We start from the raw sequence: 112,982 nt of genomic DNA on the forward strand, positions 1-112,982 counted from the left end.
GGACGGGGGCTTTTTTTATGAGGTACTTCAGCCGCGGGAAGCAGCGATCTTGCGATCCGTCTTGTACTGGCTGAGCGCATAGACGGACCAGATTGCCGCCGGAATCCAGCCAATAACCGTGACCTGAAGAAGCAGGCACACCACGCCGGCAAACGGCCGACCGATGGTGAAGAACTGTAGCCAGGGCAGAAGCAGGGCAAGAATGAGACGCATGACACTCTCCTTTCACAAAAATACTCTGTTGTCAGAGATTGATGAGAAACGCGCCCGATGCAACCACGCCTCGTGAAATCGCGCGGGGAAAGAGAGAATATCCCATTACCCGCCCGACTGTCTGACAGGATATGAAAGACGCGCGCCCAGTTATCAGAGCGCTTGCCCTGAAGGCTTGGAAGCAGCGGTCTTGGTCTGTAGCCATCCCCCCTTGAACCCTGCGCGTTCGAGACCGGCCCGAAGATAAGGGTTCTTCTTCATGGTGTTCCAAACGAGACCGCTGCGCCAGTTTTCCAGCATCAGCAGGATCGGCCCCTGATCGATGCCGAGCTGCTGCCCATCGACCCAGTAGCTTTTCTGATCGGCGAAAGACGGATTGAAAGCATCAAGAAAGCCATATTTGTTATAGATCCGGTCACCGTAGCGCGCGCGCATTTCCTTGAGCGCTGGCAGGGCGATTTCCGGAGCAAAAGCAATGGAGCCTCCCACGGCCGTCGGCGCGATCGTCCCGTCGTCGAGAATATAGTCCCGACCTGCCCCTCGCGCGCTATAGGCCAGATAGTGACGCTGCTTGCCATGATAGACCTGCTGCGCGTCCCCCGGACCATCACAAGCTGTCAGCCCCCAGATATTGGATCCGTAATCCTTCCAGTCGCCGGGATTGGCCCGCGCATAGGCCCGCTGAGCGTAGGCGGCTTCACGACCATTCTGGAAATAATCGACATTATGGGCACGGTCCCAGGAATCCTGCACACCGCGAAAATCAATCCAGGACTCGCTATACTGATGGCCAAACATCGGCGCGAAGTTCAGCAGCTTGTGCCCCTCAAAGTCGCCCCACTGCCCTTCATAGGTCGCAGTCCACGTCTTCCAGGTCTCGGCGGGAAGGGGATGGGTCGGGGAACCGAGCGCCTGAAGATAGATGATAAGGCCCTCGTTGTACCCTTTCCAGTCGCTCGGCAGAAAGGTATGCGGCGGCATCCAGCCCATGCTGAGCCAGGGGCCATGCGCCTTCATCCACGTCCAGTCGATCCGACGGTACAGATGATCCGCGATATCGCGGATTTCCTTTTCCCGAGGCGTGTCATGATCAAAATAGGATTGCGAAAACAGCACGCCTCCCATCAGGAGCGCCGTATCGATGCTGGACAGTTCGGACCAATCCGCAACGCGCAGACCAGTGTTGGGGTCCAGAAAATGATAGAAGAAGCCATGATAACCGGCGGCACCGGAAACATGATCGTTCTGCGGCAGGGAGGCCAGAAAGCGGAGCGTGGTCAGCGTCCGGTCAACAGCCTGCTGGCGCGTGATGTAATGACGTTCCACACCAATGCCATAAGCCGTCAGTCCAAATCCAACGCTTGCGATACTGGCTGCCCCATTGGGAAGCGGCGCGCGGTCCGGCACGAGGCCGTTCTTCGGATTTGCCGTTTCCCAGAACCAGTTGAAAGTGCGTTTTTCCAGATCGTCCACAAAAGCGGTATCGGCGGCCGGAAGACCTTCAGGCTGAAGAGACGGCGCGGCATCGGCGTTGTCCATCGATGCCGCGTTCGCAGACCCGATGTTAAGTGCCAGAAGGACTGGAGCCAGAAAAACTGAGCCCAACACACCCGGCGTCAGGCCTTTTGGGCGGACACGGGACGTCCAGGATCTGGGTCTCCGTCGCTTCGACTTCTGCTGGGGGGAAGAAGGGACTGCGACAGTCTGCTGAATCCGGTGCTGCATACTCATGCACAGAGGATAAGCAGAAGGACGAAGGCAGTCGCACCCGTCGTTACATCAACTTTATGTGAAATTGGAAAAGCGAGGGAACTCTGCCCCTTATCAGCTTCGAGTTCGTGACCGAATTGGGGCAAATGTAACATTGCCGGTATCTGAAACGCTGCATTCCGGAATCGCATTTTCAGCCGCACTGTCTGTTTCATGCAGCATCCATGCTGCGACTTCAGCCGTCACGAACGTGGCGATCACCTCCGGGCGCTTGTCCCGCACCCCGAAATTTCCGATCGGACAGACCAGACGGTCGATCTGCTCCTGCGGAATGTCGATCTGGCGGAACGCACTCTCGAACCGTTTGCGCTTGGTGCGCGACCCAATCATGCCGACATAGCGTAGGTCCCCCCGCTCCAGCGCAGCCCCCGTGATGAGCGCATCAAGCGTATGGCTTTGCGTCAGGACCAGAACGCCTGATCCGGAAGGCGCCTCCTGCACGAGCGACTCCCATTGCTCTGTCACCCGTGCTTCCACCCCTGACGGCACGATCCCGAACTCCTCCTGCCGCGCATCGACCCAGACCAGCCGCAACGGCAGAAGCGCCAGAGACCGGGCGAGCGCACGGCCCACATGCCCGGCCCCAAACAGCAGCAGTTGCGGCAGTTTTTCCCGGTCAGCGCGCAGTTCAGCCTCAAGAGCCTCAGGATCACTCACCCGCTCCATGCGGATCGTGACAGCCCCACCGCAGCACTGATTGATAGCAGGGCCGAGTGGAATATGACGCTCAACCACCCCTCCGCCTGATGTCAGAAGCGCGCGTGCCTCCGCCATGCAGTCCCATTCCAGGCGCCCGCCCCCGATCGTACCGCTCTGTTCAGTGCGTGTCAGGAGCATGAATGCCCCCTCCTCGCGGGGGGTCGAGCCCTTCGCGCGAATGACGGTCAGGCGCACCATCTCCTGCCCTTCCGCCCGCCAGCGCAGAACATCGGCAAGCATGATCAGCCAGCCTTTTCCCGCAGCGCCATCAGGGTTTTCAGAACCCGCTCGGGCGTGGCCGGTGCATTGAGTTTCGGACAAGTCCGGTAGTCGTCCAGACTGGCGATGGCGTCCGAAATGGCCTGCAAAACCGCAACCCCATGCACGAAAGGCGGCTCTCCCACGGCCTTGGAACGGAAAATCGTCTCCTCCCGGTTGGGCGCGTTTTCCAGCAGTTCCACATTGAAAATCCGTGGCCGGTCGGAACAGGCCGGGATCTTGTAGGTGCTGGGCGCATGCGTCCGCAGACGTCCAGCGGGGTCCCAAACCAATTCCTCCGTTGTCAGCCAGCCCGCCCCCTGCACGAACCCGCCCTCGATCTGGCCGATATCAATGTCCGGGTTCAGGGACTGCCCGGCGTCATGCAGGATATCCACACGGTCAATACTGTGCTCGCCCGTCAGCAGATCGACCGACACTTCTGCACAGGCCGCGCCATAAGCGAAATAGAAAAACGGTCGCCCGCGCCCCGTCTCGGGATTCCAGGAAATCTTCGGCGTCTTGTAAAACCCGTTGGCCGACAACGACACCCGCGCGAAATAGGCCTGCCAGGCGAGCTGCTGGAAGGTCATGACCTCCGCGCCGACATGCACCCCATCCGGCCGGAAATGGATATCTTCAGCCGCCACGCCCCACTTCTCAGCGGCAAAGACGATCATCCTATTCTTGATCTTCCGCACCGCATCCAGCACTGCCATGCCGTTCAGATCCGCCCCCGAGGATGCCGCCGTAGCGGACGTGTTCGGCACTTTCCCGGTCGTCGTGGCCGTGATGCGGACGCGATCCGCCGTCAGGCCGAACTCGCGCAGGACGATCTGCACCATCTTGGTGTGCAGCCCCTGCCCCATTTCCGTCCCGCCGTGGTTCACCTGAACCGAGCCGTCCGTATAGACATGCACCAGCGCGCCGGCCTGATTGTAATGCGTGGCGGTAAACGAAATCCCGAACTTCACCGGCGTCAGCGCAATCCCGCGACGGATAATGCGGCTGGTGCGGTTGAACGCCCTGATTTCGGCCTTGCGCGCCTGATACTCACAGCGTTCAACCAGCGTTGTCAGGATCTCGGCCGTAATCGAGTCCTCGACTGTCATATGATACGGTGTAAGATTGCGCGTCCCGGCCCCATAAACATTCCGAAGTCGGACCGTCACGGGATCAAGTCCGGTCGCAAACGCGACTTCCTCGATTACCCGTTCCGCCGCCACAATCCCCTGCGGTCCGCCAAAACCGCGATAGGCGGTGTTGGACTGGGTGTTAGTCCGCAAAGGCTCGGATTTCAGACGCACATCGGGATAGAAATAGGCATTGTCGGCGTGAAACAGCGCACGATCCGTGACCGGCCCAGACAGATCCGCCGCCCAGCCGCACCGCGCCGCCAGAACCATGTCCACGGCCAGAATATCGCCCTCATCCGTAAAGCCGACGTCATAGTCGATCAGGAAGTCATGCCGCTTCCCGGTCGCCATCATGTCATCATCACGGTCCAGACGCGCCTTGACCGCCTGCCCCGTCCGGTCAGCAGCGATGGCGGCCAGACAGGCCCAGGCATTGGCCTGTGTCTCCTTGCCACCGAACGCGCCGCCCATCCGTCGCACTTCCGTTGTGACCAGATGATGCGGCCGCCCGAGCACAGCCGCGACCAGATGCTGCGTCTCGGACGGGTGCTGCGTGGACGACCAGACGCGCATTTCTCCGGCCTCTCCGGGCTGGGCGAGCGCGGCCTGCCCTTCCAGATAGAAATGCTCCTGGCCGCCAATCTCGATCTGCCCCGAGAGGCGGCGCGGCGCGGCTTTCAGGCCACGCTCCACATCCCCGCGCTGCATGGTCAGGGACCGCCAGACCATCGCGCCGCCATTTTCCCGCGCCTGCGCGATGTTCAGGATCGCGGGCATTTCCTCGTATTCGATCTTCGCCAGAGGCACGGCCTGACGCGCCGCCTGACGCGATGTCGCCACCACGGCGAACATCGTCTGCCCCCAGAAATGGACATGATCCGTCGCCAGAAGCGGTTCGTCTTCCCGATGGACCGGGCTGATCTGGTTCTCGCCCGGCACATCATCCGCCGTCAGCACACACACGACACCCGGCGCGGCGCGCACGGCGTCCAGATCCATCGAGACGATCCGCGCATGAGCCTTCGTGCTCAGCCCCGGCACAAGATGCAGCGTGCCGCGTGGTTCAGGCAGATCATCAATATACGCCGCCTGCCCCGTCACATGCAGCAGCGCGCTTTCATGCTTCATGCTGGTGGACGCAGCGCCCGGAACGAGATCAGACATGCGCCAGCCCTCCCGTCCGGGCGAGACGCGCCTGTTTGCTTCCTGTCGTTTCCTCAAAGAACCGCGTCAGCAGATTGGCGGCAACGGTCTGCCGGTACCACGCACTCGCCCGCATATCGGTCAGGGGCGCGAAATCTTCCATGATTGCCGCCCGTGCAGCCTCAAGCGCCTCCTCATTCCAGACCCGTCCGAGCAGTGCGGCTTCCGCGCCCGACGCCCGCTTTGGCGTAGCCGCCATGCCGCCATAGGCCAGCCGGGCCATGATGATCCGGCCCTGATCGTCCGTCTCAACCATGAAAGCCCCGAGGACAGCAGAAATATCCTGATCGAAACGCTTGGAAATCTTGTAGGCCCGGAACTGAGAACCCCGTTCGGGAACAGGAATGGTCAGGGCCTCCACGAACTCGCCGGGCTGCCGGTCCTGCTTTCCGTAAGCGATGAAATAGTCTTCCAGCGCGATGGACCGACGCTCCGCCCCGCGCCGCAGATGCAGCGTCGCATTGGCCGCAATGAACATCGGCGGTCCATCGCCGATCGGGGAGCCATTCGCGATATTCCCACACACCGTCGCACTGTTCCGCACCTGCGTAGAGCCCAGACGCCGGATCATTTCCCCCGCATCCGGAAGCAGCTCCGCAATGGCCGGGCGCGCGTCCTGATAGGTCACCGCAGCCCCGATCCGCAGTCCTTCAGGCGTTCTGCTCAAAGCCCGCAGTTCCGGAACCCGCCCGATCGACACGACATGCTTCAGGCGACGCATCCCCTTCGTCACCCACAGCCCCACATCCGTGGCTCCCGCAACAATGGTCGCTTCCGGATCGGCCAGCAGGATCTCCGCCAGATCGTCCGCAGACGCCGGGATGCTGAGCGTGCCCTCCGGCCCTTCAAGCCTCACGCTCTCGCCGTCCTGCAACGCGGTCAGACGGTCGACAATGGCCTCTACCTGCGCATCGAAACGGTCCGGCCCCGCCGCCATCGCCTGTTTCATGGCCCGCACAATCGGCGCATAACCGGTGCAGCGGCATAGATTTCCGGCGAGCGCGTCATCAATGGCCTGATCGTCTGCTGTCGCGCCTTCGGTCTTGCGATAGGCCGCCATCGACATGACGAAACCCGGCGTGCAGAACCCGCATTGCGACCCATGCTGCTCGACCATGGCCGTCTGCACGGGATGCAGCTCATCAGCCGTTCCCAAGTCTTCGATTGTAAAGACCTGAGCACCGTCCAGCATACTGACGAACTGAATGCAGGCATTGACCGCCCGCCAGTTCAGCCGCCCGTCTTCAAGCCGGACGACCAGCACCGTACAGGCCCCGCAATCGCCTTCATTGCAGCCTTCCTTAGTGCCGGTCCGGCCACGATCACGCAGCCAGTCCAGCAGGGTCAGGGTCGGGGAGATATCCCTGAGCGTGCAGAGGTCGTCCCCCAGATAAAAACGGACAGTCTGGCGCATCGGGCGGGATCTCGGGCAAAAAATACGAAGGGGCGTGCAGACTTCTGTGCCCCACGGCAGGCGTTGCCGTCTATATCCAAGATCGGAACGAAGCGTTGCTTTTTCTAGAGCAGCGGATAATGACAGGCGACCGTCCGCCCTTCCCCGACCGGCCGAAGTTCCGGCCGTTCCTGCGAACATCGCGGCTGAGCCAGCGGACAGCGCGTATGAAACGCACAGCCCTGCGGCGGATGGATCGGGCTCGGCACGTCGCCTTTGAGCGGCGGAGGCAACGGCCGGTCAGGGCGTGGCACTGCGTTCAGCAACGCCCGCGTGTAAGGATGGGCCGGGGCTTCCAGAACCGCCAGCACGTCCCCTTCCTCCACGATCCGTCCCAGATACATGACAGCAATCCGGTCCGCCATCTGCCGCACGACCGCTAGGTCATGGGAGATGAACACGCACGCCACACCCAGCGAATTGCGCAGATCCCGCAGCAGATTCACGATCTGCGCCTGCACCGACACATCCAGCGCGGATGTCGGCTCATCCGCGACCAGAAGATCCGGCCCCAGCATCAAGGCGCGGGCAATGTTCAGACGCTGCCGCTGCCCACCCGAGAACTCATGCGGATAGCGGGACAGGACGGAAGACGATAACCCGACCTGTTCCAGCAGCATCCGGATCCGTTCGGCAATGCCGGCCCGTCCATGGATCCGCATTGGTTCCGCCAGCGTGTCGCCAATGGTCCGACGCGGATTGAACGTCGAGGACGAGTCCTGAAACACCATCTGCATCCGCGGCCGCCAGCGGCGCAACGCCCGGTCCGACAGGCCGGAAATCCGCTCACCGTCAAAGAACACCTCGCCAGAACTCGGCGCGCCCAGCCCGATCAGCGTCCGGCCCAGCGTGGACTTGCCACAGCCGGACTCCCCGACCAGCGCCAGCGCCTCCCCGCGATGCACGGCCAGCGAGACATCGCTCACGGCCCGCAGGGTTTCACCACGCGCGAGGCTGTAATGTTTGCTGAGATTTTTCGCTTCAAGAAGAATGGTCATGCGTCGTACAGCACGCAGGCCACGCGCCGCCCTTCTTCCACCTCCCGCAACGCAGGACGCACGGCACAGTCCGGGCGCACAAAGCGGCAGCGCGGCGCGAAAACACAGCCTTCCGGCCGCGCATCCGGAGCCGAGGGACGCCCCGGAATGGTGGGTAGTGCATCAGGCCTCGGACCATCCAACGGCGGGATCGCCTCCAGCAACGCCTGCGTATAAGGATGCAGCGGTCGCGCCATCACCGCCGCAACCGGCCCCTGCTCCACGACAAGCCCGGAATACACGACCGCCACATGAGTACACGTCTGCGCCACGACGCCCATGTCGTGAGTGATCAGCATCACACCCGCCCCGCTGTCGCGGATTTCGCACAGCAATGTCAGGATCTGTGCCTGCACCGTGACATCGAGCGCCGTGGTCGGCTCATCCGCGATCAGAAGTGCGGGGCCACAGGACAGCGCCATCGCGATCATGGCGCGCTGACGCAAACCGCCGGAAAGCTGGTGCGGATAGCGTTTCGCCGCGGCTTCCGGATCAGGCACCCCCATCCGCCCCAGCAGAGCCACGGTCCGCGCCCGCGCCTCACGGCGGCTGACACGCTCATGCAGGCGGATCTGTTCATCAATCTGCGCGCCAATGGAGCGGACCGGCAGGAACGCCGTCATCGGGTCCTGAAAAATCATGGCCATGCCCGCACCGCGCAGACGACGCCACTCCCGATCCTTCAGCCCCAGCAGTTCGCGGCCCTCGAAACGGATGGAGCCCGAAGCCCTCAGCCCCGGCAGCAATCCCATGACACTCATGGCCGTCAGGCTCTTCCCGGACCCGGATTCTCCCACCACGCCAAGCGCATCCCCGCGCCGCACGTTCAGGGACACATCTTCCAGCAGCGCTGTTCCGTTCGACAGTTCCAGATGCAGGTGATGCAGCTTCAGAAGCACTTCAGCCTCCATGCCGTCCCTCCCTGATCCGCGGGTCCAGCAAGGCATAGAGCCCGTCCACCAGCGCATTGGCGACGACGACGAAAACGGCGGCATACATGACCGTCGCCATGATAAGCGGCAGGTCGAGCGTCGCCAGCGCCTGATAGGTCAGCCGCCCCACGCCCGGCAGAGCAAACACGACTTCCGTCAGAAGCGCCCCGCCTCCCAGAAGCTGCGCGAAATCCAGTCCGAACAGCGACACATAACTCAGCCATGACAGCCGCAGACCATGCCACAGCCATACCCGCACCGGCCCCGCCCCCTTGGCGCGCGCCGTGCGGATGGAATCCTCACCCATAGCGGTCAGCAGTTCGGAGCGGAGAACCCGCGCATATAAACCAATGAACGCAACAGCGAGCGTCAAAGACGGCAGAAACAGTGCCTTCGCCCAGCCGAACGGGCTCTGTGAAAACGGCACATACCCAAGCGGCGGCACCCAGCGGAACAGCAACGTGTCATGCCAGCGGCTCTGCGTGACAAGATTGACGACCTCGCCGAGCCAGAACACCGGTATGGACAGCCCGACCAACCCCAAAACCATCAGCAGCCGGTCCACCCAGCTGTCGCGAAGCACCGCCGACGCAATCCCAAACACCAGCGACCCGCTGACCCAGAAAAAGGCAGCCCACAACACGAGCGAAAGCGTTACAGGGGCCGCCTGCAACACTTCTGGCACGACGGGCTGCCCATGATTGACGAAAGACGTCAGGTCCCTGCTGATGAACAGCTTTTCCATCATCTTTAAATACTGAACGGGCAGCGGACGATCGAAACCATACTCCGCCCGAATGCGTGCCACGACCTGCGGACTGGCCCCGCGCCCGGCAATTCGCGCCGTAGGGTCCGCACCCGGCGTCGCAAAGAAAATTGCGAACACCAGAACGGAAATCCCGAAAATGACCAGCAGCATCTGCCCGGTCCGGGAGGCAAAACCCCGGATCATCGAGCCACACCTTTCGGATCAATCTGATCCCGCAGCGCATTGCCCAGAACATTCAGTGCCAGAACGGTCAACACGATCGCAACGCCCGGAGCAATCGCCACCACAGGGCGCGTATAAAGCAGCCCTTCGCCATCCTGAATGATCGTCCCCCATGACGCCGCCGGCGCCTGCACACCAAGCGACAGGAATGACAGCGCGGATTCCGCGAGCATGCACAATGCCATCACAAGAGGCGCGAGCACGGCCATGGTCGGCATCAGCCCCGGCAGGATCTCCCGCCATAGAATACGAAAATCCGACGCGCCCATCCCGCGCGCTGCCATTACAAACCCCGCCTGAGACAGACTCAGTGCCCGCGCACGAAAAGGCCGGGCGGCATAGGGCACGTACACCAGTGCAATAATCCCGACCGGAATCAGCAGATTATCCGCGCCGATGGTGATGAAACCAAGCCGGATGCCATGTCCGACCGTGACAACGGACAGTGAAATCGCAAACAGATAAACCGGGATCGCCCAGAGCATGTCCAGAATGCGCGACAGGATCAGGTCGATCCAGCCGCCGAAATACCCGGCGCAGATCCCTAGGCACGCCGCCAGACACAAACAGAGCGTCGCGGACGCCGCCGCGATCAGCAGGGAATTGCGGCCGCCGTAAAGCACACGCGCTGCCACGTCCCGCCCCTGGGAGTCCGCTCCGAGAACATAAGGCCCTGGCTGCCAGTCCGGCCCGATCGGGCTCAGCCCCAGATGGAGCGGATTGTCGTTCGGCTGCATCAGATCGACGCGCTGTCCATTGCGAATGGTCGTGCCCGCGATGTCGGACGAGAACGGATCGACGCCATTGAGTGTGGCGTAAAGCGGGGCGGACAGGCAGGCGGCAAGAATGAAAGCCAAAAGCAGAGCCGCGAAAGCACCGTCACGGCGTGTCAGAACAGCGCGGACAACCCGCCGGTAACTTCCTTCCACGCCTGCTCCCATCCATTCCGGTCCGTGATCTTTTTCCATTCTACCGCACGGACGCGCCCGGACATAAGAGGCTCTTCGCAATCAGACTATGAGAGAGACAGTTTACGCACATGCTGACGGATACGCTGCTGGAGCGTCCCCAGATCGGGAAGAAGTTCATCATGAAGTGCCCGCACACTGTCATGTGCGGCGTAAAAACGTCGCGCCCCGCTTGTGCTGACCAGAATGGCCGCGCCGAGAAAGACGCCGTTGATTTCGATAATGGTTGAACCAAGCATAATGTCGGACCCCGGAGGAAGAACCCGACAGCCCGATGGTCGGGTCAAATGTCGGACTTTATGAGACGCCGAAGACGATTGCCTCCGGACCTGAAGCGAAGCAGCGTTTGCGCTGCGAGCTACACATTCGACACATCATTGACCGACCGGCCCTGCTGCTGTTGATGCCACTAAAGCAATCCGGATACGACGTGCGACATAAGGGCGTCAACATATAACGTACTCCAATGTCGTGATATTAAGATTGTTATTGTATTAACTTTTTCATTTCGTTGTAATGAAAGCCCTCATTTACCGGCTGCCATTCCCCCTATTTCCCGTGTTAGATTATGGGCATGAGTAAGAAGGTTTCGCTATCTCCCGCCCCGTTTGAAAGCTATGCCGCCCCCCGTGGTCGCGTTTTCAACTCGTTTCTGGAAACGGTGGGAGGCACGCCCCTGGTCGCACTACCGCATCTGACCCAGCGCGAGCATCTCAACGGTCGATTGCTGCTCAAGCTTGAGTTTTTCAATCCGCTCGGCTCCGTCAAAGACCGGATCGGCGTAGCCATGCTACGGGACGCCGAAGCACGTGGCCTGATTACGCCGGGACGCACGGTGCTGATTGAACCAACTTCCGGCAATACCGGCATTTCGCTGGCCTTCGCGGCTGTGGCACTGGGATACCGGCTGATCGTGACTATGCCGGAAAACGCCTCGACCGAACGGCGCAAGATGCTGCGCCTGATGGGAGCGGAAACCGAGTTAACGCCCGCATCCCGTGGCATGGCTGGTGCCATCGAGCGCGCTGAACAGCTCAACCGCACGCTGCCCGATGCCTGGATGCCGAGCCAGTTCGAGAACAACGCGAATCCGGCAGTACACGAGGCCACAACAGCGCAGGAAATCTGGGAAGATACGGCAGGCAAGGTCGATATGGTCGTCGCCGGCCTGGGAACGGGTGGGACGGCTTCAGGGATCGCTCATGGCCTGAAGAAACATCGTAAATCCATCAAGATCTATGGTGTGGAACCCCGGGAAAGCGCAGTTCTGCATGGGGATGAGCCGGGTCCGCACGGAATTCAGGGCATTGGACCAGGTTTCGAGCCCGACACACTGGATCTCAAGGCGCTGGACGGCGTATTTGAGGTCTCCGAGCAGGAAGCTCTGGTCACTGCGCGGCTATGTGCGGCAGTCGAGGGGATTCCTATCGGCATTTCCTCTGGAGCTGCCCTGTTTGCCGGGATGGAACTCGCCCGCAAACCCGCAAATCGCGGCAAAACGATCGTGGCCATCGTGCCGTCCTTTGCCGAACGCTACCTGTCTACCCAGCTCTTTGAAGGACTTGCCTGAAAGGTATTTATAACTTTTCAATAAAGTTATTTTATTTAACATCTATATGTGTTCGTTATTAAATCAACGCCCTGCTCCGATCTTTTTCTGAAAGGATCGATGCGGCCGAGAGGAGATGACGTCATGAACCTGTTTTCCGGCCGCCCAACATTTTTCGATCCCGCCTGGACGTCCCAGGGCCTGCCTGACGCGACACACCAGCGAATTGCAGGCGCCTTTCAGCGTCTCGGACAGCAGGTGGATCTTCTTCTGGTTCCCGGACTGTTTGGCTCAGGTCCCGATCACTGGCAGTCCCACTGGGAACAGGCTTACGGCCTCAGGCGCCTTCAGCAAAAAGATTGGGAAAATCCGGTCCCGGAGGATTGGGAGGCGGCCCTTACGAGTGCTGTAGACGCAGCGTCACGGCCCGTTCTGCTGATCGCCCATAGTCTGGGGGCCGTTCTGACGGCCAGATGGCTGAATGCACATGGAGGCCGTAACGTTGCGGGGGCTTTTCTCGTCGCTCCGGCGGATGTCGATCAGACAACCCACCCGGATGTGGGGCGCATCCGGAGTTTCAGCCCCCTGCCCACGACACCACTGCCGGTCCCCTCTGCCGTCGTAGCCAGCAGCAACGATCCGTGGCTCTCGATCAGCCGCGCACGCGAACTGGCCGCAGCCTGGCAGTCAGATTTCGTAAATGCTGGCGCCACAGGCCATATCGGCAGCAGCGAACCTCTGGGATTATGGGCACATGGCGCGACGGCCCTTCTGGACTTCACCCGCAGAAAACTGCCTCTCCGGATGCAGTGATCCTGTCCGGAGCACCCTGTTTCATCTCTGCCCTGCGAGCGGCTTCCAGCGGTTAAGCAGCAGAGAATTGCTAACGACCGACACCGAGCTCATGGCCATGGCAGCCCCTGCTACGATCGGGCTTAACATCCCGAACGCTGCCAGCGGCAAGCCCAGAATGTTGTAGATGAAGGCGAAGAACAGGTTCTGCCTGATCTTGGACAGCGTAGCGTTGGACAGTGAGATCGCATCCAGAACGCCCATCATCTCGCTTTTCATCAGAACGACATCCGCCGTATCGAGAGCCACGGCAGAGCCCGCGCCAATAGCGAACCCGACATCGGCAGCAGCCAGAGCCGGCGCGTCGTTGATGCCATCGCCGACCATACCAACCAGACCACCCTGCGCCCGGTATTTCGCCACACCATCTGCCTTATGCTCGGGCAGCACGCCAGCGAGATAATCATCCACGCCGACCTGCTTCGCGACGACCGAAGCGGCGCGTTCATTGTCGCCCGTCAGCATCACGACCCGGATGCCCCGCGCTTTGAGGGCTTTCACGGTCGCCACAGCATCCGCCCGGAGTTCATCAGCCAGTGCGATGATCCCCAGAAACTGACCGCCCTGCGCTACGGCGATAACGGTATTGCCCTGGCTTTCCAGCGCAGCGACCGGCAGGTCAGACATATCCAGACCACTCGCCTGCATGAAGGCCGGAGACCCCAGACGGGCTTCCTGTCCGCCAAGCCGGGTCACGACGCCCTTGCCCGGAACCGCCTGAAAATCCTCAGCCACGAAGGACGCGGCCACACCATGGCTTTGCGTATAATCCACAATCGCGCGGGCCAGTGGGTGCTCGGAATTATGCTCCAGCGCGTATGCGACACCCAAAAGCATCTCCACGGATACCCCCGCCGCCGGATGCACCGCAGCGACGGTCGGGCGGCCCTGTGTCAGGGTACCTGTCTTGTCGACAATGAGAGTTTTCAGCTTTTCGGCCCGCTCCAGCGCATCGGCGTTACGGAACAGGATGCCGGACTGCGCACCACGTCCCGTCCCAACCATAATGGCGGTCGGCGTGGCCAGACCCAGCGAACACGGACAGGCAATGACCAGAACGGACACCGCCGAGACGAGGCTCCAGGTCGCGGAACCCGTCACGGCCCAGCCGATCAGGAAGGTGAGGACGGCAATCCCGATCACGGTCGGGACAAAAATGCCAGACACACGGTCGGCCAGACGCTGCACATTTGCCTTGGAGCCCTGCGCCTGCTCGACCATTTTCACGATGCGGGACAGCGCCGTATCCGCGCCCACGCCCGTCGCCCGCACACGCAGCGCGCCGTTGGCGTTCATGGTGCCACCAAAGACCTCGTTGCCCACTTCCTTGAGAAGCGGAACGCTCTCACCCGTCAGCATGGACTCGTTGACTTCAGAAGAACCCTCGATGATCTCGCCATCCACCGGCACGCTTTCGCCCGGACGCACGACGAAAATATCGCCGACATGCATGTCGGCGACCGCGCGGTCCACAATCGCGCCGTCACGCTCGACATGCGCGATCTGCGGCTGAAGCTGAAGCAGGCTTTCGATGCCGGCGCTGGTCCTGTTTTTGGCGCGCGTCTCCATGAGTTTGCCGAGCGAAATCAGCGTGATGATGGACGCACTGGCTTCGAAATAGACATGCTGGTGCAGTCCGAACACCACGACAACAGCACTGAACAGCCAGGCAATGGATGTTCCCAGAACAACCAGAACATCCATGTTGGCCGAGCCGCCACGCACGGCGTTCCAGGCCCTGCGATACAGACGCGCGCCACAGACGAACTGCACGATCGTGGCGAACAGGAACTGCACCGGAACCGGTACGATCATGCGCCCAAAGAACATGCCTATCATTTCTGCGAAGAGCGGCAGAGACAGGATAAGCGTCAGGATGAAGCGGTTGCGCTCGCGCTTCCAGACGGCCTCGCGCTTGGCCTTCGGGTCTTCGCGCGTTCCCTCGCCTAGTCTTGTTGCGCCAAAACCGGCCTTTTCGATTTTCCCGATCAGATCTGCCGGTTCGACCACGCCCGGAATGTAATTGATATGCGCGCGCTCCGCCGCGAAATTGACGCTGGCCTGCACGGAGGGCTGACGGTTCAGGATCTTTTCGATCCGCGCCGCGCAGGCCGCGCAGGTCATGCCCGACAGCGACAGGTCGAGGCTCTGCTCGTCCACAGAGAAGCCCGCACGACGCACGGCCGCCACGACGCTTTCCACTGAGGACGCCGTATTTTCAAAAGCAACCTGTGCGCGTTCGGAAGCGAAATTGACAGTCGCCTTCACGCCCTCCTGACGGTTGAGGACTTTTTCAACTCGGGCGGCACAGGCAGCGCAGGTCATACCACCGACGGGGAAACTGATCGTTTCTGACATCTGAAGATAGCTCCTGTCGGCTGGGAGAATTCTGCAAGGATCTCGCAAGAGATATACCCCTCCACCCTATTTTTCAAGCATGAAAAGCTGTCAAAGCCGCACGATGAACCAGCCTGACAAAGATGGTATCCGGAAGCCGGAAAAGAAGAGCCCTTGCCACAGCGAGCCTCTGATGTGCACCGGAAGAGAGCACGTCCCCCAGTCGGCGATGTCGTCCAGGCGGTCTGATAACGTACCAGATTGACGGTCCCGTGCGCGTTCCGCTTGGAACAGACAGCCAGCTCTTATATTGAGGTGGGGTATATATTTTTACATCCAGTCCGGAACAAGTTCGGCCGGTTTTTCCTTCGCCAAAAAACTCTTTCCCTATCCCCCTGCCGGGTATAGAATTCTACCGGATTCAGCGGCCCTGGTGCCCTGTTTCTTATTTTTGCTGGGATTTCTGATGCTCAGGACACATGCCCGGATCTGGATCGGCCTGCTGGCCTGCCTGCTGATGCAGGTCGGGCTGATGTTGGGTGCGTCCACCGCGCAGGCCACAACGCAGACCCAGCCTCCCCACCATATGATGATGCATCACATGGCGCACCATCAGAACGCCGACATGGCCGATTGCTGCACAGCGACAGCATTGCATGCGGTTCCCCATTCGCAGCCGTCTTCCGGTGGCTGCTGCCATACGCATGCGGTCTCGACGGAGCCGATGCTGACGCTGACCTCCGTTCATCCGTCCGCTCCTGACCGTACGGGGTCCAATGTGTTTGCGCCTCGCGCACACGACCGTTTCAGCGGCAAGGACTGGATCCCCGCCTCCCCACCTCCCAGAACCCGCGCGATCTGACACACGCCTGACGGCGTGGACCCGTCCTGCTGCCCGGAATGGGCATTCAGGGCCTGATCCTTAGTCATTTTCGCGGATTTCTCCTCATGACCTTTCCGTCCCGCTTCCGCGGCGGCGTGACACGACGGCGTTTCGTGACAGGAATCGGCGCAGGCAGCCTATTGGCAGCCCTGCCCCGGACCTCACATGCGCTCTCTTCCACGGCCGTCCCTCTCAGGGCCTCCTCGGGAATTATACCCCCCCACCCCTCTGACCGGTGGGATATGAAAGTGGGCCACACGCGCATTTCGCTCGATGGCAAGACCATGCACGCCCCGACCGTCGGCAGCACGGTGCCCGGCCCGATCCTGCGCTTCAGACAGGGCGATACCGTCAGTATCAACGTGACCAACACGTTGGATGAACCGACCTCGATCCACTGGCACGGCATCCGCACGCCCGCGAACATGGACGGTGTCCCGGGGTTGAGCTTCGGTGGCATCGCCCCCGGCGAGACCTTCACCTACCGCTTCAAACTCCATCAGAGCGGCACCTACTGGTATCACAGCCATTCAGGGATGCAGGAAGCGATGGGCCTGTATGGTGCGATGGTCATCGACCCGCGCCACCCGGACCCGAACGCCTGCGACCGCGATTACGTCATTTTCCTCGCCGAATGGACGGATGTCATGCCCCATGACATCATCAGCAACCTCAAGATGCAGGACGATTATTACGTCTTCCGCCAGCGCACGGCGGCGTCTTTCCCGAAAGAAGCGCGCGAGGCCGGAAGTGCGGGTGCGGCCCTCGCGGACCGTCTGGCCTGGTCGAAAATGCGCATGGCCGCGACCGACATCGCGGACGTCTCGGGCGCGATCTACACCTACACGCTGAACGGGCACGCCCCGGACATGAACTGGAGCGGCCTGTTCAGGCCCGGCGAAAAAGTGCGCCTGCGTTTCATCAACGGCTCGACCATGACGTTCTTCGATGTCCAGATTCCAGGACTCGAAATGCTGGTCGTGCAGGCGGACGGCAACGATATCGAACCTGTTCCCGTGGACGAGTTCCGCATCGGCGTGGCGGAAACCTATGACGTGATCGTCCAGCCGAAGGACGACCGCGCCTATGCCATTTTCGCCCAGAGCGAGGACCGCACCGGCTACGCAAGCGGGACCCTCGCCCCCCACGAGAGCATGATTGCGCCTATCCCGCCGATGGACCCGCGCCCGGCCCGCACCATGGTGGATATGGGCATGGGGAACATGAAGCCCGGAGAAAGCATGAAGGACATGGATATGTCCGCAGACATGTCGGGCATGAAAATGAATGGCGACATGGCCGGGATGGACATGCACGGCATGGATATGAGCCACATGGCCATGCCGAAAATGGAAGTGAACGATCCCGGCCCGCCGCCCATCAATGTCGAAAACCAGATGCGCGCCATGATGCCGATCGACCGCACCGGCAGCCCCGGTGACGGGCTGGAAAACAACGGCCGCCGCGTCCTGAACTACAGACAGCTCCGCGCCACACGCCCGGGAGCGGACCTGCGACCGCCAACGCGGGAAATCATCCTCCATCTGACCGGCAATATGGAGCGGTATATCTGGGGCATGAACGGCCGGAAGTTCTCGGAATCCGGCCCGATCCGCCTCAAGCTTGGCGAACGTGTGCGCTTCACGCTCATCAACGACACCATGATGGAACATCCGATCCATCTGCACGGTCTGTGGAGCGAACTGGAAAACGGTCAGGGCGACTACCGCCCGTACAAACACACCGTCATTTCCCAGCCGGGTTCGAAGCTGAGCTATCTCGTGACAGCCGATACCCCTGGCATGTGGGCGTATCACTGCCACTTACTATACCACATGGATCTGGGCATGTTCCGCACGGTGATCGTGACATGAAACACGCCCTTTCCCCCGCAGTTCTGGCCCTTGCAACTCTGTCATTCCTCGCGCTGGCATCCGGCACGGCCCGCGCCGACCAGACGGTCTATCACGCCGCCGATGCGCCGGAGGCGACCCCGGTCGTCTATATCGGTAACATCAAACCCGCCATGGATCAGGGCACCTGGCTGCACGGCATCTTCAACCAGTTTGAAGGTCGATATGCACCCGGCGGCACCGATTTCCGCTGGGATGGCGAAGCCTGGTTCGGCGGTGACTACAACAAGATCTGGCTGAAATCCGAAGGCACGCTGGAAAAAGGGCGCATGAGCGATGGCGACCATGAACTGCTCTATACGCGCTCCATCTCGTCCTATTGGAACCTTCAGGGCGGCGTACGAATGGACCTCGATGACGGCCCGACCCGCACCTGGGGCGCGTTCGGCATTCAGGGTCTGGCGCTATACGAGTTCGAGTTCGAGGCCACGGCCTATGTCAGCGATCGCGGACGTTTCGCCACCCGCGTGGAAGGTTCTTACGACTTCCTGCTGACCAACCGTCTGATCCTTCAGCCGCAGGCCGAGTTCAATTTCTACACGAAATCCGATGTGGGACGTCAGGCTGGCGCCGGCCTGTCGGATGTCGATGCAGGTCTGCGCCTGCGATACGAACTCTGGCGGAAATTCGCGCCCTACATAGCCGTGACCTACTCCGGATATCTCACTCAGGCCCGCCGGATCGCCCGTGACCAGCACGACGACACCGGCTCCGTCCGCTTCAGTCTCGGCGTCCGAAGCTGGTTCTGATCATCGATTTTCCATTCAAACAAAACCGGAAGCCCGACATCATGCGCAAGATTTTACTCGTACTGACCGCCCTTCTCACCACCAGCACAGCTTACGCCGATCCGTCTATGTCTGGCATGGACATGAGCCATATGAATATGGGCGGCAAAAGCCCCATGACCATGTCCTCCCCCAAAACACAGGACCCGATGGCCGGACTAAACATGAATCAACAGATGGCCCTGTGTGCGCATCTTGAGAAGCTCAACAAACAGAACAGTCCGCTGACGCCGAAAATGAAGCAGCAGCGCGCCGCCTGTCAAAAAATGAACATGGGCATGACGAACCAGTCTGCACCAAGCGAAACGCTGGACCGCTGAGCGCGCAGGCTTTTCAGCGCATCATCCGGCGAACGACCTGGAGAAGCTCGTCAATCGCGTCTTCTCCCCCGTCGTCCTGCACCGCACGGCGCACACAGCCATTGGCGTGGGCAGACAGGATCTGGATAGACACACCATCCAGCGCCGACTTGATGGCGGAAATCTGGGTCAGGATATCCACACAATAGCGGTCGTTCTCGATCATGTTGAGAACACCGCCGACCTGCCCTTCGATCCGACGCACGCGGTTCGTCAGAGCCTTCTTGCGGGGCTGTTCAACACGCCGGCCATCATCGTCCATCGGCATGCAGTTCTCACAGACATCCGCCGCATGTTCTTTATGGGATAGTGCCATTACAGAATCCGCCCTCTGTCAGACATCCGAACATAACATCATGGGGCCATGTCCGCCCATTCAGCGCCCACAGACCGCTGTATGCTCCGCTCTGGCCGAAATTTCCAGTGTCACGATGCAGGTTCGTATTTCCACGCTCCCAGGGCCCCTTTTTCACACCAGATAAACCTTGCCATTCCCGACTTTCAGAACGATTTTTGTCTACACGGTCATACCCCTGTCCCATGCTGGAAAGCAGATCGCAGCCATTTGTAAAATTTATTATAAAACCAGGGATTTGCGCCATTGGTTGCCTTCTCTTGATGCAAATCATTCTCACTCCTCTTCCCGCAGGAGCCGGAACAGCCTATTTAGGAAACAGGCTGGGCCTGTGAGACCCTGCCATATGACCGGGGTACGGAACTGATGTTGTATCTAGATACACTGCCCAAGGGCGGACATGCCGTGATCGAAAAGATCGAACAGCGTGCGCCTCTGGACCCGATCGCCACCCGTCTGGGAGAGCTGGGATTTGTGCCAGGTGAACCCGTGCAGGTCGTTGCAACCGGGCCGATGGGCCGGGATCCGATCGCGGTTCGTCTGGGAACATCGCGTTTTGCTCTGCGTCGTGGTGAAGCCGCCCGGGTCGGTCTGCGGGCTGTTTCCTGACATTCATGAGTTCGACAGCCTCTCCGCAGACATCTGCCTCACCTCTGCCTGCCCCGCTGCATATTGCCCTCGTCGGAAATCCGAACTGCGGCAAGACGTCCCTGTTCAACCAGCTAACCGGGAGCCGGCAGAAAGTCGCGAATTACGCGGGGGTGACGGTCGAGCGCAAGGAAGGCTTTTTCACAACTCCCGGTGGCCGCGCGATCCGCGTTCTGGACCTGCCCGGGGCTTACAGTCTTGATTCAACCAGTCCTGACGAAGACGTCACACGCGATGTCTGCCTAGGGCGTCATCGGTCCGAACCGCAACCGCAAATGCTAGTGGCCGTCATTTCGGCGACCAATCTGCGCCTGCATCTGCGCTTCCTACTGGAACTGAAGCAGCTCGGCCTTCCTGTCATCGTCGCTCTGAACATGATGGACGAAGCCCGGCGGAATGGCCTGCGAATTGATGTGGCCGGATTGCAGGCCGATCTGGGAATGCCGATCGTCCCCGTCATCAGCCTTAACCGGATCGGGGTGATCCCGCTGCTTCAGGCCCTCGACCTTTCTCTTCCAGCCCCGCCCAGCGCCCTGCCGGCCGGGATCGATTTCCATATGGAAGTCCGGCGGCTGCTGGCCGCACATGTCGTCGATCCCTCCACAGGGACGGATCGCCTGACTGACCGGCTGGACCGGCTGTTCCTGCACCCGATCTGGGGACCTGTCGTTCTTCTGATCGTGCTGTTCGTCATGTTCCAGACCGTTTTCGCCTGGGCACAGCCGCTCATGGACGGGCTGGACAGTGGGATATCGACCTTCGGGCAGATCGTTCTCAAACCCCTGCCGGACGGCGTCCTGCGCAGCCTGCTGGCGGACGGGGTAATCGCGGGGGCGGGCACGGTCATCGTATTCCTGCCGCAGATCCTCATCCTTTTCCTCTGGATTCTGGCCCTTGAGGAATCCGGCTATCTCCCTCGGGCGGCATTCCTGCTGGACCGGTTGATGGCTCTTGCCGGGCTGAGCGGTCGCTCTTTCATTCCCCTGCTATCGAGCTTCGCCTGTGCCATTCCAGGCATCATGGCGGCCCGGACCATCCAGAATCCGCGCGACCGTCTGGTCACGATCCTGATCGCGCCCCTCATGACCTGCTCGGCACGTCTGCCGGTCTATACGCTGCTGATCGGTGCGTTCGTACCTCACCACACCGTGCTCGGAATTCTCGGGCTTCAGGGGCTTGTACTGTTCGGACTCTATGCCGTGGCGATCGTCAGCGGCGTGATTGCTGCCCGTGTCATGACGAGGGGGGTCAAGTCCGAAGAACATCCGCTGCTGCTCGAACTCCCCCCCTATCGCCGCCCGAACCTCAAGAGTCTCACACTCGGACTATGGCAGCGGGCCGTGATGTTTCTCTCGCGCGTGGGCACGATCATCGTCTCGCTGAACGTGCTGCTCTGGGCGCTGTCGAGCTTCCCGCTACCGCCCGCGGGCGCTCCAGGTGCGGCCATCGATTACAGTCTGGCCGGACGCATCGGCCATCTGATGCAATGGGTCTTCGCCCCCATCGGCTTCAACTGGCAGATCTGCGTTTCGCTGATTCCAGGTCTTGCGGCGCGTGAGGTGGCCGTCAGTTCACTGGCGACCGTCTATGCCATCGGGGCCACGGATGACGGCGCGGCCGACAAACTCCTGCCGCTGCTCTCGACACAGTGGAGCATGGCCACGGCCTTTTCGCTTCTGGCCTGGTATGTCTATGCGCCGCAATGCATTTCGACGCTGGCTGTCATGCGCCGGGAAACCGGTTCCATCAAAACCGTTCTGTGGGCTGCGGCGTATCTGTTTGGCCTCGCCTATCTTGCTGCGTTTCTCACCTATCACATCACCCGAGCCATTACGGGAATTGCATGATGATTGAAGTTGTCGTTGTCGTTCTGATCGTCTGTGCTGCGGCCATTTACTGGTATGCACGCCTGTTCCCCGCAGGCTGGGGACGTCTGCGGACGACGGTCGGCCTTGCCCCTCCGTCCCGTGTGGATGCAGGAAAGAGCAAGGGTTGCGGCGGATGTTCAGGCTGTGATCGGTCCGGCAAGGGCGGCTGTCACTAAGTCATCTTACCGAACGTCCGTTGACCACGCGCGATTAACGCCTGTTCAACATTCCAGCGCGCCGTCCTGCCGACCACCCTGCCTCTGGCCGAGTTCTACAAAAAATTGGCCCAGACCTGCATGGGCGCGGAATGAAGGTCAGGACGATCCCGGAAGTGCGCTTAGGCGCCAGACGTTTTCAGACGCCGGACACCGTCCTTTCAGTCCGCCTTCAACAGCCCGGCTTTCCAGAAGCGTCAGCACATAGACCTGACCATAACATTCACGCAGGAACGCCTCATTGGCAGAAAAAGGCGGTCCCTTCAGGCAGGACTGGTCGTAGTCAAGCGTAACGAGGAGTTCGGGAACCGGGCCGGTCAGGGATAGGAGATGAGCAGCGTAGGCCCGACGCAGTTCTTCTGGCAGGGCAATCAGCGCGGCACGATCGTAAATACCGTCCATCGGGCCGAGCAAATCGGGCGTCAGAGCGAAAATATTGCCTGCAAAAATACGGATATTCCCGGCGAAAAAACAACACAACGGTCCTGCATCCACAATGTCGGGCGTAATGCCGAAGTCGCTGAAGAACCGGTGCACGGCGATATCGCTCAGCTCACATCCGGTCACGTGAAAGCCCTGCTCCGCGAGCCAGACCATGTCCTGACTCATGCCGCACAGAGGCACGAAAACCCGCGCTCCCACTGGAAGATCCAGCGCCGCAATATGACGGGTCAGAAGCGGATTGGCCTGCGGTTCATGAAAGCCCGTCTCGCCGCGCTCCCATTTTTCCTGCCAGAAAACGGCATTCGATTTTACGTCCATAAGTCCGGCTTGCTTCCTGCTTTTCCCGGCTGAGACTGTGCCGGGTTCTGCTGGCGAGACAATGGTATGTGTCGGGAAAATGTGAGAAAAGCCGCTCATGGTCATGCTCACCCCCTCCCAGCGGCAGGCGCTTGATGAAATCATTTCCGCACATGCCGCAGGACGGCCTACGCATCTTCTGACGGGATATGCCGGCAGCGGCAAAACGACGCTGATGCAGGCCGTGGCCCGGCATTTCATGGGCGAGAAAAAAGTGGTGGTCATCACAGCCCCCACCCACAAGGCCACCGCTGTCCTGCGTTCGAAAGTCGATCGGGACGTCGATTGCCGGACCATCCAGAGCCTGCTGAGCCTTCAGCCGTCCTCCCAGGGCACGACCAGCACACTCGTGCGCTCCAAACGGCCGCAGACGATTGCCGATGGCATCGTCATTGTCGATGAATGTTCGATGCTCTCAGCGGAGTTGATGAACTGGATCCGCGATCTGCTGCGTTACTGCTTCGTGCTGTTCGTGGGCGACCCGGCCCAGCTCCCGCCAGTGGGCGAAGCTGCGTCTCCTTCATTTTCCGTGCCCTCGCGCTCTCATCTCGACACCGTGGTGCGACAGGCGGCCGGCAATCCGATCCTCGAAGCCGCGACCCTCATCCGTCAGAGTCAGGGCGGTGAAGCCGACTGGAGCTGGGTCCGCGATGCCCGTCAGGAACAGACCGGCCTGTTCCTGCCCAAGGATGTGGAAAGCTGGGTCCGCAAGGCCTTCCTGTCCGACGCGTTCAACGCCGATAACGACTGGTGCCGCTATCTGTGCTGGACGAATGCACGGGTGCATCAGATCAACCGGATGGTCCGGCTCTGGCGCTATGGCGGCGAGACGCCCACACCTTTCATGCCCGGCGAGCGGGTCGTATCCCGCGCGCCGTTTTCCGTCCAGCAGGAAGAAAGCGGGCCCCGTCAGGCGATCGCCACGAACGAGGAAGTCCTCGTCATGGACATCAGGCCCGGTCGGCTGTCCTACAAGTTCGAGCTGTGCAAGGACGTTCCAGCCTGGGTGGCCGATCTGGCATCATGGGAAGTCACGCTACTAACAATGGCAGGCGAGGAAATCACTGGCCATATCGTGCAAAACCCGAAGGATCTGGAGGCCGTGGACCGGCGACTGGTGCAGGAAGCGAAACAGCAGCACCGACGCTGGAGTCACCGTTTCGCTTTTCACAACGCCCTGCTCCAGCTTCAGGCGATCTATGCCATGACGGTCCACACCGCACAGGGGAGCACGTTCAAAAACGTGTTTGTGGATCTCGGCGACATCGGCCGCCGCGCCCGCCAGAACCCGCTGGAGACGCAGCAGCTCTGCTATGTGGCTGTTACGCGCGCGACGGATATGGTGTTCCTTGTCAACACGGCGGGTCTTTCCGCTTGATGGGCCGCGACGCCCAGAGCGACGCCAGAATGGACCCCGAAACATTGTGCCAGACGGAAAAAACCGCGCCCGGCAGCGCGGCCAGAGGAGAAAAATAAAGCCGCCCTAGGGTCGCGGCGAGACCGGAATTCTGCATTCCGACTTCCAGCGCAAGCGTCCGGCAGACACTCTCGTCAAAACCGAGCAGCCGTCCGCCCCAGTAGCCCCCCAGAAGCCCGATTCCGTTATGCAGGACGACGGCCAGAAGCATGATCGGACCAGCCTCTTTCAAAGACGGCCCTACACCCGCCACAATCGACCCGATAATGAGCAGGATAGACACCATGGCCACCAGCGGAAGTGCAGGCTCAACCCGGCGAACCGCGCGATGCCAAAACGTGTTGAGCACAACGCCCGCCAGAACAGGCAGCGCCACCATGGTCAGGATGCTGCAAAACAGCCCCCAGCTATCCACCGCAACGCCTGCCGAAACATAGAACTGCACCAGAAGCGGCGTCGCCACGATCCCGACGAGCGTTGAAAACGCACTGATGCTGACCGAAAGCGCCACATCCCCGCGCGACAGATAGATCATGACGTTGGACGCCGTTCCGCTCGACACACACCCGACCAGAACCATGCCCGTCATCAGTGCAGGCGACAGCCCCAGCAGATGTGCGATCCCCCATGCGGCAAGCGGCATGACAAAATAATGCAGCCCCACACCTGCCAGAACCGGCGCGGGCCGACGGAGGATCCGTCCGAAATCGGCGGGGGTCAGAGACACTCCCATCGTAAACATCACAAACGCAAGAAGCGGCGTAATGACTGGCACCAGCATCAGGAAGGGAGCGGGCATCACCAGCGCAAAGCCTGACACCACAATGGCCCAAAGCGGGAACAGACGCGTCATCTATCGGATGACCTGAGTAAGGAAAATTTTTCGACGGACATTCGACCTGTCTGGATGAAGATGAAAGATCGCCTTTATGCCGCTCCCGGAATGCTCCGTCATCCCCCGGAACTGCAACAGGCCGGAAAGACGCACCCTGAAAAATACTATTAAAGCGCCAGTAAGATCAGGGTGTCTTTACTACAGACAGAAATTCGACACCATCTTCCTGTTTATGCAGGAGCGACCTGTACGGCCTGTCTGGTGGATTATACGCCATCCATGACCCCTGATTACGAACCCTATGGGGGGAGTGAGGCTGTCTTCCTGCCGCTGAGTGTTCATTTCATTCTGGCGGAATTCGCCGGGAGAAGATGGTCAGGGATGGCGTATGATTCGGCGCTTTTTTTCTGCCGGCCCTTTCCACCTTATTCTTCATTGCATCGGCCTGGCTGCCTGTGGGCACTACATGTTCATGGCCATCGCCTACAACGCCGGATAGCAGACTCTCCGGATTATGCTCGGATGCCCGCCAAATCCGAAATTTTCCGGCTTTAATTCCGTACTACTCTGTCGCGCAGCCTCATTTTTCCATTCCCGGCGGCCAGAACGCACAGAATAGAGTTGTGCGACCAGTACCTCGTTCCGGCTGGGATTCTAGCAATGTCTTGCGGCCGGCAACCGGAAAAGAATTGTCACAATCCGGACCCCAGAAAAGTGCAATCTGCTCAGGCTAATACGGATATCAGCAGTCTTTCGACGTGTTATCGCCGGGCTGTGCCTCTGGAAACCAATTCCTGTCGGGAGCGACGCGGAGGTGGTCTGGCCCGTTATCCGCTACAGCAATGCCATCGGCAATCAGATTGTTATTGCCATCGGCCGGGTCTGTACAGAAATTCATTCCCCCAAAACCGTCTTTCCCAAGTAGGTGACGATGAATTCGTGGTTGTTTTCCCAGGCGACACCGTGAAAGAACTGCTTGCCACTGCTCAACACCTGCGAAGCACCTTTTCAACCGAGATGCACCTAATCGCGGGCGGCGGCCTTACGACAAGACTCAATATCGGAGCAGCGCTCTGTCATGGCAACGGCATGACCCGGACCGAGCTTCTGGAAATGACGGACAATGCTCTCTATGACGCCAAACAAGCTGGGTGAAACCGTGTAGCCCGCTGCCCGGGCAGAACAGAAACATCCATTTCCCTCCTCTCCCAGGAAGCTGCCCGAACGGTTCGTAATCCCCAGACCTGATCCCGGACGGACGCCTCCCCGACTTGTCAGATGATGGACAGAATCTGCGGCCCGAGCAGATGGGCAATATTGAGGGCGTCAGCGCTTTTGAAAGTGGAAATTTTCAGGATGAATTCTTCGTAGGAAAAAGCTCCCCCTGAATTCAAGATATAATATATCATATCCGAAGCAGAGTAATCGGCTTCACCAAAGAAATTCAGCTCTGCGACCTTTTCAGCAAAGTAAAATTTCTCCCATTCGGACCCACTTTCTCTTGAGAACTCGACGTCCCCACCAACCGAACCAGGAATTGCCGTCATATATTTGCAGGTTACCGGGGACTTTATGAAGAAACCTTCGCCTCCATCAAAAGACTCACGTTCGAATTCGTAGCAGTACCCCGCCTGCGCAGAGTGATGGATATGGAAGCGCACATTGGAAGAATACAGCAACGGATTCCGGAAAACCCAGACTTTGGACCCATCATAGGGAACTGCTGCAACGATCCTCTCAAATCCCTCGCCCTGTACAAGATGTCCATCAATATTGTTCAAGGAAAGGTAATCGCCATGGAAGCTTTTCAGATGGAAGACTTCTACCTTCTTTGCCGGGGCAAGGGGTTCTCTTCCGTCTTCCAGAGCATTTCCCCTGACGAGAAAACTGTTTATCGAATACTGGAAAACAGCCTGTTTGATCGCTGCATAGACCTTATTGGCCGCGTTTATACGAGCCCGATCCTGCGGGTCATAGACATCATTCCGGTCAAAATGTGACCAGTAGACAGTACTGTTCGACAGGTCCGAGCCCAGGCGCCGTTTAATACGGCCGATGAAATGCTCCATGGACCGGCAGATATAGTGATTGACCCTGGCCCCCTCCCACAAAACGATTTTTGTAGCGCCCGGCCGCCAGTCAACCGGCTGCCCCAGCGCGTCCACATAGCGTCCATGAGAAAGGACATATTTGTGAGGATTTTCATAGGAAAAAGTGCAGGCTTCAGGTCTAATGAAGCTTTTAACGAGCGTGTTGTCATCAAGCGCGGGCGTGGATCTGTGATTGAAAGCCTGATAGGTCGGCACCTTGTCTTTCAGGACGCGGCTTGAGCTTCCATAGATACACCAGCTCAGGGCGATACCGGTGTCATCCTCACCAAACCTCCCCAGAAACGCGTTAATATCGCCACTTTTTTCAATACTGATATATTCATCGCCATCCAGCATGGCGATCCATTCATAATTCCCAGTCGCCCGGCGAATAGCGTCAAAATAACTGTCACGCTGCCTGTAATAGAAATTACCTTCGAGAAGAGAGGTTCTGAAAACCTCTACATTGTAGATACCCTCGCAGGACTTGGCTATTTCATAGGTACCATCGGTCGAATGGTCATCATAGACGAATATCTTGTTGAATCCCAAAGAGATATGCCATGACAGCCATGCCATGATGTCGTGGGCTTCGTCCTTCACAAAGAGCACTATTGCAGATGTATCTTTTTTCACGACGAAGGCCCTGTTACTGATGGTGCTAACACTATGCCGCCACAGATTACATCCTTGCTCGAGATTAGCCAAATCACCCGCTACCACCCGGAGCTTATAATTTTCAGACAGGAAAAAACTGACATTCCCCACCCTCTGAAACAGTCAGCCGAATTTCTTTTTCTCCGGCCCCGCTCTGCATCCTGCCAACGATTGGTAGAAATCATTCGAAATGGATAGCCCTTGAAAATTCGGGCAAATATCCAGTCTGTGGAGTCGCTTCAGGCTGCGTTGGAAAAGCATCAGATCGCCCTATACTTTATTGGGCTGCTTCTCGCTGTCAGCATCGCAGTCCTGACACCGGGCGTCCGGATTCCTCCGGCTCTCATTGATCCGCTTCTGGCCGTCATGCTTTTCGCGACATTTCTTCAGGTTCCGCTGAATGAACTGACCCTGACGCTCCGGGAAACGCGATTCCTCGTGGCGCTTCTGGTGACAAATTTTGTCGCAATTCCTCTGCTTGTCGCCCTCCTGCTTCCTTTCGTGCCCGCGGAAAAAACTATCCGGACAGGTGTTCTTATGGTGCTGCTCTGTCCCTGCATCGACTGGGTCGTGACATTTGCACGGATGGGCGGCGCAAACGCTGCCCTTCTACTGGCCTCCACACCTTGTCTTCTGGCCATGCAGATTCTGATGCTTCCTCTGGGGCTGCATCTTTTTCTTGGCAGCGAAGCTTCGCGGCTGTTTCAGGCCGGACCGTTCCTTCACGCTTTTATCTGGCTGATCGTCATACCGCTTGGGCTTGCCTGGAGCGTTCAGGAAGGCTCAAAACGCGTTGCGACGATACGACATGTCACACCAGTTCTGAGTCTATTGCCCGTAGCGACCACAGCGCTTGTCCTGTTCGTGGTTACTCTGACGATATTGCCGCGCCTGGATCAGGACATGGCAAACATCTTGCGCGTTCTACCCGTCTATGGCGCATTCGCAACACTTGCGCCATGTCTGGGCTGGGGGCTCTCCAGACTGTTCAGATTGGACGCACCTGCGGGGCGTGCCCTGGCCTTCAGCGCGGGAAGCCGCAACTCCCTCGTTGTCCTCCCACTTGCACTGGGGGTTTCCGGTATCTCTTCCCTTCTGGCAGCGATCATCGTGGCCCAGACCATGGTGGAGCTTGGCGCCGAGCTTGTCTTCATCCAGATAATCCCCGGATTTGGAACAAAGCCCAGGAAGCCTGCGTAATCAGATCAGTCCCGTGCCTGAAGAGAGTGACAGACCATTCATTCCCTGTCCCCGTGGGCCTTCGTCGGGGCCGAACGCGAAAAGTAAGGAGAAGGACCTGATCGGTTAGGCATGACGCAGAATCAGTCGTGCTGGAGCCTTCTGGGAAATGCGGCGGGATTGAATGCCGCAAGCAGTATCCCGCCCAACGTGATAACGATGGCGGCGGGGCAAAGGGCCGGAAAGCCCAGAGTGCTCAGAAGGTGGCCGCCAATTGCTGACCCCAGAAGGATACCGAAATTGCTACTGCTGTTGATGGCAGCCCCGGCGACGTCCGCGCTGGTCGCCCTGGCACGGATGGCGCCGGACATGACGAAGGGAATGATGGCTGCATAGCCCATACACCACAGGCCAACTGCCGCAACGCTCGGCCATGCGGGCAACAGGTGTCCATAAACCAGAACCATACCCATCAACATGGCGACACCGCCCCCAAACAGCCCCCCCGCCGGCCAACGGTCCACAACCTGCCCCGCGCCCCACAGACCGAAGATACTCACAGCTCCCGTCACGAGAAGCGCAATACTCAGCAAATGCTCAGGCAATCCATGAACAAGGAGCAGGGGTGAGACATAAGTATAGAGCAGGTTATGGGCGAAGAAGAAAACCGCGTTGACACAGATCACGACACCAAAAATGCGCGTAGCCTGTGGTGAGCGGAGGACCGGAACCTTGAGAGCCTTGGTATCGGCGCCCCGGACGGCCGGAAGATACAGCGCGATGAAGACGGTCAGCATCGCCGCAAGTCCCGCGATGACATACAGCGCCACCCGCCAGCTTGCGAAATGACTGATGGCCGCAGCTCCGGGCACACCCAGAACCGAGCCGAGAGACGTTCCTCCGAAAACAAAGGAAATGGCCCGCCCTGTCATACGCTCGGGAACCAGATGCGCGGCGTAGGGTGCTGCGATGGACATCAGGAGCGCATGGGCGAGCCCCCCGATGGCGCGGCCAAAACACAGGATGCCAAAGCTCGGCGCCATGGCGGAAATCAGGTTCGAGACCACATAACCCGCGAGACAGAGTAGCATGAGCATCTTGCGATCCATGCGGCTCGTTGCAATCGTAATGGGCACGGCGCCGAATGCTACGAGCAGGGCATATGCACTGACTGCAAGACCGGCATGCCCTTCGGTGATTTCAAAGGACTTGGCCATGTCAATGAGCAGGCCGACCGGCGCAACCTCGGTCGTCACCGCAATGAAGGTCGAGGCGAACAGGGCACACAGCCCCGCGATCGCCGGACCGGAAAGCGTTTTGAACACGACGGACTTCCTGAATGGAACGGCGACCTGAGCGTCCCGAACGCGGGGGCTTTTGGCATTTTGGCGGCATGACGGGAACCCAAAAATTCAGCCGGTTCCAGCCTTTCCCGGCCAGGCGCACACCCATAGCCAGAAATGTTATCCTTTTTCAGATACTTATAACCTATTTCGTTTTCCTTTTTAGCTTCTGAAAATCGGATTCGCAGCAAGCGTCATGCCCCCTGCCCCTCTCTGTTCATCAGACGTACCCCGCGAAAGCGAACCCATCGTGAAATCCTCAAATATTCCGCCCCGAATCGACCGAAATTACCTCGTGAAACTTTAAGTCCTGTTTACGGATATTCGATAAAAATGATTGCACAGATCTCTTCAGGCGCCTTACCTGCATAGAAACAAATCGAAACGAGACAGGCGTCATGCTCCACATCAAAGATCTTGTTCAGACCTACCCCAACGGGACCCAGGCTCTGAATGGTGTTTCTCTCGATATTGGCCGCGGCATGTTCGGTCTGCTCGGCCCTAACGGCGCCGGTAAATCGACGCTGATGCGCACCATCGCCACCCTTCAGACACCCACCTCAGGCGAAATCACCTTCGATGGTTTCGACGTTCTGCGTGAGCCTGAAAAACTGCGGGAAACCCTCGGCTACCTGCCGCAGGATTTCGGTGTCTATCCGCGTGTCTCGGCCTATGATCTCCTCGATCACCTTGCTGTCCTCAAAGGTATTACAGGCCGCGGAGAGCGAAAAGAAACAGTCGAGACGCTGTTGCAGCAGGTCAATCTGTGGACAGTCCGCAAGAAGGCGGTCGCAGGGTTCTCAGGCGGCATGCGTCAGCGCTTCGGCATTGCACAGGCTTTGGTGGGACAGCCTTCCCTTATCATCGTGGACGAGCCGACGGCAGGGCTGGACCCCGAAGAACGCAACCGTTTCCTCAACCTTCTGGTGGAAGTCGGCGAACAGGTCGTCATTATCCTATCCACGCACATCGTGGAGGACGTGGCCGATCTGTGCCCCCGGATGGCCGTACTGGCGGGCGGTCGCATCCTGCTTGACGGTGCGCCCCAGACCCTGATCGAACAGAGCCGTGGACGGTTGTGGCGCAGGATCATTCCCCGCGAGGACCTTGAGCGTTATCAACAGGAATACCGGGTCATCGCCGTGCGCCTTTTCGCCGGACGCACGGTGATTCACGTCGAAGCGGAAAGCGATCCCGGCGCGGGTTTCGAACCAATGGAAGGCAGTCTTGAGGATGTCTATTTCCGTACGCTCGACACATCACGCCGGAGTGCCTGATCAATGCTCGGACGTATCGCGCGGTTCGAAATCCGCTACCAGATGCGTGGCCCAGCCTTCTGGGTCTGCGCACTGATCTTCTTCACCCTGACTTTCCTGTGCATGACCGTTCCGGCGCTCCAGATCGGCAGCGGTGGCAATGTCCATAAAAATGCGCCGTATGCAGTAGCGCAGCTTGAGCAGGTCTTTTCCGTCTTTTCACTTTTCATCTGCGCCGCCACCGCGGCCAATGCCGTCATCCGGGATGAGGAGACGGGGTTCGGCCAGATCCTCTACGCCACACGGCTCAGGCGCCTTCCCTATATTTTCGGCCGGTTTCTGGGCGTTTTCGTCTCCTGCTGTCTGTTGTTCCTGTCGGTTCCGCTGGGCGTGCTGCTCGGTTCGCTGATGCCCTGGGTGGACCCTGATACGCTGGGTCCCCTGTCCCTCGCCGCCAATCTCCAGACCTATGCCCTGATCGCCGTTCCAAACCTGTTTCTCGTCAGTGCGATGATGTTCGCGGCCGCCACCCTGACGCGTTCCATGATGGGATCCTATGTCGCTGCGGTGATCCTGATGGTGCTGTGGAGCATTGCCACCACGATGATCGGCAAACTGCCGCGTCTGGAAGAAACATTCGGCTATCTCGAACCTTTCGGTTTTGGCGCAACCGATCTGGCGACCCGCTACTGGACGGCTGTCGAGCGTAATACCCTCGCCGTCCCGCTCAGCGGCATCCTTCTGTGGAACCGTGTCATCTGGTGTGGCGTCGGGCTCGCCCTGCTGGGGCTGGCGGCATGTCTTTTCAGTTTCACCCGCCGGCAGGGCCGGTTTTCCCGGAAACGCAAATCGGATTCTGTCGAGAGTCCCAGCGCGTTCAGCCCGCATGCACTCCCTCGCCCCTGCTTCAACAGCGCCACACGCCGTCTTCAGTATCTGACGCGCCTGCGCTTCGAAGTCCGTCAGGTCATGCGCAGTCCGGCCTATGTGATCCTTCTGCTGCTCGGCATCGTCAATACGGTTGGCGGCCTCGTGGATCTTGACGAAATGTACGGGACGCCCGTCTGGCCCGTGACCCGGGTCATGATCCAGCATCTTCAGGGCGCGTTCTCCATGATTCCCGTCATCATGGGAGCGTTCTATGCGGGAGAAGTGGTCTGGCGTGAGCAGGACCGCAAAATGCAGGAGCTCGTGGGCGCGGCTCCGGTTCCGGGCTGGATCTTCGCCCTGAGCAAGATCCCCGCCATCGCCATCGTCCTGTTTACGACACTGGCTGTCGGGGTTGTGGTCACGGTGATTTATCAGCTCGCCCATGGCTATACCCATCTGGAGCTTGTCCATTACCTGCTGTGGTTCGTCCTGCCGACAACAGTCTCGACAGTCCTGATATCCATTCTGGCCGTGTTCTTTCAGGTCCTTTCGCCCCAAAAATTCGTCGGCTGGGGACTCATGTTCCTTTACATGGTCCTACGCCTGGTTGGGGGGACCCTCGGGCTGGATGATATTCTTTATAATTACGGTCGCACACCGGGCATGCCGCTTTCGGACATGAACGGGGCGGGTACCTTCTGGAAAGGTGTCCTTGTCTGTAACCTTTACTGGATGTGCTTTGCGGTCATCCTGATCGTCCTGTGCCATCTGCTGTGGCGGCGAGGCGCCGCCATGACCCTGCGTTCCCGACTGCTGGCCCTGCCGCAGCGTCTCAGGGGAACGCCTGCTTTTATCGCAGGAACGGCGTTTGCGGGATTTGCTGCTCTCGGCGTGTTCATCTTCATCAACACACATGTCTGGAACGACTATCGCACACCCGATGCGCGTGACCGCTACATGGCCGATTACGAAAAGGCCCTTCTGGCCTACGAGCATACACCGCAGCCTGATGTTACGGCTCTGCGCTTCGATATCGACATCCATCCCAAGGGTCCCGCGATGACCGTGACGGGTCATTACGAGCTGACCAACCATCTCTCTGTCCCGATCGATCATATCCATGTACGGATGGAGACCCAACAGACCAGACTACTCGATCTGAGGATTGCAAATGCCACGCTGGAACGCGACTATCCGCGCTTTCGCTATCGCATTTACAAGCTGTCACAGCCTCTTGCTCCCAGCGCGAGCATCGGACTGGATTTTCGCACAGAACGCTCCCAGCGCGGCTTCACCAATTCGGCCGATACCAATCTGGGCATTTTCCCGAACGGAACTTTTGTCAACAAGGAAGATTTCGCACCGACAATCGGCATGACCCGTGATGGTCTGCTCCAGGACCGCGTCAAGAGGCGAAAGTACGGGCTCGTGCCGGAACTGCGCATGGCCAAGCTGGAAGACCGGTCCGCACAGGCGCAGAACTATATCCACGCAGGCTGGACAACGGCTGACATCACCGTCACCACAGATGCGGACCAGACCCCCATCGCCCCCGGCGACCGCGTCTCCGACGTTACCCATGACGGACGCCGCACGGCCCGCTTCGTCACGTCCGCACCGGTTCTTAACTTCTTCGCGGTTCAGTCTGCCCGGTATGTCGAGCGTCACGCCACGTTCGACGGTACACAGGGCAAGATCGACCTGACCGTCTATTACGATCCGCATCACCCTTGGAACGTCGATCGGATGCTGAACGGATTCCGGGCTGGACTGAAATATTACGAACCGAATTTCGGCCCGTATCAGTTCCATTATGCCCGCATTCTGGAATTTCCGGCTTACGCCTCGTTTGCACAGGCATTTGCGGGAACAATTCCCTATTCGGAAGGGATCGGTTTCATCGCCAATCTCTCCAATCCTGACAATATCGACTACGTGACCTATGTCACAGCGCATGAACTCGGCCATCAGTGGTGGGCGCATCAGGTTGTCGGGGCGGACATGCAAGGTTCGACCATGCTCTCGGAAACGCTCGCACAATATTCGGCACTGATGACGATGCGGGAGATGTATGGCCCGGACAAGATCCGCCGCTTCCTGAAATACGAACTGGACAGCTACCTGCGTTCGCGCGGATCGGAACGACTGGAAGAGGAGCCGCTCGAAAGGGTCGAGAACCAGCAGTACATCCATTACCGCAAAGGATCGGTCGTGATGTATCTGCTTCAGGACAGGCTGGGCCCAGACAAAGTCAACGCCGCCCTGCGGCAGCTTCTCACCGACTATCGCTTCAAGGGCGCACCATGGCCGCGATCACTGGATCTGATCGGAGATTTCCGGACACAGGCCGGCCAGATGGCGCCTGAAAACGCCAGAGCCCAGCAGCTTATCTCCGATCTTTTCGAAAAGATCACGCTTTACGACCTGAGGACACTCACGGCGACCAGCAAAAGACGTGCGGACGGCCGGTTCGACGTGACGCTGAAAGTCTCGGCAAAAAAACTGTATGCCGATGGCAAAGGTCGTGAAACGGAAACGCCCCTGGACGAGCCGGTCGACATCGGACTGTTCACCTCCATGCCCGGAGAGGCGGCATTCGACAGGAAAAACGTTCTGCTGTTCCAGCGTCTGCCAATTCACACCGGGGACAACACCCTGCATTTCACGGTTGACCATGCTCCAAGTTTTGCAGGCATCGACCCCTACATCAAAATGGTTGACCGAAATCCGGATGACAACATCCGGGCCGTCACGACAACCCCCTGAAAACCTGTTGATGACGGTCAAGGGCTCCGCTGCGCCGGGCATTGACCGTCATCAACCGTGAAAACTATGTCAGTCCAGAAATCGTCATTCTGCCGAGGAGACGCATCCGCCTCCTGCAGACATGACGCCCGGCGCTCTTTCCCGTAGCTGCCTCCCGGAAAAGTTTTCAGACGGTTGATAACCGTCGCACGAATGACGCGTTAGTGCTCCAGGGAACGGAACCGCATCATTACGGATCGGTCCGTATTCATAATAATAACCAACAAAATTACTGTGCAATCAAAAGGCCATCGCGTCCTGAGCCACAGTATCGGAACAGTCGTTCAGAAGACCTTTTTCAGTTCACGTGCGAGCTGGCGGATATAAGCCGCCGAAAGGGTGCCCGGAAATGACAAGTATTTTCAGGAAAACTGTAGCCAGCACCTTTCGTTTTGAGGGCGGAAAAATTATCCGTTCCGATATTCTGAATGAAGAACGGCTTCTCCAGCATGCGGCAAGCCTGGCGACGATCCATGGTGATATCTGCCCAGGCCGACGCAGTCGTCTCCTGTCTGAACGACTGGACGACAATGCGCGCATTCTGCTGGACGCGAACATTGCTCTGTCCCAGGCTTCAGAAAACTCGGAAGACATCACGCCTGCGGGGCGCTGGCTGATTGATAATTATTATCTGATGGCCGCCCAGATCGAGAAAATAAAATTCGATCTTCCAGCCGGCTATTACAAAGACCTGCCGGAGCTTTCCAGCGGTCCTTTTACGGGACTTCCAAGAGCTTTTGAGATTGCGTGGGTTCTGGTGTCCGATACGGACAGTCATATCGACCAGAAAACGATATGCCAGTTTCTCAATTCCTATCAGGACAACAGGGCTCTTTTGATCCGGGAACTCTGGGCCATTCCTGCGCAGATCCGGATCGTACTGATCGAGAACCTGCGTCGTGTCGCGGAGAAAATCTGCCAGACGCTCCGGGACCAGAAACAGGCCAACACCCTTGCAGATACGCTGTTTTCGGAGCTGCAACCCAGCCACACGAAAATCATGCAGACCCTCTCCAGAATAGAGACGGAGAAACTGAGCCAGACGTTCCTCGTCCAGTTTTCGCACCGTCTGAAAGGACGCGACCCACAGAAAGACCCGGCTTTTATGTGGCTGGAGGCAATCCTGAAGGAGAAAGGGACGGACATAGACCGCGCCGTTCATGACGAACTTCAGGAACAGAGCATCATAACGGCAACCATCCGCAACATCGTCACAAGTACCCGCATCATTTCAACACTGGACTGGAATGATGTTTTCGAAAAAACCAGCCGGGTCATCCACATTCTACTGCGCAATGACAGGTTCCCGGAAATGGACGCCGCGACCCGCAATCTCTACAGCCGGGCTGTTGAGGTTCTGGCCAAGGGGTCTGCTCATACGGAATGTGAAATCGCGACCCGCGTTACCTCCCTCGCAGCGGTGGCGAGACAGGACAACGCTGCCGATGCGCGCCGGGCAGACCCCGGCTACTATCTTCTGGCCGAGGGGCGCCCGAGGCTTGAAGAAGAACTGGGATACAGGGCGCCTCTGCGCGTGCAGGTTGGGCAGATATGCCGGCGCCTCGGCATTACGGGATACAGTCTTGCCGTCACGCTTCTGACGCTGCTGTTTCTGACCGCGTTCCTGGCGCTCATGAACGGCACCCTTTCGAGCCACACGGCGCTTGCCCTCGTGGTGCTCGGCTTCATTCCCGCGACGGACCCTGTCGTCGCCACGGTGAACCGTTTCCTGATGTGGGCGATCCGGGTTTCAGAACTGCCCGAACTGGAACTCCGCAACGGTGTAACGCCCGATCTGCGAACAATCGTCGTGGTGCCGACCCTTCTGACGCGACGCTCCTCGATCGTGGCCATGGTCAGACGTCTTGAAAAACACTATCTCGCCAGCCGCGATGGGGAGATCTATTTCGCACTTCTGACAGACTGGACCGACTCTGCGACCGAGACGCGGAAGGGGGATCAGGAACTCCTCGACGTCGTCACGCGGGAAATTGCCGCGCTGAACCGCACCTACGATCCGGGCAGTGCGGGAACACGCTTCATCCTGCTCCATCGCAGGCGCCAATGGAGCCAGAGTGAAGGAAAATGGATTGGCTGGGAGCGCAAGCGCGGCAAGCTGCATGAACTCAACCGCATCCTTCGCGGAGCAGACGATACCAGCTTCTTCCCCCTGCCCGGACAAAGCATTCCACAGAACGTGCGCTATGTCGTAACGCTGGATTCCGATACCCGCCTGCCGCATGAAGTCGTCAGGCGGCTGGTCGGCAAGATCGCCCATCCCCTCAACACCGCGCGTTTTGACCCCGAAGAAGGGCGCGTGGTGGAAGGCTATGCCGTTCTTCAGCCCCGGGTGACGCCCTCACTGCCAGAGGCGCGGCAGAGCACCATGTTCCAGCGTGTTTTCTCCAGCCCGAACGGAATCGAACCCTATACCGCCGCCGTGTCAGATCTTTATCAGGACATGTTTGCGGAAGGGTCTTTTGCGGGCAAAGGGATTTACGAAATCGATCCTTTCGAAGCGGCCCTCGCCGGGCGTGTACCGGATGGCACCCTTCTGAGCCATGATCTGTTCGAAGGCGTTTTCGCACGCGCCGGTCTTGTGACCGATATCGAGGTGATCGAAGAATATCCGACGGATTATCTAGTGTCGGTCGCCCGTCTCAACCGCTGGGCACGGGGAGACTGGCAGCTTCTGCCGTGGATTTTTTCATGGATGGGGCGCTTTCCGACCATCAAGGTCAGAACGCGCCCGCTGACCGGCATCGCACGCTGGAAAATGCTCGACAATCTGCGCCGCAGCCTCTCGGCCCCGATGTCGGTCGCAGCCCTGTTCGGTGGATGGGTTCTGGGTTTTCACAACGCACTGGTCTGGAGCCTGTTCATTGTCGCGACGATCGCGATACCCGCCGCACTCCCGCTTCTGGTGGATATGATAAGGCGGCGACGCGGCGAAACGTTCACAACCTATTTTTCCCTTCTGGAAGTCGATTTCGTCCGCACGGTTCAGACGACAGTGCTGTGCTTTGCCTTTCTGGCGGATCAGGCGTGCCTGATGGGGGATGCGATCGTCCGGACCCTGATACGCGTTTTCGTGACGCGCAGAAATCTCCTTCAGTGGGTGACGGCGGCGCAGGCAGCCGAAGCGCCGCGTGAGGCAATCAGGGGCTATTTCCTGCAGATGGGCAGTGCTGTCCTAATCGGCGTTGTGGCGACGGGAATGATGTTCGTTGCACCGCCCGCTGACTGGATGATCATCCTCCCGTTTGCCCTCGCCTGGTGTCTGTCACCGGCGATCGCATGGAAAGCAAGCCAGTACAGCGTGTCGGCCCGGCGGCTTGAAGTCTCGGAGACGGAGCTTGTTCTGATGCGCCAGCAGGCCCGGCGGACATGGCGGTTCTTTGAAACGTTCGTGACCGATACCGATCACATGCTCCCGCCGGACAATTTTCAGGAAAATCCAGCACCGCTCGTGGCGCATCGGACATCGCCGACGAATATGGGTCTCTACCTCCTGTCGGTCGTCGCCGCCTGTGATTTTGGCTGGATTGGCGTGAGCGATGCCGCCACCCGCCTCGGGGCCACTCTCGACACCATGCTGAAACTCCAGCGGTTCAGGGGGCACTTCTATAACTGGTACAGCACCACCGATCTTTCCCCCCTGCCCCCGATCTACGTTTCAACCGTGGATAGCGGCAATCTCGCGGGTCATCTGATCACCCTCGCCAGCGCGTGCGAGGAATGGATCCAGAAAGGCCGGAAATCCGATACATGGAGAGAGGGCGTCCGTGATGCCCTGACACTCGCCTGCGAGGAAGTGACGTCCGGGCGCGACATCTTCCGGTCGTCCGAAATTCCGCAACTTCTGGATTCACTCCTTCAGGACATGAAGGACGGTCATGCCAGCCAGCTTACGCTTGCGCACAGGGTACAGATGCTGATCGGCCGTGCGGAAGAACTGGTCCATCTGCGACAGCGCCGCACAGGGCAAAGCCAAGGGCAGATTCAGGGTCAGAATCTGGCCGGAAACACTGCATCCGGCGCAACGGGGGGAGAAGACCTTCTGTTCTGGCTGCATGCCGCGCAGGACTGCATTCACAGCGAACGCCGGGACTTTGAAGCCAGCGCTACGCTGCATGAGAAGCTTGCAACCATCGCCGCCAGCGCAAGACAGCTGGCCCTTGATATGGAGTTCGCCTTTCTCAGGAATTCCGACCGCAAACTCCTGTCGATCGGCTATGTCGTCAACGAAGGCACTCTGGACGGCAACTGCTATGATCTGCTGGCCTCCGAAGCCCGTCTGGCCGTCTTCTTCGCCATTGCGAAAGGCGACATTCAGGCGCGCGAATGGTTCCGTCTCGGACGTCCCCTCGCCGCCGTCGGTCATGGCGAAGCCCTGGTGTCATGGTCGGGGTCCATGTTCGAATATCTCATGCCGTCGCTGGTCATGGCCGCGCCTTTCGACAGCCTTCTGGAAGAAACGAGCCGCCAGATCGTGCGCCGTCAGGTCGAATACGGAGCGTTCAGAGGCGTTCCGTGGGGTATTTCGGAATCCGCCTACAATGCCCGCGATCTGGACTATAACTACCAGTATTCCGATTTCGGCGTTCCGGGTCTGGGAATGAGGCGGGGTCTGGCACAGGATCTGGTCATCGCCCCTTATGCCACGGCTCTGGCCACCATGGTGGATGCGACACTGGCGACCGAGAACTTCAAGGCTCTTGAAAAAGTGGGCGCACAGGGGGCTTACGGATTTTACGAGGCTCTGGACTACACCAAAATCCGCCTGCAGCCTGAACAGCCGGTCGCGGTCATCCGGTCCTATATGGCGCACCATCAGGGCATGTCCATTCTGGCGATCGCCGATACGGTTCTCAAAGGCGTAATGCGCGCCCGTTTCCATGCCGAGCCCATCATTGGCGCGGCGGAACTTCTTCTTCAGGAGCGCGCTCCGACAGGAGGGGCCATCACGACACCGCTGCGGGAAGAGGAATTCGCCCCGCCGCCGTCAGCCGCGCAGGTCCATGCGGGCGGCCGTCACCTTCACGGCGCGAATACGGAGACACCCGTCTGTCAGCTTCTGTCCAACGGGCGCTACAGCGTGATGCTGACCGCCGCGGGATCGGGCTACAGCCGCTGGGGCGATCAGGCGGTCACACGCTGGAAGCGCGATCCGGTTCTCGATAACTGGGGCAGCTATATCTACCTCCAGCCCATCGGAAAAAGCGAATTCTGGACGGCTGCCCTCCAGCCCTGCGGAGTTCCTGCCGAAAGCTATGAGGTTGAATTCCGGGAAGACCGGGCAACCTATGTCCGCCAAAACGGCAACCTGACAACGACGATGGAAGTGCTGGTCTCGGCGGAGGATGACGCGGAACTGCGCCGGATTTCCGTCCGCAATGCCGGGGCCTCGCCCATCGAGATCGATGTGACCTCCTATGTGGAACTGGCGCTGTGCCCGCCCGCCATGGATGCCAGCCACCCGGCCTTTGCGAAAATGTTCGTGCAGACGGAGTATCTGCCTGCGTCGCGCGCCATTCTCGCAACCCGCCGGAAAAGAAACCCGACCGAAGCCGATATCTGGGCCGCCCATCTGGTCGTGGGAGGGGGCAGCCTGTCCATCGAGACCGATCGCGCCCGGTTCATCGGGCGTGGACGGGACCTGCGGACGCCTGCCGCACTGGCAGAAGGCGGTCCCCTGTCCGGCTCGACCGGAACCGTGCTTGATCCCGTCTTTGCCGCACGGTGCAGACTGACTCTGCCCGCACGGTCCTCGCGGCATGTCTCGTTCTGGACCCTCGTGGCGTCGACACGCGAGGCCCTCATGCAGGGGATCAAGCGTCACCGCAACGACGCCGATCTGGACCGGGCCCTGACCCTTGCCTGGACCCATGCGCAGGTCCATCTGCGCCATCTGGACATCCAGCCCCAGCAGGCGGACCTTTTCCAGCACCTTGCCGGTTATCTGCTGTTTCCAGGTCCGGCCCTGCGCTCGTCTCCAGCCCGCATCAAACGCGGCGCGGGCCGACAGCCCGATCTGTGGGGACAGGGCGTTTCGGGCGACCTGCCGATCCTTCTGCTAGTTGTCACGGGCAATGAGGATTTCGACTTGGCACGTACCGTGCTGACGGCCCACAGCTATCTAACGCTGAAAGGTCTGGCGTTCGATCTGGTCATCCTGAACGATCATCCGACATCCTATGCCCAGGATCTGCAGCATGCCCTGGAAGCGCTGGCACGGTCATCAGGCGAGAACGGAACCGTGCGCCTGCTGCGTGGCGGACTGATGTCGGACACGGTGCGGGATCTGCTCTTCTCGGTCGCCGCCGTCGTTTTGACAGGCAAAGGTGGCAGCCTGCAACAGCAGCTGACACACCTGTCGCTTCTGCGCCGCGCCGACACAGTGTCCGGCGTCTTGCCGGGTGCTTCGTTAGACGTTTCGGGCAGCGTTTCAGCGGGGATTTCCCGCGGCGAGATCCGCGTGAACCGCCCCTATCACGGACCGCAGGAAAACCCTGCGCTGCCGGCGCTGGAGATGGAAAACGGCTATGGCGGCTTTACGTCCGACGGAACCGAATATGCAGTCGTGATCCGTGGTCGCATCCGCACCCCGGCGCCGTGGATCAATGTCGTCTCCAGTCCACATTTCGGCTTTCAGGTCTCGGCGGAGGGGAGCGGCTATACCTGGGCTGAAAACTGCAAGGAAAACCAGTTGACCCCCTGGTCGAACGACCCGGTCGTCAACCCGACCGGAGAGGCGCTCTATCTGTGCGACGAGGAAAACCGTCAGTTCTGGTCTCCGCTTGCCGCCGTCTGCCCGGATGCGAACGCCGTCTATGTCTGCCGCCATGGCCGGGGCTACAGCCAATTCGAACGTCAGGCCAACGGGATCAGATCAACCCTGCTTCAATATGTTCCGCCGGAAGATCCCGTGAAAATCAGCAGGCTGACTCTGACGAACACGTCGGCACAGGCCCGGACACTGCGCGTGACGACCTATAGCGAATGGGTGCTGGGGCAGTCGCGTAGCACGACCGCGCCATTCGTCTTCACGGAGCAGGATGCCGAAACAGGCGCCCTTCTGGTCCGCAACAAATGGGGCGAGACATTCGGCGAGCAGGTCGCCTTTGCCGACCTGGGAGGCCATCAGACCTCGGCAACGGATGACAGAAGCAGCTTCATCGGGCGCAACGGCTCGCTGTCCGCACCCCGTGCCATTGTACACGGCGGCCCGCTGTCCGGCATTGTCGGCGCCGGTATCGACCCCTGCGCCGCCCTGCAGACGGTCATCACCCTTGAAGCCGGTGAAAGCATCGAGATCATCTTCCTGCTGGGTCAGGGCCGAGACGAATCCCATGCGCGCGCCCTGATTCACCAGTACCGGACGGCGGATCTGGAGGCTGTCCTGCGCGACGTGCGGCGAATGTGGGACAGGATCACCGGAACGATACAGGTCAGAACGCCTGACAGGGCAATGGACGTCATGCTGAATGGCTGGCTGCTGTACCAGTCGCTCTCAAGCCGTATCTGGACACGGGGAGGTTTCTATCAGGCCAGCGGCGCCTACGGATTCCGCGATCAACTTCAGGACGGCATGTCGCTCGTCCTCTCCGCGCCGGAGCAGGTGCGGGCCCATCTGCTGCGGGCAGCCTCACGGCAGTTCCCCGAAGGGGACGTGCAGCATTGGTGGCTGCCGCAGAAAGGCAATGGCGTCCGCACCAGAATTTCGGATGACTGCGCCTGGCTGGCCTATACCGTCGCCCATTATGTCCGTGTCAGTGGTGACACGGCTGTTCTGGACGAGGAGCTTCCCTTCCTTGAGGCGCCACTGCTGGATGCCGACGAGCACGAGCGTTTCCTCCAGCCCGGCATTACGGACCAGAAGACGCCCCTTTACGATCACTGCGTCCGGGCGCTCGATCACAGTCTCCGCAGGGGCGCGCACGGCCTGCCCCTGATGGGAACCGGAGACTGGAACGATGGCATGAACCGCGTCGGCGAGGCGGGACGCGGCGAGAGTGTGTGGCTGGGCTGGTTCACCCATGCGGCACTCTCGGCCTTCCTGCCGATCGCCCGCGCACGGAATGACATGGAGCATGTCGAGACATGGACACGGACCCTGCGGGACCTCGAAACGGCCCTTGAAGACGCATGGGACGGAGCCTGGTACCGCAGGGCATATTTCGATGACGGATCGCCACTGGGCAGCAGCGCGAACCGGGAAGGACGCATCGATGCGATCGCCCAGTCCTGGGCCGTGATTTCGGCAGCGGGATCACCCGAACGCGCACGACAGGCCATGCAGGCAGTCTGGCAGCAGCTTGTGGATCTGGAGCGGGAAATCATCATGGTTCTCACACCGCCTTTCGACACATCCGAACCCGATCCGGGCTATATCCGCGGATATCCGCCGGGCATCCGCGAAAATGGAGGCCAGTATACCCATGCGGCCCTGTGGACGGTCATGGCGACGGCCCTTCTGGGAGAGGGAGACGCAGCCCATGAAATGTTCTCGACCATCAATCCGGTGCACCATGCCCGCAGTCAGGAAGCGGCCGACCGTTACAAGGTCGAACCCTATGCCGTCGTCGCGGACGTCTATTCCTCAACGCCGCATGTCGGGCGGGGCGGATGGTCCTGGTATACGGGCTCTGCGGGATGGATGCAGCGCGTCGGAACGGAAATCCTGCTGGGCGTGAAAATCGAGGAAAACAGACTGTCGATCGAACCCCATATTCCGTCTGCATGGCCGTCCTATGAAATCCGCCTTCGGTGGAAGACGGCGACATACGACATCACCGTGCTGAATCCCGACCACATCAGCCACGGAGACATCCTGATGGTCCTTGATGGAGCCTCTCTGCCCCACGGTGCGCCTGCCCATTTGCAGGACGACGGACTGACGCATCGTCTGGACTGCACGCTCATGTCCCCGAACGGTGGCCCTAAAAAATCGGGATGAGGACGAAAAAAGCGTTCAGACAATACGGTTCACAAGGGGATTGCCTGTTTCGAGATTGCGTATGTTCCGCAACAGGAGATCGGCAACATTGGGGGCATATCGTTCGCTGTCTCCCGCGTTATGAGGCGTGACCAACACATTGGACATGTCCCAGAGCGGGCTGTCTGCCGGCAGTGGCTCCTTTTCAAAGGTATCGAGAGCTGCGCCCGCGATCACACCCTTTTCGAGAGCGGAGATCAGATCCGCTTCCCGCACCACGCGTCCGCGTGCGACATTGACGAGCCATGACGTGGGCTTCATGCACTCCAGAAACCGGACATCAACAAGGCCTTCGGTCTGGGCCGTCAGAGGGCAGCTCAGGATCACGAAATCAAGCTCGGGCAGGAGTTCCGGCAGATCGCTGTAAAGCGCAGTCTCCACACCATCTTCCTGCGTCGTCTGCGGCGCAGATCTGCGGATGGCGATCACTGCCATACCCAGCAGACGGCACAGATCGCCAATCGTACTGCCGATCTTGCCGTAACCGATAATCCCGACCCGCTTGCCCAGCAGTTCCTGCTGGCGTTCTGAACTGCCATAGCGTGGCGGATTCCAGCGATGGGCCTTCTGATCGTCGCGTGCGGCATAAAGACGGCGCGAAATGTTCAGCAGGAGCGCAAGCGTATGCTCCGCCACTGACCGCGAATTGGTACCACCTGCGCTGCAAAGGGCAATATTACGTGCTTTGAGACGTTCCGCGGGGAAATGGTCCACACCGGAGCTGATGGACTGGATCATTTTCAGGTTCGGCGTCAAATCCAGGAATTCATCCCGCCACATCATGGAAATACACAGAACCTCGGCCTTCGCCAGCAGGGGGCGGAGGTCTTCTTCCGTAAAGGCATGCGGGGACGTGACGACCGCCGCATCAGGCGGCAGGGCCGATGTGATATCGTAAATCGGATGGGCGGAGACAAAACTGGGGCGGTCTGAGATCCACGGCATCGGGTCGTCCTGCAAGGCTTGGATATCCAGCGATAGGAACTGGATACGCAATGATACGAATCCCGGCAATGTTCCGCTAGCGACTTATTCTGTATGCGAATATAATAATCGGGCAAAGACTATTCGTGGTGGTTATCAGTGAATCTCCGACAGCTTGAAATTCTTCGTGCCATCGTCCGCTACAACACCACGGTCGCGGCCGGTCACGCCCTCGGACTGTCACAGCCCGCAGTCAGCAATGCCCTCAAGGTGATGGAAGAGCAGGTCGGCTTTGCGCTTTTCCAGAGGGTCAACAACCGGATTTTTCCAACACCCGAGACGAAAATCCTGCTGGCGGACGCGGAATCAATCTTTGAGACGCATAAAAGGCTTGAAAGCCGGATCAAGGATATCCGGGACAACAAGGCAGGCCAGCTTCGCCTGATTGCGACACCACCTGTAGGCTATGGCGTTCTGGCGCGTGCAATCCGTGAAATGCAGATCCGTCGCCCGCGCGTGCGGACGTTTTTCGACACCCGGCGTTATGAAGAAGTTCTGGAAAGTATCGAAACCCACCAAGCGGAACTGGGTTTCATTCTCGGCTTCGCGGAACGACCAGGACTATGCTCCGAGGTTCTTTATGAAGGCGAGATGGTCTGCGTCATGCTGCCCGAGCATCCTCTGGCGGCTTATGAGGTCATCACCCCTCACGATCTGCAACAGCACCGGCTGATTGCGCTGGAGAAGGAAACCAAGCTCGGAGCCGCACTGCATCAGGCTTATGACCAGAAAAATATCGAGCTGAGTTTCGTGGCGGAAGTCCGATACGGTCTGACGGCCTGTGTGCTGGCGGATCAGGGCGTAGGCGTCGCCGTGGTTGATCCTCTGACGGCCAGTTCGGCCGGACAGTTCAAACTGGTTCAGCGTCGTTTCTCCCCCTCCATCCCTGTTGCAGCTTCTGCCGTCTGGGCGGAAAACCGCTCCCTCACACGTCTGGCACGCACTTTTCTGGGGGAAATGCGCCGCCTGCTGAACCAGAAAGCAGGCAGCGACATACAGGCGGTATAAACCCTTACCGTAGTCACTACGTCCGTCTTTGTGTCAGTCTCCAGAAAAGAACAATGGCAACACCCAGAACGCCAGCATCGGCCAGCAGACCGTGAAGATAAGCCGCCTTAGATCCGGCGAGATATGAGAAAATAACCGGACCGAAGAAATTCCCCAGATTGCCGAAAGAGTTGATCAGCGCCACGCCCGCAGCCGCCTGCACACCCTGAAGGAAACGGCCCGGCAGTCCCCACATCAGTCCCAGAATCACAAAGAGGGCCGCCGTCGCAACCGTCAGCAACACGCCCTGCAAGACGGGATAAAGAGTGAGCGTTATGCCTGCCAGTGCAAGACAGGCAATCATCAACGCCGCCAGAATACGTCTGTCATCCGTTCGGATCTGTGTCCGTCTCACGCAGATCAAAAGAGCCACCGCCCCCGCAAAATACGGAATGGTTGCCAGACGCAGAACAGCCTGACGCGAAAAACCGGTATGAGCAATCATCTGCGGCAGCCAGAAGTGGATCGTCCCGCTGACGAACGAAATACAGAAAAAGACTGTCGCAATTTTCCAGACGACAGGCAGGGTAAAGGCACCAAGATAGAACCGAAGCGCGCGAGACTGTCGGGACGGACCGGAATCAGCGAGACGGCGTGTCATGAGAGCGCGCTCGTCCACTGTCAGCCACCTGGCCTGCTCCAGCCGCTCAGGTAGACAGATGTAGAGCAAGACACCCAGCGCAGTAGAAGGCAGTCCCTCGATCAGAAACAGCCATTGCCATCCCTGCAGATGCCATGTCCCAGCCAGATGGAGAATGGCACCTGCGAGCAATGCGGATATCGCACTTGCGACCGGGATGACGACGATCAGATAACTGACGACTTTCGCGTGCAGGTTTGGCCTGAAGGCCTGCATCAGGAACGCGAGGATACCAGGATAAAATCCTGACTCCGCGATTCCAAGCACAAAACGCATGGCCAGAAACTGCGGACCGGTACTAACAAATGCCATGCCCGCCGAAACAATTCCCCAGGCAATCATGCAGGCGGACAGCCAGGTCCGAGCTCCAATACGCCCCAGAATATAGTTGCCCGGGAGTTCGAAGAGGACGTAACCGATAAAGAAAATCCCGGCTCCCAGACCGTACGCGGTCCCTGAAAGGCCGAGATCGCGGATCATGTCACCGGCGGCGAAACTGACATTGACCCGATCGATGTAAGCAAAAAAAAACACAGGACAAGAAGCGGCATCAGACGAACGAGCAGCTTTCTGTCAAGCGGATCAAATCCCGACATTGTTCTCTCCGCGCAACGCCCTGTCGGCGGAATATCAGCCGAAAGGGTATGAAAGGCCTCAGGACTCAAGCGGCTCGGCGAATGTTCCGTCAAAGACGATCTGATCGACCGGCACACGCTGGGAAGGAACCTCACGAACGCGTAGATCTTCGGGAAGCGTCTCGGCCGGAGCCTGTTTGCCGATGGCGATCACGGTTTCGAAGGCATAATCGACCGGAAGGCGCAGTCCCGCATGTGTCAGATCGACATCGCTGACACCGCTCATCGTATGCGCGGCCCAGCCCATATGATGGGCCTGAAGCAGGACAAGCATGGCAGCGGCGCCAGCATCATAGGAATGGGTTCTGGAAAAAACGCGGTCCGGTGTGGTTCTGGGAATCATCGTGGTTCGCGATGCGATATAGACGAGAGCCGCACTGGACTTCGCCCAACGCTGATTAACCGGCTTCAGCCATGACAGGAACTGGTCCCAATTCTCCGTCCCGCGACGGGCATACATGAATCGCCAGGGCTGCGAATTATACTGTGACGGCGCCCAGCGACCGGCCTCAATAACCTCACGGAGGGCCGCATCGGAAATCGTCTCGTCCGTGAAAGCCCGCGGAGACCAGCGGTTGACGATCATTTTCATCACCGAAGAAGATGCTTCACGATTAGGGGCTTCTGTCATCGAAAAATCTCACGTTTCTGGAAAAGAGCATCACGCGACATGCTGACGGAAGACAAGCCTAACAGAACTTCCATATCGTATTGATATCACAATAAACCGGACGCTATAGATTCTGGAAATAACCCGGACCGGCCTCCCCTGTTTCCTCTAAGGGCGAGCTGAACAACTGGTCAGAAAACGCTCTGGAACGTTGCTATCGTGCATGCGATGTTTTCATTATAGATATGGCTCGCATAGATATCCCAGACCTGACCCATGAGCCCCGCATTCACACGCGAATTCACGGTCGTTCTTCGCGATATTTCTCGCCACATAAATGAGAATCGTTCTCGTTTTTAAACGCGCGAGGTTAACAAGTTTAAAAGAATTTCCGGATTTCGGAGGCGTATCAGCCGCGGTGCTGGAAAAGCGCGGTCAGGACAGGCGTGCGAGGATAGGCATCATCATTGCGAACAGTTCGGCCTGGGAGGAAATGGCGCAGCGGGCGTAGAGCTGTTTGCGGAACACCTTGACGGTCTGCGGGCTGACGCCAAGCATTCGTGCGGCGGACCCTGAGGAATGCCCCCGGAGGATCAGCAGCGCCGTTTCGGACTGCCGGCGCGTCAGAACCACGCCGCAAAGCGTCTTCAGGCGGTCAGAAAACCGTGCGGTGATATCCGCCATGCCAGAGCCGGACCTATCCCCGCCCCCCTCGGACTCAGGCACGACGGCATCGACGGTGATATGCCCCCAGTGCCGGGCGGCCAGTGCCACAACGACAGGCAGCAGACGCAGAGCGGTTTCATAAGCCGCATCGGAAAACAGGGTATCCGACGTCACATCCCGCCCGAGGCAGACATGGATCGACACGCCGGAGGCCGGACGCAGGACATAGACCATCTCGTCCACGATCTTCGTGTCGCGGTAATAACTTGTGTAATACTCCGAGGAGCGGAACTGGTCGGGTGCGACATCGCACAGCCGGTAAACGCCAGCCGGTGCCTCCGAACGGTCGAGGACGAAAAACGGGTCCAGAAGATACCCGCCCGCGCAGTAGATTTCGTCCACGCTGGCATGCACGCTCTCCTCACGCGCGGAACGATGGAGACAGCGGGGCGGCGCATTCCCGGCCCAGACCAGAACCGTCAGATTGTCGATCCCGATACAAGCACCGAACCAGTCGGACAAGCAGGGCACGAAACCGGGACCGTCCAGAGCGGTGATCACCGCGCCCAGCCGTCGTCCGGCATCTCCTGCATCTCCGGCAACCGGGTCCATACCCCTTTCGGGCGATATACATCCCATCGCGTGTGACTCTACCTTCGTAACGTTCCTGCCCCGTCCGCCCCACTCTGCCGAACGGGCGGCGCACAGAATTCAAGGAGACCGCCCATGTCGTCAGATCTGCCGCAGACAACCGAAGACATCCTCGCCGCTGATGCCCATCTCGTCCAGTCATGGGCCGATCTGAACGCACTCAAACAGACGGGAGCCCGCACGGCCATCGTCTCCGCCAAAGGCGTCATGGTGCGCGACAGCGACGGCAACGAACTGCTCGACGGGATCGGTGGTCTGTGGTGCGTCAATGTCGGTCACGGACGCAAGGAAATCATCGACGCGATTTCGAAACAGCTTTCCACGCTGGATTTCTATTCCACGTTCTATACCTTCACCCATCCGACCGCAGCCGCGCTCGCGAAAAAGCTGGCCCAGCTTGCTCCGGGCGACCTCAACCGGGTCCATTTTTCAAACTCGGGATCGGTTGCCAATGACGGCGCGGTCCGCATCCTTCATCACTATTACGAACGGCTGGGACGCCCGTCCAAAAAGCTCGTCCTCAGCCGTCATGGCGCCTATCACGGCTCCACCTACCTCTCCATCGCCATGACGACGCCCCCCTATTCCAAGGGCTGGTCCCGCGCAGAAGGCATCGTCCGCCATCTCCGGAAGCCACATTTCTGGCGCGAGGGCGGCGACATGACCGAAGCGGAATTCCTGAACGCGCTCATCGACGACATGCGTACGGAAATCGAGACCGTTGGCGCGGAAAACATTGCCTGCTTCATTCAGGAACCCATCATGGGCGCGGGCGGGGTGATCGTTCCGCCCAAAGGCTATCACCGGCGCGCGCAGGATCTGTGCCGCCAGTATGATATCAAGTTCGTGGCGGATGAAGTGGTCACCGCGTTCGGGCGTCTGGGGCATTTCTTCGCCTCGGAAGCCGTTTTCGACACCCGGCCGGACATCATCAACATCGCCAAGGGCGTGACCTCAGGATATCAGCCGCTCGCCGCGACCATCATGACGGACGAGATCCATGACGTCATTTCCGGACCGGACGGGGTATTCACCCATGGCATGACCTATGCCGGACATCCGGCGGGCGCTGCGGCGGGACTGGCCAACATCGCCCTGATGGAGACGGAGAAACTCCCCGAACGCGTTCGCCATACCGGACCGATTTTCGAAAATACGCTCCGCGCCCTCGGTGATCTTGATATCGTTGGCGAGGTCCGTGGCAGTCACTTCATGATGGGGATCGAATTCGTGAAGGACAAGGCGAAGAAAACACTTTTCGATGCTGGTCTGAACATCGGCATGCGTGTCGCCCGCAAGGCCCAGGACAAAGGTCTCGTCGCCCGTCCGCTCGGCCATATCCTGATCCTCTCGCCCCCGCTGACGCTGACGGAAGAGCAGATCGCCCAGATTGGCGAAATCCTGCGCGAAAGCATCACCGAAGTCATGGGCGAGCTTCCGCGCGGCGCGTTCTGAAGACGCGTCCCTTAGGGGATCAGTAGCCCCATTCGGGGTGGTAGGTCAGGGCGGGCGTCTGTCCCGCCTCGATCTGCCGGATCACATCAGCAAGATAGACGGCCTGCATCCTGAAAGAGGCCTCTGCGGCAACATGCGGCGTGACGAACACCTTGGGATGGGTCCAGAACAGCGACGTTTCGGGCAGGGGTTCCTGTTCGAAAACATCCAGAACCGCGCCGAGCATCCGGCCAGCATCCAGCGCCGCCAGAAGATCATCGGCCACGACCTGATCCCCGCGTCCGGCATTCACGATCCCCGCGCCCGGCTTGAGATGTGACAGGAACGCCGCGTCGATCAGACCTTTGGTCTGGGGCGTGCTGGGGAGGAGATTGACGAGGATGTCGGTCTTGCCGAGCATCTCGACCTTGCCTTCCTCTCCGAAATACAGCGCCACATCCTCAACCGCGCGTTCACGGCGGCACCATGCCGACACGCCGAAGCCCGCCTGTGACAGACGCCGCGCAACCGCCGATCCCAGATTCCCGAATCCCAGAATCCCGACCTGCGTTTGTGCGCTGGTGCGATATTCGAGGTTGCGGCGAAAGACCCTGTTTTCCTGTTGCAGAGCCCAGGTCCGGGCATCGCGCAGGAGCGAAATGACCGCCCACAGAACGTAATCCGACATCAGCTCCGCCGTCTGGTCTCCCCCCATGCGGACAAGCGGCACGTCTTTGGGGAAATCGGGACGGTGGACAAGCTGATTGACGCCCGCGCCACTGCACAGGATGGCGCGCATGTGGCGCATCTTTGCCATCTCGCCCGGCGCGGGGTTCCAGACCAGCGCATAATCGGCTTTGGCCGGATCGAAATCCGGATCGAACCACGAGACGGTTTTCAGATCCGGCGCAGCTTCGGCGAACGCACTGCGCCACCCTTCCCAAGCGTTCGGTCCTTCTGCACTGATGGCAAGTGTCGTCATGAAAACTCCGTTATCAGGGTCCGGCAAGCGGAATTGGACATCAGTATTTGATCCACACGGTTTTCAGCGCGGAATATTTATCAAAACTGTGCAGGGACAGATCCCGGCCGAAGCCGGACTGCTTCATGCCGCCGAACGGCGTCATCGGGGAAAGCGCATCGACGGTATTGACCGAAACCGTCCCGACATTCAGGCGGTCCGAAACCTCCATGATGCGCCCGACATCCCGCGTCCAGACGGACGCTGCGAGGCCATAGGGCGTGTCGTTGGCAAGGGTTATGGCCTCGGCATCATCACGGAACGTCTGGATCGCCAGCACCGGGCCGAAAATTTCCTCACGCGCAATCACCGCATCACGCGGAACATCGGCGAAAACCGTGGGCCGGATGTAAGCGCGGGAGCCATGCAAGTCCATCTGCTCTCCGCCTGCGACAAGTCTGCTGTCCGCCCGGCCGGCTTTTATGAACCCCGCAACGCGGTCGGCATGGTCCTGCGTCGCCATCGGGCCGAGAACCGTCGCCGGGTCGAGCGGATTGCCCGGAACCAGCGCTTCCGCTTTCAGTCGCAGGCGCTCCGTCATCTCTTCCGCGATGGTATGATGGACGAGCAGGCGTGAATTGGCCGAGCAGACCTGCCCCTGATTGAAAAAGATGCCCCAGGCCGCCTTTTCGGCAGCGGCATCCAGATCGGCATCCGGGAAAACCAGACAGGGGCTTTTGCCGCCGGTTTCGGGCCAGACCTGCTTCATGTTGCTCTCGCCCGCATAGCGCTGGAAGACCTTGCCGATCTCCGTCGATCCCGTGAACGCCAGACAGTCCACATCCGGATGAAGCCCCAGAGCGCGCCCCGCGTCCTGTCCGAAACCGGGGATGACGTTCAACACACCGTCTGGCAGTCCAGCCTCGGCAGCCAGTTCTGCCAGACGCAGGGCGGAGAGCGGCGACTGTTCGGCGGGTTTAAGAACGACGGAATTGCCCACCGCCAGCGCGGGCGCGATTTTCCAGATCGCAAGATCGAGCGGAAAATTCCACGGCACCACCACACCGATCACACCCAGCGGCACCCGGCGGATCATCGCCAGATCGCGCCCGCCTGTCGGGGCGATCTCGTCATAGATCTTGTCGGTCGCTTCGGCATGCCACTGAAGAATGGCAGCGGCACCCGGCACGTCAATGTTCAGCGTGTCTGAAATCGGCTTGCCGACATCGAGCGTGTCCAGCAGCGCGAATTCCTCCAGGTTATCCCGCAGAAGCTGCGCCCAGCGTAGCAGCACGTCCTTGCGCGCACCCGGCGTCATCCGCGACCAGACACCGCTCTCGAACGCCCTGCGTCCGGACTGGACGGCCCGGTCGATATCCGTCGCATCACCGCGTGCCACATCCGTCAGGTAGGCACCGTTTGCCGGGTTCACCGTCTCGAACCGTGATCCCGAAGACGCCGCAACGAAGCGTCCGTCGATCCAGCACTGATTGCGCAAAGTCAGGGTCGCCGCGCGTCCGGCGTAATAGGCAGCATTTTTTGTCATGGGGTCAGGCCTCTTTGCCAGTACTTTTTTTGCAGTATGCAGGATGCCGGAAGGCGGTTGTCGTGTCGCGTTCGTCACATCCGCCACAGGATCTCCGCTCCCGCCGCACGCAGGGACGCGATGTCGCGAAGTCCGGCGAGGCCGAGCACATCGCGGATTTCCTGCGTCAGGGCCTGAATCGCGGTTTCCACGCCCTGCTCGCCTGCTGCCGCGAGCGCCCAGGCCCAGGGCCGCCCGACGGAGACCGCCGTCGCCCCCAGCGCCAGAGCTGTCACGACGTCTCCGCCGCGCCGGATCCCGCTATCGAGCACGATATCGGCGCGTCCGCCCACAGCATCGACAATACCGGGCAGCACCTCGATCGTCGCGGGGGACGGATCCATCTGTCGCCCGCCGTGATTGGACACGATCACCCCATCCGCGCCCGCGTCCAGCGCCAGCCGGGCATCATCCGGATGCATCACGCCCTTGACGATCAACTGCCCCTTCCATTCGGAGCGCAGCCATTCCAGCCCGCTGCGGTCGAGGGTGGGATCGATCTGCGCCGCCATCTCGCGCGCTTGCCCCATTACACCGGAAACGGTCGTGTAGGGCCGCAGGTTTCCGATCACGGGCATGCCGTGCCGCAGCATCCCCAGCGACCAGCCCGGCCTTCCGGCGAGACCGGCCATCTGCCGGGCGCTGGGCCGCGAGAGATGACGGAAGCCATTCCGCACATCGCGCTCCCGCACCGGCGTGATGGCCGTGTCGATCGTGACGATGATGCCCTGGATCCCGCAGGCCGTGGCCCGCGCGAGCATGTCCTGCGTCAGCGCCCTGTCCCGGAAGACATAGATCTGCGCGAAGGGACTTCCACCAACGGCGGCAACATCCTCCATCGCCTCAATCGAGAAGGTGGACACAGCCATCCCCACCCCGCAGCGCCGGGCCGCACGCGCGGCACCGCTTTCGCGGTCGGAATGCAGCATCCCTGCGAAGCCGACAGGGGCAAGCATGAACGGGGCGGTCCAGTCCTGTCCGAAACAGCGCACGCCGGTTCCGACCTGCGACACGTCCCGCAGACCGCGTGGCACGACGCCCCATCGCCCGAACGCCGCGCGATTGCGGGCCATGCTGTGTTCGCCATGCGCACCGCCATCCACATAATCCGCGAACAGGCGGGGCAGCCTCTGTCGCGCACGCGCCGCCAGAGCCGCGAACGCGCCATCATCAACGACCGTCATAAACAACCCGTCCTTCAAGCACTGTCATCAGAACGCCGATCTTCCGGATGTCTTCCGGCGCCACATCAGCAGGATCGGCGGCCAGAACGACCAGATCGGCAGCGTTCCCGACTACAATGCATCCTTCCCGGTCCTCGCGGTGGGAGGCGAACGCCCCGGCCTGCGTATAGGCAACAAGTGCCTCGTCCACTCCGATCGCCTGCTCCGGCACGAAAGCCGCTCCTTCCGGCCTGCCGTCATCCAGCGAACTGCGACGGGTAATCGCCTTGCCGATCCCGTGCAGCGGTGACAGCGAGACGATGGGCCAGTCCGTTCCGAACGCGACCACACTCCCCGCATCCAGCAGGGACCGGTTCGGAAAGGCACGGCAGTGCTCTTCACTGCGAACCCGCGTGGCCCAGACGCCGCCCATTCCCATCCATTCGTCCGACGGCGCCACCATGACCGGCTGAAGACAGGCCACGACACCCAGTCCGGCAAAGCGGGGAATGTCGTCCGCAAACGGGATTTCCACATGCTCGACGCGGTGGCGCAGCGTGCGCGTTTCGTCCGGAGTCTGGGCATAGGCGTCCAGCGCAAGGCGGATCGCGCCGCTTCCGATGGCATGTGTCCAGATCTGGAACCCTGCCTCCGTTACACGCCTGACCGCCGCCTTGTAGGCCTCCGGCGGCCAGACCAGGGTTCCGGTCTCGTCAGGACGGTCGCCATAGCCCTGCGGCATGTATCCGGTATGGGATTCCAGAACCCCATCCAGAAAGAACTTCACGCCATCAAGGCTGAGCATGGGCGAGCGATAGGTGCGACGAAGGGAGTCGATCTCCCTGAGCCGTGTCTCCGACAGAGCCGGGGGCGGCATCTCCACCATTACGCCAACACGACAGGTCAGAGTCCCTGCGTCCTCCATCTCCCTCAGGACCGGAAAGAGGCTTTCATCATAGGCCGCGCTTTCCACCCGCGTGATGCCGTAGCGTGCGATTTCGGCGAAAACGCGCCGGATTCCGTCACGGATCATGGCCTCGTCCATCGGCGGCACGCAGGCGGAAACAAGCTTGGCTGCTTCCTCCTTCAGCCAGCCCGTGGGCGAACCATCAGGCCTGCGCACGATTTCACCCCCTTCCGGATCGGGCGTGGAGGCATCGATCCCGGCACGTTCAAGCGCCCTGCTGTTCGCCCAGGCTGCATGCGCCATGCCGGAACGCAGGAAAACCGGCCGATCCGGAACGACGGCATCGAGCATCGCACGGTCGAAGCCTTCGGGGGGCAGATCGGGGTAGCCGTAACTCCATTCGAGACCGAGAAGCCAGTCACGGTCAGGATTGGCCTCAGCAAAAGCGGCAACCCTTTCCACGACCTCGGCCATGGTGCGCGCGTCCCTCAGGCCGATATTGCTGAGATATTCCGTACCCATCAGCAGGTGGAGATGGCTGTCTACAAATCCCGGCAGGACGCACGCCCCGTCCAGATCAATGCGCTCCACGTCCTGCGGTGCGGACGCCGTGATCGCGGCTTCTTCGCCGATCGCGACGATGCTTCCGTCGCGGATCAGAAGACCGCCATGCAGGCGTGTCTGGTCTGGAAGGACGATCCGGGCATTATGCAGAAGGGTCATGCGCGCTCTCCGCCCGGAAGGGCGCTGGCACGAAAGCGCCGTTCCATAAAAATATACAGCGGCGGCGTCAGTGCGAGACTCACCACCCAGGAGATGTCCACACCACCCAGCATCTTCGCGAGGCTGCCCGTATAAAGGGCCGTTGAGAGGAACGGGACCTGAAAGAGAATGCCCGCCACGTAGCAACCGAGCGCGGGAATATTCCAGTATCCGTAACGGCCGCCATCGCGCCTGAAAAACGACGCCACGTCATACTCGCCGTGATGAAGGATGTAGTAATCGGTCAGGTTGATGGCGGTCCATGGGATCATGATGGACATCAGGAGTTCGAGAAACTCGCTATAGGCCGTCATGAAACGGTCGGCCATCAGCGTCGCCATTCCGAAAGCGAACAGGAGCAGCGCGATCGTGACCACGAGCCGCGCGCCGCGTCCGTAATGATGGTCAGGCGTAAAGGTCTGGGCGACGGTCAGGGTGGAGAGCGCGCCGCAATAGACGTTCATCGCATTCGCCACCGCAATGCCGAGCGAAAGCGCCAGCATGACCGGCACTGTCGCCACGCCGAGCAGCGATGTCAGAACCGCCACGACATGCTGACCGCCCACAAGCGTTCCCACAGCGGCTCCCAGTCCCATCGCTAGGAACGATCCGGAGACCGATCCGGAAAAACACGCGATGAACGCATTTTTCTCGTTTTTTCCGCCAGCGGGAAGATAACGCGATGAATCCGACACATAGGGCGCATAGGCGATCTGCCACAGAGCCGCGAGCGAAACGGTCCTCAGGATGCCGGTCCCGCTGCCCCAGTGCGCCGCATCCACATGCATCGCGGGATGCGGGAGCATCAGCGCCACGAAACACACCAGAACGGCAATCCCGCACAGCAGGCTCAGGATCCGGGCGGCCGCATGAATGACGTGATAGCCCATGACGGCGGGCAGAACCGAAAGAAGCTGGATGATCACGATGGCGGGAAAACGGCCCAGCCCTGGAATGCAGGCCTGTACCCCTTCTGCCCCCAGCACGAGATTGGAGGCGACAAAACCAACATACATCAGAACGATGATCGCGGTGATCGGGACGGCGCCGAACAGTCCGAACTGACCCCGCGTCTGAATCATCTGAGGCACTCCCAGTCGCGGCCCCTGGGCAGCATGAAGCGCCATAAACACGCCGCCGACGAGATTGCCCAGAAGCAAAGAAAGGATCGCAGGAATGAGGGAGAGGCCGAAAACCGTTGTCGCAAGGGCGCCGGTCGCGACCGTCAGCATCATCAGATTGGGCCCGAACCAGACGGTGAACAGGTCCCGAGCCGTCCCGTGCCGCCGTTCGGCCGGAATGGGATAGATCGTCTCGGATTCCAGTGTGCTGACCGCATCCACCATACCATGTCCTCATTACGTTCGCCGATAACCGGCAGGTCAGTAGATCATAACATCTTCCGGCTTTGTAATGGATTTCTGCTGCATATTTCCTGAAGCCATGCCCCGGAAAAATCTATGCTGAAAACCTCCTGGTCAGGGTTTTCATTCCGCTTCCATCATATCTATACCAGAGCCAGACCCGAGCTTCAGTCTCACCCCGAAGCGGAGAGCACAGTCCATGCTTGCTGCACGTTTCTACGGAATCGGTGACATCCGTGTCATGCCAACAGAACCGTCTCCGGAACTGAAGGAAGGCTTCGTCCGCGTGCGGATCGAGGCCGCTGGAATCTGCGGCTCGGACCTGCATAACTTCCGGACGGGCCAGTGGATGTCCCGATGTCCCGTCACACCGGGACACGAACTTTCCGGTACCGTTACGCAAACATGCGGCGACTGCGCGGGCCTCGTGCCGGGCGATCATGTCGTCGCAGATTCCCGCGTCGGGTGTGGCCGCTGCGCCTCCTGCCGGTCCGGCCAGCCGAACCTGTGCCGCACGCTTGGTTTCGTGGGCGAGGTCTGTGACGGCGGTTTCGCACAGGAGGTTGTCCTTCCGGCGACACAGCTCCTGCGACTGCCCGCCGACATGCCGCTCCGGCACGGGGCGCTGGCCGAACCGCTTGCCGTTGCCCTCCATGCCGTGCATCGCCTCGCCCCGACGGAGGGCGCCCGCATTGTGGTCTGTGGCGGAGGAACGATCGGTGGCCTCGCGGCGCTAATCCTGCGCGAACGCGGACATGAGGTTTCGCTGCTCGAACGCAATGCCGGTCGTCAGGCACTGCTCCAGAATATCGCCGGCACCACGCCCCTGTCAGCGGATGAAGAGAACTGGGGCGCGCATTTCGTTCTGGATGCGACGGGCGCGGCCCCGGTCATCGAACTGGCCTGCCTGCGTGTGGCGCCCGGAGGGCGAATGGTTCTTGCGGGACTGTTCCACCAGAAGCCGCAGATCGATTTCAACCTTATCGTTGAAAGGGAAATCGAGATCCTCGGCGTCAGCGCCTTTGCCGACGAGATGCCGCAGGCCATCGCCCTTATCCCGCAGCTCGGTGAAAAACTCGACGCCTTGATCAGCGGCCCGCATGCCCTTCAGGACCTGCCGCAGCGCTATGAGGCCCTGCTCGCCGGGACTGAAATCCGACTAAAAACCCTGATCGCCCCCAACGGCACGAGCAGCGCATGGTAGACACGCCCGACCTCTTTTCGCTCAGGGGCAGAACCGCTCTCGTCACCGGTGGCGGACGGGGGCTGGGATATGCGATGGCGCTGCATCTCGCACGATGCGGCGCGGACGTCCGCATCGCGGGCCGCACGGCTGCCACGCTCGAAAGGGCCTGCTCGGATGCGGAAAAGGCCGGTCTGCGCCTGCGCCCTGTGATCATGGATGTGGCCTCCACCGAGGCTATCCGCGCGGCGTTCTCAGAGATTACCCAGACGGCTCCGCAACTGGACATCGTCGTCAACAATGCCGGGGACGAAAGTCTGCGCGCCAGCGACGACGTGGACGAAGCCCTGTGGAACAGGCTGCTCGACACCAATCTCAAGGGACCGTTCTTCGTCGCCCAGCACGCCGCACGCCTCATGACAAAAGGGGGCAGCATCATCAATCTTGCTTCCCTGACCTCGGCGGCGGGCGTGGCAAAGGCCGTTCCCTACAGCGCGTCTAAATCCGGCATCCTCGGTGTGACGCGCAGTCTGGCGGTCGAATGGGCACCGCGCGGGATCCGCGTCAATGCGCTGGCTCCAGGCTATTTCCATACCGACATGACCGCTCCTTTCTTTGCCGATACCGACTGGCAGACGCGGATGCTCGCGCAGATCCCGCTCGGCCGGTTCGGACTGCCGGACGATCTTGCCGGCCCTCTCCAGTTTCTATGCTCCCCGGCCTCGGCCTACGTCACCGGGCAGGTGTTCTATGTTGATGGCGGGACCCTCGCCGCACTCTGACACCCACCCGCGCCAACAGGTTCACAGCCCCTTACAGGATTGCTCTTCATGTCAGATCACGTCACGTTCCACGATCTCACGCAGACAGCCGAAATCCCCGAAGCCCTTCTGCAACGGACCGAGAGCGACCTGTCAGTCTTTGTCGAGCGCGTGACGCCCATCATCGAGCGCGTGCGGACCGAGGGCGATGCGGCGCTGCGCCATTTTGCCCAGGCGTTCGACGGCGTCACCGACCCGCAGATGAGCATCAAGGCGACCCCTGAAGAGTTCGAGGCCGCTTTCGCCAGCATCGAGCCGGACGTGCTCGAAGCCATCAAATACGGCATCGACAACATCCGCCGCTTCCATGAAGCCCAGAAACCCGAAGAAAGCTGGATGATCGAGGTCCGTCCGGGCATCTGGGCCGGCGACCGGAACGTTCCGATCGATTCCGTCGCCTGTTACGTCCCGCGCGGCAAGGGCTGCTTCCCCAGCGTCGTGAACATGACGACCATTCCCGGCAAGGTCGCGGGCGTGCCGCGTCTGATCATCGTAACACCGCCGTCGCCGGACGGCACGGTGGATGCCGGCACACTCGTTGCCGCCCGCCTGATCGGCGTGGAAGACGTCTATAAATGTGGTGGCGCACAGGCTGTCGCTGCCGTTGCGTTCGGTACCGAAACCGTTCCTGCGTGCGCCAAGATCGTCGGCCCGGGCAGCCCGTATGTCGTCGCAGCCAAGCGCCTGCTTTCCGACCGGATCGATCCCGGCATCCCCGCCGGACCAAGCGAGAGCATCATCCTCACCGATGACAGCGTCGATCCCGTCCTCGCGGCCCTCGACCTGATCATCGAATCCGAGCATGGTCCGGACTCGTCAGCATGGCTCGTAACCAGCAGCCGCCGCGTTGCCGAAGGCGTCATCGCCGCTCTCCCCGCGCACTGGGCGGACATGGACGAAAAGCGCGCTGGTTTCTCCCGGGCCGTTCTGGGCGGGAAACATGGCGGCGTCGTGCTGACGAAGAATTTTCAGGCCGCTGTCGATTTCACCAACGCCTATGCGCCGGAACATCTGGAAATCCTGACCACCGACCCGATGGCCGATCTGGGGCGCATCCGCAACGCCGGTGAAGTTCTGCTCGGTACGGCCTCCCCGGTCACGCTGTGCAACTACGTGCTCGGCCCCAACGCGGTCCTGCCGACCAACCGGGCCGCCCGGACGCATTCTCCCCTTTCGGTCCATGACTTCATGAAGCGCATGTCCTTCGCGCGCGTCTCACCTGAAGCGTATCCGGAAGCCGCCCGCCATGCGGAACGTTTCGCCCGCTACGAGAACTTTACCGGCCATGCCCGCGCGGTTTCCGCGGCCCGCCCGATGCCGAAGCTCGAACCACGATGAGCGATCCATCCGTCAGTGCCGCGGGTATCCTGACCGCGGCCCGCCGGGGCCAGCCCGACCTCGCCAGGTCACTGCTGGCGCGGATGATCGAAGAGGAATTCGGGTTTCCGGTCCGGGAGGTCACGCTCGGCGCGGATGACTACAGCCTGAATTCGGTCAACGGATTCCTGACGCGGGAGGACGGGGAACGCTTTTTCTTCAAGTTCCACCACGAGGAAAACGAAGACTCCGTCCTTCAGGAATTCTATCGCGGCGAAATCCTGCTTGAAGCAGGCTTCCCCGTCGATATGCCCGCCTATGTCTGCCGCCGCGTGGGACGGCAGATCCTGCTCTACCCCCTGCGGACCATTCCCAAACTCGCGGATGCCGCACGCGCCGTCGATCGCGGGCATCCGCTTCCCGGAGCCGACGATTCCGCCCTGATTGAAGCACAGCGAGACCTCGACAGGCTGAGTACACGGATCTATCTGCGCACATGGCACCCGATCACCGCTGCCCAGAGTGAGGAGGAGCCGATCCACCAGCTCTTCCACCATCGCCTGACAAACCCGGACAGCCCGGCAGGCATCCTCGGCGGTCGTGCGGCCACGTTCTTCGCCGAAGACCGGAGGTTCGCTTTTCCGGGCCTCAGTGTCAGCGGCGCGGAACTGCGCCGCCTGCGCTGGGTGATCGACGGCGTGGCCTATGACCGTACTTTGCAGGACTGTCTGGAAAACGCTCTGGCGCTTCTCGACCCTGCGGTTCTGGCGGCCTCGGGCGGTGTCATCGCCCATGGCGATGCCCATAACGCCAATGTCTGGTTCACACCTCAGAACAGCGAAGCAGGGACGGCGGCGAGCCTCACATTCTTCGATCCGGCCTTCGCAGGGCGCGATATCCCGGCCCTACTGGCCGAAATCAAGGCCACGTTCCATAATATCTTCGCACACCCTGACTGGCTATATCATTCCGCGGAACTGATGAGCACGCCGAAGATCACGATCCGTGACGGCACCGCGTTTGTGACGACCGGATGGTCCCTGCCCCCGCTGCGGCAGGCCTTTCTGGAAGATAAGGGACGGCTTCTATGGACACCGCTGCTGGCGGCCCTGTCCGAACTCGGCGCACTTCCGGAGACCTGGCGGGAAACCATCCGCGCCGGACTGTTCTGCTGCCCGACGCTGGTGATGGATCTCTGCGCCCGCTCCGAAAGCGCTCCGAACAGCCGTCACACGCCTGCGTCCTCCCTGACAGGTCTCGCAGTCGCCATGATGTGCGGCGCGGAACCCGGACCGGAAGAGCAGGATGTCGTCTCCCGTTTTCTCGACGCCATTGATCCGTCGCGCATCTGATCAGGACGAATCAATAACATTCAATGTCGGCCAGCTTGAGGTCGACATCATTCCGGGACAATAACACATCAGAACGACCCTGAACGGAAAGGATCTCTCCGCGCCATGACGCAATTCGCAGACAAGAGAGCCCATGCGGCAGAGTCCTCTCCGTTCGCCGTTGAGAACGACACCATTTTCCCGATCCCCGAGGAACGGCGTCACGGCAATGCCTGGTCGCTGCTGATGGTCTGGATCGGAGCGAACCAGAACATCATGGCCATCATGACCGGGATGCTCTACCCCAGCATCTGTCATCTGGCTCTGGGGTGGTCGCTGCTGGCCATATTGTGCGGCAATCTGCTTGGGGGCGTGTTCATGGCTCTGCACGCGGCGCAGGGTCCGCATCTTGGCATTCCGCAGATGCAGCAGACACGCGGGCAGTTCGGATCGACCGGCAGCCTGCTGATCATCGCGATCATCATTCTGATGTATGTCGGCTTCACCTCCACCTTTTTCGCGATCGGGCGCGAACAGTCAGCACAGGTGTTCGGGCCCGGATACGGTCAGGTTCCAATCTGGGGGGCCGTCATCGTCATCGCCACGCTCTGCGCGATCGGCCATGACATCATCGAACGGTTCATCTCGGGTTTCGTACCCGTGGCTGCCCTGACCTCGGTCCTGCTGGCCTTCGCCTATTTCGGCGTCTCGCACGGACAGCTCGCCATGCCGTTCTGGTCCGTTCCGACAATGCACCAGTTCCTGTCGGCGCTGTCGCTCGGCGTTCTGTGGCAGATCGCCTATGCCCCCTACGTCTCGGACTATACGCGATATCTGCCATCCCGCACGGGAGAGCGCACGGCGTTTCTCGTCTGTCTTGCCGGCAGCATCGCGGGGACGACATTTCCGACGTTTATCGGAGCCTATCTCGGCAGTACGGGTTTTGCAGGCAACATGTACGATGCGGTCCGAACCTATTCACCGTTTCTGCCCGTCGCGCTTTTTGCCGTGATGATCATCTCCACGCTGGTAAGCTGCACGATGCAGATCTACTGCGCGGCCCTCTCCTCCCTGACCTTCCTCCAGACCTTCCGCCCGAACTGGACGCCCACGAGCCAGTCGCGCGCGATCGCCGCGACCCTCCTCCTGCTGGCCTGCGCCATCATCACAATCAATCTCAGCGGCAGCGTGCTCGAAATCCTCGACAACGTCATTGCGCTCCTGCTGGCCGTCCTGTCTCCCTGGACCGCCATCAACCTCGCCGACTATTACCTCGTGCGGCATGGCGCCTATGATATCCCATCCCTGTTTCGCGCCGATGGCGGCATCTATGGCCGCGCCAACCGCCCGGCCCTGATCTGTTACGCCATTGGCGTGATCGTGCAGATCCCATTCCTGTCGAACGGACTCTATGTTGGCAGCATTGCAAGATCACTTGGCGGGATCGATCTGTCCTGGATTATCGGTATTTTCGTTCCCGGACTGATCTACTGGTTCTGGGCACGCCGTTCGATTTGAACAGCTTTTTGCCCTGTAACGTCCTTCTTAGGTTTTTCCGAAGCTAAACCCCGTAGAACCATTCTTTAAATACACGCATCAAATTGCGAACATTCCTGCATCGCATCAAACTCCTGTTGGATGATCCGTGATGGGTCTCCGTAACAGAGGCGAAGAGCACGAGGAAATACGCCCATGCCCGTCCACAAACGGATCCGCCCGTTCAACACCAAAGACACCTATCCCGAGCAGAGCCTCGACAATGACCTGTGTCAGGCTGTCGTCGCGGGAAACACCGTTTATGTACGCGGACAGGTGCCGCAGGATCTCGACACGCGTGAGAATGTTGCCGTCGGTGATCCGGTCGGCCAGGCGCACAAAGTGATGGAAAACATCGCGCTCCTGCTCAGGGAATCGGGCTCCGAACTCGCCCATATCTGCAAGGTCACGGTTTATCTGACAGATATCCGCTACCGCGAGGCGACCTACCGCGTGCTGGGCCAGCACCTCAAGGGCGTTTTCCCGGTCTTCACGGGTCTCGTCGTTGTGGCCCTGGCCCGCCCTGAATGGCTGATCGAAGTTGACGTCATCGCTGTCATTCCTGACTGAACTCCCGTTCCCTTGTCTCCCCTGAACTGACCAAGCGTCCCGCCCTGCCCTTTCAGGCCTGCCAGCAGAGGTCCCCGACATGCAGACGAAATCTCCGCTTTCACGTCACTGTTTGCTCCTTTCGTCGACAATCCTCCTGCTTGGCGGGGTTGCGAAAGCCGCCACGACCACGCACGGGCGACAGGGCTCACAAACGGGGGGCAGAAGTACTCATGCCGCCACCGCGCACTCCGCTGCTGCGGCTCCGCATAGCAGCGCGCCCCGGCGCACTTCGCTCGACAGCACGGGGCCGGGCGATACGATCCAGGTTTCGGCCAGCCGCCACCATTCGGGCGGCGGCTTGATCCGGCGCGAGACAGCTGCACGTTCGGTCAGCACGATCTCCCGCGAATTCATTTCAAAACAGTCGCCAGCGTCCAATACACTGGCCCTCGTGACGCTCTCTCCGGGGGCGAACGTCGCCATGGGCGATCCTTTCGGTGTGACCGATCAGTCCTCTGTCAGCGTACGCGGTCTCAACCAGCAGGAAATCGGCTACGTCTTTGAAGGGGCGCCGATGAACGACCCCGACAACTACACGCCGAACTCCTCGGAATGGGTCGACAGCGAGAACATGGAGAGCGTGCAGCTTCAGCAGGGCGCTCCCGACATCGAAATTCCGACCGTATATTCTGCTGGCGGAACAATGCGCGTTCGCATGCGTGACCCGGACTACAAGCGTCAGGGTCAGCTTGATGTGAGCTATGGCTCCCATCAGATGAACCGTCAGTATCTGCGTTATGATTCGGGCGAGATCGGCAATACCGGCCTTCGCATGTTCGCATCATTCTCGAACCTGACCAGCCGCGCATGGCGCGGGCCGGGCCGCAACAACCGCCGTCACATGGATTTCAAGGCTATCAAGGACTGGGCACCCGAGAGCAGCACCAGCCTCTCCTTCACCTATAACAACGAAAATACGGCCTGGTACAGCACACCGACGCTCTCGGACTGGAACAAGTACGGCCTTGGCGGAGGGATCAACCTCAATGGCGTCTACAAGTTCGGAGATGCCAATTACTACAAAGGTTTCCAGACGGACTGGACGAACTATTTCCTGAGTAGCCAGTCGCATTTCAAGCTGAACCAGGAATGGTCGCTCGACGTCACGCCGTATTTCTATCATGGCTCCGGCAACTATCCGCTGGGCATCAACACGCTCCCGACGAGCGGCACCTATTATAACGGCACACAGGCCGTAAACGGATCGCTCGCCGGGAACAACTATTCCGAAGATGGCAATGTCGCTGCAAAATGGGATTGGTACGGACGCGAAAACTATACCGGCATCAACGCGGCTGCCCATTATGACACCGCGTTCAACCATCTCGTGTTCGGTGCCTGGTACGGCTACACCGACATGCATGTCAGCGAGCCGTTCTCCGCGCTCGACGGCGCCGGAAACGTTTCAAGCTCCCTGCTGTCACTTCAGGACGGAACCGTTCTCAACGGCTGGATCTACCATACGATCACCCAGATGGTGGGACTTTATGTCGGGGACGAGGTGCGCCTTCTGAACGACAGACTGCGGATCAATGCCGGTTTCAAGGAAGTCATGACGGCACGTGACGGCACGCTGAACCAGCCCGGCCCGCAATATGGCGCGAGCTATAACTCGGCCCAGCCGCTGCCGCGTTTCTCGATCAGCTACAAGGTCAATGACCAGATCCAGCTCTTCGCCAACGCCACAACGAGTTTCCGTGTTCCCATGGGCTCGGCGTTCTACAACCAGTATAACAGCCCTTATGATGCGAGCCTCTACCAGACGGCGAACACCCATTTGAAGGACGAGTACAGCATCGCCGAAGAAGTCGGCGCCCGGTATCACAACAACTGGGTGACGGGCTCGGTCACGCTGTTCAATTACAACTTCGTGCATCACGCCATCAATGAATACATCAACGCCGTACCCTACTTCCTGGATGCAGGCGGCATGACCTCCCGTGGTGTGGATGCCGAGCTTGGTCTGCGTCCGTGGCATCATTTCTCGCCCTACGTGTCCGGCGAATATCTCTACGCCACGAACGACAACAACATCACGCTGGACGGCGTGACCTACAGGACGAAAGGCAAAATTGCGACGTCCGCCCCGCGCTGGATGGCCGCGATCGGAGTGCAGTATGATGACGGCACGTTCTTCGGCAGCGTCTCGATGAAATATGTCGACAAAGAATACGGCACGTTCATGAACGACGAGCGGATTCCGGGCCACAAGCAGGTGGACCTGATGCTGGGCGCGCGCGCTCCGGATATCGGGTTCATGAAGAAGCCCAGCATCCGCCTGAACATCGTCAATCTGAACGACTCCCACTACCTGTCCGGCGTCTACAGCACCGGCCCCACAGCAGGAACCTCGACCTATTACGTCGCGCCGACATTCGCGGCTCTCGCAACGGTCTCAACGGGGTTCTGACGCCATGCAGGACGCGGCGCGCCAGCCCCCAATCCAGACCCAACGCCCGTCTACGGGAATGGGCATCGACGGGAATGAAGACGCGGTGTTCGACTTCATCGTCGTCGGCGCAGGCTCGGCGGGCTGCGTGGTCGCGAACCGGCTGAGTGCGGACGGGCGTTTTCGCGTCTGTCTGATCGAGGCCGGTGGCGACGACCGCACCCCCCGCATCCGGATCCCCGCCGGAACGCTGACCCTCTACAAAAGCCGCACCCTCGCCTACCAGTTCGCCTCCACGCCGCAGCAGTTTCTGGACAACCGCTGCATTCATGTTCCCCGCGGTAGAGCGCTCGGCGGCTCTACCGTGATGAACAGCATGATCTATATCCGGGGCGACCGGAGCGACTATGATCACTGGGCCTCCCTCGGCTGCGAGGGTTGGGGATGGGACAGTGTTCTGCCGGAATTCAAGGCTCTCGAACACTGCCAGCGCCAGCTCGACCCGGAGTTTCATGGTTTTGACGGCGAACTGGACGTCGCCACGCCCCGCGACGTCAATCCGCTTTCGCACAGCTTTGTCGAGGCCGGGATCGCTGCCGGCATTCCCGAAAACCGCGACTTCAACGGAGCCACACTGGAAGGTGTCGGTATTTATGACGTCACGCAAAGGAACGGCTACAGGCTCAGCGCATATCGGGCCTTCATCCATCCGATCCGGGGCCGGGCCAATCTTTCGGTTCTGACGAAAGCACAGGTCCGCAACCTCATCATCGAAGACAGGACTGTCCGGGGGGTTACGATTCTGCAGGACGGGCAGGCGCGTGTCCTGCACGCCCGGCGTGAAGTGGTGCTCTGCGCGGGTGCCATCGGCTCCCCCCAGATCCTGATGGCGTCGGGCATCGGCCCGGGCGCGACGCTTGTCCGCGCGGGGATCTCCCCGCTCCATGATCTCTCCGGCGTCGGCGGCAATCTTCAGGATCATCTGGATGGCCTGGTCACAGTGCGATCGCGCGATCCGCGCACGCTGGGGTTCTCGGCACGCTCCCTGCCTGCGGTCCTTCCCTCGCCTCTCCGCTTCCTGTTCGGACGCAAAGGCTGGCTGACCACGAATTACGTCGAAGCCGGAGGGTTCGCTCATACGTCCCTGTCCGACGGGCGCGTCCCCGACATCCAGTTCCACTTCGTACCAGGCTATCGCAGCCCACGCGGCAGGCTGTTCGAATGGGGGCACGGCATTGCGATCCACACCTGCGTTCTGCGCCCACGAAGCCGGGGCAAGATCAGCCTTGCGACGGACGGGTCGAACGCGCCGGTCATCGACTTCAGTTTCGGCTCCGATCCGCAGGACCTCAGAGTGCTCTGCGAAGGAATCAAAGTCGCGCGCAATATCCTCTCCCAGACCGCTTTCGACGGTACGCGCGGCATTGAGCAAGCTCCAGGCAAGACGGTCGTGAGCGATCAGGACATCCTCAACTATCTGCGCAGAAGCGCGGCCACGGTGTTTCATCCCGCCGGAACCTGCCGCATGGGCAGCGATGCCGGTGCAGTGGTGACACCGCGCCTCAGTGTGGTGGGTCTGAGTGGGCTGCGGGTCGCGGATGCGTCCATCATGCCGACCCTCATCAGCGGCAACACCAGCGCCCCGAGCATGATGATCGGCGCAAAGGCCGCACGGATGATCCTCGAAGACGCCTGAGGACTATGGCTTGGACAGTGGCCAAAACCGCCGCACGTTATCATGCGCGTTCCTTTAACCCGTTCCTTTAAAGCGGCAACTGCTCTAGTCTTGCACGATGCGTTATACCCTGCGTCAGCTCGAATATTTTGTCGCCGCCGGTGAAGCGGGATCGATCCGCCACGCCTCCGAACGGCTGTCCATTTCCCAGCCATCCATCTCGACGGCGATCTCGCATCTCGAGCTCGAACTGAACGTCCAGCTTTTCGTGCGGCATCACGCGCAGGGGCTGTCGCTGACGAGCGTGGGCCGTACTTTGCTACGGGAAGCAAAGAACATTCTGGCGATGGCGGAAAGCCTGCACTCAGTGGCGGCGGAAGAAACGGATCAGGTGCGGGGCCGCCTCTCAGTGGGTGCGATGATCACGCTTGCCCCCATGGTCATGCCCGCCCTTGCCTACAGTTTCCGGCTCGACTATCCGTCCGTCGACATCCGGCAGTTCGCCTCAAATCACGAATGGCTGACCGAGAAACTCAAACAGGCCGAGCTTGATCTCGCCATCACCTACGACCTTGAGATGCCACCGGGCATCGAGTTCGTTCCGCTGGCGAGCCTGCCGCCACATGTGGTCGTCAGCACCGATCATCCTCTGGCCGGACGCTCCAGCGTGAGTCTGGCCGAGATCGCGCATGAACCAATGATTTTTCTCGATCTCCCCCTCAGCCGCCAGTATTTCAACGGTCTTTACGAACGGGAGGGCCTTCAGCCAAACATCTATGCCCGCAGCGCGGAACAGGCCGTCGTACGGACAATGGTCGCAAACGGCTACGGATATTCGCTGGCCAATGTGCGGCCCAGATCGAACATGGCAATGGACGGCAAGACGGTGGTGCGCGTCAAACTGTCAGGCGATCATCGGCCGATGGTGATGGGGATGGCGATGCGACAGGAGACGCGCAAATCCCGCTTGCTCGAACATTTCTGCGACCATTGCCGCGCCTCGATTTCCGACCATGACATTCCGGGCATGAGTCCGCTGGAATAGACCCCCGGCCCGGTTCAGGTCCCGGATCGGGTCCCGGGACCGCGTTTCTTCAGTCAGTGTAATCAGGCTCTTCGCGGTCGAGGATCAACTTCATTTCCTCGAAATGGCGGATGGAGAAAGCCGTGATTTTTTCCCAGTCCCGCGCTGTCCGCTCCGCTACGTCGTCCGACAGGACTGAGATCTCGCGGCCCGTCGCATAAGCCGTCACGAGGATCTGGCAGGCCCGCTCGATCGTATACATGTCGTCATACGCCTCTCCCACCGTGGGCGCGACGACCATGACGCCATGGTTGCCCATCATGAGACGTGTCTTGCCATTCAGAAGAGATGCCAAACGCGCGCCTTCTGCCTCGCTATCCGCCATGCCGCCATACTGCGTATCGACCGCGACGCGACGGAAGTACCGCGCGGTGTTCTGGTCGATCGGGAGGATCGTCGGATCGGCCAGCGTCGAGATGGTCGTACAGTAGATTGGATGCAGGTGCATCGCCACGACAGCATCGGGATGCAGGCGATGAAGCTGGGCGTGGATCGACCACGCCGTCGGGTCCAGATCCTGTTTGGCGGTGCTCGCGGGATCGTTCGTATCGACAAGCACCAGATCGCTCGCACGGATGCGCGAAAAATGCTGCCACTTGGGGTTGATCAGGAAGCGTGAGCCATCCGGCGAGACGGACATGCTGAAATGATTGGCCACGGCTTCATGCATGCCCAGACGGGCTGCCAGCCGAAAGGCGGCCGCAAGATCGATCCTGGCTTTCTTTTCGTTCTCGACCATGATTTTAAGGCTTCCTGAACAGGAGTTTTTTGAAACAATCGGAATAATGCCTGTCTAAAGTCCGGTCATCGGAAGGGAAAGACAGATTTCGTGAATGCCGGGTGCGGTTTTTCCGATGCAGCTGCTTAAGACAGAACCGGCACGGTAAATCTCTTAGGAAAAGACTAAGCAAAGATAATCAATTCGATTGTTTCTCGCATCATGTCGTTTCCATACAAGAATGGTAAGGCCTTCCCGAAACGAGGAAGCAGTCTTCTGTCAGTCCAGCGGAAAGTGTCCAGCATGACTATGGAAAACGTCGATACCCTGATCATCGGTGGTGGCCAGGCGGGTGTGGCGATGAGCGAGCATCTTGGCCAGCGCGGCATTCCTCATCTCGTGGTCGAGCGCGGCCAGATCGCCGAACGGTGGCGCAATGAACGCTGGGATTCGCTCGTCGCGAACGGCCCGGCATGGCATGACCGTTTTCCTAACAAAACGTTCCCCAATCTCGATCCGGATGCCTTCGCGCCCCGCGCGCAGATCGTTTCCTATTTCGAAGCCTATGCAAAGCAGATCGACATGCCGATCCGCTGCGGCGTGGAAATCAGCGCACTGCGCAAAAGTGCTGACGGTCTGGGCTTTGAAGCTGACGGGCCGGACGGGACGATCAAGGCCAGAAACGTGATCGTGGCGACCGGACCGTTCCAGAAGCCGTCCTTTCCGGACATCGTCCCTCAGGACAGCGGCATCCTTCAGATGCACTCCAATGCCTACAAGAACCCGGCACAGCTTCCCGAAGGTGGCGTTCTGGTAATTGGCGCCGGGTCATCCGGTGCCCAGATCGCGGACGAACTGCGCGCCTCGGGCCGCGACGTTTGGCTGTCCGTAGGGCCGCATGACCGCCCGCCCCGCGCCTATCGCGGACGCGATTTCGTCTGGTGGCTGGGCGTTCTGGGTATGTGGAACATGAAGGTTCCGAGCCCGGATGTCGAACATGTCACGATCGCCGTCAGCGGCGCGCATGGCGGTCATACGGTCGATTTCCGCAACCTCGCGGCAAGCGGAATGACGCTGGTGGGACGTACGGAAAGCTACCAGGACGGCAGCCTGACATTCGCCCCCGATCTCGCCAAAAACATCGAAGGGGGAGATGCGAACTATCTCGCCATGCTCGATGCGGCCGACGCCTATGTTCTCGAACATGGCCTCGATCTTCCGGAGGAGCCCGATGCCCGCAAAATCGGGCCTCTGCCGGCCTGCGCCACTGATCCGGTCCTGAGCCTCGATCTGGCCAAAGCCGGGATCAAAACGATCATCTGGGCCACGGGTTACAGGCTCGATTTCGGATGGATCGACCTCGATATTTTCGACAACCGCGGCGCGCCGCGTCATGACCGGGGCGTCTCGGTCGAGCCGGGGCTGTATTTTATCGGACTGGCATGGCTGTCGCGCCGGGCTTCCCCGTTCATCTGGGGTTGCTGGCATGACGCCGACTATCTGGGGGACTATATTGCCAAAGAGCGTCTGGCCAAAGCAGGCTGAACAGAGGGCTGGGGATCATGTCTGACATCGAACAGGTTCTTGCATCGCTGGTCGGCTTTCCGAGTGTCTGCGGGCTGCCGAACGGCGACATCATGGACTGGATCGAGGCGTTTCTGCGCTCCTGCGGAGCAGACGTCCAGCGTATCCCCGGCGAGGCTTCCGGCCGGTCCAGCCTGTTTGCCCGGATCGGGCCAGCCGCCACGCCGGGCGGCATCATCCTCTCGGCCCATGCGGATGTCGTCCCGGTGACGGGGCAGGACTGGTCTTCGGATCCTTTTATCCTGACCCGCCGGGAAGACCGGCTGTATGGTCGCGGCAGCAGCGACATGAAAGGCTTTCTGGCCTGCATGCTCCGCCTGGCGGAGCGAAATGCCTCTTCCGACAATCCAGATCACGCGCCTCTCAAGCGCCCGCTTTATCTGGCGATTTCCCATGACGAGGAAATCGGCTGCGTTGGCGTCCGCTCGCTTCTTACTGACGTGGAAGGCGATCAGGCCGTCCGGGCGGCATCCTGCATCATCGGCGAACCCACCGGTCTTCAGGTTGCTGTCGCGCACAAGGGAAAGATCGCGTTTGAAATCCGTTGCCACGGGCAGGCCGCGCATTCCGCAAACCCGTTCCTGGGCAAAAGCGCGATTTCACTCGCAGGCTACATGCTTGAAGCCCTTGAACGCCTTCAGACCCATATCCGCACGACAGAACAGCATGACACCCGGTTTGGCGTTCCCTTCTCGACCGTTCAGGCCGGACTGATCTCCGGTGGGGCGGCTCTGAACATCGTCCCCGATCTGTGTACGATTACCGCTGAAATCCGTCTGCTGCCCGGATATGAGGGCGCTCCATACCTCAAATGGCTGGAAAATGCGGGAGTTGATGCCGTAAAGCGGCTCGATGGCGGTGAGGTGGAAATCACTGTGACCAACGCCTATCCCGACCTTAACGCCAGCCCGCTCAGCGATCTGTGTTCGCTGGCCCTACATGAGGCCGGGCGCAACCAGGTTTCGGTCATCGACTTCGGAACGGAAGCAGGTCTGTTCAGCGAAAAACTGGGCGTGGACTGTATCGTCTGCGGTCCGGGTTCGATCGGTCGGGCGCACAAGGCGGACGAATACATTACCGATTCCGAACTTGCGGATGCGGAACGCTTCCTCGATGGCGTCGTCGCGTCCCTGAGATCATGACTTCGGCGATAAGCCGCAATAGGCTTCTCCCTTCCCAGCAGGAAAGACCCAGTCGATGACCTTTTCCATCGTCGCGCGCTGTTCAAGAACCGGCCAGTTTGGAATGGCCGTTTCCTCCTCGTCGCCCGCGGTTGCAAGCCGCTGTGCGTTTGCGCGTGCAGGTGTGGGCGTCGTCGCAACGCAGAACGTCACCGACCCCCGCCTTGGCCCGTCGGGACTGGACCTTCTGGAACGCGGCGCCACAGCGTCGGAATGTCGCGACATTCTCGTGCGGGGGAACGAATTCCGGGCATTCAGACAGCTCGTCGTTCTCGACAGGAACGGTGAGACGGCGTTGTGGGCCGGAGATCGTATTCTGGGCTGTCATGCCTCGGCTGGCGGCACGAATGTCGCAGCGGCGGGAAACATGCTGGCCCATGCCGGCGTACCGGAAGCCATGAAAACGGCGTTCGAAAATTCGGACCCCGCCCTGGAACTGGGAGAGCGTCTGCTTCTGGCGATGGAGGCCGGCCTTGCCGCAGGGGGAGAAGCCGGACCGGTGCATTCAGCGGGAATGATCGTGGTCGAAGAACAGAGCTGGCCTCTGGTTGATCTCCGTGTGGACTGGAGCGAAAATCCCTTGTCCGATCTTCGTCAGCTTTGGGCCCTCTGGAAACCGCAGATGCACGATTACGTCACGCGTGGTCTCAATCCGCTTTCGGCTCCGTCCTATGGTGTGCCCGGCGACGAGTGAAAACCGTCTTTCCTTGAAACTTCCAGACTGATCCGCCTCAAGGATTTTGACTGACGAACGTCACATCCGCACTTCAAATGTCGTGCTCCACTGTGCCTCTTCGTCAGTCGTGGCGAGGATCAGCTTGCCGCCATGGCCTCTGACAATCTGTCTGGCCAGTGGCAGCCCAATGCCGTTTCCCCCCGCCTTGAAAGAGACGAAAGGCTCGAAAATCTGCTCCTGCAGAGCCATGTCTATGCCCGGCCCGTTATCGCGGACCCTGATGATGATTGCATCATTTGCGGCCTCGACAGCCAGTTGAACGCGGGGAGCGGGCTGTTCCAGAGCCGCTTCCGCGCCATTGTTGAGCAGATTGACCAGAGCCTGCTCCATCTGCGCCACATCGAGGCGCACCATGATCTTTCCTGATGGCAGCACAACCTCAAGTGCCACGCGCTCCGTCCAGCGGGCTTTGAAAAGCCTCACGATTTCGCGGATCAGCGGCGCAAGCTCGGTCAGCTTCAGGTCCGGCTCCGGCAGCCGGGCAAGATCGCGATATCCTCGAACGAAACGATCCAGCCCCTCGGCCCTGCGACGGATGGTGCCGAGTGCTTCCGTAATCAGAAGTCCGGTGTCATGCGGACTTCCCCCCACATTTTCGAAAAACAGTTCCTCGGCCGTTGCCGACAGGGACACGATGGGGGTCAGAGAATTCATGATTTCATGGCTCAGGACCTGAAGCAGGTCCCGCAATGCCTGGGCTTCCGCTGCATTCAATCCGGCTTCGACATCGGTCAGCGCCACATAGGCCACGATGCCGCCAACGCCGCCACCTTTTCCAACCGAAAGCGCATAAACCCTGCTCGCTCCGTCTTTTAAAAACAATCGGATCAGGCGCTTTCCGGGTGCAGACGCGTCATTTTTTAGCGCATCGATCAGGGATGTCGGGGGCTCGCGAAGAATGCCATCCGTCATGAAAAGGCGCCTAGCCGCACGATTGGCGGCATGAAGCGTCCCGTCCACCTGCTGGATCAGCAGAGGCACGGGCGCATGATCGAGTAACGCACGATTGCGCAGCTTTTCCCGGTCCAGCGGACGCACGACGGACGGTTCATGGCGTTTCAGACGCTGCGTGATTCGGATCTGCGCCGCGACGAGCGAAGCCGCGCACAGCACTCCGAGACAGACGAACAGGAGGGAGGTCGCGTAAAAACCCCGGTGCCACATCGGTGCCGTGATCAGGCATGCGGCAACGACTCCCGACAGCCGGAGGAGTGTTTCAAACGCCGCGCGCATCCTAGAGCCCGTATCGGGCCATACGGCGGTAAAGTGCCGGACGGGTCAGGCCCAGTTCCCGTGCGGCCTGCGTAACGTTGAAGCCATGCCTGCGCAGCGCCGTTTCGATTAAAGAACGTTCTGTATCACGCAGCGTCGGAGTACCTTGCGTGGCTGTCTCCGACGCATCGGAAGAAGTACCCCATGTTCCGGTCAGAACAGCGCGCTCAAGAACCGCGCGAAGGCCTCGGACATTCTGCGGCCAGCTTTCCCTGCACAGGATCCGACTTCGCTCTTCATCCAGCACAGGCTCTGCGAGACCATGGCGGATTGAAAAATACCGCAGAAAATGGGCGCTCAGGGCCATAACGTCGTCGGGCCGCTCACAAAGAGGCGGCAGACTCAGCACCACCATGCCCAGATGAAGCAGGAGTCTGGGATCGAGGACAGCTTCCAGAGCCGGTTGCTCCAGAGATGACAGCGCGATGATCCGTGGCGCCACGCGCTCGTCCAGCCTGTCCGCCAGACGGCGCTGCATGGGGACGGACAGGGCGTCGATATTGCGGAAGATCCATGTGCCACTTTCCTGCGGCAGCGCCTCACACTCCTCCGCACGGATAATCGTCACAGGATCGCTTTCCTGCGACAGGGCATGAATACGCCGGGCCAGAAGCATTTTCCCTGCACCCGCCGCTCCGGTAATGATCAGCGGCGCGCGCGTGACGGCCAGACGGTCCGCCTCGGCGACGAGGCACCGCAGCTCGCCCGATGCCACGATCATGGCTGGCTCGGCCTCCAGCGCTTCTGCGGTCTGACGCCGTTTGAGCGTTCCCTCGACGAGTGCGAGAAGACGTTCGTTGTTCCAGGGCTTCATGACGAAATCGGTGGCCCCGGCCCGCATCGCCGCGACCGCGATCGTCACACCGCTATGACCTGTCACGACGATAACCGGCAGATCCTGACGCAGGACGAGCATGTCACGCAGCAGAGCCAGTCCTTCCGCGCCGGTCGTCATGCCTTTGGTATAATTAAGGTCCAGCAGCACAAGGTCCACGGAAGAAGACGCAAGCTGCGTCAGGGCTTCCTCCGTTCCGCAGGCGGACAGCATGTCGATCCCGCGGCGACGGAAGAGCAGACGTGCAGCGACCTGCACGTCCGGATCGTCGTCGACGAAGAGAATGCAGGGCGCGGAAGGCGTGGCTTCACCCGATTCGTTGCGGAACATGTTCATTTCAGTCTTGACGGGCCTCCTAGGGGTGTCCGGTTCCGGACACTCCGTTCAAAAGCGGACACATCCATAAAATCATCGGTTTTTTATCGTTATATATCAATGAGATAACTTCATTTTTTCCCATGATACACTGTTTGCCAACAGGAGAAACAGTGCATGGACCGACCCGTTCCCAAAGCCACGTCAGGTACCACGATCCGTCCGGCATCCGGCGCGGTCATGGACCGGGCCGTCGCCCCCTCCCGGCGGCGGATTTTTGTGCGGCGTGCGCTGCGATATGGCGCGCCCGTCGCGGTTGCGGGGCTACTCTGGGCCGGATGGCGTCTCGTGCCCGCGTCGGGAACGCTTTCGGTGTCGCGGGACCAGTTGACGGTGGCGACCGTCCGCTCCGCGCCCTTTCTCGACTACCTTCCCGTCCGCGCCACCGTGGCCCCGCTCAACGTGACCTTCATCGACGCCATTCAGGGCGGCGAAGTGGCGCAAGTCGTGGCGAAGGATGGGGCGCTCGTGAAAAAAGGAGACATTCTGGCGCATCTGACCAACCCACAGCTCCAGCTCGACGTCACCTCCCGCGAGGCACAGATCGCAAGCCAGCTTGGGGCCGTCAGCGCCCAGCGCCTGACCCTGCAACAGACCCGCACGACCGAAGAAACGCAGCGCGCGGAGGCCCGCTACAATCTCCTCAAGGCCCAGCGCGAACTCTCCATCCGCCAGCAGCTTCACGATCAGGGCTTTGAATCCGACGCCAACGTCCAGTCCTATCGTGACGAGGCAGACTATTACGCCCAGCGCCTGAAACGCCTTGAAAGCGCCCTGACACAGGATCTGAAGGTCGCGGATCGGCAGGGTGGCGAAATCGACGAGGAAGCCCAGCGCCTGCGCTCCAATCTGGACGTAGTAGAGGCCAGTCTCGGGGCGCTCGACCTCCGTGCGCCGCTGGATGGACGTCTGACCAATTTCGATCTCCAGCCAGGCCAGTCTCTCAAGGCCGGAGACAAGATCGGCCAGATCGACAGCGAAGGCCAGTACAGGCTCGATGCGGATATCGATGAATTCTATCTCGGCCGTGTTGCTGTCGGCGAGCGCGCCGAAGCCGATCTGGGCGACACGAAACTGCCCATGACCGTCTCACGGGTTCACCCGCAGGTCACGAACGGTCAGTTCCGCGCGGAACTCACATTCGACAGGCCGCCGCCGGCCGGACTGCGGCGCGGAGAAAGCATCGATCTGCGCATCACGCTGGGAGAAACCCATCGCGCGCTCGTCCTGCCGAACGGGGCGTGGCTGGAGGCCAGCGGCGGCTCTTCGGCCTTCGTCATGGCCTCGGGCGAGCATAGCGCAGACCGCGTGTCGATCACATCAGGCCGCCGCAATCCCGAGCAGGTCGAGATCACCGGCGGCCTGCATGACGGCGATCGGGTGATCGTCTCTTCATACAATTCCTACAAGAATTTCAGCCATCTCGCGATTCACTGACGCAACATATTGCAGGACCGGACATCATGCTGATCGAACTCTCGCACATCCAGCGCCTCTACCGCTCCGACGAAGTGGAGACGACCGCTCTGCACGACATCGAACTCCAGATCGAAAAAGGCGAATTCGTCGCGATCATGGGGCCGTCGGGCTGCGGCAAATCCACGCTGCTGAACATCCTCGGCACGATCGACCGGCCAACCGGTGGCTCATATCGCTTCGGCGAGCATGAACTGACGGCGATGAACGAGGCAGAACTGGCGAAATTCCGCCGCGAGCATCTGGGCTATGTGTTCCAGAGCTTCAACCTGATCGACGAACTGACGATCGAGGAGAACATCGAACTCGCCCTGATCTATCGCAACATGCCCAAGGCCGAACGCCAGAGCCGTGTGTCCCATGCCATGGACCATGTCGGCATTGCGCATCGGGCGCGGCATTACCCGTCCCAGCTTTCCGGCGGTCAGCAGCAGCGCGCGGCCATCGCCCGCGCCATCGTAGGCGAGCCAAGCCTGATCCTCGCCGACGAACCGACCGGCAATCTCGACACCGAAAACGGCGCACAGGTGATGGACATCCTCCAGCGCCTCAACGACGAGGGCGCTACCATCATCATGGTCACGCACTCCCCCAGCCACGCCGACCTCGCCCGCCGCCGCATAGACATGCTCGACGGACAGGTCGTGGTCTCCGTCCGCAACGCAATCTGAAGCGACAGCAAGGGAGGAACGAGGGCCATGATGACGATGGTGTCGGATTTCTGGCGGCTGGCCGTGCGTTACAGGCTCTATACCGCCCTGAACGTGATCGGGCTCGGGCTGGGCGTGGCCACGTTTCTCACCCTGGCGCTGGTGGCGCGTTACGAACTGGGCTGGGACGGCTTTTACCAGCAGTCGGCGTCGCTCTACGAACTTCAGGCTGATTTCGTGATCGGCAGCGGCACATTTCATATGGCCGAGGTCCATGACCCTGTGCTTCCGGCAGTCCAGACCCGTATGCCCGGTCTGCAAGGCACGCGCCTTGAACACATATCCGCAGACATCGTGGCGCCTTCGGACATCAGCAGAACGGTGCATTACGACCAGACGATCAGCTTCGTCGATCCGAATTTCTTCGACCTTTTCGATCTGAAATTCACAGCCGGTTCGCCAGCCGTTCTCTCATCGCCGGGAAATATCATCCTCTCGGCGACCATGGCGCGACGGCTGTTCGGAGAAAAACCCGCACTCGGCCAGACACTTGAGGTCACGCGTCATGGCAAGACGTCCGTCTATCGTGTCGCGGGAGTGCTCCGCGACCATCCGTCCAACACCACGATCACGACAGATCTGATTGCCGCAATCCCGAAGACCGGTGCGGACCGCCCGTGCGACGGCTGGAACACGATGTGCGCACAAACCTACGCGGTGCTGCCCACAGCCGCATTGCGCCAGTCCTTTCTTCAAAACGCCCATGACGTCCTGATGACCTCCCCGTTGTCTCGTGCCATCGAACAGAAAGATCCGGGGGGCGAAAAAATGACCCTCAGGATTGTTCCTCTGCCGTCCGTTCATTTCGGCTCCGATGGCGTGGCAGAGGACGGAGCATCGCGCAGCGTGCTGTTCGCACTCATCGCAATCGGCACCCTGTCCCTGCTCGCGGGAGCGATGAATTACGTCAATCTCGCCACAGCGCAGTCTCTGGGTCGGGCGCGGGAAGTGGCTATCCGCAAGGTTCTCGGCGCCTCCCACACCCGACTGATGATCCGCTTTCTCGGGGAAGCCCTCGTGCTGACGACGCTGGCGGCCATGCTGGGGCTGATCCTGACGGAAATCGCCGTCCCGACGGTCGCCAGCCTGTCAGGTTGGTCCGTGACGCTGGATTACGGCTGGACGCTCCCTCTTCTGGGCGCCGTCATCGTCGTCCTCACGCTGGGCGCCGGCTTTTACCCCGCCTTCATGCTCTCCTCCTTTTCACCCGCACCGGTCCTCGCCTCCGCCCGCCTTCCGGCACAGGGGCGCTTCGGTGCACGCATCCGGCTCTTTCTGGTGGGGATCCAGTTCGCATTCGCCGTGACGCTGGGGATCTGCACCCTCGTCGTCAACGCGCAGGCGCTGCATCTGCGTCATCTGGACCGGGGTATGACGATCCCCGGCCTCGCCATTATCGCCACGGAAAACCTCAACGCGCTGGACAGGCAGCAGACCGCCGTTGTGAACCTCCTACGGGCCATGCCGGACGTCACCGACCTGTCCGTCTCGGCGGGAGGGACCCTCGGGCGCTACGAGGTCGGGAGCGTCCACCGCGCGCCCGGCCAAAAAGCCTTCATGGCGCAGGCCATCGCCCATGACGAAGCGTTCTTCAGGACGTTCCGGCTGCACCTGCTCGCAGGACGCCTGACAACATCCGAACGCGCGACAGATGTCACACACACGAAAAACGGCAATCCGGACGCGCTGGCGCAGAACTTTGTCCTTAGTCGCGAAGCGACGCGCAAGCTCGGTTTTTCCTCGCCGCAGGCTGCTCTGGGACAGACCTTCATGTTTGGCGACAACGATGCCGCCGAGAAACGCACGATTGTCGGTGTCGTCGAGGACGTCATTCTCAATTCCGGACAGGACACCTTGCCTCCCCCGATCTACGAACTGGAAACAAGCCCGATCGAGCAAGGGATCATTGCGTTCCGGACCGCACCGGGTGCGATGCCCCATGTTCTGAACGCATTGCGCAAGGCATGGCCGACACTGGCGCCCGGCGTTCCGTTCGAGCCACAGACCATGACCGAAATCATCGCGGAATCAACCCAAAGCGATATCGCACGCGGTCGTCTGTTCAGCATCGGCGCGGCCGTCGCCATCGCCATCGCCTGCCTTGGTCTGTACGGACTGGCGGCTTTCAACGCCGAACGCCGGATGCACGAAGTCGGCATCCGCAAGACGCTGGGCGCCACGACCGCGCAGATCATGCGCCTGCTGCTGGGGCAGTTCCTGCGTCCCGTCCTGTACGCCAGCCTGATCGCCTGGCCAGTGGCGTGGGTGTTCATGCGAAACTGGCTCACAGGCTTCGACAACCCGGTTGCACTTACGCCTCTTTATTTCGTGCTCACCACGCTGCTCGCCGCACTGCTATGCGCGCTGACAATCTTCAGCCGAACCTTCGGCCTCGCCCGGGCCGAGCCCGCCCGTGCCCTTCGTGCGGAGTGACCGCCATGCTCTCCCGGTACGTCTCTCCTGTTTTCACGGCGTTCTTTCGCCAGATGCGCCATCATCGGCTCTATACGGCCATCAACATCTCGGGCCTGGCCCTGGGGCTTGCGACCTGCCTCACCTTTGGGCTGATCGTCCGCTACGAATTCACGTTCGACCGGTGGCTCACCGATGCAGGCAACATCTATCGACTGGATGCGGTGAATGCGTCCGGCGGGAAACCGGCGGAAATCGCGGATGCCCCTTTCCGGGTTTACGACGCGCTCCGGACAGCTTTCCCCGAAATCACACATGCCACGCGCATCCGCCCCGACAATATTTCCATTATCACACCGGACGATATCCACGCCTCCAACGCCCTTTATGTCGATCCCGATTTCTTCGCGACGCTGCCCTATCCCCTCATCCGCGGCAATGCAGCCTCCGCGCTGTCGGCACCAAACAGCATCGTCCTTTCGCAGGAACGAGCACTGGTCTATTTCCATACGATCGACGTGATCGGGCGCAGGCTGACGGTCGATCACGACGGGCGCAAGGCGGACCTCACCGTAACCGGCATTCTCGGCCCGGTTCCGGGCAATACGACGCTCAGACCCGACATGCTGATCCCGATCGACAGTGCAATGCTGGCCTCCCCGGCCTTCATGCAGTGGGGGATCGAGGGCGGATATCTCTTCTTTCGTCTCCGCAGCCCCACCGACGCCAGACACATGCAGAATGCGATGGTGCAGTTTTCCAACGACCATGTGCCCATCCAGGTGCGGCAGAACGGAGAATTACGGGACTGGCGGGTCCGCGAACTGCCGTCCCTGCATTTCCTTGACGGAACGCTGGGCGCGTCGGACGCCAGCCGCACCGGCGTCATCATGCTGGGACTCATCGGCGTTCTGGCGCTCCTCTCCGCCCTTATCAACACGATCAACCTGTCTACCGCCCGTGGTCTACTCCGCGCCCGCGAAGTGGCGATGCGCAAGACGCTGGGTGCCACACGACGCGATCTGATCGTCCAGTTCATGGGCGAAGCGATGCTGCTTGTCCTGTGCGCAGCCATCCCGGCCCTGGCCCTGATTGAAATCGCCATCCCGACGGTCAACGCGTTGGGCGGCTGGGATATCGTCATTCCCTATGGCCTTGTGCTGCCGGCACTCCTGGCGCTAACGGTCGTCGTGGGCCTGCTGGCCGGCGCCTATCCGGCTTTGTGGCTTTCGTCCTACCAGCCCGCAAGAGTGCTTGCCGCCTCGCGCATGGCGACGATGGGCCGCCTTGGCGCCATCGTCCGTCTCGGACTTGTGGTCGTGCAGTTCGGCTTTGCGATCGGGCTGAGTGCCTCAAGCGTGGTGATCCTGCGCCAGTCCGTTTTCGTGCGGGACATGGATCGCGGGTTTGAAAGCAGCGGGCTGGCCTTCATTCCGTTCATCGACAATGTCGGCCCATCGGCCACACAACTGTCGCTCATGGATGCTTTCCGCGGCATTCCGGGTGTGACGACGGTGTCCTATTTCTACACGATGCCGGGTAATTACGGCTTTTTCGCAGGTGATTATTTCTCGCCCGCAACCATGCCGGATCACCGCCCGCGCCTCGAATGGCAGGATATCGGACGCGACTACTTTCAGCTCTTCGGAATGCACCTGATAGCGGGACGTCTGTTCGACGACGCCCGTGGCGAAGATGACCAGCAGAAAGGAAGCGGCATCCACTCAGCCATCATTGACGTCAGTTCCGCACGCGCACTGGGCTACACAACGCCAGAAGCCGCGTTGGGCCAGACGATCCGCAAAAATACTGATCGTGCGTCATGGCGCATCATCGGCGTGGTGAATGATATCCGCCTGAAATCGGCACGCGAACAAAGCGTTCCGCATGTTTATTTCTACACGTCCTCCCCGTACCGTTTCACAAGCGCCGGAATCCGTTTTGAAAACCGTTCGAAGCAGGACGTCAAAACCGCTCTTCAGGCGATCTGGCGGCAAAGAGCACCTGGTCTCGCATTTAACGCCGTTCTGGCTACCGATCTGCTGTCCAGCGACTATCGCGACGACGAACGGCGCGGCGAGCTTCTGGCCATCGGCGCGGGCGTTGCCATCTTCATCGCGGTGATGGGCATGTACGCTCTCGCGTCCTTCACCGTCGCCCGCCGCATGCTTGAAGTCGGTATCCGCAAGACACTGGGCGCGACGACCGGCCGGGTTCTCGGCCTGCTGATGGGACAGTTTCTCAAGCCGGTTGTGGGGGCCGGGCTGATCGGCTGTGCCCTGGCCTGGATGATGATGCGGAACTGGCTGTCGGGCTTCGACGCACGGATTGCGCTCTCTCCGATTTATTTCGCCTCGGTTTTCGCGGCGGCGCTGTTTGTGGCCGCCCTGACCGTCCTGTTCCAGACCTTGCGCGTCGCCCGGGCCGAACCCGCCCGTGCCCTTCGTGCGGAGTGACCGCCATGCTCTTCACCATTCTGCGCAGCATCTTCCGTCAGGCCCGGCGTCAGCCGCTCTATATGACGCTCAACATCCTCGGGCTGGGGCTCGGCATGGCGGTCTGCCTCGTGTTGACCCTCCAGGTCCGTTACGAATACAGCTTCAACGCGACCATTCCCGACGCGGCGCATGTCCTGCGACTGGACTCCCACCTCATGCTTCCGGGAAGCGCACCGCAGGAATATGGCGATGTGCCATTCATCGCCTTTCCGTTCCTGCACACCGATTTCCCGCAGATTGTCGATACGACGCGCTACGAGGCAGACGATTACCAGCTCCATAACGGCGACAAAAGCATCTCCGCCGATGCCGCCATGGTGGACCCGTCCTTTTTCAACGTCATCGCCCTCCCGCTTGAACACGGCGACCCGCGTTCGGCCCTAAGCAGACCTGACGCCATCGTTCTGTCCGCCGATACGGCACAGGCCCTGTTTGGCACGACCGACGTGCTGGGCCGCACGATCACAACCGATCATGAAGGGCACCGAAGCAGTCAGACGGTTACAGGCGTACTGGCTCGTGCCGCAGGTCCAGTCACGATCGCACCGGGCGCCATCACGCCATTCCCGTCCGATGAAATACAGAAACCACAGTTCACACGCTGGGGTTCAAGCTCGGGTAATATTTTCCTGCGCGTGCGAAACGAAGCCGATCGTACCGCCATCGCACGAAACCTGACCCGCTTCGTGATCGACCATGCGTCTGGCACGGCGAATGACGACGTCAGCGAAGGCCTCCACCCCGAACGCCGTTTTGCCCTGTCCCTTGTCAGCCTGCGCGAGACGCATTTCAATGACCTGCATGTCGTCGCAGGCGATGACGCGACCGATCGTTCGATGGTGAATATTCTCGCACTGATCGGCGCGCTCGCGCTTCTCCTTGCAGTACTTAACGCCATCAATCTCGCCACGGCCCGCTCTGGCCTTCGGGCGCGGGAAGTCGCCATCCGCAAGACGCTCGGCGCCACACGAAAGGCGCTGTTTGTCCAGTTCGTCGGCGAAGCGGTCGCCAGTACCGCCATTGGCGGGGCACTCGCGCTTGCGCTGTGCGAGATCGCCCTGCCCTTCACGGCCGCCCTCACGGGCACGGCCCTGCACATGGATTACGGCTTCACGCTTCCTTTCCTCCTCGGCGTCGTGCTGCTGACGGGGCTTGCGTGCGGGATCTACCCCGCGCTCGTCCTGTCTTCCTACCAGCCCGCGCATGTTCTGGCGGCCACGCGCATGCCATCTGGTGGACGCGGCACGGCGCGGCTGCGGAACGGTCTCGTCATCGTGCAGTTCGCCTTCGCAGTGGCCTTCGCCATCTGCACACTGGTAGTGAACCGGCAGGCCCATTTCATGCAGTCACAGGACCTGGGGTTCGCACGTGACGGCATTCTCATCAGCTCCGACATCATGACGAGCGACATCGGAAAGCAGCGAGCAATTCTCGAAGCCCTGCGCCATACGCCGGGCGTCGTCTCCGCTTCGCTGTCCGAACTGACCCCGCATATCGACAACCACCACCGCTTCAACGTGACGCCTGTCGGCCCGCATCGCGAAGACATTCATGTCCTCGGCGATACGGTCTTCGGAGACTACGCCGCGACCTATCGCCCCCGCATACTTGCAGGCCGCTGGTTCGACAGCAGTCACGGCGAAGACGACAGCCCCGGCGACGAAGCGTTCCACAAGTCGTCCGGAAAAACATGGAACGTCGTCCTCAACCGCACGGCCGTGTCCCGGTTGGGCTTTGCTTCACCCGAAAGCGCCATAGGCACGCCTCTCAAAAGCGGTCCCGTCACGCTGCGAGTCATCGGCGTCATGGAAGACATGCGCTTCGTCTCCGCCCGCGATGACGTCTCGCCACAGGTCACGTTTAACTCAACCGCCGCCCTCGACTACCCCCATGCGTCGGTCCGCTTCTCGGGCGTGCCTGAAAACATCATGAAAACACGCCTCAAATCGGCCTGGGACCCGGTTTCCCCTGATGATCCGACCAGTTTCCGCACGGTGCAGGACCGTATGTCCACGTTCTACATCACGGAGCAGCGCCGGGGATGGATGTTCTCCATCGCGTCAGGCATCGCGATCGTCATCGCCTGTCTGGGTCTGTACGGTCTGGCGTCTTTCACGGCCCTGCGACGGACCCATGAAGTCGGAATCCGCAAGGCGCTCGGGGCCACGACGCACAACGTACTGACCCTCATGTTGGGCGATTTCCTGCGCCCTGTCCTGCTGGCCTGCGTCATGGCGGCCTTTCCGGCGCTGTTCGTGATGCGCTCCTGGCTGTCCGGCTTCCACCAACGCATCGCGCTCTCGTGGCTCGATTTCGCAGCCGTGGTCCTTGTGACCCTGCTTATCGCCGCCCTCACCGTCCTCGGACAGACCCTGCGCCTCGCCCGTGCCGAACCGGCCCGCGCGCTCAGAGCGGAGTAAACGCCATGCTTTCCCACATCGCCCTCGTTTTCTGGCGCGGCATTCTCCAGCGCCGCCTGTTCACAACGCTAAACGTGCTGGGCATGGCGCTCGGCATGGCGACGTTCCTGACGCTTGCGCTGATCGTGCGTTACGAATTCACCTTCGATCGCTGGATCCCCAATGCCGGACACATCTACCGGCTGGATGCCTTCGACGACAAGGAAGCCTCGGTCTCCAGCATCCGGCTGATCGATGCACTCCGCGCAGAGCATCCGGACTGGAACGCGACCGCAATCCTACGTGGCTTCTCCGGAGCGACCGTCCGCGTCAACGACAATGCCTGGGACGTCTTCATCGCCCGGACCGATGCCCATCTGTTCGACGTCTTCGCGCTCCCGCTGGCGGAGGGCGATCCGCGCACGGCCCTTGTACCGAACGGCGTGGTGCTGACACGGACGCAGGCGCGGCGGTTCTTCGGTCAGGATCATAATGTTCTGGGGAAGACGCTGGACATCACGCAGAAAGGCCGGACCGAACGGCTCCATGTCACCGGCGTTCTGAAGGACCTGCCGCCGAATACCACGCCACAATTCGATCTTCTCGTTCCGACTTCCGCCGCCGCAATGCAGGCCGGGTCCTCGTGGGAAATGAGCACGGCCGAGACCTGGGTGCGAGTTGCACCAGCTATTGCATCCCGACTGCCCGATCTTCTCAGTGGTCTCGTACAGCGTCATGCCGCCGGACTATCCTCGGAAGATGCCAGGGCATTCAAAATTAGCGCACGCTCCCTCACGACGCTCCATTTCTTCGACGCGACCATTGGCTGGGGCGGAGCAGATGAACGCCTGCCGATCATTCTCGGTGTCGTCGGGCTGCTCGCACTCGGAGCAGGACTGGTCAATTTCGTCACGCTCTCCACAGCCCTTGCCGCGACCCGCGCGCGGGAAGTCGCGATGCGCAAGGTGCTGGGCGCCACAGTCCTGACACTCGGACTGTCTTTCACGGCGGAGGCCATCGGTCTGGCCCTGATCGCGGCCGTCATCGCGCTCGTCCTGACCGAACTGACGCTGCCCTGGATCAGTACCTTAAGCGGCTGGCCGGTCGGCCTCGATTTCGGTTTCGCCCTCCCCCTGCTGCTGGCTTCCGCAATCATCGGCGGGGCCTGCGCGGGGGCCTATCCGTCCTGGATGCTCTCACGCTTCCGCCCGGCGGCCGTGCTGGCCTCGGCCCGGATGCCGGGAAGCGGGCGTCTTGGCAGCCGTCTGCGTGAGGGGCTGACCGTCGTGCAGTTCGCCTTCGCCGTGACGCTGACGATCTGTACACTGGTCATCTCGCGCCAGACACATCTGCTCCAGACGATGGATCGCGGCTTTCACCAGTCCGGCCTCCTGATGAGCTATCTGCCGAACGAACAGGCCGAGCGCCTGCGGCAGCAACGCCTGAGCGATCTCGTCCGCGGCCTTCCCGGCGTCACCGGCGTTACGGTTGCGGACGACGCACCCGGCGGCGGCACCGCAGGCATGACATTCGATACGACCCGTCCGGGACGTTCAGCTCCGCCTCCCCTGCTGGCCGTAATCGCGATGCAACCTTCCACGCTGCCTGTCTGGGGCGCGCATCTTCTTGCCGGTCGCCTGTTCGACACGAGCCACGACTATGACAGCCGCGCCATGCCGGTCGCACCGTTCGACAGTTTTCTGACCGGACAGAGCTGGACATTCGGCGCCCATAACGTCGTCCTTAACGAGTCCGCCATCCGCGCGCTCGGCTTTACGGACGCCGCCAGTGCCATCGGAACGCCCATCACGCTGCACGGCAAGGACGTTCAGACGATCATCGGTGTCGTCGCCGACATGCGGTTCAAAAACAGCCGCGCCAGTGTCACGCCCGCACTGTATTACGCCGTGTCCGGCCCGATCGGTTACGGCGTGCTCTCCGTCCGCTTTGACCATGCTCCCGAAAATGCCGTCCGGACTGCGATCGCCACGGTGTGGAAGCAGGTCTATCCGGAAAGCGCGCTGAATCTGCGCAGTGTCGGCGACATCATCGACGACGATACGCGGCCGGAAAAACAGCGCGGGACGCTGATGATCGTCGCATCCTTCGTGACGCTGTCGATTTCCTGCATCGGTCTGTACGGCATCGCCGTGTTCAACGTGCGCCGCCGCCTGTTCGAAATCGGCGTCCGCAAGGTGCTGGGCGCGACGGCGCAACAGGTCACGCGGCTTCTGGTGCTGCAATTCCTGCGCCCCGTCCTGATCGCAAACCTCATTGCCTGGCCGGTCGCCTGGTGGGTGATGCGGGGCTGGCTGTCCGGGTTCGACCGGCGCATCAACCTCTCCCCGCTCTATTTCGCCCTGACCGCACTGATCGTGCTGACGCTCGCCACACTCACCACCCTGCTCCAGATCCGCCGCGGCGCCCGAAGCGCCCCCGCCATCGCCCTCGGCTCCCAGTAACAAGCCCAGTAACCGCCCCCATACCCCTTGCTTCTTCCGGACCCGATATGACCATGACCCACCGCAAAGCCCTTTTCCTCGCCCTAATGGCATCGGTTCCTGCCCTTCTGCCTGCACCGGCGGAAGCCCTGACGCTTCAGGAGGCGCTGGCCCTCGCCTATCGCAGCAATCCGACATTGCGCGGGGAGCAGGCCAACCAGCGCGCCGTCACCGAAAATTCGGCGCAGGCACGATCCGGCTGGCGACCGACCGTTCAAGTCAACATGGACGCCTCCTATCAACAGGGGCCTTACACGAGTGCCTTCGCACTGGGCTCCTATACGTCCAATTCCGCTGAAGGATATGTTTCGGCGAAACAGACGCTCTATTCGTTTGGACATGTTGCCAATCAGGTACGCGCGGCGGATGCCCGTTCCCGGGCGGAGCTTCACCAGTTACGACTGACCGAGGCGCAGGTCTTCACCGGCGTGGTAACGGCCTATATGAATGTGTTACGTGATCAGAACATTCTCGATGTTCGGCGCGCCGATCTGGACATGCTCACACGTCAGGTGCAGCTCACAACCTCCCGCTACACTCTGGGCGGACAGCCCTCCGAACAGGTCACACGCACGGATGTCGAACAGGCGGAAACGCGGCGTCGTTCGGCGGAAGTCGCCGTCACGCAGGCTCAGGCCACGCTTGCGGCCTCGGTCGCACAATTCCGCGCGGTCATCGGGACGGAACCGGATACACTGACGATGCCGGAGGGGCTGCCCGGCCTGCCCGCGACACTGGATCAGGCGCTGAGAACCGCACTGGCGCTCAATCCGCAACTGATCCAGATGCAGGAAACCAAGAAAGCCACCGCCGCCGATATCGACACCGCGCGCTCGCAATGGGGGCCTCAAATTCAGGTGCAGGGCACATTCGGAACGATCGGCCCGGCCTCTCCCTTCCACGGCGACCAGTATGGCGAGCAGGTGACGGGCCTCGTCCAGCTCGTGCAGCCGATCTACAATGGCGATCTGTATAATTCGCAGATCCGTCAGGCCCGCAATAAAGACGAACAGGCCCGCGAAAGCGTTGAACTCGCCCGGCGCACCGCCTTACAGGACGTGGCGACCAACTGGCACGCGGTCGAAAACGGGTTGCAGGCCATCCGCGCAGGAACGGCAGAAGTCCGCTCCGGCGAGACCTCCCTCAAAGGTTATCAGATCGAATATGGCTACGGCCTGCGCAGCACCACCGACGTGCTCTATGCCGATCAGAATCTGCGCTCGGCGCAGGTGGAACTCGCAGGAAGCCGCCATGATACCATCGTTGCGGAAGCCACACTTCTCGCCTCAATGGGCCGGTTGCAGGCCGACGACGTGCTGCCCCACCTTCCGCATTACGACGCGGCGGCGAAGTTCCAGCGCGCCCGCACGCGCGGCTGGGAGCCGCTTCAGGCGCCGATTTCCGCCCTCGACAAAGCTGGCTGGTAAGGAAAAATCCGATGTTCGCAGAGATCTTCCGGGCCACCTGGCGCACCCTTACCGCCCAGAAACGCTATACGCTTCTCAATCTGGCGGGTCTTGCGCTCGGCATCGCCGTGTTCCTGACGATGGCGCTGATCGTGCGATACGAGACCAGCTATGATTCCAGCGTTCCCAACGTCTCGCATCTCTATGCCGTGGACGAAGCCTTCCGCCCGGCGGGACACGCCCCGGCCGACAGCGATTTCATCAGCTTCGTGCCTTTCCCGTTCCTGAAGCAGGATTTTCCCGAAATCAGCAGCGCCATACGGGTTTTACAGGAAACGCTCGTGGTGCGGGGCGGGACGATCCTTGCGCAGGAACAGGTGACGATGACGGACCCGGAATTCTTTTCCGTCTTCGCATTGCCCCTGCTCGCCGGAGACCGCGCCACCGCGCTGGATGGCCCCGGGAAGGTCGTGATTTCCGCCGATATGGCGCGAAAATACTTTGGAACCGAACAAGCGCTGGGCAAGCGGCTGCGGATCGATAATGGCCAGACGGACGCGATCGTAACCGGTATTCTCGCCCCCCAGCCACCGAACCAGACGATGAAATTCGATCTGATCGAGGTTATTCCGACGAACTGGCTCTCCCGCTACGCCTTCACGAACTGGGGCTCGCTCTGGGGCACGATCTGGCTCCGTATCGATGACCCGCGCGCCATCCCGCGTATCCGCGCCGGTCTTGCGCACTATCCCTACACCCATCCCGGAAACTGGACGAAAGCTCTGCTTGAGGAAATGTTCGGGACCGGCGGACTGGACCTGCTGCCGCTGAAAGATTTTCATTTTCATGCGGCGGCCATCGGGGAAGGCGGCAACAGCCGGGCTCTCATCCGCATTCTGGGTCTGATCGGACTGGCTGGTCTGGCCACGGCGATCATCAACTACGTCAATCTGGCGACGGCACGCTCCGCCCTGCGCGCGCGTGAAGTGGCAGTGCGCAAGGTCCTGGGCGCGACACGTCAGCGCCTGATCGCGCAGTTCATGAGTGAAGCCTATCTGATAGTCGTGATCGCCGCCGCTCTTGGCACGGCTCTGACGGAGCTCGCCCTGCGGTGGGTCAATCTCTGGGGCGGCTGGAGCCTGTCGATAGACTGGGGATTTGTTCTGTCGGTTGATGCGCTGGTCGTGCTGGGTGCCGGAACACTGGCGGGCTTCTATCCCGCTCTGGTCATTTCCGGCTTTCGTCCCGCTGCCGTCCTCGCCGCCAGCAAGACCCCCGCAGGCGGACGGATCGAGAGCGGACTACGTTCCCTTCTGGTCGTGCTTCAGTTCAGCTTCGCCATGACGCTCGCGATCTGCAGTCTCGTCATGGGGTTGCAGGCCCATCATGTCCGAACACTGGATCGCGGCCTGACGCAGGACGGGCTGATCGTCATCCCCGCGCTCGACGATTCCTCCCTCCTCAGTCGCCAGCGCGACATCATGGCGCGTCTGGCCCAGGTACCAGGTGTGCGGATCGCAACGCGGTCGGACATCTATCCCTATAACGCCGTCAACAACGAAGACTGGCTGCGCGTCGGCCACTCCGAAAAACACTCGATGAACTGGGGACGCGCGACCGAGGGGTATTTCAATGCGATCGGCGCGCATCTTCTGGCGGGGCGCTTTTTCGATCCCCATCATGGGCAGGACTATCCCGCCAACCCGTTTACCGCCGGAAACGGCAGCAGCGTTATCCTGACACGCCTTGCCGCCGAGCGCTTCGGTTTTGCATCACCGCAGGAGGCCATCGGAAAGGATATTCAGGAATCAGGGGCACCGCAGACCTATCGCGTCGTCGGCGTGATCGGCGATATCCGGATCCATTCCGCCAGTGCGCCCATGAAGCCACTGCTTTTCATGGGCGCCTCAGGGTCGTTCCCCTATGTGGGTGGGCTGATCCGCTACAGCGGGGCCTCCGCGCAGGTCGAAATGGATCGCCTCGCAAAAGCATGGGCTGAAATCGCACCGGACGTGGCCTTCTCCGCGCAGACCGCGTCCAGCCTCTTCGCGGACGATTACCGGCAGGACGAAAGCCATGGCACCCTGTTCGCCATCGGCTCGGCCGTCGCCATCGGGATCGCGTGTCTGGGGCTTTACGGCCTTTCCGCCTTCAACGTGTCACGCCGCAGGCAGGAAATCGGGATTCGCAAGGTCTTGGGCGCCCGGACGCACGATGTGCTGTGGCTTCTTCTGATCCAGTTTCTCCGGCCCGTCGCCCTGGCCAGCCTGCTCGCGTGGCCGGTCGCCTGGGGCCTCATGCGGGTCTGGCTGTCCTCATTCGACGACCGCATCAGCCTGACCCCCATGCCTTTCATCGCAGTCACGACTGTTGCGCTCGCCATCGCCGTCCTGACCGTCATCGCCCAAACCCGACGGATCGCAACGCTTCCCCCGGCCATTGCCCTGCATCAGAATGGATAATGGCAGGAGGGACTGACCTCTCCGCTCAGTGGCGCATCATAATCAAGAGTTTCGACAGGCTGCGACTGAAATGGCTGACCCTGTACGGGCATAGATGCGGCCAATGACCAAAGCAACATAAAGCTGATGATCTTCCGGCAGATCCAGACCCGGGAGCGCGGTCAGAAGGAGTTGTCACGCAAAAGACACCCTCTACAGAAAAACGTTCTCAGGAAGTATGAACCCCCAGGGCATCAAGGAGCAGTGTCCGCAGCCTTTCAAATTCAGGATCTGAATGCCGCCTCGGGCGCGGCAGTGGGATGGGCACATCAACACGAATTTGCCCCCGCTCCAGTACGACGGCGCGATCTGCCAGCAACAGCGCCTCATCGACGTCATGGGTGACAAGCAGAACTGCACAACGATGTTTTTTCCAGAGATCTGCCACCAGTTGCTGCATTTTCAGGCGCGTCAGGGCATCCAGAGCCGCAAAGGGCTCATCCAGCATCAGAAAAGCCGGTTCCCGCACCAGTGCCCGTGCAAGCGCCGCACGCTGGGCCTCTCCTCCAGAGAGTGTCAGCGGCCATGCGGACTTGCGATGGGAAAGCCCGACTTCTTCAAGAACTGCCTCGGCCCGTTGCCGGATGCCTTTGTCTTCCTGCCCCAAAACCACATTCTTCCACACACGCTTCCAAGGCAGGAGGCGATGTTCCTGGAAAACAACCGAGACATCCCGGGGCCGAGTCACCGCCCCTTCCGTCACCGGATCAAGACCTGCCAGCGTTCTCAGAAGGGTGGATTTTCCTGACCCGCTATGCCCCAGCAAGGCGACGAATTCTCCCGGCGCGATGGCCAGATCCAGCGCGTCCAGCACCGGAGGGCCACCATTGAAGCGCCGCGTCAACTGCTCCACGATGACAGCAGTACCACTTTCCACTTCGGCGCGGCGCCCCGTCATACCGTCTGTCCTTTTCTTCTGTCCGGGCGCCATGCGAGCAACGTGGATTCAAGAAAGCGGACGATCTGGTCGGACAGCAGTCCAAGCACTCCATAAACCAGCAGACCAACGAGAATGATATCTGTCCGGAGGAAATCCTCCGCATCCATCATCATGTGACCGATTCCGCTTTCCGCATTGACCTGCTCGGCCACAACAAGCATCAGCCACGAAACGCCAACGGCGTAGCGCAGCCCCGTCAGGAAGTCCGGCAGAGCACCGGGAAGGAATACATCCCTGATCGTCTGCCAGCGCGAAAAACCCAGCGTCGAAGTCATTTCCAACAGCTTGGGATCAATGGTCCGGATACCCTTGTGAAGATTTAGATAGATCGGGAATGTCGCGCCCAGGGCGACAAGCAGGATCTTCGGGGCCTCACCAATGCCGAACCACAGGATGAACAGAGGAACAAGGGCGAGGGCCGGTAGTGTCCGCAAGATCTGTAGCGGCGCATCGACAATGTCTTCCCCCAGCCGGGACAGGCCAGAGATGAGAGCGAGAACAACACCCACACTGATGGCAATCCCCAGCCCACTTGCCGCCCTCAGAAGAGAGACGCCCAGATTGTAGGGCAGCGTGCCATCCCGCACCAGCGTCCAGCCCGTCACGGCAATCTGTGCGGGCGAAGCCAACAGTCTCGTTGAAAGCAGCCCTGAGGAACAGGCCAGTTGCCAGAGACTGACAAGCAAAATCGGAGAAGCATAGCGCCGTGCAAAAACGAGCTTTTCCAGAGTGAAATTCTTTCTCCGGGTATCACCCGTCTTGTTCGTTCCTGTCAGGATGATGGTGTCTGACATCGGGCTTAACTCCCACAGGCCGCATTTGAAATGACAGTTTTCCAACTTCCAGCCCCGAATGTCAGGTGAGTATTATCAATGCCATTGTTTGACGTGATTTGATTGTTCATGGCGGAGCGGGCCAGCATGATGAGGCTGGTCTCGTCATCTTCCGGGAGGCTCTGGTGTCAGCTCTGCTTTTCTCATGATTTCCGCAACAAGATCCCTGATGCTCTTTAGTGTCCTGCTTCTGGGCACATCCCTGATGCAGGCCCGGCTGGCATGTGCCGATGACGACCTGACCGTCGCGGATCAGAAAGGTCAGAGCAGGGCCCTGCTCGCAGCAGCAGGACAGGACCATGACCTACCTTATCACTTGCACTGGACGGAATTCGAGGCAGCGGCCCCTCTGCTTCAGGCCTTGGCAGCGAATGCGGTCGATACCGGAATTGCCGGGGACGGACCCTTCCTTTTTGCCTGGGGCGCCCATCTTCCAATCAAGGCCGCCTTTCTCGTGCCCCCAAGGAGCGGCGGCAAGTCTACTGCGGTCATCACTACCGCATCTTCCCCTATCCATAACGCGGCAGACCTGTCCGGAAAGAAAATCGGAACCGGCAAAGGCTCCATCGGGCATCTTCTGCTTCTGCGCCTTTTGGCCACAGGAGCCATTCCTGCTCCTGCCCCGCGTATTGTTTACCTTGCTCCGGCTCAGGCGAAAGCCGCGCTGGATACAGGACAGATTGATGCCTGGTCGACGTGGGAGCCCTATATTTCTCTAGCCGTCATCCAGAACCATGCCCGCGTCATTACCGACGGCCGCAATATGATGCCGAACAACAGTTTCTTTGTCGCCACCACAACGGCCCTGAACACCAAACACGCGCTTCTCGCTGATTTCTATCGACGCATGGCCGCAGCTTATGCGTGGGGAATACAGCATCAGGCGGCATATGCCGATCTTCTTGCGCGCCAGACCGGACTTCCGCTGCCCGTGGCAACCGCCGTGGCCAGACAGCTTATCGCTTCTCCTGCTCCTCTGACCTCGAAGATCGTTCATCAGGAACAGACCACCCTTGATGCCTACAGGTCAGCCGGCTTCCTGAGAGACAGTGGAAAACTGGACAATGCTTTTGACCTGACGGTTTTCATCCCCTGACCAACAGCTACAACAGTTCCCAGATTGAAAGACCGGAGATCCGCTGTGGGTGACAGTTCTTTTTCAAAACCAGCCAATTCTTCTTTCCCGGGGCATGGGCTCGAAAACCTTGTGAAGCTCTTTGCGGAGCGTGCCCCGCGATATGATCGCAGCGGCAACATCTCAACAGAAAACCTGCATGATCTTTATGATGCAGGTTTTCTTGTCCTCGCCCTTCCGAAATCCGCGGGAGGGCAGGAAATCTCCCTTCGTACCATGATCCAGATCATCAGCCAGGTGGCACAGGGAGACCCATCCACAGCCCTCATTCTGGCCATGCAGTATCTCCAGTCCGGATCATTCGCACACTCGTCACTCTGGTCGGACGCCGTGAAGCAGGAATTCTTCGAGAGCGTCCGACAGGAAGGCGCACTTATCAACGCCCTCAGGGTGGAACCGGAACTGGGAACCCCCTCACGCGGTGGCCTGCCTGCGACGACAGTCACCCAACAGGGCAACACATGGCGCCTGAACGGACGCAAGATCTTTTCAACAGGCTCGACCGCGCTGCAATGGGGCCTTGTCTGGGCCAGGACAGACGAGACAGATCCGCGGGTCGGTTCGGTGCTGGTGCCACTGGATCTGCGGGGGGTGCGGATCGAGAAAAGCTGGCATCAGCTCGGCATGCGCGCCACAGGCAGCCACACGATCATTTTCGAGAATGTGGAAATTCCAGAACGTTATCTGGGCCTGCTGGCCACGCCCGCGGATTCTGAAAACAATCCCATTGCGATTGCAAGCTGGCATGCCATCGTGGTGGCTGCCCTTTATGATGGTATTGCGCAGGCGGCACGGGACTGGCTGGTGACATTCCTTCATCAGCGGGTCCCTACGAATCTTGGTGCGCCACTTGCGACCCTGCCGCGCTTTCAGATCCTGGTCGGAGAAATAGACGCGCTCCTTTTCTCCAATGCCGCCCTGATTGAACAGACCGTCCGGCTGTTGGAGGAGGGAACAGAAATCGACACAAAGGCCGGACTGGCCAAGCAGGTTATTACAGAAAACGCCATTACGGCAGTTGGCAAAGCCGTCGCAGCCATCGGCAATCCCGGTCTCAGTCAGGACAACCCGCTGGAACGCCATTACCGGAACGTTCTGTGCGGAAGAGTGCATACTCCACAGGGAGACAGCGCTTTTCTTGCGGCGGGACAGAAAACCCTGCAGGTCTAAAACGGAGAAAACCCAGGCATTTCAAAAGAAATGACCGGGTTTCTGTATCTTTACGACAGGGGAAGGATTCAGACCTTCTCCAGAACCCTGAACCCGTGCGTCCCGTCTTTCTCAAGCTGGGCGATCAGTCCGAACTCCCAGTCAAGGTAGGCCTGCATGGCCTCCGCCGCGTTATCCGTTCCTTCATAAGGGCGCTTGTAGACGTCATTCGGAACAGAAAGAGCTGTTGCCTCGTCAAGACCTGTTTCAACCGGATACCCCGCGGCCTTCCAGGCATCTGTGCCGCCTTTCAGGACACGCACGCGCGCTCCCGTTCCTGCGAGATCCGGCGCGGCGAGATGAGCGGCGATACCGTCAGGAGACACCAGAATGATCTCCTTTGCCGTCTGGATGGCCGGCTGAGACGCCAGATCCGATCGGATCACGAAACAGGCCCCGACAATATGGCCTTTTCTGAAAACCGGGCTGCTCGCCAGATCCAGAATGGCTATCTGCCTGTCCGGCGTCAGAGCTGCCAGTTTTTCAACAGATATGGTTTCTACCACAGGCAATGGCCGTGCAAGCTGCGGCGCTTCCTGGCCTGTCTCGATCGGAAGACCGGACCAGGAGGTAAGAACATACACCTCATTCCAGCCAAGTTGTCTGAGCCAGTGAGCAGTCATACGGGCGCGGACCCCATCATCGTCAGTCAGGACAACGGTTCCATGGCGTACCCCGATCCATTCATCCGTGGCCTGTACAAGCTGGCCTCCAGGTGCAGACCGGAAGCCAGCCAGGTGCCCTTCCACGTACTCTTCGGGTGAACGCACATCCAGCCGGTAGACCGTCCTGCGACGATGGGACAAAAACTGCCCCAGAGTAACGGCGTCAACGTAACGGACCCCCGCCTTCCCGGCGAGGTGCTCTGCGCGGCTTCGGGCAGCTTCGAGGTTTGGTGCCGAAATATCTGCTCCTTTCCTGTCTGCCCCATGTTCCAGCGAAAGTCCTTCCAGTGTCCATCCAATGGTCCCGTTTCGCAGGGCGTAGACAGGATTGGGAATTCCGGCGTTGATCAGAGACTGCGTGCCGATGATGGAACGGGTCCGCCCCGCGCAGTTCACCACGACCGTTGTCGCGGGGGAGGGCGCGATATCCCTCACGCGGAGTGCCAGTTCCCCGCCCGGAACCGAACGGCCGCCCGGAATGGACATCACATTGTATTCGATGAAACGACGCGCATCGAGAATGACCAGATCGTCCCCCCGTTCAATCCTTTCATGCAGTTCCCGGGCCGGAAGCGAGGGTGTGTGACGGACATGTTCCACCAGCTCGCCAAAAGCCTTGGAAGGAACATTGACGTCGATGAAAATTTCTCCGCCCGAACGACGCCAGCCTTCAAGGCCGCCGGCCAGAGCAGAAACATCCGTGTAGCCGAGCGTCCGAAGCAGGCGGATGGCCTGTGCCGTCCGCCCTTCCCCATTGTCATACACGACAACAGGAACATCCAGGCGTGGAACCAGTGCTGCAACCCGTTCCTCGATACGTCCCAAAGGAAGATTGACGGCAAAAAGCGGATGGGCGGAGGCAAAAGGGTCTTCTTCCCGCACATCCAGCAGGGCGATTTCCACCCCGTTCCTCAATTGCGCCCTGACATCCTCAGAGGTTGTCAGGGGCTGGAGACTCGTGATGCTGTTCATGCGGCTCTGCTCCTGGAGCGGTCCCAGAGATTTGGAACATCGTCACTCGAATATCCTGAAATGAAAGTCTTCTCGACGCCACTGGCCTCATCATAAACAGCACGCGAAACGCCGCCGATATTGGCCCCATAGACATGAATGGAGATGGAGGTCTGATCCGCAAGAGCATTGGCCACGAGGTGATAGTCATTCACGCCCGGCGCCAGGAATGCGACCTCGCCGGGTTCAAGGAAGTCTGTTTCCCCCTTCACGAACGTCCCGTCTTCGCGGCGGATGAACTGCGTTTCGCTCTCCTTACCCCGGAGCATTCCGATCAACCCCCAGACACGATGATCGTGCAGCGGCGTCTTCTGCCCAGGCCCCCAGACGAAACTCACGACCGAAAAACGCTCCAGTGGATCACAATGGAGAAGATACTGGCTATAACGTTCCGGATGCGGCCGCGTATAAGGCTCTGGCAGCCAGTCATCACGCGACACAAGCGTTTTCAGCAGTCCAGCTCCCGCCGTCTGGATTTCGTCCGGCGTAAAATGTTCGTCGAACAGGCGTGTGAAGCGGGTTACAAATTCACGCAGGGGTTCAATGGTCGCCATGGATCGCTGGCTCCTCAGTCAAGAAAATCGGGTTCAAGAGCAACGATCCAGTCCCAGAGAGGCTGGAACGAATAATAAGCACCCTGTGCCGTCCCGACCTGACTGGCTGTCAGACGGGCAATATCTGGCGCGATAGGCTTCAAGGGGCCGGCAGCCTGCGCCAGCAGCTGTGTATGCGCTGCGTTGTCCATGGCCAGAAACCACCAGGCCACGGCTTCCACTGTCGGCCCGGCCGTCAACAGGCCATGATTCTGCAAAATCAGGGCCTTCCGGTTCCCCAGCGTTTTGGCAAGGCGGTCACCTTCGCCGTCATCCAGCACAACCCCACTGAAAGGATCAAAAACGGCATGATCCTCATAAAAGGAGCAGGAATCCTGACTAATGGGCAATAACTCCGTTCCAAGAGCTGAAAAGGCCTTCCCATATGTCGAATGTGTGTGAGCCGCCGCAATGACATCCGGGCGAGCCCGATGCAGGGCGGAATGAATGGTGAAACCGGCCGTGTTGATAGGGCGCTCACCAATCAGGATGTTGCCTTCATGGTCCACAAGCTGAAGATCCGACACGCGGATCTGAGAAAAATGTACTGCCAACGGGTTGATCCAGTAGCGGTCCGGAAATTCCGGATCCCGTGCCGTCACATGACCAGCAAGCCCCTGGTCGAAACCGTACCGGCCGAAGAGCCGGAATGTCGCGGCCAGGCGCTGCTTGCGGTGCAGCCGCTCCTCTTCAAAAGTCGCGGCAGGTTTCCTGGGCTGAAGACGGCGGGTCCGGGCAGGAGGAGCCTGTAGGGAGGAAATGTTCTGTAGTGTGGCACTCATGACGATCTTCCTTGAAGTCAGTATCCGCGGCGCGGATCCAGAAGGGATTCCAGCGGCCGTCCATGAAGGAAATTCTCGATATTTCGGGTGATGCGCTCGCGCAGATGGGCTGCCACACTCGGGCCAGACCAGGAGACATGCGGCGTCAGTCGTATTCCGGGATGCGTATAAAACCGGTGGCCGGCAGGCGGTGGTTCCGGCGACGTGACATCCAGCGTCGCAGCGGCAAGAAGCCCACGATCCAGACTTTCCAGCAACGCGTCGTCGTCAATCAGCGCCCCCCGGGCCACATTGACAAGATGCAACCCCGGCCTGGACCGGGACAGGACGTCGCGATCAACAATCCTGTTTGTTTCATCAGTCAGTGGCAGGGCCAGAACCAGATGATTTGCCTCCCCAAACAGGGTTCCCAGATCACGAACGGCCTGAACGCCCTCCCGCGCCTCTTCCCCGTCCAGCCAAGGACTGCGACGCCAGACACGAACCTCCATGCCGAAACTCCGGGCCAAACGGGCCACCTCCCGGCCAATGGCGCCGTACCCCGCGAGCCCCAGCGTCTGTCCGGACAACGTCGGAAGCGGAGCATCGTATTTGACAGCGCTCCCCTGCTGGCTCCACTCCTGCGGAGACGAGACGCGGAAGATCTCAAAGCGCCTGGCATGAGCCAGCATGGCCAGCAGAACATATTCCGCAATCGGCACGGCCGCATTGCCTCGCCCAGTGCTGACGGGCTGCGCCTCCAGAAACCACTGCGGGAAACCGTCCGTCCCAGCAGACGCGATCTGCACCCATCTGGCCGGGCGCCAGGTCGCGGGAGGCGTTGCAGGCGCGTTCTTCCAGGCCGTTGACGGACCCGTCAGAAGAATATCGGCTCCTTCCGTTTTCCAGGGTTCCGATACATCCCGGGCCTGATTTACAACTCTGATCCGGCTATCCACCTGCGCGATCAGGGGGCCGATCGCAGGCTCGATCTGGTTAACGACCGTAAGTGGAAAAGACGCCCCGCCCATGGTTCAGGCGGCTTGCTGGCCGGTGCGCTGATCTTCTTCCGCAACCAAGGCACGGACACGCGGGAGAAGATCCCGTCCGTAGTCATAAGCATCCACGAGCGGATCAAACCCACGAACAAGAAACGTCGAAATTCCAATCCGGTAATAGTCCAGTAGCGCTTCAGCCACCTGATCCGGCGTGCCGACAAGAGAGGTTGAATTGCCTTTGGCCCCCGTCAGCTCGGCGATCCCTGTCCACAGTCGTTTATCCAGACGCGAGCCCTGCTTCGCTGCCGCCAGCAGGCGACGAGATCCCTCGTTAGGGATAATGGAAGACCGGCTATATCCGGTCTTATCCTGAAGCTGCCTGGCCTGTTCAAGAATCTCGTCCGCCTTCGCCCAGGCCGCCTCTTCCGTCTCGGCCAGAATGGGACGCAGGGAAAGCGAGAAACGCGGCGATGGACGCCCGGCTTTTTCCGCTGCGGCCCGGACGCGGGCGATGGTTTCACGCACCTGTTCGTAAGTTTCACCCCACAGGGCATAAATATCGGCCTGCTCACCCGCCACCGTAATGGCTTCCTCGGACGATCCTCCGAAATAGACCGGAATGGCCTTTCCCCTATAAGGCTTGACCAGGGAGCTCGCTCCTTTCACGGTATAAAACCGCCCCGCATAGTCAAACGGCTCCTGACTACCCCATTCTTTGCGCAGGATCTCGAGATATTCGCGCGTACGAGCGTAGCGCTCGGCCTTGGTAGTATGATCACCATCCGCCTGAAGCTCGATATCGCTTCCACCCGTGATGATATGCACCGCAGCACGTCCGCGAGAAATCTGATCAAGGGTTGCAAGTTGACGCGCCGCCAGTGTGGGAGCGGTGAAGCCGGGGCGATGCGCCACCATCAGCCCCAGATCCCTGGTACTCGCCGCGACATGCTGCGCCAGCAGAATGCTTTCAGGCGTGTTGGAATGGAAAGCAATCAACACGCGGTCGAAGCGGCCATTCTCGTGAATTTTAGCGGCTGTCTCGATGTGATCGAGATCAATGACAGGACCTGAAGGCGGAATGATTTCAGAATGGTTCCGGCTGCTTACAAAGCCGATGAATTCCACTGGCATGGCTGTACACCCCAAAAACACGATTGACTGTTGTGCTCTCAGGATAGAACTATTTATACGTCATATTTCAAACAAGAATCACAAAACATACACTTTTATATAGTTAAATATAACTATTTCGTTTCACCTTGGAGTGCCTGCCATGTCACATTCCTCTCTCCCGCAACGCATGGCCCGCAATGTCCCAACCGAGCTCCTGCGTTCTTTCGTCGCGATCGTAGAAGCCGGTTCAATGGCCCAGGCGACAGAAACCATTTTTCTGACCCAGTCCGCCCTGAGCCTCCAGATGAAAAGACTGGAAGACGTCCTTCAGCAGAAACTGTTCCGGCGTGACGGACGAAAATTGGTCCTAACCCCGGCGGGCGAGGAACTGGTGGCGTATGCGCGTCAGCTCCTCGCGCTCAATGACCGGATCATGCACAAGCTGGGCCACGTTTCCGAACCAGAACCCATCACCATCGGGATGGTTCAGGACTTTGCCGATACCCTCCTGCCGGATGTCCTTGCCCGTTTCCGGCTTGAACATCCCCGCTGCCGCCTGACTGTCCGCGTTGGCGGGTCGGCGGAACTTCTGGAAATGTTCGACCGTTCCCGGCTGGATATCGTCCTGTGCCTCGGGCAGCACGGCGACCGCCCCAACGCAACCTGGCGCATCGTCGGACACGACCGGATGGCATGGCTCGGAGATCCGAGTACGCTGGATCAGCCGGAGATTCCTCTCGTACTTCTGGAGCCGCCCTGCCGCTTTCGGGAAGCTGCTCTCAGGACTCTTGCCAAAGCCCGCCGCGATTACCGGATTGTGCTGGAAACACCTCACCTTCCCGCCATGCGGGCAGGTGTTCGCAGCGGACTGGGAGCCAGTTGCCGCACCCGGCGTTTTGCCGCCGCCGAGGGGCTTTCGATCCTGCCACCGGGCATTCTTCCAGAAGTCCCGGAAATCGAAACCATCCTCGTTCAGAGGAACGGTCTTCCCGACGCAGCCGTTGATCTTGCGCAACTTCTTGAGCAGGCAGCAGCCGATCAATAACCGGCGGTAAACTGTTCCATAAAGAAAACTCCCTGGCACTCACGCTACATCATCACCCATGCTGAGTGAGTTTAGTGACCATCAGGGTACATCCAGCATGAGCATTCTTTCCTCTCCCTCCCTGCAAAGCCGATATGACACCCTCGATGCGGAACGACGCCAGACATGGTCCCCCGAAGCCGTATCCCGCAATATCGCCCAGAGACAGGCACTCGTACGCGATCACGCCCAGACGCCTCATGTAGAAGCCGGCGATATTCTGCCGCCCCATTTTTTCTCTGACGTGAATGGTGCACAGGTATCTCTGGACGATCTGACGGCCTCTGGGCCGGCGGTGCTCCTGTTTTTCAGATTTGCAGACTGTGCAGCCTGTAATATCGCTCTTCCCTATTACGCTGAAAGCCTTGCCCCCACCCTGAAATCCGCGGGCATTCCTCTGGTCGCGGTCTCCGCACAGCCTTTCCCTGTACTGGACCACATCAGAGCCCGCCACGATCTGCCCTTTCCCGTCCTGAATGACGCGGGGCTGACGCTCGCGCGTATTCTGGGCATCACCTATATTTTCGATGACATCTCGCGTGAGGCCGCCATAGCCAAAGGGGAACGTAGCGAAGCCCTGAACGGCACCGAGAACTGGGAACTCCCCAAACCGACCGTCCTTGTCCTGACACCGGGCCGTGTCGTCAGCTTTGTCGAGATTTCGCCCGACTGGATGAGCCGTCCCGAGACTGACACGATCCTGAAAGCCCTTGGCCTCTCAAAAAAAAAGAGCGTTCCTGATGCCGCATGACACTACCGCCAAAGCCCCCCTCCGAACAGAGAAAGCGCAGTCCGTCAGTCAGGAAGATTTCCGTGATGCCATGAGCCTTCTGGGGGCGCCGGTTGTTCTCGTCACGACCGACGGCCCCGGCGGCCGGCAAGGCCTTACCGTTTCAGCGATCAGCAGCGTCAGCGATACACCACCGACCGTGCTGGTCTGCCTCAACCGCGGCAACAGGTCCCATCAGTCTTTCCTACAGAATGGGGTCGTGGGAATCAGTATTCTCTCCCCCGCCCATAGCCAGCTTGCCTATTCTTTTGCCAGCCGTTCAGCCAGCGCAGAAGACAGGTTCTCCAATGCCACTTGGATTACCGGGCAAACAGGTTCGCCACTGCTGTCAGATGCTCTCGTCACGCTTGACTGCACCATCGAGGCCGTCCGCAGCACAGGAACCCATGACGTCCTGTTCTGTGGTGTCAAAGCCATTACTACCAACCCCGAAGCAGAACACGGCCTCGCCTGGTTCTCCCGTGGCTTTCATCACCTTCCGGTCAAGCGCGCTTGACGCTCCTGCAGGATCAATTCTGATGCCTTCCATTCACTCCCCATCCCGTCGCACTGTCCTGGCGGGAAGTCTGGCCGGTATCGTTGCATCGGGCCTCTACTCAAAGGCATCTGCCCAGGCCGGAGAGCAGATGGGCATGGGAGACCAGTGCCAGGCTGCCGGTCCGGCGATAGTCGAACCCCTTCCCGGACCGGCCCGCAACCTGACAATCGCCTGGAACGAAGCCTCGATCTGCACGGCGGCTGTCCCGGTCGCAAAAGCCAAGGGATTTTTCAAAAAATATAATCTCAATATCGATTACATCAATTTTGCCGGAGCCACGGACCAGCTTCTTGAAGCCCTGTCCACCGGAAAAGCGGACGGCGCACCCGGCATGGCGCTCCGCTGGCTGAAGCCCCTCCAGCAGGGGTTCGACGTCAAGCTTGTGGCCGGATTACATGCTGGGTGCATGTATCTCATGACGACCCCCGCCGCGGGTATCAAAACCCTGACCGACCTGAAAGGCAAGACCATCGGCGTCACGGATATCGGCGGTCCTGATCGTAATTTTTTCAGCATCCGCATCCAGGAAGCCGGTCTCGATCCTGAAACCGATGTGCAGTGGAGACAGTTCCCGGCCGATCTTCTGCCACTCGCACTCCAGCGCGGTGATATTCAGGCCTTTTCTGATGCTGACCCGTTTTCCTACCCACAGCGACGCCAGTTCGGCCTTATCGATATCGACAACAATATGAAAGGCGAATGGGCTCATCTGTCCTGCTGCGTCATAGGTTTGCGCGGCAGTCTGATCCGGAATGAGCCCAAGGTCGCGGCGGCCGTGACGCGCGCCATTCTGGAGGCAGGCGCATGGGTCGCCTGCAACCCGGAAGAAGCCGCCACCATTTTCCAGCCCTACGCCCCCAAGGCAAACGCCGGGGACCTCGCGGCAATGCTGAGGATGCAGGGCCATCACCATCAGACACTGACACAGGATTTCAGGCAGGAAATCGTCCGTTATGCCCATGCCCTGAAACAGGTGGGCATTTTCCGCTCCTCCCTCGACAGTGAACGTTACGCAAAACGCGTCACGCAGGATCTCTTCACCTGATGAGCAACAGCCAGACGATCCCTGCATCCGCCAGCCCCACTGCCAGCAGCGCCACAACCGGACATCTGGCCTTTGCGCCAGCAGTGTTCTGGCAATGGCTGGCTGGCCCCGTCTGGCTGCTGGCCGCGCTGGTGACATGGAAACTGCCTGACCGAGATGATTTTCCCGATACCGGTCAGTTCGCATTCCTGCTTTTTGCCGTCGGCCTCTGCCTGCTGGCCCTGACAGCTATCGGGCGTCTGAGGGAGCGAGCCCCGTGGGCCCTCGTGCTAGGCCTTGGGTTAGGCGCATGGGAAGTGATGCAGGCCAAGTTTCTCCTGCTTCCGCGGCCGTTTTTCGGCACACCACAGGATCTACTGGATGTTTTCCTGACTGACTGGAAGCGCCTTGGAGACAGTCTCCTCCATTCCCTGCTCCTGCTTGTCATCGGATATGTTTCCGGCTCTGTTCTCGGTATTATCACAGGTGTTGCCCTGGGCAGATCCCACCACATTCGGTACTGGGTGCGGCCCATCATGCGACTGATCGGCCCTCTGCCGCCCGTCGCCCTTCTTCCCCTGACATTCGTGATCTTTCCCTCCACACGCCTTGCCGGTGAAGTCCTTATGGCGCTGGCCGCCGGCTTTCCGGTGGCGGTTCTGACGTGGTCTGGCGTTTCGGCTGTAGATCACGCCTATTATGACGTCGCCAGAACGATGGGTGCCGGCGACCGTTTCCTTGTCCTGCGCGTCGCACTTCCTGCTGCCACGCCACAGATCTTCGTCGGGCTTTTCATGGGGCTGGGCGCCTCTTTCGCCATGCTGGTCGTAGCGGAAATGCTGGGCGTTAAATCAGGCTTAGGCTTCTACATGCAATGGGCACAGGGATGGGCGGCTTATCCCAACATGTATGCTGCGCTGATCGTCATGTCCCTGATGTGCACCACTCTCATGACACTTCTCTTCAAACTGCGTGATCATTGTCTCAAATGGCAGAAGAACGGCCTCAAATGGTAACCTCATCCCAACCCGTTCCCCCCCTTGGCCTCACCCTTTCACACCTCAGCCACAGCTACGAGATGCCATCTGGGGCCCGCTCCGTTCTGGATGATGTCAGCCTCGACGTGGAACCTGGCGAGTTCATCGCTCTGATCGGTCCCTCGGGCTGTGGAAAATCCACTCTCCTGCGTCTGGTCGCAGGTCTGGAGACGCCCGACACAGGCACATTGCTGGCAGATGGTGCGTCCATCACCGGACCTGATCCCAGTCGTATCATCATGTTTCAGGACCCGACGCTCTATCCCTGGCGGACCGTCCACAGCAACATATCCCTCGGACTGGATATTCGTGGAGAAAAAAATCCCGAAGCTGTCGCCGCAGCCATCCGCCTTGTCGGCCTCGAAGAATTCTCCAGAGCATGGCCTCATCAGTTGTCTGGCGGCATGGCCCAGCGTGTGGCGCTGGCACGTGCCCTGATCAACAGCCCCCGTATGCTCCTTCTTGACGAACCTCTTGGCAAACTCGACAGCCTGACCCGCCTCGCCATGCAAACGAAACTGTACCGTCTCTGGAAGAGCCAGGGCTTCACGGCCCTGATGGTCACCCATGACGTGGAAGAAGCCCTGCTTCTGGCCTCGCGCGTCATCGTCTTCAGTCCGAGACCCGCCCGCATTCTGGCCGACATCCATGTGGACTGGCCGGAACCACGGCATCGTGAAGATCCTCGCCTTCAGAGCCTGCGCGCCCATATCCTGGAGCAGCTTGAAACCGGCATTTCTCCCTTGGCCACTGCCTGACCTGACGCCCCGGGAGGGATCAGCCCAGAGACCCGCTGACCACCCCACTTCCGGCGCGTTGCGAAGGGCGTGTCCTGTTACTGCCGGACGAGCATGCAGTCACACCCATTCGGATGTCCCGAAACATCAAATAATTTCAAATACATTGATAAAACTATCTCATTTTGCGTTGCCTGTTTTCCCTGTTGAGATCGGATATTCTGTTTTTGACAAGGATTTCCAATGCCTTTCAGCCGTCGTGTCTTTCTCGCGGGCCTTTCCTCGGCGACAGGCGCGCATCTGCTGTCCCGCTCCCGGGCGCTTGCAGCTACCCCCCTGCATGTCGGCGACCAGAAAGGCGGGGCACAGGCCCTCCTCACCGCAGCAGGTCTGACAACCCGATCTCCTGTCCCGCTTCAATGGAGCCTGTTTGCGGGTGCTCCCATGCTGATTCAGGCCCTGACGGCAGGGGCTGTGGATGTCGGCGTGATCGGTGATGCGCCACTCGTTTTCGCACAGGCTGGCGGTAGCCCGATCAAGGCCGTCGCCGCAATTCAGACCGATGGCACGATGACGGCGATCGTGGTGCGTAAGGATAGTCCCATCCGCAGCGTACAGGATCTCAAGGGACGTTCCGTCGCCACACTGAAAAGCCAGACCGGACATTATCTGACGCTCGCGGCGCTGCGGGATGCCGGAATGCATGATGACGACGTCCGCTTTGTCTTTGTTCCTCCCACAGCGGCAAAAATGGCGCTCCAGAATGGCAGCGTCGATGCCTGGGCAACGTGGGGGCCTTATATCGCAGATGCCAAAATAGATGACGGAGCGCGGGAAATCGTGAACGGTGGCCGACTGATGAGCGGTCTGAGCTACGTCATTGCAACAGACGAGGCACTTCAGAGCCAGCGGAACGCCATCATTGCCTATAACCGGCTTCTGCGTGACGGCCATCAGTGGATGCTGACCCATGCAGAAGACTACGCCATGGCATGGAGTAGGGAAACAGGCCTCTCCCTCCCTGTCGCGCGCGAAGTTGTCCGGACTTCCATGGCGTCCGTTGTGCCCATCACTCCAGACATCGTCCGGAAACAGCAGAGCGTTTCCGACTTCATGACTGCAACAAAAATGATTCCGGGCTCATGGGACGCCAAAGCCGTGACCGATCCAACCCTCGCATTCTAGGATATTTTTTTCATGACCGCCTCACGCATTACGCGCGTTCCCTTTGCCCTTGGAGCCTATTTCACGGGTTCAGCCACAAACGGGGACGCCTGGCGCGCGCCGGAAGATGATACAGACGCCGACCTGACATTCGAACGCTACCGTGACTATGTCCTCACTCTGGAAAAAGGGCGCTTCGACGCCATTTTCCTCTATGACAATGTCCTGCCCGTTCCCGACCCTTCGCGCATCGCACGTACGCCTGCCCTTGCACGCTGGGATACCTTCACCCTGCTTGCCGCCCTCGCCGTCACATCTTCTCACATCGGCCTGATCGGCACCGCCTCAACAACTTTCAATGAACCCTATAATATCGCACGGCGTGTTGCTTCGCTCGATGTGCTGAGCGGCGGACGTGCGGGATGGAATGTTGTCACCGCCACCGGAGGCGGCGAGAACTTCAATCTCGTTTCCCATGTCGATCACGCCCTACGCTACGAACGTGCTCATGAATTTGTCGATGTCGTCAAAGGATTGTGGAACAGCATCGAGCCAGAGGCTTTCACACGTAACAAGAACAGTGGCGTGTGGCTCGATCCTTCCCGCGTTCATCCCCTCAATCATAAAGGGCGTTTTTTTCAGGTGGCAGGGCCGCTCAATTCGCCGCCTCCCATTCAACATCCCCCCATTCTTGCGCAGGCGGGTGCCTCCGGCGCCGGAAAGGAACTGGCCGCACGCATAGGCGAGATCATCTATACAGCCGAATATGATATTAACGCTGCCCGCACCTACCGTTCCGATGTTCTTGAAAGAGCGGCCCGCTATGGGCGCGATGATCGGCATATCCGTATCCTGCCGGGTCTCGCTCCGATCGTCGGGAGAACAGACAGCGAGGCCCGGGAAAAATTCGAACGCTATCAGAGCTATCTCGACAAAGCTGATGTTCTGCGGGCCATTTCCCTCTATTCCAGCCTCGGAACAGATCTTTCACAGTGGCCTGAAGACAGACCGATCGAACTAAGCTCCGTCGAGGAAACAAACAGCCATAAAAGCCGCCAGTCACTGATCGTGGACTGGATCCGAAAGACCCGCCCTACGGTCAAAGACATTCTCCATAATTTCACGCGCGGCGGTCATCGTCTCCTGATTGGCACACCGGCCTCCATCGTTGATGAGATTGAGGAATGGTACCATACAGGCGCCTGCGACGGCTTCAACATCATGTTCACATCCGCACCTGGCGGCATAAATGATTTCGTTGAACTGGTCATTCCTGAATTGCAACGAAGAGGTTTGACGCGCAAATTCTATGAAAGCCGTATTCTCAGGAAAAATCTAAGAATTCCTCCCACATGAAACAAGCATCAGCAAACTGTATTCTTTGAAAATCTCATTTGTTGTTTCGGAACGAAACCAACATCTTCACATGATACCTTTATAAAATCCGGAAACATACAATGAGAATTTCTTCGTCCATCATACAATGGAACAGACGTGTGGGCGTGCCGTTAAGCATCGTCTCGGGTATACTTCCTCCCCTGACCGGCTGGGCGCAGACAACCCGCGGCACAATTGCGCAGACACCTGAAGCGGTTATCGTTACGGGCACCCGCTCATCCGTCAAGGCGTCGAAAAGCATGTCGCCCATCGCTATTTTCACAGCGGCTGACCTGAAGAGAACTGGTCAGACCAGCCTGAAGAACGCCATTGTTGCGCTTGATCCTTCAGCAAACAATACGCCGGGATATCCAGGCCAGCTTGGTTTCACTACAAAAACGATGTCACTACGCGGCCTTGGTGCAAATGAAACGCTTGTACTGGTCAACGGGAAACGCCGGCATACCATGTCGTCTGTTTTCTATGGGGGCGCCATGCAGGGCCAGTCTCCCGTCGATCTCGATATGATTCCGATGAGCGCCGTAGATCACATCGAAATCCTGAAAGACGGAGCAGCTGCACAGTATGGTTCCGACGCCATCGCTGGTGTCGTCAACATCATTCTCAAATCCGCAGACCATGGAGGTTCTGTCGATGTCGGATATAACCAGTATGGTTCAAGCGTTGGTCCACTCGGAGATTATGGCAAGGGTGGTAACCTGAATTACAATCAGGGTTTCCGGATAGGACGAGACGGCTTCCTGAACCTGACGGCTGAATTTGTCGGCAACCAGTCCACGAATTATGGCGGTTATGTTCCGAAGACCCAGGGCGGCAGCCCGGTGCTGCTGTATCCATTACTCGCCGACGGTTCGCAAGATCCAAGAGAAAATGGCAACCGTTATCGTCAGATTTCAGGCAGCCCGGAATCTGAACGGCAGAGCGTTGCATATAATCTCGAAATTCCGCTGAACGAAAAGATCCGATTTTACTCCTACGCCACTTATTCACACCGCACGTCCTTCGTCGCGGCTTGGTACAGACCGTCGAACTCGCAGCAAAACATCATGAGCGTTTATCCAGACGGATATCTGCCAACCGATACGACGGAAGACAATGATTTCCAATTCACGAGCGGCTTGAAGGGGGACAACTTCTTCGGCTGGCACTGGGATGGCAGCATCAATTACGGACGCGACGACAGCAGCATCGGCATCCAGAACACCATCAACAATTCTCTCGGCCCAGACAGTCCACACAATTTTCACCTGCAATCTCTGGCAAACTCCGAGCTGACAGCGGATTTCGATATCCGTCATTCATTCCGGACAGGCCTTTTCAAGGATCCTCTTCAGGTCGCGGCCGGTATCGAATATCGCTACCAGCAATACGAGGTGGACGCAGGCGAGCGATCAGCCTGGGCCGATGGCGGTTACGTTAATCCCGCCAGTTACGTCTTCCCCAATGCCACACCCGCGCTTCCCTTCGCGTCCGGCCTAGGCGCAACCTCTCCCTCGCAAGCCGGTACCCATGCACGGATGAATGGCGCGTTCTATCTTGATCTGACGCAGAAAGTGACCGACAAGATAACAGTTGCCCTCTCGGGCCGTGATGAGCAGTACAGCGATTTTGGGAATGCCCTGAGCGGAAAAGCGTCCTTGCGTTATCAGGTCACACCCTGGATCGCCCTGCGGGGATCAGCCAGCAATGGCTTCCATGCTCCCACGCTCCAGCAAGAATATTTCCAGAGCACCGCCCTGTATTATTCCATTCTACCCAGCACGAACCAGCTCGTGCAGTCCTATACAAACTATGCCTCTGTCACGAACGCTGGCGCCCGCGCCCTTGGTGCCACGCCCCTTAAACCCGAAACCTCTCACAACTTCAGCGCAGGCTTTGTTCTCACGCCCCTGAAACGGCTCGATATATCCGTCGACGCCTATCGTATCGACATTTTCAACCAGATTGTTCCCATCTCTGTCTCCGGTGCAGGTGTTTCCGGAGCAACCGTGCTGAATATCCTTCATCAGGACGGCATCGTTCCTAATGACGGCCGTTATTATGGCTACACTTATGAGCGGAACGCAGCCCATACCCGCGCCATGGGGCTCGATCTTCAGGCGCATTACCTCAGCAGGTTCGGACAGGCAGGAAACGTCCTGTGGACCGTCATGATGAACCAGCAGCAGCACCAGATCATGAGAGTCAACCCGCTGAACGTGAATCTCGGCTCAGGCGTCACGGCACTTTATCGCAGTCAGATTGGCAATATCACGGCGATTTATCCCCGAAATACTCTCCGTCTTAGTGGCACGTGGAACATAGACAACTGGAGTACAACCGTCAGGATCTCGCGTTATTCAAAAACCCAGCTCTGGAGTGATCGTGGCGCTGCATACGACCAGACGGTTGCCCCCGCCTGGCTGATGGACTTCGATGTTTCCTATACCTTCCCAAACCGTATCCGGGTTTCAGCGGGCGGCAACAATGTTTTCAATCACCGCCCGCAGACCCTCAGCAAACTGGCACAGGGCGCCCAGTCCCTCCTTCAGGTCAATCCGAACTACAGCTACGCATCGGCTTACGGGCTAGACGGGAGCTATTTCTATGGCCGTGTCAGCTATTCATGGTGACCTAGAACACAGAGACCCTTAAGACACTGACGTTTGCACAGCGGCAGTGCGAGAATAAAGGAAAGATAGCAGCGAATGGACCTTGCAATTCCATGCTTTATTTCAACACCCATACCTGGAAGGTTCGAAAAAACATTAATTGATGTCCCTTGGTTCTGATTTTATTTTTTTGGCGATTCAATTGACGGTTTTCGGGGGAGCTTTTGATCTGTATTTTGAACAGATCAGAGATTATCCCCCGTTAATGACTACGCGCCTGCGCTTAACTTTTCGAGGAATCGGCGCATATTATAGACGATATTGGCGAGGCCGATCCTCATAGTGGCCCCGGTTATGTCCACGGTTCGGATGAACAATCCCGTCTGTGATTTCTGGCCGGCAAAGACATGCTCGACACGTGACCGGATCACGGGCTTTCCAACATTCAATTTCTGGATATGCCAAGGCATAGGTCTGAGATACGCCTTTTTTCTGTGAGCCTTCGAGACAAAGCCCGGCTTTTTCATGAAGGCTTCGTTGGCTTTGGAGCGATCGGCCGTGTCTGCCCATACCCTTACAGGCGCGCTGGTTTTATCCAGCAGCCCATCGATCGCACCCGCTTGTATCATACGCTCGCGGAACAGCCAGATCGTTTTGGCATCCGGCACCCGATCTGAAAGCCCCAATCCCAGAAAGCGCATCTAGGCTCAGGACTCATAGGC

At 60.0% G+C, this 112,982-nt stretch carries 84 protein-coding genes and 1 pseudogene; 48 read left to right on the top strand and 37 right to left on the bottom strand.

Annotation, left to right across the window (positions count from 1 at the left end):
• Positions 1 to 27 precede the first annotated feature (27 nt).
• The 10 genes from GKA01_RS02655 to GKA01_RS02700 all read right to left on the bottom strand — a co-directional run bounded on the left by GKA01_RS02655 (position 28) and on the right by GKA01_RS02700 (position 10,899).
• On the bottom strand, positions 28 to 213 hold the full coding sequence (locus GKA01_RS02655; protein ID WP_146858940.1) for a YqaE/Pmp3 family membrane protein: 186 nt from the start codon (positions 211 to 213) through the stop codon (positions 28 to 30).
• 153 nt (positions 214 to 366) lie between these two features.
• A complete protein-coding gene (locus GKA01_RS02660; protein ID WP_146858942.1) occupies positions 367 to 1,752 on the bottom strand; it encodes a glucoamylase family protein in 1,386 nt (461 codons plus the stop codon).
• A 285-nt stretch (positions 1,753 to 2,037) separates the two neighbouring features.
• Entirely contained in the window at positions 2,038 to 2,922 is an 885-nt protein-coding gene (gene xdhC, locus GKA01_RS02665) for a xanthine dehydrogenase accessory protein XdhC (RefSeq protein WP_146858945.1), read from the bottom strand.
• Between the two features lie 2 nt (positions 2,923 to 2,924).
• Entirely contained in the window at positions 2,925 to 5,240 is a 2,316-nt protein-coding gene (gene xdhB, locus GKA01_RS02670; RefSeq protein ID WP_146858947.1) for a xanthine dehydrogenase molybdopterin binding subunit, read from the bottom strand.
• Positions 5,233 to 6,693, bottom strand: a complete 1,461-nt coding sequence (gene xdhA / locus GKA01_RS02675) for a xanthine dehydrogenase small subunit (protein ID WP_146858949.1) — start codon at positions 6,691 to 6,693, stop codon at positions 5,233 to 5,235. Before xdhA ends, xdhB begins: the two co-directional genes overlap by 8 nt.
• Positions 6,694 to 6,797: 104 nt before the next feature.
• Positions 6,798 to 7,730 carry an ABC transporter ATP-binding protein gene (locus tag GKA01_RS02680; protein ID WP_146858952.1) on the bottom strand — a complete coding sequence of 311 codons (933 nt, stop codon included), beginning with the start codon at positions 7,728 to 7,730 and terminating at the stop codon, positions 6,798 to 6,800.
• On the bottom strand, positions 7,727 to 8,680 hold the full coding sequence (locus tag GKA01_RS02685) for an ABC transporter ATP-binding protein (protein ID WP_146858954.1): 954 nt from the start codon (positions 8,678 to 8,680) through the stop codon (positions 7,727 to 7,729). Before GKA01_RS02685 ends, GKA01_RS02680 begins: the two co-directional genes overlap by 4 nt.
• Positions 8,670 to 9,653: an ABC transporter permease gene (locus GKA01_RS02690; protein WP_146858956.1), complete on the bottom strand. Its 984-nt coding sequence runs from the start codon at positions 9,651 to 9,653 to the stop codon at positions 8,670 to 8,672. Before GKA01_RS02690 ends, GKA01_RS02685 begins: the two co-directional genes overlap by 11 nt.
• Positions 9,650 to 10,660: an ABC transporter permease gene (locus GKA01_RS02695; protein ID WP_228119853.1), complete on the bottom strand. Its 1,011-nt coding sequence runs from the start codon at positions 10,658 to 10,660 to the stop codon at positions 9,650 to 9,652. The genes GKA01_RS02690 and GKA01_RS02695 overlap by 4 nt, the downstream gene beginning before the upstream one ends.
• A gap of 47 nt (positions 10,661 to 10,707) precedes the next feature.
• Positions 10,708 to 10,899: a hypothetical protein gene (locus GKA01_RS02700; RefSeq protein ID WP_146858958.1), complete on the bottom strand. Its 192-nt coding sequence runs from the start codon at positions 10,897 to 10,899 to the stop codon at positions 10,708 to 10,710.
• A 335-nt stretch (positions 10,900 to 11,234) separates the two neighbouring features.
• On the opposite strand from GKA01_RS02700, the gene cysK reads away from it, so the two are divergent.
• Together cysK and GKA01_RS02710 are read left to right on the top strand one after the other, a co-directional pair.
• Positions 11,235 to 12,230, top strand: a complete 996-nt coding sequence (cysK, locus tag GKA01_RS02705; protein ID WP_146858960.1) for a cysteine synthase A — start codon at positions 11,235 to 11,237, stop codon at positions 12,228 to 12,230.
• A 123-nt stretch (positions 12,231 to 12,353) separates the two neighbouring features.
• Positions 12,354 to 13,022: an RBBP9/YdeN family alpha/beta hydrolase gene (locus GKA01_RS02710; RefSeq protein WP_146858962.1), complete on the top strand. Its 669-nt coding sequence runs from the start codon at positions 12,354 to 12,356 to the stop codon at positions 13,020 to 13,022.
• A gap of 21 nt (positions 13,023 to 13,043) precedes the next feature.
• Here GKA01_RS02710 and GKA01_RS02715 read toward each other — a convergent pair whose 3' ends face one another.
• Positions 13,044 to 15,419, bottom strand: coding sequence for a heavy metal translocating P-type ATPase (locus GKA01_RS02715; RefSeq protein WP_146858964.1), 2,376 nt, complete (start codon positions 15,417 to 15,419; stop codon positions 13,044 to 13,046).
• A 445-nt stretch (positions 15,420 to 15,864) separates the two neighbouring features.
• Here GKA01_RS02715 and GKA01_RS02720 point away from each other — a divergent pair, with 445 nt between their 5' ends.
• The 4 genes from GKA01_RS02720 (at position 15,865) to GKA01_RS02735 (ending at position 19,302) form a co-directional block, all read left to right on the top strand.
• On the top strand, positions 15,865 to 16,260 hold the full coding sequence (locus GKA01_RS02720; RefSeq protein WP_146858966.1) for a hypothetical protein: 396 nt from the start codon (positions 15,865 to 15,867) through the stop codon (positions 16,258 to 16,260).
• Between the two features lie 86 nt (positions 16,261 to 16,346).
• Positions 16,347 to 18,155 carry a copper resistance system multicopper oxidase gene (locus GKA01_RS02725; RefSeq protein WP_146858968.1) on the top strand — a complete coding sequence of 603 codons (1,809 nt, stop codon included), beginning with the start codon at positions 16,347 to 16,349 and terminating at the stop codon, positions 18,153 to 18,155.
• Positions 18,152 to 18,943 carry a copper resistance protein B gene (locus GKA01_RS02730; protein WP_146858970.1) on the top strand — a complete coding sequence of 264 codons (792 nt, stop codon included), beginning with the start codon at positions 18,152 to 18,154 and terminating at the stop codon, positions 18,941 to 18,943. Before GKA01_RS02725 ends, GKA01_RS02730 begins: the two co-directional genes overlap by 4 nt.
• A 41-nt stretch (positions 18,944 to 18,984) precedes the next feature.
• A complete protein-coding gene (locus tag GKA01_RS02735) occupies positions 18,985 to 19,302 on the top strand; it encodes a hypothetical protein (RefSeq protein WP_146858972.1) in 318 nt (105 codons plus the stop codon).
• A gap of 13 nt (positions 19,303 to 19,315) precedes the next feature.
• Here the strand turns inward: GKA01_RS02735 and GKA01_RS02740 are convergent, their stop codons facing one another.
• On the bottom strand, positions 19,316 to 19,609 hold the full coding sequence (locus GKA01_RS02740) for a metal-sensitive transcriptional regulator (protein ID WP_371859245.1): 294 nt from the start codon (positions 19,607 to 19,609) through the stop codon (positions 19,316 to 19,318).
• Positions 19,610 to 20,062: 453 nt separating this feature from the next.
• Here GKA01_RS02740 and GKA01_RS02745 point away from each other — a divergent pair, with 453 nt between their 5' ends.
• From GKA01_RS02745 to GKA01_RS02755, 3 genes are read left to right on the top strand one after another with little or no spacing between them, the layout of a single operon-like run.
• On the top strand, positions 20,063 to 20,305 hold the full coding sequence (locus tag GKA01_RS02745) for a FeoA family protein (protein ID WP_194265827.1): 243 nt from the start codon (positions 20,063 to 20,065) through the stop codon (positions 20,303 to 20,305).
• A 5-nt stretch (positions 20,306 to 20,310) separates the two neighbouring features.
• Positions 20,311 to 22,191: a ferrous iron transporter B gene (gene feoB, locus GKA01_RS02750; RefSeq protein WP_146858974.1), complete on the top strand. Its 1,881-nt coding sequence runs from the start codon at positions 20,311 to 20,313 to the stop codon at positions 22,189 to 22,191.
• Positions 22,188 to 22,388 (top strand): hypothetical protein, encoded by a 201-nt coding sequence (locus GKA01_RS02755; RefSeq protein WP_228119854.1) that lies wholly within the window; start codon positions 22,188 to 22,190, stop codon positions 22,386 to 22,388. Before feoB ends, GKA01_RS02755 begins: the two co-directional genes overlap by 4 nt.
• A gap of 138 nt (positions 22,389 to 22,526) precedes the next feature.
• Here GKA01_RS02755 and tmpT read toward each other — a convergent pair whose 3' ends face one another.
• Positions 22,527 to 23,189: a thiopurine S-methyltransferase gene (gene tmpT / locus GKA01_RS02760; protein WP_146858975.1), complete on the bottom strand. Its 663-nt coding sequence runs from the start codon at positions 23,187 to 23,189 to the stop codon at positions 22,527 to 22,529.
• 97 nt (positions 23,190 to 23,286) lie between these two features.
• On the opposite strand from tmpT, the gene GKA01_RS02765 reads away from it, so the two are divergent.
• The gene (locus tag GKA01_RS02765) at positions 23,287 to 24,606 is read left to right on the top strand and encodes an ATP-dependent DNA helicase (protein WP_146858977.1); all 1,320 of its coding nucleotides are present in this window, start codon (positions 23,287 to 23,289) and stop codon (positions 24,604 to 24,606) included.
• Here GKA01_RS02765 and panS read toward each other — a convergent pair.
• Together panS and GKA01_RS13565 are read right to left on the bottom strand one after the other, a co-directional pair.
• Positions 24,581 to 25,498 carry a ketopantoate/pantoate/pantothenate transporter PanS gene (panS, locus tag GKA01_RS02770; RefSeq protein WP_146858979.1) on the bottom strand — a complete coding sequence of 306 codons (918 nt, stop codon included), beginning with the start codon at positions 25,496 to 25,498 and terminating at the stop codon, positions 24,581 to 24,583. The genes GKA01_RS02765 and panS overlap by 26 nt on opposite strands.
• A gap of 724 nt (positions 25,499 to 26,222) precedes the next feature.
• Positions 26,223 to 26,378: a hypothetical protein gene (locus GKA01_RS13565; protein ID WP_167506304.1), complete on the bottom strand. Its 156-nt coding sequence runs from the start codon at positions 26,376 to 26,378 to the stop codon at positions 26,223 to 26,225.
• Between GKA01_RS13565 and GKA01_RS13570 the strand changes: the two genes are divergently transcribed.
• The gene (locus GKA01_RS13570) at positions 26,363 to 26,635 is read left to right on the top strand and encodes a diguanylate cyclase (RefSeq protein ID WP_228119884.1); all 273 of its coding nucleotides are present in this window, start codon (positions 26,363 to 26,365) and stop codon (positions 26,633 to 26,635) included. The two genes, GKA01_RS13565 and GKA01_RS13570, sit on opposite strands and share 16 nt — an antisense overlap.
• Positions 26,636 to 26,754: 119 nt before the next feature.
• Here GKA01_RS13570 and GKA01_RS02780 read toward each other — a convergent pair whose 3' ends face one another.
• Positions 26,755 to 28,206, bottom strand: coding sequence for a glycosyltransferase family 2 protein (locus GKA01_RS02780; RefSeq protein ID WP_146858983.1), 1,452 nt, complete (start codon positions 28,204 to 28,206; stop codon positions 26,755 to 26,757).
• 222 nt (positions 28,207 to 28,428) lie between these two features.
• On the opposite strand from GKA01_RS02780, the gene GKA01_RS02785 reads away from it, so the two are divergent.
• A complete protein-coding gene (locus tag GKA01_RS02785) occupies positions 28,429 to 29,427 on the top strand; it encodes an arsenic resistance protein (protein ID WP_228119855.1) in 999 nt (332 codons plus the stop codon).
• A 122-nt stretch (positions 29,428 to 29,549) separates the two neighbouring features.
• On the opposite strand, the gene GKA01_RS02790 is transcribed toward GKA01_RS02785, so the two are convergent.
• On the bottom strand, positions 29,550 to 30,731 hold the full coding sequence (locus GKA01_RS02790; protein WP_146858985.1) for an MFS transporter: 1,182 nt from the start codon (positions 30,729 to 30,731) through the stop codon (positions 29,550 to 29,552).
• 416 nt (positions 30,732 to 31,147) lie between these two features.
• On the opposite strand from GKA01_RS02790, the gene GKA01_RS02795 reads away from it, so the two are divergent.
• The 3 genes from GKA01_RS02795 to GKA01_RS02805 all read left to right on the top strand — a co-directional run bounded on the left by GKA01_RS02795 (position 31,148) and on the right by GKA01_RS02805 (position 44,639).
• Positions 31,148 to 32,026, top strand: a complete 879-nt coding sequence (locus GKA01_RS02795) for an ABC transporter ATP-binding protein (RefSeq protein ID WP_146858987.1) — start codon at positions 31,148 to 31,150, stop codon at positions 32,024 to 32,026.
• A gap of 3 nt (positions 32,027 to 32,029) precedes the next feature.
• The gene (locus tag GKA01_RS02800; RefSeq protein ID WP_146858989.1) at positions 32,030 to 35,641 is read left to right on the top strand and encodes an ABC transporter permease/M1 family aminopeptidase; all 3,612 of its coding nucleotides are present in this window, start codon (positions 32,030 to 32,032) and stop codon (positions 35,639 to 35,641) included.
• Positions 35,642 to 36,029: 388 nt separating this feature from the next.
• Positions 36,030 to 44,639, top strand: coding sequence for a GH36-type glycosyl hydrolase domain-containing protein (locus GKA01_RS02805; RefSeq protein WP_146858991.1), 8,610 nt, complete (start codon positions 36,030 to 36,032; stop codon positions 44,637 to 44,639).
• Positions 44,640 to 44,654: 15 nt separating this feature from the next.
• Here the strand turns inward: GKA01_RS02805 and GKA01_RS02810 are convergent, their stop codons facing one another.
• Positions 44,655 to 45,623 carry a D-2-hydroxyacid dehydrogenase gene (locus GKA01_RS02810; protein ID WP_146858993.1) on the bottom strand — a complete coding sequence of 323 codons (969 nt, stop codon included), beginning with the start codon at positions 45,621 to 45,623 and terminating at the stop codon, positions 44,655 to 44,657.
• A gap of 138 nt (positions 45,624 to 45,761) precedes the next feature.
• On the opposite strand from GKA01_RS02810, the gene GKA01_RS02815 reads away from it, so the two are divergent.
• A complete protein-coding gene (locus tag GKA01_RS02815) occupies positions 45,762 to 46,670 on the top strand; it encodes a LysR substrate-binding domain-containing protein (protein WP_146858995.1) in 909 nt (302 codons plus the stop codon).
• Between the two features lie 16 nt (positions 46,671 to 46,686).
• On the opposite strand, the gene GKA01_RS02820 is transcribed toward GKA01_RS02815, so the two are convergent.
• The 3 genes from GKA01_RS02820 to GKA01_RS02830 form a co-directional block, all read right to left on the bottom strand.
• A complete protein-coding gene (locus GKA01_RS02820) occupies positions 46,687 to 47,883 on the bottom strand; it encodes an MFS transporter (RefSeq protein ID WP_146858997.1) in 1,197 nt (398 codons plus the stop codon).
• Positions 47,884 to 48,003: 120 nt separating this feature from the next.
• Positions 48,004 to 48,615 (bottom strand): nitroreductase family protein, encoded by a 612-nt coding sequence (locus GKA01_RS02825; protein WP_146858999.1) that lies wholly within the window; start codon positions 48,613 to 48,615, stop codon positions 48,004 to 48,006.
• 414 nt (positions 48,616 to 49,029) lie between these two features.
• Complete coding sequence (locus GKA01_RS02830) at positions 49,030 to 49,872, bottom strand: helix-turn-helix transcriptional regulator (RefSeq protein WP_167506306.1); 843 nt, start codon at positions 49,870 to 49,872, stop codon at positions 49,030 to 49,032.
• A gap of 114 nt (positions 49,873 to 49,986) precedes the next feature.
• Between GKA01_RS02830 and GKA01_RS02835 the strand changes: the two genes are divergently transcribed.
• Entirely contained in the window at positions 49,987 to 51,366 is a 1,380-nt protein-coding gene (locus GKA01_RS02835; protein ID WP_146859003.1) for an aminotransferase class III-fold pyridoxal phosphate-dependent enzyme, read from the top strand.
• Positions 51,367 to 51,385: 19 nt separating this feature from the next.
• Here GKA01_RS02835 and GKA01_RS02840 read toward each other — a convergent pair whose 3' ends face one another.
• The 5 genes from GKA01_RS02840 to GKA01_RS02860 form a co-directional block, all read right to left on the bottom strand.
• On the bottom strand, positions 51,386 to 52,327 hold the full coding sequence (locus GKA01_RS02840; protein ID WP_146859005.1) for a 2-hydroxyacid dehydrogenase: 942 nt from the start codon (positions 52,325 to 52,327) through the stop codon (positions 51,386 to 51,388).
• Between the two features lie 40 nt (positions 52,328 to 52,367).
• Positions 52,368 to 53,852, bottom strand: a complete 1,485-nt coding sequence (locus tag GKA01_RS02845; RefSeq protein WP_146859007.1) for an aldehyde dehydrogenase — start codon at positions 53,850 to 53,852, stop codon at positions 52,368 to 52,370.
• A gap of 74 nt (positions 53,853 to 53,926) precedes the next feature.
• Positions 53,927 to 55,075 carry an alpha-hydroxy acid oxidase gene (locus tag GKA01_RS02850; RefSeq protein WP_146859009.1) on the bottom strand — a complete coding sequence of 383 codons (1,149 nt, stop codon included), beginning with the start codon at positions 55,073 to 55,075 and terminating at the stop codon, positions 53,927 to 53,929.
• Positions 55,062 to 56,684, bottom strand: a complete 1,623-nt coding sequence (locus GKA01_RS02855; protein ID WP_146859011.1) for an amidohydrolase — start codon at positions 56,682 to 56,684, stop codon at positions 55,062 to 55,064. The genes GKA01_RS02850 and GKA01_RS02855 overlap by 14 nt, the downstream gene beginning before the upstream one ends.
• Positions 56,681 to 58,069, bottom strand: coding sequence for a purine-cytosine permease family protein (locus GKA01_RS02860; protein WP_146859015.1), 1,389 nt, complete (start codon positions 58,067 to 58,069; stop codon positions 56,681 to 56,683). Before GKA01_RS02860 ends, GKA01_RS02855 begins: the two co-directional genes overlap by 4 nt.
• 217 nt (positions 58,070 to 58,286) lie before the next feature.
• Here GKA01_RS02860 and GKA01_RS02865 point away from each other — a divergent pair, with 217 nt between their 5' ends.
• The 9 genes from GKA01_RS02865 (at position 58,287) to GKA01_RS02905 (ending at position 69,996) form a co-directional block, all read left to right on the top strand.
• The gene (locus GKA01_RS02865; protein ID WP_146859017.1) at positions 58,287 to 59,291 is read left to right on the top strand and encodes a zinc-dependent alcohol dehydrogenase; all 1,005 of its coding nucleotides are present in this window, start codon (positions 58,287 to 58,289) and stop codon (positions 59,289 to 59,291) included.
• The gene (locus GKA01_RS02870) at positions 59,285 to 60,052 is read left to right on the top strand and encodes an SDR family NAD(P)-dependent oxidoreductase (RefSeq protein ID WP_146859019.1); all 768 of its coding nucleotides are present in this window, start codon (positions 59,285 to 59,287) and stop codon (positions 60,050 to 60,052) included. Before GKA01_RS02865 ends, GKA01_RS02870 begins: the two co-directional genes overlap by 7 nt.
• A 48-nt stretch (positions 60,053 to 60,100) precedes the next feature.
• A complete protein-coding gene (gene hisD, locus GKA01_RS02875; RefSeq protein ID WP_146859021.1) occupies positions 60,101 to 61,429 on the top strand; it encodes a histidinol dehydrogenase in 1,329 nt (442 codons plus the stop codon).
• Entirely contained in the window at positions 61,426 to 62,760 is a 1,335-nt protein-coding gene (locus GKA01_RS02880) for a hypothetical protein (protein ID WP_146859023.1), read from the top strand. The genes hisD and GKA01_RS02880 overlap by 4 nt, the downstream gene beginning before the upstream one ends.
• A gap of 105 nt (positions 62,761 to 62,865) precedes the next feature.
• Positions 62,866 to 64,257 carry a purine-cytosine permease family protein gene (locus tag GKA01_RS02885; protein WP_146859025.1) on the top strand — a complete coding sequence of 464 codons (1,392 nt, stop codon included), beginning with the start codon at positions 62,866 to 62,868 and terminating at the stop codon, positions 64,255 to 64,257.
• Positions 64,258 to 64,431: 174 nt separating this feature from the next.
• Entirely contained in the window at positions 64,432 to 64,845 is a 414-nt protein-coding gene (locus GKA01_RS02890; RefSeq protein ID WP_146859027.1) for a RidA family protein, read from the top strand.
• A gap of 79 nt (positions 64,846 to 64,924) precedes the next feature.
• Positions 64,925 to 67,297, top strand: a complete 2,373-nt coding sequence (locus tag GKA01_RS02895; protein ID WP_146859029.1) for a TonB-dependent receptor — start codon at positions 64,925 to 64,927, stop codon at positions 67,295 to 67,297.
• Between the two features lie 4 nt (positions 67,298 to 67,301).
• Complete coding sequence (locus GKA01_RS02900) at positions 67,302 to 68,972, top strand: GMC family oxidoreductase (protein WP_228119857.1); 1,671 nt, start codon at positions 67,302 to 67,304, stop codon at positions 68,970 to 68,972.
• 97 nt (positions 68,973 to 69,069) lie between these two features.
• Positions 69,070 to 69,996, top strand: a complete 927-nt coding sequence (locus GKA01_RS02905) for a LysR family transcriptional regulator (RefSeq protein ID WP_146859031.1) — start codon at positions 69,070 to 69,072, stop codon at positions 69,994 to 69,996.
• A gap of 49 nt (positions 69,997 to 70,045) precedes the next feature.
• Here the strand turns inward: GKA01_RS02905 and GKA01_RS02910 are convergent, their stop codons facing one another.
• On the bottom strand, positions 70,046 to 70,774 hold the full coding sequence (locus GKA01_RS02910) for a class II aldolase/adducin family protein (protein WP_146859033.1): 729 nt from the start codon (positions 70,772 to 70,774) through the stop codon (positions 70,046 to 70,048).
• A 282-nt stretch (positions 70,775 to 71,056) separates the two neighbouring features.
• Between GKA01_RS02910 and GKA01_RS02915 the strand changes: the two genes are divergently transcribed.
• From GKA01_RS02915 to GKA01_RS02925, 3 genes are read left to right on the top strand one after another with little or no spacing between them, the layout of a single operon-like run.
• Positions 71,057 to 72,298 (top strand): flavin-containing monooxygenase, encoded by a 1,242-nt coding sequence (locus GKA01_RS02915; RefSeq protein ID WP_146859035.1) that lies wholly within the window; start codon positions 71,057 to 71,059, stop codon positions 72,296 to 72,298.
• A gap of 17 nt (positions 72,299 to 72,315) precedes the next feature.
• The gene (gene argE, locus GKA01_RS02920) at positions 72,316 to 73,479 is read left to right on the top strand and encodes an acetylornithine deacetylase (RefSeq protein WP_146859037.1); all 1,164 of its coding nucleotides are present in this window, start codon (positions 72,316 to 72,318) and stop codon (positions 73,477 to 73,479) included.
• A 55-nt stretch (positions 73,480 to 73,534) separates the two neighbouring features.
• Positions 73,535 to 74,212 carry a DUF1028 domain-containing protein gene (locus GKA01_RS02925; RefSeq protein ID WP_146859039.1) on the top strand — a complete coding sequence of 226 codons (678 nt, stop codon included), beginning with the start codon at positions 73,535 to 73,537 and terminating at the stop codon, positions 74,210 to 74,212.
• A gap of 60 nt (positions 74,213 to 74,272) precedes the next feature.
• Here the strand turns inward: GKA01_RS02925 and GKA01_RS02930 are convergent, their stop codons facing one another.
• Positions 74,273 to 75,487, bottom strand: a complete 1,215-nt coding sequence (locus GKA01_RS02930; protein ID WP_146859041.1) for a sensor histidine kinase — start codon at positions 75,485 to 75,487, stop codon at positions 74,273 to 74,275.
• A gap of 1 nt (position 75,488) precedes the next feature.
• Positions 75,489 to 76,691 (bottom strand): sigma-54-dependent transcriptional regulator, encoded by a 1,203-nt coding sequence (locus GKA01_RS02935; protein ID WP_228119858.1) that lies wholly within the window; start codon positions 76,689 to 76,691, stop codon positions 75,489 to 75,491.
• A gap of 162 nt (positions 76,692 to 76,853) precedes the next feature.
• Between GKA01_RS02935 and GKA01_RS02940 the strand changes: the two genes are divergently transcribed.
• The 8 genes from GKA01_RS02940 to GKA01_RS02975 are packed head-to-tail and all read left to right on the top strand — an operon-like array spanning position 76,854 to position 92,600.
• Positions 76,854 to 78,173: an efflux RND transporter periplasmic adaptor subunit gene (locus GKA01_RS02940; RefSeq protein WP_228119859.1), complete on the top strand. Its 1,320-nt coding sequence runs from the start codon at positions 76,854 to 76,856 to the stop codon at positions 78,171 to 78,173.
• A 26-nt stretch (positions 78,174 to 78,199) separates the two neighbouring features.
• Complete coding sequence (locus GKA01_RS02945; RefSeq protein ID WP_146859045.1) at positions 78,200 to 78,883, top strand: ABC transporter ATP-binding protein; 684 nt, start codon at positions 78,200 to 78,202, stop codon at positions 78,881 to 78,883.
• A gap of 27 nt (positions 78,884 to 78,910) precedes the next feature.
• Complete coding sequence (locus GKA01_RS02950; protein ID WP_146859047.1) at positions 78,911 to 81,355, top strand: ABC transporter permease; 2,445 nt, start codon at positions 78,911 to 78,913, stop codon at positions 81,353 to 81,355.
• 5 nt (positions 81,356 to 81,360) lie between these two features.
• On the top strand, positions 81,361 to 83,790 hold the full coding sequence (locus GKA01_RS02955) for an ABC transporter permease (protein WP_167506307.1): 2,430 nt from the start codon (positions 81,361 to 81,363) through the stop codon (positions 83,788 to 83,790).
• A gap of 5 nt (positions 83,791 to 83,795) precedes the next feature.
• Positions 83,796 to 86,252 carry an ABC transporter permease gene (locus GKA01_RS02960; RefSeq protein WP_146859051.1) on the top strand — a complete coding sequence of 819 codons (2,457 nt, stop codon included), beginning with the start codon at positions 83,796 to 83,798 and terminating at the stop codon, positions 86,250 to 86,252.
• Positions 86,253 to 86,257: 5 nt separating this feature from the next.
• Positions 86,258 to 88,693, top strand: coding sequence for an ABC transporter permease (locus GKA01_RS02965; RefSeq protein WP_146859053.1), 2,436 nt, complete (start codon positions 86,258 to 86,260; stop codon positions 88,691 to 88,693).
• A gap of 47 nt (positions 88,694 to 88,740) precedes the next feature.
• Entirely contained in the window at positions 88,741 to 90,159 is a 1,419-nt protein-coding gene (locus tag GKA01_RS02970) for a TolC family outer membrane protein (RefSeq protein ID WP_228119860.1), read from the top strand.
• Positions 90,160 to 90,170: 11 nt separating this feature from the next.
• Positions 90,171 to 92,600 (top strand): ABC transporter permease, encoded by a 2,430-nt coding sequence (locus GKA01_RS02975; protein ID WP_146859055.1) that lies wholly within the window; start codon positions 90,171 to 90,173, stop codon positions 92,598 to 92,600.
• Positions 92,601 to 92,808: 208 nt separating this feature from the next.
• On the opposite strand, the gene GKA01_RS02980 is transcribed toward GKA01_RS02975, so the two are convergent.
• Complete coding sequence (locus tag GKA01_RS02980) at positions 92,809 to 93,537, bottom strand: ABC transporter ATP-binding protein (protein ID WP_146859057.1); 729 nt, start codon at positions 93,535 to 93,537, stop codon at positions 92,809 to 92,811.
• The gene (locus GKA01_RS02985; RefSeq protein ID WP_146859059.1) at positions 93,534 to 94,373 is read right to left on the bottom strand and encodes an ABC transporter permease; all 840 of its coding nucleotides are present in this window, start codon (positions 94,371 to 94,373) and stop codon (positions 93,534 to 93,536) included. Before GKA01_RS02985 ends, GKA01_RS02980 begins: the two co-directional genes overlap by 4 nt.
• Before the next feature lie 208 nt (positions 94,374 to 94,581).
• Between GKA01_RS02985 and GKA01_RS02990 the strand changes: the two genes are divergently transcribed.
• Both GKA01_RS02990 and GKA01_RS02995 read left to right on the top strand, forming a co-directional pair.
• Positions 94,582 to 95,508 (top strand): ABC transporter substrate-binding protein, encoded by a 927-nt coding sequence (locus GKA01_RS02990; RefSeq protein WP_146859061.1) that lies wholly within the window; start codon positions 94,582 to 94,584, stop codon positions 95,506 to 95,508.
• Positions 95,509 to 95,553: 45 nt separating this feature from the next.
• Complete coding sequence (locus GKA01_RS02995) at positions 95,554 to 96,717, top strand: acyl-CoA dehydrogenase family protein (RefSeq protein ID WP_146859063.1); 1,164 nt, start codon at positions 95,554 to 95,556, stop codon at positions 96,715 to 96,717.
• A gap of 68 nt (positions 96,718 to 96,785) precedes the next feature.
• Here the strand turns inward: GKA01_RS02995 and GKA01_RS03000 are convergent, their stop codons facing one another.
• From GKA01_RS03000 to GKA01_RS03020, 5 genes are read right to left on the bottom strand one after another with little or no spacing between them, the layout of a single operon-like run.
• The gene (locus tag GKA01_RS03000; protein WP_146859065.1) at positions 96,786 to 98,393 is read right to left on the bottom strand and encodes a rhodanese-like domain-containing protein; all 1,608 of its coding nucleotides are present in this window, start codon (positions 98,391 to 98,393) and stop codon (positions 96,786 to 96,788) included.
• Positions 98,390 to 98,986, bottom strand: a complete 597-nt coding sequence (locus GKA01_RS03005) for a cysteine dioxygenase family protein (RefSeq protein WP_146859067.1) — start codon at positions 98,984 to 98,986, stop codon at positions 98,390 to 98,392. The genes GKA01_RS03000 and GKA01_RS03005 overlap by 4 nt, the downstream gene beginning before the upstream one ends.
• A 14-nt stretch (positions 98,987 to 99,000) precedes the next feature.
• On the bottom strand, positions 99,001 to 99,807 hold the full coding sequence (locus GKA01_RS03010; RefSeq protein ID WP_146859069.1) for a class II aldolase/adducin family protein: 807 nt from the start codon (positions 99,805 to 99,807) through the stop codon (positions 99,001 to 99,003).
• A gap of 17 nt (positions 99,808 to 99,824) precedes the next feature.
• Entirely contained in the window at positions 99,825 to 100,817 is a 993-nt protein-coding gene (locus GKA01_RS03015; protein ID WP_146859071.1) for an NAD(P)-dependent oxidoreductase, read from the bottom strand.
• A 3-nt stretch (positions 100,818 to 100,820) separates the two neighbouring features.
• Entirely contained in the window at positions 100,821 to 101,915 is a 1,095-nt protein-coding gene (locus GKA01_RS03020) for an LLM class flavin-dependent oxidoreductase (RefSeq protein ID WP_146859073.1), read from the bottom strand.
• Between the two features lie 142 nt (positions 101,916 to 102,057).
• Here GKA01_RS03020 and GKA01_RS03025 point away from each other — a divergent pair, with 142 nt between their 5' ends.
• The 9 genes from GKA01_RS03025 (at position 102,058) to GKA01_RS03065 (ending at position 112,281) form a co-directional block, all read left to right on the top strand.
• The gene (locus GKA01_RS03025; protein ID WP_146859075.1) at positions 102,058 to 102,942 is read left to right on the top strand and encodes a LysR substrate-binding domain-containing protein; all 885 of its coding nucleotides are present in this window, start codon (positions 102,058 to 102,060) and stop codon (positions 102,940 to 102,942) included.
• A 97-nt stretch (positions 102,943 to 103,039) separates the two neighbouring features.
• The gene (locus GKA01_RS03030) at positions 103,040 to 103,732 is read left to right on the top strand and encodes a peroxiredoxin-like family protein (protein WP_146859077.1); all 693 of its coding nucleotides are present in this window, start codon (positions 103,040 to 103,042) and stop codon (positions 103,730 to 103,732) included.
• A complete protein-coding gene (locus GKA01_RS03035; protein WP_146859078.1) occupies positions 103,722 to 104,267 on the top strand; it encodes a flavin reductase in 546 nt (181 codons plus the stop codon). The genes GKA01_RS03030 and GKA01_RS03035 overlap by 11 nt, the downstream gene beginning before the upstream one ends.
• A 22-nt stretch (positions 104,268 to 104,289) precedes the next feature.
• Positions 104,290 to 105,354, top strand: coding sequence for an ABC transporter substrate-binding protein (locus GKA01_RS03040; protein WP_146859080.1), 1,065 nt, complete (start codon positions 104,290 to 104,292; stop codon positions 105,352 to 105,354).
• A complete protein-coding gene (locus GKA01_RS03045; RefSeq protein ID WP_146859083.1) occupies positions 105,354 to 106,349 on the top strand; it encodes an ABC transporter permease in 996 nt (331 codons plus the stop codon). The genes GKA01_RS03040 and GKA01_RS03045 overlap by 1 nt, the downstream gene beginning before the upstream one ends.
• Positions 106,343 to 107,128: an ABC transporter ATP-binding protein gene (locus tag GKA01_RS03050; protein ID WP_146859085.1), complete on the top strand. Its 786-nt coding sequence runs from the start codon at positions 106,343 to 106,345 to the stop codon at positions 107,126 to 107,128. Before GKA01_RS03045 ends, GKA01_RS03050 begins: the two co-directional genes overlap by 7 nt.
• A 222-nt stretch (positions 107,129 to 107,350) precedes the next feature.
• Positions 107,351 to 108,292 carry an ABC transporter substrate-binding protein gene (locus tag GKA01_RS03055; protein ID WP_146859087.1) on the top strand — a complete coding sequence of 314 codons (942 nt, stop codon included), beginning with the start codon at positions 107,351 to 107,353 and terminating at the stop codon, positions 108,290 to 108,292.
• 12 nt (positions 108,293 to 108,304) lie between these two features.
• Positions 108,305 to 109,627, top strand: a complete 1,323-nt coding sequence (locus GKA01_RS03060; protein WP_146859089.1) for an LLM class flavin-dependent oxidoreductase — start codon at positions 108,305 to 108,307, stop codon at positions 109,625 to 109,627.
• 101 nt (positions 109,628 to 109,728) lie between these two features.
• On the top strand, positions 109,729 to 112,281 hold the full coding sequence (locus tag GKA01_RS03065; protein WP_146859091.1) for a TonB-dependent receptor plug domain-containing protein: 2,553 nt from the start codon (positions 109,729 to 109,731) through the stop codon (positions 112,279 to 112,281).
• A gap of 248 nt (positions 112,282 to 112,529) precedes the next feature.
• Here GKA01_RS03065 and GKA01_RS03070 read toward each other — a convergent pair.
• A pseudogene (locus tag GKA01_RS03070) lies at positions 112,530 to 112,961 on the bottom strand (transposase); the annotation flags it as partial.
• Positions 112,962 to 112,982: the final 21 nt, after the last annotated feature.

This window comes from Gluconobacter kanchanaburiensis NBRC 103587 (assembly GCF_007988905.1).
Lineage (GTDB): Bacteria > Pseudomonadota > Alphaproteobacteria > Acetobacterales > Acetobacteraceae > Gluconobacter > Gluconobacter kanchanaburiensis.

Bases quoted from the DNA above. Each gene is read 5' to 3' on its own strand.
- GKA01_RS03010 (WP_146859069.1), bottom strand. From the start codon at position 99,807: ATGAGTGCCACACTACAGAACATTTCCTCCCTACAGGCTCCTCCTGCC.
- GKA01_RS02810 (WP_146858993.1), bottom strand. From the start codon at position 45,623: ATGCCGTGGATCTCAGACCGCCCCAGTTTTGTCTCCGCCCATCCGATT.
- GKA01_RS02865 (WP_146859017.1), top strand. From the start codon at position 58,287: ATGCTTGCTGCACGTTTCTACGGAATCGGTGACATCCGTGTCATGCCA.
- GKA01_RS02765 (WP_146858977.1), top strand. From the start codon at position 23,287: ATGGTCATGCTCACCCCCTCCCAGCGGCAGGCGCTTGATGAAATCATT.
- GKA01_RS02915 (WP_146859035.1), top strand. From the start codon at position 71,057: ATGACTATGGAAAACGTCGATACCCTGATCATCGGTGGTGGCCAGGCG.
- GKA01_RS02735 (WP_146858972.1), top strand. From the start codon at position 18,985: ATGCGCAAGATTTTACTCGTACTGACCGCCCTTCTCACCACCAGCACA.
- GKA01_RS02805 (WP_146858991.1), top strand. From the start codon at position 36,030: ATGACAAGTATTTTCAGGAAAACTGTAGCCAGCACCTTTCGTTTTGAG.
- GKA01_RS02970 (WP_228119860.1), top strand. From the start codon at position 88,741: ATGACCATGACCCACCGCAAAGCCCTTTTCCTCGCCCTAATGGCATCG.
- GKA01_RS02710 (WP_146858962.1), top strand. From the start codon at position 12,354: ATGAACCTGTTTTCCGGCCGCCCAACATTTTTCGATCCCGCCTGGACG.
- GKA01_RS02885 (WP_146859025.1), top strand. From the start codon at position 62,866: ATGACGCAATTCGCAGACAAGAGAGCCCATGCGGCAGAGTCCTCTCCG.
- GKA01_RS02730 (WP_146858970.1), top strand. From the start codon at position 18,152: ATGAAACACGCCCTTTCCCCCGCAGTTCTGGCCCTTGCAACTCTGTCA.
- GKA01_RS02930 (WP_146859041.1), bottom strand. From the start codon at position 75,487: ATGCGCGCGGCGTTTGAAACACTCCTCCGGCTGTCGGGAGTCGTTGCC.
- xdhC (WP_146858945.1), bottom strand. From the start codon at position 2,922: ATGCTTGCCGATGTTCTGCGCTGGCGGGCGGAAGGGCAGGAGATGGTG.
- GKA01_RS03065 (WP_146859091.1), top strand. From the start codon at position 109,729: ATGAGAATTTCTTCGTCCATCATACAATGGAACAGACGTGTGGGCGTG.
- GKA01_RS02745 (WP_194265827.1), top strand. From the start codon at position 20,063: ATGTTGTATCTAGATACACTGCCCAAGGGCGGACATGCCGTGATCGAA.
- GKA01_RS02975 (WP_146859055.1), top strand. From the start codon at position 90,171: ATGTTCGCAGAGATCTTCCGGGCCACCTGGCGCACCCTTACCGCCCAG.
- GKA01_RS02850 (WP_146859009.1), bottom strand. From the start codon at position 55,075: ATGACGGTCGTTGATGATGGCGCGTTCGCGGCTCTGGCGGCGCGTGCG.
- GKA01_RS02900 (WP_228119857.1), top strand. From the start codon at position 67,302: ATGCAGGACGCGGCGCGCCAGCCCCCAATCCAGACCCAACGCCCGTCT.
- GKA01_RS03005 (WP_146859067.1), bottom strand. From the start codon at position 98,986: ATGGCGACCATTGAACCCCTGCGTGAATTTGTAACCCGCTTCACACGC.
- GKA01_RS02720 (WP_146858966.1), top strand. From the start codon at position 15,865: ATGCTCAGGACACATGCCCGGATCTGGATCGGCCTGCTGGCCTGCCTG.
- GKA01_RS02845 (WP_146859007.1), bottom strand. From the start codon at position 53,852: ATGACAAAAAATGCTGCCTATTACGCCGGACGCGCGGCGACCCTGACT.
- GKA01_RS02985 (WP_146859059.1), bottom strand. From the start codon at position 94,373: ATGTCAGACACCATCATCCTGACAGGAACGAACAAGACGGGTGATACC.
- hisD (WP_146859021.1), top strand. From the start codon at position 60,101: ATGTCAGATCACGTCACGTTCCACGATCTCACGCAGACAGCCGAAATC.
- GKA01_RS02940 (WP_228119859.1), top strand. From the start codon at position 76,854: ATGGACCGACCCGTTCCCAAAGCCACGTCAGGTACCACGATCCGTCCG.
- GKA01_RS02990 (WP_146859061.1), top strand. From the start codon at position 94,582: ATGCTCTTTAGTGTCCTGCTTCTGGGCACATCCCTGATGCAGGCCCGG.
- GKA01_RS02840 (WP_146859005.1), bottom strand. From the start codon at position 52,327: ATGACGACACTTGCCATCAGTGCAGAAGGACCGAACGCTTGGGAAGGG.
- GKA01_RS02695 (WP_228119853.1), bottom strand. From the start codon at position 10,660: ATGGAAAAAGATCACGGACCGGAATGGATGGGAGCAGGCGTGGAAGGA.
- tmpT (WP_146858975.1), bottom strand. From the start codon at position 23,189: ATGGACGTAAAATCGAATGCCGTTTTCTGGCAGGAAAAATGGGAGCGC.
- GKA01_RS02910 (WP_146859033.1), bottom strand. From the start codon at position 70,774: ATGGTCGAGAACGAAAAGAAAGCCAGGATCGATCTTGCGGCCGCCTTT.
- GKA01_RS02680 (WP_146858952.1), bottom strand. From the start codon at position 7,730: ATGACCATTCTTCTTGAAGCGAAAAATCTCAGCAAACATTACAGCCTC.
- GKA01_RS02755 (WP_228119854.1), top strand. From the start codon at position 22,188: ATGATGATTGAAGTTGTCGTTGTCGTTCTGATCGTCTGTGCTGCGGCC.
- GKA01_RS02905 (WP_146859031.1), top strand. From the start codon at position 69,070: ATGCGTTATACCCTGCGTCAGCTCGAATATTTTGTCGCCGCCGGTGAA.
- GKA01_RS02700 (WP_146858958.1), bottom strand. From the start codon at position 10,899: ATGCTTGGTTCAACCATTATCGAAATCAACGGCGTCTTTCTCGGCGCG.
- GKA01_RS02880 (WP_146859023.1), top strand. From the start codon at position 61,426: ATGAGCGATCCATCCGTCAGTGCCGCGGGTATCCTGACCGCGGCCCGC.
- GKA01_RS03045 (WP_146859083.1), top strand. From the start codon at position 105,354: ATGAGCAACAGCCAGACGATCCCTGCATCCGCCAGCCCCACTGCCAGC.
- GKA01_RS02685 (WP_146858954.1), bottom strand. From the start codon at position 8,680: ATGGAGGCTGAAGTGCTTCTGAAGCTGCATCACCTGCATCTGGAACTG.
- GKA01_RS02835 (WP_146859003.1), top strand. From the start codon at position 49,987: ATGTCGTCAGATCTGCCGCAGACAACCGAAGACATCCTCGCCGCTGAT.
- GKA01_RS02935 (WP_228119858.1), bottom strand. From the start codon at position 76,691: ATGTTCCGCAACGAATCGGGTGAAGCCACGCCTTCCGCGCCCTGCATT.
- GKA01_RS02965 (WP_146859053.1), top strand. From the start codon at position 86,258: ATGCTTTCCCACATCGCCCTCGTTTTCTGGCGCGGCATTCTCCAGCGC.
- GKA01_RS02715 (WP_146858964.1), bottom strand. From the start codon at position 15,419: ATGTCAGAAACGATCAGTTTCCCCGTCGGTGGTATGACCTGCGCTGCC.
- GKA01_RS03055 (WP_146859087.1), top strand. From the start codon at position 107,351: ATGCCTTTCAGCCGTCGTGTCTTTCTCGCGGGCCTTTCCTCGGCGACA.
- GKA01_RS03025 (WP_146859075.1), top strand. From the start codon at position 102,058: ATGTCACATTCCTCTCTCCCGCAACGCATGGCCCGCAATGTCCCAACC.
- panS (WP_146858979.1), bottom strand. From the start codon at position 25,498: ATGACGCGTCTGTTCCCGCTTTGGGCCATTGTGGTGTCAGGCTTTGCG.
- GKA01_RS02895 (WP_146859029.1), top strand. From the start codon at position 64,925: ATGCAGACGAAATCTCCGCTTTCACGTCACTGTTTGCTCCTTTCGTCG.
- GKA01_RS03050 (WP_146859085.1), top strand. From the start codon at position 106,343: ATGGTAACCTCATCCCAACCCGTTCCCCCCCTTGGCCTCACCCTTTCA.
- GKA01_RS02870 (WP_146859019.1), top strand. From the start codon at position 59,285: ATGGTAGACACGCCCGACCTCTTTTCGCTCAGGGGCAGAACCGCTCTC.
- GKA01_RS02955 (WP_167506307.1), top strand. From the start codon at position 81,361: ATGCTCTCCCGGTACGTCTCTCCTGTTTTCACGGCGTTCTTTCGCCAG.
- GKA01_RS02660 (WP_146858942.1), bottom strand. From the start codon at position 1,752: ATGGACAACGCCGATGCCGCGCCGTCTCTTCAGCCTGAAGGTCTTCCG.
- GKA01_RS03035 (WP_146859078.1), top strand. From the start codon at position 103,722: ATGCCGCATGACACTACCGCCAAAGCCCCCCTCCGAACAGAGAAAGCG.
- GKA01_RS02860 (WP_146859015.1), bottom strand. From the start codon at position 58,069: ATGGTGGATGCGGTCAGCACACTGGAATCCGAGACGATCTATCCCATT.
- GKA01_RS03015 (WP_146859071.1), bottom strand. From the start codon at position 100,817: ATGGGCGGGGCGTCTTTTCCACTTACGGTCGTTAACCAGATCGAGCCT.
- GKA01_RS03020 (WP_146859073.1), bottom strand. From the start codon at position 101,915: ATGCCAGTGGAATTCATCGGCTTTGTAAGCAGCCGGAACCATTCTGAA.
- GKA01_RS02800 (WP_146858989.1), top strand. From the start codon at position 32,030: ATGCTCGGACGTATCGCGCGGTTCGAAATCCGCTACCAGATGCGTGGC.
- GKA01_RS03060 (WP_146859089.1), top strand. From the start codon at position 108,305: ATGACCGCCTCACGCATTACGCGCGTTCCCTTTGCCCTTGGAGCCTAT.
- GKA01_RS03000 (WP_146859065.1), bottom strand. From the start codon at position 98,393: ATGAACAGCATCACGAGTCTCCAGCCCCTGACAACCTCTGAGGATGTC.
- GKA01_RS13565 (WP_167506304.1), bottom strand. From the start codon at position 26,378: ATGAATTTCTGTACAGACCCGGCCGATGGCAATAACAATCTGATTGCC.
- GKA01_RS03030 (WP_146859077.1), top strand. From the start codon at position 103,040: ATGAGCATTCTTTCCTCTCCCTCCCTGCAAAGCCGATATGACACCCTC.
- GKA01_RS02950 (WP_146859047.1), top strand. From the start codon at position 78,911: ATGATGACGATGGTGTCGGATTTCTGGCGGCTGGCCGTGCGTTACAGG.
- GKA01_RS02945 (WP_146859045.1), top strand. From the start codon at position 78,200: ATGCTGATCGAACTCTCGCACATCCAGCGCCTCTACCGCTCCGACGAA.
- GKA01_RS02960 (WP_146859051.1), top strand. From the start codon at position 83,796: ATGCTCTTCACCATTCTGCGCAGCATCTTCCGTCAGGCCCGGCGTCAG.
- feoB (WP_146858974.1), top strand. From the start codon at position 20,311: ATGAGTTCGACAGCCTCTCCGCAGACATCTGCCTCACCTCTGCCTGCC.
- GKA01_RS02795 (WP_146858987.1), top strand. From the start codon at position 31,148: ATGCTCCACATCAAAGATCTTGTTCAGACCTACCCCAACGGGACCCAG.
- GKA01_RS03040 (WP_146859080.1), top strand. From the start codon at position 104,290: ATGCCTTCCATTCACTCCCCATCCCGTCGCACTGTCCTGGCGGGAAGT.
- GKA01_RS02690 (WP_146858956.1), bottom strand. From the start codon at position 9,653: ATGATCCGGGGTTTTGCCTCCCGGACCGGGCAGATGCTGCTGGTCATT.
- GKA01_RS02830 (WP_167506306.1), bottom strand. From the start codon at position 49,872: ATGGACCCGGTTGCCGGAGATGCAGGAGATGCCGGACGACGGCTGGGC.
- GKA01_RS02740 (WP_371859245.1), bottom strand. From the start codon at position 19,609: ATGCCGATGGACGATGATGGCCGGCGTGTTGAACAGCCCCGCAAGAAG.
- xdhA (WP_146858949.1), bottom strand. From the start codon at position 6,693: ATGCGCCAGACTGTCCGTTTTTATCTGGGGGACGACCTCTGCACGCTC.
- GKA01_RS02655 (WP_146858940.1), bottom strand. From the start codon at position 213: ATGCGTCTCATTCTTGCCCTGCTTCTGCCCTGGCTACAGTTCTTCACC.
- GKA01_RS02855 (WP_146859011.1), bottom strand. From the start codon at position 56,684: ATGACCCTTCTGCATAATGCCCGGATCGTCCTTCCAGACCAGACACGC.
- cysK (WP_146858960.1), top strand. From the start codon at position 11,235: ATGAGTAAGAAGGTTTCGCTATCTCCCGCCCCGTTTGAAAGCTATGCC.
- GKA01_RS02890 (WP_146859027.1), top strand. From the start codon at position 64,432: ATGCCCGTCCACAAACGGATCCGCCCGTTCAACACCAAAGACACCTAT.
- GKA01_RS02825 (WP_146858999.1), bottom strand. From the start codon at position 48,615: ATGACAGAAGCCCCTAATCGTGAAGCATCTTCTTCGGTGATGAAAATG.
- GKA01_RS02725 (WP_146858968.1), top strand. From the start codon at position 16,347: ATGACCTTTCCGTCCCGCTTCCGCGGCGGCGTGACACGACGGCGTTTC.
- argE (WP_146859037.1), top strand. From the start codon at position 72,316: ATGTCTGACATCGAACAGGTTCTTGCATCGCTGGTCGGCTTTCCGAGT.
- xdhB (WP_146858947.1), bottom strand. From the start codon at position 5,240: ATGTCTGATCTCGTTCCGGGCGCTGCGTCCACCAGCATGAAGCATGAA.
- GKA01_RS02980 (WP_146859057.1), bottom strand. From the start codon at position 93,537: ATGACGGGGCGCCGCGCCGAAGTGGAAAGTGGTACTGCTGTCATCGTG.
- GKA01_RS02925 (WP_146859039.1), top strand. From the start codon at position 73,535: ATGACCTTTTCCATCGTCGCGCGCTGTTCAAGAACCGGCCAGTTTGGA.